This window comes from Puia sp. (assembly GCF_036500295.1).
In the GTDB taxonomy this organism is placed as follows: Bacteria; Bacteroidota; Bacteroidia; order Chitinophagales; family Chitinophagaceae; genus Puia.
Genome location: NZ_DASYCH010000005.1, coordinates 56,397 through 171,739, shown reverse-complemented (window position 1 = coordinate 171,739; position 115,343 = coordinate 56,397). Strand labels below are relative to the sequence as shown.

The window sequence follows — 115,343 nt, the reverse complement described above, 5'->3', positions numbered from 1 at the left end:
TTTGCCGGACATGATGCAAAAAGGGGCCCGATCACTTTTGACGATTAATCGGGCCCTTTTTCTTATATTGCCGCTTCGCATGAAGCACCCCAACATTTTCGACTGGATCAGGGTGGATGAATATGCCGCCACCCCAAAATACCTGCAACTCACCAACTCCATCCTCAAAGCGATAGAGAACGGGAACATCAGGAAAAACGATCTGATGCCCTCCATCAACGAACTCAGCTATGAGCTCGAGATCTCCCGCGACACCGCGGAAAAAGGGTATAAATATCTGAAAAAGATGGGCGTCCTCGGCTCCGTACCCGGCAAGGGCTACTTCATCCAGAACACCGACTTTCACCAGACCCTGCGCATCTTCCTTCTCTTCAACAAACTCAGCGCCCACAAAAAGATCCTCTACGACGCACTCATCGCCTCCCTCGGTGAATACACCGTCGTCGATTTCTATATCTATAACAACGATTTCGGCCTCTTCAAAAAATTGCTCGCCGACAGAAAAGAGGATTACTCTCACTATGTCATCATCCCGCACTTCCTCGAAGGCGGCGAACGGGCCTCCGACATCATCAACAGCCTCCCAAAAGACAAACTGCTGTTGCTGGACAAAAAAATACCCGGCATCACCGGGGAATATGCGGCCGTATACCAAAACTTCGAACAGGATATCTACTCCGCCCTCGAACGCGCCCGCGAACAGCTAAGCAAATACCACACGATAAAGATCATCTTCCCCGGCTACACCTATCATCCCATGGAGATCCTCCAGGGCTGCAGCCGCTTCTGTCAGGAATATGCCTTTACCTATAAAGTCGTCCACAGCATCGCCGACGAACCCATCGGCGAGGGCGAGGTCTATATCAATCTGATGGAAGAAGATCTCGTCGTTCTGATCGAAAGGATCATCTCCCTGAAACTCGATGTCGGCCGTCAGGTGGGCGTCATCTCCTACAACGAGACCCCGCTGAAAAAGATCATCCTCAACGGTATCACCACCATCTCCACCGACTTCCGCGAAATGGGCGTCATGGCTGCCCGGCAGATCCTTGGAAACACCCACAACCAGGAAGAAGTACCCTTCTATCTCACCCTCCGTAATTCCCTCTAGCCGCCGATCCCGGCGAACAACTCACTCCGTCGGATATTTAACCCCCATCTGCCCCCGGATATCATCCATGATCTCCGCCATCATCAGGCTGAAGCTATGCGGCATCATCGGACTCTCCACCAACCCCCGCCGGAGGCACTCCATCACCTCACGGGCCTGGTACTCGAACCCATTCACCATCGGCTCCAGGCTTACCACCTGCAGGGTATCCACGCTATGCCCCCATTCATACCGGACATTCTTATACCAGGGCGTCGGAATGCGGATCATCCCTTCCGTCCCCGCGATCTCCGCCGTCAGCGAGGTCTGGCATGCCAGCGTGCTGCTGATCACAGCCGATCGGCCCTCCCCATATTGCAGGATGGCATGACTGGTGACATCACTGCCCGTCGGTGAAAGGTCGCCCGCCCCCAAGACCCGCGAAGGCCTGCCCATCAACTGCGTACACAGATACAAGGGATAGATGCCGATATCCAGTAGCGACCCGCCACCCAGCCGCATGTTGTATAGCCGCCCCTCGGGATTAAACGGCGCGAGAAACCCAAAGTCCGCTCGGATGTACTTGATAACCCCGATCTTCCCGGAATCCACTAACTCCATCACCGACTTCATCAAAGGGATAAACCTCGTCCACATCGCCTCCATCAAAAACGCCCCCGACTCCCGCGAAGCCGCGATCATCGCCGTCACCTGCCGCGCCGATAACGCCATCGGCTTCTCACAAAGCACCGCCTTCCCATGCTTCAGACACAGGATCGCATGCTCCGCATGAAACCCATGCGGCGTCGCAACATAAACAGCCTGAACACCTGGATCCGCCGCCAGTTCTTCATACGACCCATACGAAACCGCTGCCCCATGCTCGGAAGCAAAAGCCGCCGATCGGGCCGCATCCCTCGACGCCACCGCCCGCAGACTCGCACCCTCCACCATCCCCAACGCAGTGGCAAATTTTTTCGCAATCTTTCCGGGACCGATGATCCCCCATGAAGTCGTAGTACTCATAAATGCAAAGTAATCTATCTTCGCCAAAATTTCATCAATGGCAAAACCGGAAGCCTTTATTTTCGATCTCAACGGTACCATGGTCGATGACATGCAATACCACAACATCGCCTGGCATTCGATCCTCAACGAAGACCTCAAAGCAAACCTCACCCGCGAAGAGGTCGCAAAGCAGATGTATGGCAAAAATGAAGAACTCCTCGACCGGGTCTTCGGCAAAGGCCACTTCACCCCGGAACAGATCGCCCGGATCAGCGAAAAAAAGGAACGCAGCTACCAGGCAGCCTTTAAACCCCACCTCCAACTCATAAAAGGCCTCCCGGCCTTCCTCGAAAAAGCCCAAACCCACAACATAAAAATGGCCATCGGCTCCGCCGCAATTCCCTTTAATATCGACTTCGTCCTCGATAATCTCGGTCTTCGCCATTATTTCACGGCCATCGTCAGCGCAGACGAAGTGGCCATCAGCAAACCCGACCCCGAGACCTTCCTGCTGGGGGCCAAATTGCTAAACGCCAACCCCAAAAACTGCATCGTATTCGAAGACGCCCCAAAAGGGGTCGAAGCAGCCCTGCGCGCAGAGATGCCCTGCATCGTCCTCACCACCATGCACGAAAAGGAAGAATTCCACCGTTATCCAAACGTCCTGCGCTATATTGCAGACTATACCGACCCATCTATTGAAGAATTATTTAAATAAGCTGATCGGCCCATTATTCGTAGCCCTGCTGCTCACCACCGCAGGCACGGCACAGACCCGCTATACCCTAAACGGTACCATCCGGGACAAAGGCTCCGGGGAAGTCCTCATCGGCGCCACGATCAGCATTCTCGAGATCACCCGCTCCGGCATCCTCAGCAACGCCTATGGATTCTACTCCATCAGCGCTCCTCCCGGCCACTACAACCTTCTCATCTCCTTCGCCGGCTACCAGACCGACACCATCGACCTCCAACTGGACAAAGACCGGACCCTCCCCATCGAACTCGCCACCTCCTCCAACCAACTCACCGCCGTCGTCGTCAGCGCCAATAAAAAGAATGATAACGTCACCCGTCCCCTGATGGGCATCCAGAAACTCACGACCAATGAGATAAAGAACGTCCCCGTACTCTTCGGCGAAAAAGACGTCCTGAAAACGATCCAGCTCCTGCCCGGCATCCAGTTTGCCGGCGACGGGAACAGCGGCTTCTTTGTCCGGGGTGGGGGAGCAGATCAAAATTTGATCCTCCTCGACGAAGCCACCGTCTACAACCCTTCCCACCTCCTCGGCTTCTTCTCGACATTCAATTCCGACGCCATAAAGGACATCACCGTATACAAGGGCGGAATGCCCGCGGAATACGGCGGCCGCCTCTCTTCGGTCATTGACATAAAGATGAACGATGGGAACAACAAGGACTATCACTATGGCGGCGGCATCGGCCTCATCTCCACCCGGCTCAACGCGGAAGGACCCATCGTAAAAGATCGCGGCTCCTTCTCCATCAGCGGCCGCCGCACCTATGCAGACCTGTTCCTCAAGCTGTCCTCCGACTCATCCGTCAACAGCAACAGCCTCTACTTCTACGATTTCAACGTAAAAGCCAACTACAAATTTGACGAGAAGAACCGCGTCTATCTTTCAGGATATTTCGGCCGCGACAATCTCAGCTTCGGCAATACCTTCGGCATCGACTACGGCAACGCCACCGGCACGGCCCGCTGGAATCATGTCTTCAGCAGCCGGCTCTTCTCCAACACCTCGTTCATCTACAGCAAATACAGCTATAAGATCCGGATCAACTCCAACAACAACAATATCGCGCTTACCTCCGACATCAAAGACCTCGATCTGAAGGAAGACCTCCAGTATTATGTCAACGCCGACAACAAGATAAACTTCGGATTCAGCGCCATCCATCATACCATCACCCCGGGTATCCTGTCGGCCTCACAGTCCAGCAGCTTCAACTCCTTCACCCTCCAGAACAAATACAGCTTCGAAAACGCCGTCTACGTCTCCCACGAATACTCGCCCTCGGCCAATCTTCATCTCAACTACGGACTCCGCGCCTCCTCCTTCATGGCGCTCGGCCCCGGTAATTTTTATACCTACGACGCCGCCGGCAATGCAACAGACACCGCTCACTATTCTTCCGGCAAGGTCGTTAAGTCCTACGCCAACCTCGAACCCCGGGCGTCGTTAAGCATCCAGCTCAGCGAAGCCTCCTCGGTAAAGTTCTCTTACAACCGAAATACCCAGGTCCTCCACCTCCTGTCCAATTCCACCTCGGCCAATCCGACCGATCTCTGGATACCCAGCAGCAACAACGTAAAACCCGGTATCGCCGACCAGGAGTCCATCGGGTTCTTTAAGAACACAAGTAACAACCGCTATGAGTTCTCCGTCGAAGCCTACTATAAATCGATGCAGAACCAGATAGACTATAAGAATGGTGCCCAGCTCATCGCCAACGAGAACGTCGAATCCCAGCTGCTCTTCGGCAAAGGCCGGGCATATGGCCTCGAACTCTTTGCCAAGAAGAAGGTCGGCCGCCTCACCGGCTGGGTCAGCTACACCCTGTCCCGCACCGAACTCAAGATCGACGGCGTCAACCTGGACAAATGGTATCCCGCAAAGCAGGACCGGACCCACGATATCGCCATCGTCGGCATCTACCAGGCCAGCCCCAAATGGACCTTCTCCGCCACCTGGGTCTACTACACCGGGAATGCAGTGACCTTCCCCAGCGGGAAATACCAGGTCGCCGGACAAACGGCGTTCTACTATACCGAACGCAATGGCTACCGGATGCCTGCCTACCACCGGATGGACGTTGCCGCCACCCTCCTGGGCAGGAAAAGAAAACGATTCGAAAGCAGTTGGACCTTCTCGATCTATAACCTCTACGGCCGGGAAAACGCCTACAGCATCGTCTTTCAGAACGACCCCGACGATCCGTCAAAGACCCAGGCCCTTCAATATGCCCTTTTCCGGTTCGTACCCTCCGTCACCTACAATTTTAAATTCTGATCGATGGGAAAAATGAAAATGCGCCTCATCCTCCTCGTCGCAGCCGCCGTAACCATGGCAGCCTGCAAAAAAGTGATCAACGTCGATCTCAATAATGCTGCGCCGCAGATCGTCATCGAAGGCGAGATCACCAATGGAAAAGCGCCCTATTTCGTGCGGGTAAGCAAGTCAGTGAGTTTCTCGTCCAGTAATGTCTATCCGCCGGTTACCAATGCCGAGGTATATATCAAGGATAGCGCCAATGGGATCATCGACCATCTCGCCCAGGTGGACTCGGGCGTCTACCGGACCCAGCAGCTGGTCGGCGTAATGCAACATACCTTCGTCCTCAGCGTCACCATCGATGGAAAACAATACAGGGCCGTTTCCAAAATGCCAAAACCCGTCCCCCTCGACTCGGTGACCTTCGCGCTGAATTTTGACTTTAATAACAATCAGGAGATAAACGCCGTCGTGAATTTCGAGGACCCGATCGGCCTCGGCAACTATTATCAGTTTATTGAGACGCTCAACGGCCGCCTCATACCCAATGTTTTCGTATTCGAAGACCGGCTTTCAGACGGAAGATACATCGAACAACCCCTGTTCAACGACAGTTCCTATCTCAAAAAGAACGATACCCTCGAAATAACGATGAACTGCGTTGACAAGAATATCTACAACTACTTCTTTACCCTGGCCAATGTCACCGGCAACAACAATTTCCAAACCGCGACACCCGCCAACCCGGTTACCAATATCAGCAACGGCGCACTCGGCTACTTCAGCGCACACACCACCCAACGGGCAAAGCTCGTGGTATATTAAAAAAAAGGCCGGCGAAGCCGGCCCCAAAAAAATTATGGCTGATAACTCTTGATCTTGTTGTACAAAGTCTTTCGGTCGATCTTCAGGATCTCCGCGGCCCTCGATTTATTATAATTCACCTGCTTCAGGACATTCATGATCGTATCGTATTCGGCCTGCGCGGCCGCATTCTTCAGATCGGTCTCCTTATGCGCGATCGGATGATGCGGCGGTGCGGCGGTGGGTGCTTCCAGGGTCGGCGCGGTGAAGGGGGCGCCGAATCCATTGTTGTCCACGATCTCGCTGGGTAACACCCGGGCATTGACCCGGCCGCTCGAGGTCAGTAACGCAGCCCGGCGGATCACATTCCTAAACTCCCGCAGATTACCCGGCCAGGGATAGTTGAGGAATATCTGCATGACCTCGGGTTCAAACCCTTCCACTTCCTTATTCAGTTCCCGGTTAGCCCTCGCCAGGAAAAAATCCGCAAACAGCGGAATATCCTCCTTCCGGCTCCGGAATGTCGGTAATACGATGGAAAACTCATTGAACCGGTGGAAGAGATCCTCCCGGAACCGCCCTTTCCGGTAAGCATCCTGCAGGTTCTCATTAGACGCCACGATGATCCGCACATCCGTTTCCATTTCCTTCACACCACCCACTCTCTTGAATTTCCGCTCCTGGATCACCCGCAACAGGGCCGCCTGGATCTCAACACTCAGATTGGCCACCTCATCCAGGAACAGCGTGCCGCCGTTGGCCAGTTCGAAATGTCCATCCTTATCATTAAGCGCACCCGTGAAGGCGCCCTTGACATGCCCAAACAATTCACTGCCCGCCAGCTCCTTCGAAAGCGTACCGCAATCCATCGCGATAAACGGCTTGTCCTTCCTCGCACTGTTGTTATGGATCGTCCGCGCGATCACTTCTTTCCCCGTCCCGCTCTCCCCATAAAGAATGATACTGTAGTTGGTCGGCGCAACCAATTCGATCTGCCGGTAAAGCTCCTTCGTCGCCGGCGACTGCCCCACCAGGTATTCTTCCTCACCCGTGGCGACCTTATTCGGCTTCCGGTTCGGCGCCTGGGCGCCGGCTACCGCCGGTTTCACATCGGTCGCATCCGCCGGCTGCTGCAAGGCCCGGCCGATCACGCTGAGCACCTCTTCGGGGATCAGCGGCTTCGTGATATAATCAAAGGCGCCGGCCTTGATCACATCCACAGCCGTCTTGATGTCTGAATACCCGGTAATAATAATGACTATCGCATATGGATCAAACTGCTTTATCTCTTTTAAGACCTCCCGCCCTTCCTTGTCACCCAATCGGAAATCACAGAGCACAACGTCGAATTTGGATTCTTTAAATTTTGCGATCCCCTTGTTGCCACTGTGACTGGCCTCCGTCTCATACCCCTTTTTCTGCAGGAAGCGACCAAGCAGGTTGCACATATCCATATCGTCGTCAATGATCAGAATTCTCTTCATACTCGTAGTTTGATTGTCAAAGATAACCGATTAACTATACCCTCTATATTCTAAAACCCTTGCCAATTTCCATCACCTTGGTAAACAGGGTTCTCAACGGTTTACGGGGAATGAATTCCCCAATCTGGGGAAATCCGCTACCCGAAATTTACAAAATTTTCCGGATAAGAGTTTATTAAAAGCGCAAGCGGGCAATTTAAACGGGCGGCCCGCCCAAAAGTTCTATGGCAATAAAATTGTTATTGGTTAGTTATATAAATTGTTTGGATTTCAAATTTTGACGGTTAAGTGGAAACAATTATTATGACAGACACACATAAAGTCCTTATCGTAGACGATGAATTGGATATTTGCTATTTGCTAAGCGGAATGTTGAAACAGCGGAATTTTCATACAGGCTTTGTAAATTCCATCGGCGATGCGAAAATGGCACTGCAAACTGAGACACCCTCTGTTATCTTTCTGGATAATCATCTTCCCGATGGACTCGGGCTTGACTTTATTCCCTATATAAAGCAAACCTACCCCGACGTAAAGGTGATCATGATCACCGCTCACGACGGCGCGCAGGACAGAAAAAAAGCCCACGATGGCGGTGTCGATCTCTTCATCGCCAAACCGCTGAATCGTAAGCTCATTTTCGATGCAGTCGATAAATTGTTGGTAAAAGAACCCCGATAAGCCCCTCCCCGGCAGTGACCGGTTCGTTTATCCCGCCGCCCCCTCTTCTATCCAGACGGACACCGAATTCCCGCCGACATGGAATTCCCCCTTCCCCTCCGCATCGATCGTCACTTTCGCCGGATGCTTCCCCAGCCAGTCGACAAAGGTCTTCCCCGCATGCGCCTTTCCGATCTCCATCATTTTGAACCCATCGTCGCCGTTACTCAGCAACACCGCGCACCCCGATCCCGGATGCTCCTCATCGCCTTCCCTCGTCCAGCCGATACAGTTCGCATAATCTGCATAGTCGCGCTGCGCGCCATACGCAAACCGCTTTCTCGCCTGCACAAGCTTTTCGATATTCTCCACCCCCGGCAGATAGATCTCATAATCCTTGCCGTCATGCCCCTTGTCGGTATACTTCGCTCCATACATATCGGGGAAAAAAACACAGGGATATCCCGTTTCCTTTAACAGGATCAGGGCATAGGCCAGCGGCTTGAACCAGTCCTGCACCGGCGCCTCCAGCGATTGCAGCGGCTGGGTGTCATGATTGCCGACCACCGTCACCGCCAGGTCCGGCCTCACTGCCACCAGCGTATCGTTAAAGATCGTGGTCAGATCGTAATCCCTTCCCTGCTTTCCCGCAGCCTCCAGGTTATGGTGCAGCGATGCGTCGAAAAGGGACATCCGCCCCTCGGTGGCCTCGATATATTTCAACAACAACGGCAGATTGCCCGGCGCCCAATATTCCCCCACCGCAAAAAACTCCTTCCCCGTCACCTTCCGCATATGGTCCAGCCACTCATTCTCAAAGCCCGGCGAGATATGCTTCACCGCATCCAGCCGAACCCCGTCGAATCCCGTCGTCTCGCAATACCATTCTCCCCAGCGCTTCAACTCATCAACCACGGCCCGGTTCCTGAACTCGATGTCGTCATACATCAGATAGTCATAGTTGCCCTTCTCTTCATCGATCACCTCCTCCCAGCCCTCGCCATAATCGTTGAGGATACTGTAGATCGCCGTCTCCTTCGTCTTGTTGTCGAAATCGACGCCGGTAAAACACCGGAAATCCCAGATGAAATCGGAATATTTCCCCTTCCTCCCCGGGAAAGTGAATTTGGTATACGCCTCGATATCGATCGGCTCGCTGACAAACTTCGTCCGGTCCTCCGGGTCCACCTTCCTCACCTTGATCAATTCCACCTCATCCCCCCCGGCCTTATGATTAAGGACGATATCCACATATACCTGCATCCCGGCCGCATGAATGGCCTTGATGGCGTCGATATATTCCTGCCGGGTTCCATACTTCGTCCTCACCGAATTCTTCTGGTCGAATTCCCCGAGGTCATAAAGGTCATAGATATCATAACCGATGGAATAGCCACCGTTGGTGCCTTTACACGCCGGCGGCAGCCAGATGGCGGTGAAGCCCATCTCCGCAAGCCGTGGAGCTTCCCCGGTTATCTTTTTCCAAAGCGTCCCATCATTGGAAAGATACCAATGGAAATATTGAAAGATCGTTCCGTTTTGCATGTGAGATAGGGGTTTTACGAACAGGGTTATTCAAAATATCTGCGCAGCTTCCACGCATTTGTCTCATGACCTTCCATCAACCCGGTCAGGAAATCGGCCGTACCCGCGTCCTTGAATTGGTCGGTGCATTCTTCCACGGCCTTCCGGAGATGCACGACGATCGTCTCATGATCCTCCAGCAACTCCTTCAGCATTTCCTTCCGCCCGGGATACTTGCCCGGAGCCTCGTTCAGATGCGTCAGATCGAGGAATTCCTTCATGGTCCCGATCGTCTTTCCGCCCAGCTTGTTGATGCGTTCGGCGATCTCGTCGATGGCCTCCTCCAATTCCTTGTACTGGTGTTCGAACAACAGGTGCAGTTCCATAAAGCTCTCCCCCGATACATTCCAGTGGAATTTCCGCGTCTTCGTATACAGAACGACAGCATCTGCAAGAACAGTGGAAAGCACCGTGTTGACACTCTTCAGCGTCTTCTCTTGTAATCCGATATGTGGTTGCATAGTCAAATGATTTATTGAACAAGGATATCACCAGAATGATACCACGGTATACCTGCCCGCAAAACCCGGGAAACACCCGTTTCCTTGCACAGATTGTAGAATTTTTTGCTCAAATCGGCCCATAAAACAACAACTTCAGGCATAATAAAAATGGCAAGGTATTTTTGTTATATAGATTTAAAATCAACGATTATGAACAACACATCGAAAATTTTGCTCGGCTTCATCGCCGGCGCAGCCATCGGCGGCGCATTGGGGATCCTCCTCGCCCCGGACAAAGGATCGGAAACCCGTCGCAGGATAGTCGAAAAAGGCAATGAGTTCGGCGACTCGATCGTTGACCTCGGCGAGACCGTAAAGGATAAGTTCAATGACGTGGTGGATGGAGTAAAAGGCAGTTTCAACCGGACAAAGAATTCTATGTCCTAAATGCGCTTATGGAAGAACAGCCGACAGATATAGACATTCTTCTTTCCGACGCCGGAGACTTCATCGAGACCCGGACCACGTTGTGGAAATATAAGACGATCGAAAGCCTGGCCGACGTCTCCGGCGAACTGGTCTCCGGCCTGGGCCTGATCGTCATCGCCTCCTTTGTGATCATTACATTCAGCATCGGCTTTGCCCTGCTGATAGGGGAGTGGCTTGGAAAAAGCTATTACGGGTTCTTCGTGATGGGCGGGCTCTACGCCATCCTGGGACTCATCATCTTCGCCGGCCGGCGGAAATGGCTCAAGAACCCGTTTAGCAACATGCTGATCCGCAAGATCCTAAAATAACCGTCATGGCAAGGATAAAAACCATCGAAGAACTACGGGAAGCAATACGCGATCTGGAACACCAGAACTATGTCAACGAACAGCACATGCGCGGTCGCGTCACCGAATTGACCGAACGGCTGAAACCCGCCAATGTCGTCAAAGGACTCTTTAGTCATTTCTTCAGCGGCGGCAACGAAATGAAGACCAGCCTGCTCAAAATGGCGGCCGGCATCGCGACAAGCTTTCTCGTAAAAAAGTTTTTCAAAAAAGGCCTCGCCGTCAAATGACCTATTTCCCCCCCCGGCCCGGCAATCCTTTATAATGCGATGGATGGATCAGCAGGATCTTCTGCAAAAACTCGATCCGCTGCGCATTTCCCTTTGCCTCAAGATGGGCAAATACATGGATCAGGACGATCTTATAGACAAAGACCCCCTTACGGTCCTCGGCGGCCAGTTCATCCGCCCGCTGCCGCAGATCGTCGAGGATCTCCTCTGTCAGAGCCTTCAGCTCCTTTTCGTCGGAAAGACCGGTCAGTCTTACGACAGAATTAAAAACCGATGAGTAATAAGCGTCGATAAGTTGATTCAATCAGTAGAGATTAGAAAGCAGGGTAAGTTATCGTAGCGAAAGCGAGAGACAAAAAAGTGCTGAATTACCCGCAATAAAAGTTGAACAAGTACTATTGTATTGTTTTTTATTACATTTGACTATGCGGCGACGGTATTGGCTAAGATCCCTATTATTTGCATTCAGCGTCCTGTTGGGATATTCAACACACGCCCAGGTCAGCGACTCGCTAAAACACCGGCTGGCAGCCCTGGAGACGGGGCGGCGGACCAGCCTGCTGAAAGATACGGATTATCTCCGGGCCGTCGACTCCATCGCCCCCCACCTCGAAGGAGAAGATAGTCTCCCCCGGCTGCTCACCACCTATCAGCAGATAGCCTTTGGTAACCCGGCCCTCGGCCGCTGGCGGGCTTACTATTACACCTACCTGGCCCTCAATGCGTATAACACCAACAAATTCGGCGCCGCCATCTATTACTCCGGAAAGAACAACGAGGAAAGGATAAAGGCCGGACTCTTTGAAAAAGGCGAACTGGCCCACAGCGATCTTTTCGCCCTGACCCTGCATTATAATAATCACGACTATCCAAAAGTGATCCTTCGCCTCATCGCCCTCGCCCCGGCCCTCGGCCGGGTACCCGCCGCCATATCGGCCGGAAAAACAGGGCCCGAACAGGTCTTCCTCGCGCTCAGCATCCTCCAGACTGCCGTATACACCTACGCGAAGACCGGCGACTCCGCCGCCCGCGAAAAAGCGGTTCACCTCGCCGAAGACATCCGGCAGCGCGTCCGGCAAAAACCCGCCCCCTATACGCACTTCGCATCCCAATACGCCTACCTCGAACACAGCACGGCCTACCGCAACGAGTTGTCCCTCGGCCACCTCCGGCAGGCCCAGGATTGGCTGCACACCGCCATCCGCGACGTCGAATCTCCGGACTTCCCCCGCCACCTGAAGGCGGACTATGGCGTCTCCCTCTACACCGAGGCGGTCGATTTCTATTTCGATCATGGCCAGGTGGACAGCGCCCGCCGCTACCTCGATATCCTCCACGGCCATGGCGACAACGCCATTTACGCCGTCACCGACCCGGGCTTCCTGCTGATAAACGACAGCCGCCTGCTCGCCGGTGAAGGGAAATATGCCGACGCCTACCAGCACCTGCGAAAAGCCTGGCTCCTGCGCGACTCGGCCTTCTTCGCCGTCAGCTCCGACCGGGACAACAATCTATACGCCATGGCCGAAGCCGACAACGCCCGCGCGGAAGCCGACAACGCCCGCGCCGAACTCGTCCGGTCCGAAGAAAGCAAGCGCGCCGCCCGGCAATCCAACCTCCTCCTTTTCTTTATCCTCGCCCTTATCGTACTGGGAGGGCTCTCTTCGTTTCTCGTCTACCGCGCCCGCCAGCAACGCCGCCTGCTCGATCTCCAGGCCCATCTGGCCAGCAATTTCCACGATACCGTCGGCCCGATGCTTCTCTACGCCAACGCCCTGATAAAAAAAGAATCCACCGGCCGGCCTTCGGCCGGCCTCGACGAAATAAAGAACCAGATCGGTCAGATCATGGAATCCGTTCGCGGCATCTCCCATGACCTGAAGTCAAGCCGGCTCGGCTCCATCAACGGCCTGGGAAAAGACCTGACCCACCTCCTCGAAAAGATCCGCGAGGCCACCGGCATCGCCTTCACCCTCACCGTGGAGAACGGCAACCACCTCCTCAGCCATTTCCAGGTGACCCATCTCTCGAAGATCGTTCACGAACTGATCAGCAACTCCGTAAAACATGCCGGCTGTAATAAAATAACCATCGCCATGAAAGGATTACCCCGCAACCTGCAGATCGACTACACCGACGACGGCAAAGGCCTCGACCCCGCCGCCACCACCAACGGCGGCATCGGCCTCGGCAATATCCGCGAAAGAGTGGCCTCCCTCCACGGCCACCTCCAACTCAACAATGCCTTCCCCGAAGGCTATTCCGTCGCCCTCTCAATCCCCCTGCTATGACCGCCACCTTAAAACACTATGGTTCCCTGCTCGTGATCGATGATCATAACATGATCGTCAACGGCATCCGACTGCTCATCGGCGACCGGTTTCGCGACGTCTGGCAGGCCAATACCATTGCGGCCGGCCTCAGCCTCGCCACCCAGCACCAGCCCCAGCTCGTCATCGTGGATTTCGTCCTGCCCGACGGCACCGGCGACACCATCGTAAAAGAGATAAAATACCGCTGCCCGAATACCCGCATCCTGGCCTATTCCTTCAACGGCTACTCCGCCGCCGTCCTCAAAATGTTCGGCGCCGGCGTCCACGGCTATCTCATAAAAAGCGAAGACGACGAAGAGTTCGTCCGCGCCATCGGAACCCTCCTCGAAGGAAAAGAATATTTCTGCCGGGAAGCCCGTAACCATATCATCCACCGCGTCTTCCCCGAAGAAGAACACGCCCGCCTCATCGTCGCCAATACCGGGTTCTCCGCCAAAGAGATAGAGATCATCCGCCTCATCTGCCAGCAAAAAACAGCCCGGGAGATCAGCAACCAGGTCTATCTCTCCGAGCGCACCGTGGAACAATACCGCAGCAATATCTCCAAACGCATCGGCGCCCGGAATATCGCCGGGATCATCCGCTTTGCACTGCAGAATCACATCATCGACCTCGCGGATTTGTAAAACCGGCTGATTTTCGTAATTTCGGTTCCACGCCAAACTAACGATTGCAATGGCCTCCGTGAATCTATTGGATGAGAACCTCCTGCTTTGGAATGAGTTCCGCAACGGCAACGCCGATGCCTTCGGCGAATTGATGCGCACCCACTATCCCGATCTCTTCAACTACGGCACCCGCTTCACAAAAGATACCGAACTCGTAAAAGACTGTATCCAGGACCTCTTCCTCGCCCTTTGGGTCAACAGGCTCACCATCAGCGAAACCTCCTTCGTCAAATATTACCTGCTGAAAGCGCTTCGCCACAGCCTGACAAAAGCCATCAACCGCTCCCGGCACCGCGCAGACCCCCACTTCGAATACGGCTTCAACAGCACCCCGCCGGTCGAAAACAGCCTCATCCGCGAAGAATACCTCATCGACCTCGCCCGCAAAATGCGCAAGGTCCTCGCCGGCCTCTCCCGCCGCCAACAGGAGGTCATTTATCTTCGCTTCTATATGGACGCCGACACCGACGAGATCGCCGAGATCATGTCCCTCAGCCGCCAGTCCGTCTACAATCTCCTTCACGACTCCCTCCGCCGCCTCCGCAAGGTCAGCCCCAAAAAAGCCTTCTGGTTCCCCCACCTGCTCCCCCTCCTTTTTTAAAAATTTGTGCAAAAAACCGGGTAGATTTTCCGAATACCTGTCTCTATGACAAGTAAAAGGCGGTTTTATCCATGTCAAACGAAGAATACAACACCCTCGAAGATCTCGTCTTCTCCCGGAGCTTTCGCACCTGGGTCCTGACAGGAGATACCCCTGAGGCTGATTTCTGGTCCGATTGGGCAACCCGGAATCCCGGCAAGACCGAACTCGTCAACCAGGCCAAAGCGGTCATATATGCCCTCCAATTGGACCTGAGACCCCTTCCGGAAGAGGCCGTCGACGCCGAAGTGCGGAAAGCACTGCAAAAAGTGCAGGACGGCCGCCTCACCCCCGTCCGCGAAGTCCCCCTCCGCCCCGGCATCCTCGGCCGCCACTACTCCCGCGCCTGGACCGCCGCCGCGATCGTCGCCGCCATCGCCATCGGGATCTGGTCCATCCGCTTCTTTCACCAGCCTCGCCAGGAAGGCTTCTATCCCACCTTCCTCGCCGTAGATCCCGCAAAACCCATCCATCAACAGACCGCCCCCGCCGGAACCGAAAAATGGCTGACCCTGCCCGACGGCAGCACCGCCCGCCTCACCCCCGGCAGCAAACTGTCCTGGCCCGCCGACCACCCCGACGCCGACCACCCCGACGCCGACCACCCCGACGCCCGCCACAACGGCAGACCCGGCCGCCAACGCGCCGTCTTCCTCGAAGGCGAAGCCTTCTTTAATATAACCCACAGCGCCTCCCTGCCTTTCTTTGTCTATACCCGCAACGTGATCACCAAGGTCCTCGGCACCAGTTTCACCGTTAACACCAACTCCGGCAAGACCATCGTGTCCGTCTCCACCGGGAAAGTGTCGGTATATCATAAAAAAGATCTCTCCGACGGCATGATCCTGACGCCAAACCAGCAAAGCACCTACGATCCCGGCAAGGACCATCTCGATAAAGCCCTCATTGCCCGGCCCGTTGCGCTGGAGACGGCGGACAGCACGGCAGGAAGCCCCGGCCCGGCGCCCGTCGCCGCCGTCTTCCGCGGCCTGCAAAACCGCTATGGCATCCCCATCCTCTACGATGAGGAAGCCGTCGCCGGCTGCACCCTGCGCGTGCCCATGGGCAACGAACCCTTCTATGAAAAATTGAACGTCGTCTGCAAGGCCATCGGCGCCACCTACGAGGCCATCGACGGCAACATCGTCATCACCGCCGCCGGCTGTAAATAAATTCCTGATAAAAACTCATCCCATGATAAGATAACAGCACATCACATAAAAAAATTGGCTGACAATGATTGAGCCCATCGCCAGCCAGTGTTTGGCCCTCCATTATTAAGAACCAAAACGATTGTAAAGTATGAAAAAACAGTTGAGTCGTCAAATTGCCATTGCCATTATGAAGATCTCTCTCATTCCAGCCCTGCTTTTGATGCTCGTTTTCTGCAGCTACGCGAGCGACTCCCGCGGTCAGAAATTGCTGGATAAAAAAGTCAATCTCCAACTCGTCGACGAGGAAATGCGCAATGTGTTCACCGCCCTGGAAAAGCAGATCGACGCGAAATTTGTCTACAGCCCCGAGATCATCGGCGCCTCCCGTAAAGTTTCCGTCGAAGCAAAGGATAAGCAACTGTCAAAGGTCCTTTCCGATCTGCTCGAAGCCCTTAACATCAATTACGAACTCGTCGACAACTACATCGTCCTCTCGAAAAAGACGGGTAAAAGCCCCGGCTACCACAGCTACGGCACGATCCCCGACAACAGTCCCTACGCCTACGTCAAGATCGGCGGCCGCGTCGTCAACAGCACCGGCCAGCCCCTCGAAGGCGTCAGCGTCGTCGTAAAAGGGACCAACATCGGGACCACCACAAACGCCAACGGGGAGTTCTCCCTCAACGTCCCCGACCCGCAATCGACCCTCGTCGTCTCCTACATCGGCTACCAGGGCCAGGAGATCCCGGTCGCCGACAAAACCTATCTCCCCATCGCCCTCACCGCCGAAAACAGCCAGCTCAACGACGTGGTCGTCGTTGGCTACGGCACGGTAAAGAAATCCGATCTCACCGGCTCGGTCGGCGTGGTAAATGTCGGCAACGTGGAAAAGGTGGCCACCTATGACGTAGCACGCAGCCTCCAGGGTCAGGTGGCCGGCGTCACCGTCCAGGGCTCCGGCGAACCCGGCGGCTTCGTCAATATAAAGATCAGGGGGATCAGCAGTCTCAACGACAACAACCCCCTTTTCGTCATCGACGGCGTACCCATCGTCAACGAAGCGCCCTATGACTTCCCGATGGACGATATCGAAAGCATCCAGGTCCTGAAAGACGCTTCCGCCGGCGCCATCTACGGCTCCCGCGCCGCTGCCGGCGTCATCATCATCACCACGAAAAAAGGCCGCTCCGGCCCCGTTCGCGTAAAATACAGCGGCTACATCGGCGCCCAGAACATGCCGAAGACCCTGCCGCTTACCAACCGGCAGCAATACCAGCAGATCACCACCCAGGCCGAGAAGAACGCCGGCCTCCCCATTGCAGCCGCCAACGATCCCTCCAACGCGGCCTATATCAGCAACACAAACACCGACTGGCAAAAAGCCGCCTTCAAGACCGGGGTCATCCAGGACCATAACCTGAATTTCTCCGGCGGCACCGAGGCAACTTCCTACAGCATGTCGCTCAATTACTTCGACCAGAGCGCAACGATAAAGGGCGGCCCCGGCGAACCCAAATACAACCGCTACAACGCCAACGCCTCCATCCAGAGCAAGGCAGGCATCCTGTCCTTCGGCGGACGCTTCGCCTTCACCGAGTCCCATAAACAGAATATCACCTACCCCCACCTCCACCCGAACATCGGCAACGAGATCGTCGACCTCGACCGCGCCATCCCCACCGTACCCGTGAACGACCCCAAACGCCTCGGCGGCTTCGGCGGCACCGACGAAGTCACCCAAAAAGCGATCGTCCTCAACGTCATCGGGATGAACAATCTGATGAACAGCTATAGCGACCGGAACCGCTTCCTCGGCAACTCCTGGCTCGAACTGGAGCCCGTAAAAAATCTCAAATACCGGCTCAATCTCGTCTACGATCGCACCGAGACCCGCGATCTTTTCTTCGAACCCCAATACGATCTCGGCTGGTACTATCTCAATAACACCGCCTATCTCACCGACTCGCGCGGCGCCCAATATACCGCCCTGGTGGAAAATACCCTTTCCTATAAGTTCACCCTCGGTCAGCATCGTATCGATCTGCTTGCCGGTACCACCTATGAAAAAGACGATCTCCAGAACATGACCGGGCTCGAATCCGGCTTCAACCCGCCCTATTATCTCTCCTTCGGAACCGGCGATCCCACCACCGCCTCCGTCACCAGCGGCGAACAACGCGCCACCATGAGCTCCTTCCTGGGACGCATCAACTATAACTATGGCGACCGCTATCTCATAACGGTCAACGCCCGCCGCGACGGCTCTTCCAAGTTCAGCCCCGAACACCGCTGGGGTAATTTCGGTTCCGTCGCCGGCGCCTGGAACATCTCCAATGAAAAATTCATCCATCTGCCCGACGCGGTCAGCTTCCTCAAATTGCGCGGCGGCTATGGAACCCTGGGTAACCAAAACTTCCCCAGCTACTACGCGTACACGACGTATATCAATAGCAACGCCTCCTATCTCTTTGGCAATACCCCCGGCAGCGGAAACCAATACCTCGCTCCCGGTTCCATCCAGACCCAGGTAGCCGACCCCACCCTGAAATGGGAGACCAAGACCACCTCCAACCTGGCCCTCGATCTCGGCCTGCTCAACAACACCCTCCTGTTCACCGCGGAATATTTCGTCAACACCGACAAAGACCTCATCGCTCAACCGCCGATACCGCTGTCCGTCGGCGCGACCAACACCCCCTATGTCAACGCGGCATCGCTGCGCAACAGCGGGATCGAGTTCACCGTCACGTATCACAAGACGTTCGGAAAACTGGCGCTCAACATCGAAGCCAATGCCCATACGCTAAAGAACAAGGTCCTGCAACTGGGAGGCACAAACGATCCCATCTACGGCGCCGAAAGCAAGACCGAAGTCGGCCACGAGGTCGGCCAGATCTATGGCTATGTCACCGAAGGCATCTTCCAGAACACCGGCGACATCCAGAAACACGCCATCCAGCCCAATGCCGCACCCGGCGACCTGAAGTTCAGGGACATCGACGGCAACGACACGATCAACGCGCTGGACCAGACCTACCTGGGCTCCGCGATCCCCAAGCTGTACTACGGACTCAATCTCAGTCTCTCCTACGGTGCCTGGGATGCCTCCGTCTTCTTCCAGGGCAACGAAGGCAACAAGATCGTAAACGGCCTTTACCAAACCCTCATGGCAGGGCAGTATACCAATCACTACATCGATGAACTCAACTATTGGACGCCTACCCATGCCAACACCAATGTCCCCCGCCCGGTCATCGGCGATCCCAACGGCAACGACGGACCCTCCGATCGCTGGGTACAAAGCGGCACCTATGTAAAGCTGCAAAATGCCCAACTCGGCTATAACTTCCCCACCGCGAAGCTCAACCGGACACATGTATTCAAAAGCATCCGGGTCTACGTCTCCGGCCAGAACCTGTTGACCCTCACGAAGTACAAAGGCTATGATCCGGATATCATCAGTGATGGGCTCTTCAGCCGGGGATTCGATTACGGCTCCTTCCCCAACCCCAGGTCATATATGGTGGGCCTGCAGGTAGGGTTCTAAATCAAAAAACAAAACATTATGACAAAATATTTTTTCTATATAATCCCCTTCATCGCACTCGCAGGCTGCAGCAAGCAACTGAGGCAAACCAACCCCAATCAGGAAACCGCCCAGGTCTTTTGGAAAACATCCGCCGATGCCTACAACGCAGGCAACTCCGTGTATGGCAGCCTGATCCTCGATGGGTCATATATGCGCTTCACCCACGTCATCCTCAATACCCGCGGCGACGACGCCACCAGCAACAGCCCCTGGAACGAGATCTACAACTGTGGAAAGTTTGCGCTCGACGTCAACGGCTTTGCCGCCCAGGCGCCCTACACCGCTTACTATCAGGGCGTATTCCGGGCCAACCAGGTGATAGAGAACGTCCCGAAAATCAGCATGGACACCGCCCTGCGGGACCGCATCCTCGGCCAGGCTTATTTCCTCCGCGGACTCTACTTCTTTCATCTCGCATCCATCTATCGCAACGTCCCCATCCCCCTGACCATCGCCCAGTCCTCCGCCGGCTACTACGTCCACCAGTCCCCACAGGATAGCGTATACGGCCAGGCGATCGCCGACTTCACACAGGCGGTATCCCTGCTCCCCGTCTCCTACGCCAATGTCTCCGGCCCCGATCAGGGCCAGGTGGGCCGGGCGACAAAAGGGGCAGCCATGGCCTTCCTGGGTAAGACCTATCTCTTCATCCACCAGTTCACCCTGGCCGCCCAGCAATTCCTCAACGTGATCGATCTCGGCATCTACTCCCTCGTTCCCAACTACCACGACAATTTCACCGATCAGGACGAGAACAACGCCGAGTCCATCTTCGAGGTCCAGTTCTCCCGGACGGTGGGCGGCACCGCCGACGGCTGGGGACCCAACGATCCCGACGCCACCTGGGGGAAATACGAGGCCCGCGCCGTCACCTTCGGTCCCCGCAATTTCGCATACGGCGACGTACAACCGACGAAGATCCTCTACTCCGAATTCCTGCAGGAGAAGACCGCCGGCGGCGCCACCGACCCCCGCCTCTATGCCACCATGTTCTACAATACACCCACGATGACGGTCTATGGCCAGTCCTTCCAGACCACATTCGGCAAGAACGATTCCGAGGTATTCTGCCGCAAATACGAGAACGACGGGTTCTATCCCAACGAGTTCACCCCCGCAGCCTTCCAGTCCGGGATCAATTACCGCATGATACGGTACGCCGATATCCTGCTCTATTATGCCGAATGCCTCAACGAGACCGGCCAGACGGCCCAGGCCTATCCCTATATCCAGCAGGTACGCGCCCGCGTGGGCCTGCCCGACCTGGCCACCGTACATCCTAACATGACCCAGCAGCAGATGCGCGACCAGCTCGCCCACGAGCGTTTCCTCGAATTCGGCCTCGAAGGCCGCCGCTTCGAAGACATCGTCCGATGGGGCTGGCTCCAGGACCCGGCAAAGCTCGCCATGCTCCAGGCCCGCGACCCGGAATTCAACACCTACTTCCCCGGCCGCGAATACATGCCCATTCCCCTGGCCGATATCCAGGCCAACCCCGGCGAACTCCAAAACCCAGGATGGTAACCATGCGCTGGCTCCTGATCATTTGTATTTTCATCTCCTGTAAAAAGGGTGGGAACGACAGTTCCCACCCTCTACCCGATACGACCACCACCACTCCGTCACCGCCGCCACCCGCCTTCGACATCAACTCCATCACGGACACCTACCCAGGCGTAGCACCCCTGGCCGACGAATCCCAATGGGGACCCTATAACGTACACGACCCCTCGATAAAAAAGATCAACGGCCAGTATTACTGCTTTAGCACCGACGTCGCCTATGGCGCCACGCCGCCCGCCGGTATCCAGGTCCGCAGATCGCCCGATCTCGTCCAGTGGCATTTCGCCGGCTGGGCCTTCGGCGGCATCCCCTCCATCGCCGCCCAGTACATCAGCTCCGGCGGCGGCACTCCCAACACCGGCCTCTGGGCGCCCTATATTCTCCCGTCAAACGGGGAACTCCGTCTTTATTACTGTCTCGCTTCCGCCACGGGAAAGCTGAGCGATATCGCCCTGGCGACCGCCTCGGCTCCCGAAGGTCCCTGGACACAGAAAGGGATCGTCGTCACCTCCTCCCCAAACCAACCCGGCACCAACGCCATCGATCCTACCGTCGTCGTCACGCCCTCCGGCGATCAATGGATGTACTACGGCTCCGCCTATGACGGCATCTATATCGTCCAGCTCAACCCCGCCACCGGCCTCACCCTCCATCCCGGCGACATCGGCAAACGCATCGCCAACCGCGGGTTCACAAACGGGCAGTACAACGGCAATATCGAAGGCGCCGAGGTCATCTATCATCCCGGCCTGAAAAAATACTTCCTCTTCATCGCCTACGATTGGCTGACGACAAAATACAATGTCCGCGTCGCCCGCGCCGACGCCCCCGACGGTCCCTTCTACGATTACAATGGAACAGACGCCAACACCAACATCGACCACAGCCCGATGATCATCGCACCCTATCGATTCAACGGCCATGGCGGCTGGCAGGGGACCGCCCACTGCACCGTTTTCGATGACGGTAATGGACATTTCTTTATCGCCCACCAGGGCCGCCCCGGCGTCGACTTCAACTATATGGACCTTCACGTCCGGAAGCTTTTCTGGACACCCGATGGCTGGCCCGTCGCCTCACCCGAACGCTACGCCGGCGAAGGCGACTCCACCGTCACCGCCGCCGCCCTCACCGGCGCCTGGGAACAGATGGATCTCAACTACCTCGTCGTCCCCGGCTACCAGGACCAGCAGGTGTCGCCCAACTTTCAAACCTCGGCTTCCCTCAGCATCGCCGCCGACGGAACCTTCAACAACAATCCGGCAAACACCTGGACCTATAATGCCCCCTGGCTCAGCCTCAGCTACGCCGGCGGCCGCACCGACAAACTCTTCGTCCAGCCCGGCCGCGACTGGGAGAATAAAAAAGCCACCCTTATCTTCACCGGATTAAACAACACAGGCACTGCAACATGGGGAAAAAAACAATAACCATCGCCATCCTCCTCGCCGTCGCCCTTCTTGCGCAACGGCCTGCAAACGCCCAATCCCTGCCCGCGGTCCAGCCCGCCGCGCCCCCTGTCCACGATCCCGTCATGATCCGCCAGGACAGCACCTACTATGTTTTCTGCACCGGCCAGGGCATCGCCGTCTGGTCCTCCACCGATCATCAACACTGGTCCCCGCAACCCCCGGTCTTCAACACCCCGCCCGCCTGGACCACCACCGCCGTCCGGGGCTTCACAGGACACTTCTGGGCGCCCGATATCAGCTATTTCAACGGCAAATACCACCTCTATTACGCCGTCTCCGCCTTCGGCAAGAACACCTCCTGCATCGGCCTCGCCACCAACAAAACCCTCGACTCCCATTCCCCCGCATTCAAATGGGAAGACGAGGGAAAGATCATCCAATCCATCCCCGGCCGCGATCGCTGGAACGCCATCGACCCCAACCTCATCGTCGACGGGACCGGCGCCCCCTGGCTCACATTCGGCTCTTTCTGGGACGGCATAAAACTCACAAAGCTGACCGCCGACGGAAAAGCCCTCGCCGACCCCCAGCAATGGTACACACTGGCCTCCCGCCATCGTACCGAGGCTATCCCCGATACCGCCGCCGGTGACGCCGCCATCGAAGCGCCTTTTATTTGTAAAAAAGACAATTATTACTATCTCTTCGTATCTTTCGATTATTGTTGCCGGGGAGAGAAAAGCACGTACAAGATCATGGTGGGACGGGCCGCAAAACTACAGGGTCCCTACCTGGACCGCGACGGAACGCCGATGACCCTTGGCGGTGGTTCGCTCGTGCTGGAAGGAGATAAGAATTGGAATGGGGTAGGGCACTGCGCCGTAGTGGAGTTTACCGACGGCGACTGGCTCGTCTTCCACGGATATGATGCCAATGATAAGGGGAGATCGAAACTACGTATGCAACGGCTCGCTTTTATCGGTGGCTGGCCGGTCGTCCTCAGGCAATGAGTAGAGGATACTCTGTAAAGCGGTGATCCGGTCATCCGCCCCCTGCCTCCGGAGATAGGAAAAGACATGACGGATCAGGATCTTATAGATGAATGCCGGCGGACGCATCTCGGTCAACACCTGTTCGCGCGTCTTCCAAAGCTCATCGAAGACATCCATCGTTATCGTCTCCAGTTCCTTCTGGTCGGCCAGCCCGGTCAGCCGGGTAATAGCCGAATAGATGGAAGGGTAATAGAAATCAATGAATTCGCTGAATAACAGCAATTGATCCGTCGACTTTTCACTCATGATTTACTTTTAATAAGGTACAATGGTCAACAATAGTCAACTCCGCCATCGGAAACGTAACCGGAAAAAGTATTTTTTTTATACCCTGCTTTTCCTGTCGTTCTTCCAGCACGCGACAGCCCAGAACCTTATCGTCCAAACCAATAAACCCGGCGCCCCCATCCAACCCACCATGTGGGGGATCTTCTTCGAGGATATCAATCTCGCCGCCGACGGCGGCCTCTATGCTGAATTGGTCAAAAACCGTTCCTTCGAGTTCACTAATCCCCTGATGGGCTGGACGGAGCGCAGTTCGGTCCCCGGTAACGGCACCGTCCTCGTCCTCAACCGGTCAGCCGAAAAGCCGGATAACCCCCGCTTTATCCGCGTTACCCACTACGCCGACGGCCCATATACCCTCTCCAACGAAGGCTTCCGCGGCATGGGCATCAAAGCCGGCGAAACCTACCACTTCTCGGTATGGGATCACGCCACCGCGCCCATAACCCTCCGGCTCCAACTCCAGTCACCCGATGGCCGGTCCATCGGCGCCGCAACACTCCCGCTCAACCCCACCGGCACCTGGAAAAAAGATACGGTATCCTTCACCGCTACCACCACCGACCTCCATGCCCACCTCTCCATCGGCTTCGAAGGCCAGGGCGCCGTCGACCTCGATATGATCTCTCTCTTCCCCGACCACACCTGGAAACAAAGACCCGGCGGCCTCCGCGCCGATCTCGTCCAGCTGCTCGCCGATATGCACCCCGGCTTTATCCGCTTCCCCGGCGGCTGCATCGTCGAAGGCCGCGACCTCGCCAACCGCTATCAATGGAAAAAAACCGTCGGCAAGGTCGAAGACCGACAGCTCATCATCAACCGCTGGAACACCGAATTCGCCCATCGCCCAACCCCCGACTACTTCCAGTCCTTCGGCCTCGGCTTCTTCGAATATTTCCAACTCGCCGAAGACATCGGCGCCCAACCCCTCCCCATCCTTAACTGCGGCATGGCCTGCCAGTTCAACACCTCGGAGGTGGTACCCATACCCGATATCGATCCCTATATCCAGGACGCCCTCGATCTCATCGAGTTCGCCAACGGCGACGCCACCACCAAATGGGGCGGCCTCCGGGCAGCCATGGGCCACCCCGAACCCTTCCACCTGAAAATGATGGGCGTAGGCAACGAACAATGGGGACCACAATATGTCCAACGCTATAGAGTCTTCTCGAAAGCCATAAAAGCGAAATACCCCGGCATCCTCCTCGTCAACAGTACCGGTCCCGATCCCAACGGCGAAAAATTCGATTTTCTAAACGATACCCTGCGAAAGCTGCACGCCGATATCCTCGACGAACACTATTACAGAAAACCCGACTGGTTCCTGCAAAACGCCAACCGCTACGATCGGTATGATCGCAACGGCCCGGCCATCTTCGCCGGCGAATACGCCGCGCAAAGCGATAAAGTGGTGTCGGTAAATAATCGCAACAATTGGGAATGCGCCCTCGCGGAAGCCGCGTTCATGACCGGACTCGAACGCAACGCCGACGTCGTCCGCATGGCCTCCTACGCCCCCCTCTTCGCCCACGTCGACGGCTGGCAGTGGGCCCCCGATCTCATCTGGTTCGACAATCTCCGGTCCTATGGCACCCCGGACTACTATGTGCAAAAGTTGTTCGCAACAAACAAAGGCACCGCCATCCTCCCCCTTACCCTCAACGGCAGCCCCCTCACCGGCCAGGAAGGACTCTATGGCTCCGCCACCATCGACAGCGCCACCCACGAGGTCATCATCAAGCTGGTCAACGCCGCCGCAAAACCCCAAACACCCACCATCCGCCTCGAAGACCTCCGCAGGACGACGACCCCGGCAACCGTCTGGACCCTCACTGCCGCCAGCCCCGACGCCGTCAACAGCCTCGACAACCCCATGGCCGTTAGCCCAAACCATACCACCCTGCCCATCCATGGCAAAAACCTGACCCCAACGCTCGCCCCCTATACTTTTTCGGTGATCAGGATCAAGAACTAGGTGAGTCACTCATGAGACTAGGTAAAATGGTACGGTAATTGTGGCTAGTCGCCTTAAGTTTGGTATCTGACCTCTGGCATCTTACTTTCCTGTGACGAACCTGGTACGATTCATCTGTTCATCTGCGCATCTGTCAATGTATTTCCTTGGGTAATGTACGGTAGACCCTCCGCTACGTTACCCTATTTTTTTGCCTCAAACATCGTCCACGGCATCGCCTTCATATCCCGCAGATACCTCGACAGCCATCCATACTCCGGATGCGCCGCAAAATAAGGCGCCGCCAGGAAATCCTCCCCGCTGGGATTACCCATATGCGCCCAGAACTTCAGCTCCCCCGCCAGCGCCGCCGTCGTCACCTTCCCCTGTACCGTACCCCCGGGATAAAAAGGCCCCCATCCCCATTCGGGACATCCCAGCGGATCGGTATCCACCCGCCCCGCGATCACACACCGGCTCGCCTCTTTCGCCTTCGTCAATTCATTATAACTGTCCCCTTCAATCGTCTTCCCCACCTCCGCATTCAACTTCCCCTTGTGATCCGCGGATAGCTGCTCCCAACGCCGCCGCCGGCTGTTGGGCGAGTTGGTGCTGTCCCCCGGTTGAAAGGTCGTCTCCTCCCTGATCAGCTTCTCATCCGCCGGCCAATTACTGCCCGTATACATCCCGTCCTTCGTCCGCCAAACCGGATGATTCTTCAACCCCAGCTCCAGCCGCGCAATCTCATTGGCCTTGATATCCCCGACAAGCCAGTCATTCGCATACCCCCCGTTATCCCCGGCAGTCATGATCTGGATGAAGTCGTCGATACTATTGGAATACTGCGCCGCCTTCCTTGCCCGCACAAACTCCGGGACCCCCTTTTCGTCAAATCCCTTAAACTGCGTGATCGTCGTCTCCGTGATCACCATCCCCCCGCCCGTGACCACAAAATCATCCCCGCTGTGGATAAACCCCGGCATCATATCCATCATCAGCCGGTTCCCCGTCTGCGGAATGATATCGGCGATGACATTCCATCGCTCGCCAAAAACATAATCCGTCCAGTTGTTATGCCCGATGACGATCTGCCCGTCGGCCGTATAGCTTCCCGTGGCGATAAACGCGCTGCAGTTGCCCGGCGCCTTGTTATTGGCCGCGGCCGAACCCGGATGCGCCTTCTCGGCCAGCGAAGGGACATAGTATTGCGATAGCTCGATATTCCCGTTCAACACCACGATATCATACACATCATATGGCTTCCCCTTTGCCTTCAGCCCCTCACTGATCCCCGTGATCTCCTCCTGGTACTCGGGGTCGATCTTCCCCCAGAAGTTCTTTTTCGCAAAGTCTTTGTAAAAAGCCCAGTCCTTGCCCGACTCATGCGGCAACACAAGCTTCATCGCCTTGATCAGATTGTCGATCTCGGCCGCAAGCAAAAAGCCGTTCTGGAACCCGATATTCCTCGGACTCCCCTCCAGATGGACATAGATCCATCCATTGCGGTCCTCCCGGCTGGAATTGCCCAGACGGGGATTTTTTTGTTGGGAAAAGACGGCGGTCGTCAGCAGCAACGCCACCAGCAGTGCGGGTAATTTTCTCATATTCGGAAGTTACTCAAAAAACCTCACCCAAGTTCACAAAAAAACCACCCGATCCATGAGTCCCCCACCCATAATCCACACAGAGGTTGGTGCGCGAGAACTTGTTCAGGCTGATCCGGAAGCCAAGTCCATACCCGGGCTGGATATAGGTAAACCTGCCCGTGGCCATCTCCGAGAAAGACTGGGCATTGGCGAAAACGACCCCACCCAGCAACCCGTTGCTGCTGATGCCAAACCGGTACTCCGACTCCAGGTAAAGCATGTTCTTACTGCGGTAACGTCCCTGGATATACCCCCGCGCCGTATTGCTGTAGGCATCCCACCCCGTGCTGGGCAGAAGGAGATAAGGGGGATTGCCATTGCCCACCGTAAACCAGTCATAACTCCACACCGCCAACACATTATGACGCGTCCCGCCGGGAAGCGGAATAAACTTCCGGATATCCAGTAATAAGGATTGCCAGTTATTGTCACTGCCCAGAAAGCTGAAATTGGGCCGGAAGTTGACGTTCACGTAGGTCCCCTGTACGGGGCTTATCGGATTGCGGCGATCGTCATAAAGCACATGCAGCGAAACACCCACCGCCTGCTCCGTATTGCTAAGTCCATACCGCTCGAGGTCCGTCGGCTTCGCCATCGGCGGGTCCACCTCCCGGATATTCCAGAAATAGTCCAGGTCGAAGCCAAGCCCGAGATAAAGGTCCCGCGTCACCTGCCGCAAAATAGCCTGATGCAGCCGCAGATAGCCATAGTCGATATTATACCCGCTGTCCGCATTCGTATTCCCCCCAAGCCCATAGGTCAGCGACGGATATTTGAGATACCGCCAGTCCGTCTGGATATTATACTTGTTCCCCTTCGTCCAGATATTGGCCTGGATCGGGAAGATGATTTGCTTGTACTGGGAATAGGTGATGCTCGTAAGCACACTCGACAGATTGGCCTGGCTATGCTCGCTGGTATAAAAGGCGAAATTGCTGCTCAGCACCCCCGCAAAACCCGTCTGTAAGGTATACCCGGCCACCGGAAGCGCTGAAATATGCAGTCTCCCCACCTTTTGTGCTACCGTATCGGTCCGGGTGGCCCGGTGCCCCTTCAGGAACGACCGGCCCACGTCGACAAGATCTATCTTATTGGAAGACAAAGAATCCTGCGCCTTTAGACGCAGAAACGGGAGGACTAGAAAAAAGAGACACAAATATTTTTTTGCTGGCTTCAACAACGGCTTTTAAATCGATGCTACCGGTCTTATGACCGGCATTCCTCCACACGGTTTAACCCAAGGATACAGCTTTTAGTATTACCGCTGTTTTAAATCGACAAATTCATTCAATTTATGCAGCTCCAGGATCGTCGTCCGCCCATCCTCGCTCTCCCGGTACATTGGGATAAACTTCCCGTCAAACCGGATCTCATGATACGTATACGAGGTTCGCTGCTGGACAACATTGGAATACACATCGTCAAATCCCCGGATAAGTACATAGATCTCGACATCCGAAGCCTCCATGTCTTCCTGGGTAAACCCCTGCAGGGGGCTCTGCTCATCGATGGGATGAACCACCGTCCAGTTCATCGGCAGGCTCTCCACCTTGGTGCGCTCGAGGTTCAGATCGTAATACACATACTCGGCATTGCCGTCGGTCTGCATCGTCTTCAACCCGATATTCACCCGGATCTGCACATCCGTCATCGTATGGTTGTCCTTATAAGGCGCAAACCGGAACATCAGGGCCGTTTTCCCTTTATAAGGGCTGACCAGCGCAAGATCACTGAAGACCAGGTGGCTCTTCGGCCGCGCAAATCGCCCGAAGATAAGACCCGTGGCCAACGCAAAGGACAGCCACCCGCTCATCGCCTCGATGGCGGCAACGATGTTGGCCCCGTCACCCACGGGGTTCACCCGCCCGTAACCCACCGTCGTAAACGTCTCGGCGCTAAAGAAGAAAGCCTCCTTGAACCTGCCCCAGAACGTGGCGGCGATGACCCCCTGCAACTCAGTCAAACCCACCGCCATGTACACCAGGGAATAAACCAGGTTGATCCCAAAATAGAACACCACGATCAGGGAGATGAATTTCCACAGGGGCATCGTCAGCATACTGTGATAGATGCTGAACCGGTTGAGAAAAGAAACCCCCTCCTTTCGGAGGTTAAAAGTCCCGTCCCGGTTGATAAACCGGCCCCCATAACTGGCGGCATTGGTGCCAAAACCCGTGTCATTGTTCGGTTTGAGCAACGGGTCTATCTTTCGGCTAAAGGTCCTTGGTGATTTTTGCTGGGTTTCTGCCATAATAATAGATTCCGCAAATCTACACCCTCCCGGTCAAATGGCCAGCGCCTCAAAAAGCACTTCCACCGGATGCTGTGCGATCCGCCCCGTCCCATCCTTTATCTGATGACGACAGCTGGTCCCCGGTGCCGCAAGGATAGTCCCTTCTCCCTGCTTCCTCACCGCAGGCAAAAGCACCAGTTCCCCGATCTGCTGGGAGATGCCATAATGCTCCGCCTCATACCCAAAGGACCCCGCCATCCCGCAACACCCCGAGGGAACGACACTCACCGTGTAATTCTCCGGCAACGACAGGACCTTCACACTCCCCGCCACCGACGCAAGGGCCTTCTGCTGGCAATGCCCGTGAAGCAACACCTGCCGCTTCTCCCGCGTAAACTGATCGGCCCGGATATGCCCGCGCTCGATCTCCCGCGCCAAAAAATCATCGATCAAAAAGCTGTTTGTCGCCAGCCGCCGCGCATCGGCCAACAGCTCCTCCGCCACCAGGTCGGGGTACTCGTCCCGGAAAGTAAGAATAGCCGAAGGCTCGACACCTACCAGCGGAGCCTCCTCGGAGACCACCGGCGCCAGCATCCGTACATTCCGGTCGACGATCTTCTTTGCCTCCCGCACCAATCCCTTCGACAACCAGGTCCGCCCGCTCTCCACATGCTCGGGGATCACCACGGTATACCCCAGCCGCTCCAGCAACTTCACCGCCTTCATCCCGATGGTCACATCGTTATAGTTCGTAAACTCATCGCAAAATAAATACACCTTCCGGCCCGGGGCCTCTCCCTGCCGGACCAGTGCGCCCCCCTGCCGGTCTCTCCGGCTCCACCACTTCTTCAATGTGGTCTTATACAGCTTCGGCATGCTCCGCTCCGGCGCAAAACCCACCAGCTTCTTCACCCAGCGCTGCCGCACAAAAAAGTTATACGCGGCGGGAAAGATCATCCCCAGCTTCGCACTTCTCGAAAAGGACGCGATCATCCGGCTCCGCACCGGAACCCCGTTGGCATCATAATAATGTTGCAGGAATTCCGCCTTCAGCTTCGCCACATCCACATTCGAGGGACACTCCGACTTACAACCCTTGCAGCTCAGACAAAGGTCCATCACATCGTAGATCTCTTTGTTGTCATACCGGTTGGGCTTATCGCTCCGCGTCAGGAATTCCCGCAGGATATTGGCCCTCGCCCTCGTCGTATCCTTCTCATTGCGCGTCGCCATAAAGGACGGACACATCGTCCCCCCCGACAGATGCGTCTTCCGGCAATCCCCGCTTCCATTGCATTGCTCCGCATGCTGCAGGATATCCTGCTGATGAAACCGGAACAGGGTGGGGAAGGAGGGCGTCTGCTGCCCCGGCTCATAGCGCAGCTGCTCATTCATCGGCGGCGTATCCACGATCTTCCCCGGATTGAAAAGATTCGCCGGGTCCCAGGTTCGCTTTATTTCCTTGAATAATTTATAGTTCTTATCACCGACCATCTGCGGGATGAATTCCCCCCGCAGCCGGCCATCTCCATGCTCCCCGCTCAACGAACCCTGGTACTTTTTCACCAGCGTGGCAATCTCCTCCGCAATGGCGCGAAACAACCGGTTCCCCTCCGCCGTCTTCAGGTTGATGATCGGGCGTAAATGGATCTCCCCGCTTCCCGCATGCGCGTAGTGAACGGAATACAACCCATATTTTTTCAGTATCTCATTAAAATCCCGGATATACGCCGGCAGGTCCTGCACATCCACCGCCGTATCCTCGATCACCGGCACCGCCTTTTCATCCCCCGGCAGATTGCTGAGCAAACCAAGCCCCGCCTTTCTCAGCGACCAGATCCTGCCCGTATCCGCCCCAAACAACAAAGGGAAATGATACCCAAGCCCCGCCGCCCGCATCTCGGCCTCCACCTTTCCCGCAAGGACGGTTATCTCCTCCCGCGTGGCCTTCTTCCACTCCACCACCAATATCGCCCCCGGATCACCCTGCACAAAAAAGCGGTTCTTACTTTGCTCGATATTATCCTTCGTACATTCCAGAATATAATGGTCGATCAGCTCGCTGGCCGTCGGCGCATACTTCAAGGCGATAAGATTAGCCCTCAACGATTCGTCGATCGTATTGAAGTGTACGCAAAGCAATCCCGTCTCCTTCGGCGGCAACGGCGAGAGATTCAATTTTATCTCCGTCAGAAAAGCCAGCGTCCCCTCGGAACCCGCCAGCAACGTACAGAAATTGAAATCCGGTTCGCCCGCGGTAAACGGCGCCGTCTCCAGTAACAGATCCAGCGCATAACCCGTATTCCGCCTCTCGATACTCTTCTTCGGGAAATGCGCCCGGATCCCCTCCTGGTTATCATAGTTGCTGAGCAGCCGCCGCATCTCCCGGTATACCGAGCCTTCGAGCCCCGTGCCCTCGCATCGGGCATGAAATTCATCCAGCCCAATCGGGCCAAACATCGCTTCGCTCCCGTCACTCAACAAGGCCTTCACCTCCAGCAAATGCTCCCGCGTACTCCGGTAAACAACCGAATTGCTCCCGCAGGAATTGTTCCCCACCATCCCGCCGATCATCGCCCGGTTGGCGGTCGACGTCTCCGGACCGAATAACAATCCATGCTGCTTCAGGAATAGATTCAGGTCGTCCCGGATAACGCCCGGCTGTACCCGCACCCATCGCTCTTCAACGTTCAGCTCCAGGATGCCCGTAAAATATTTGGAAACATCGACGATGATGCCCTTGCCCACCACCTGCCCCGCAAGGGAGGTCCCCGCCGTACGCGGGATCAGCGAGGTCTTCTCAGCCCTGGCAAAGGCGATCAGCTTCCGGATATCCTCGATATTCTTCGGAACCGCCACGGCCAGCGGCATCTCCCGGTAAGCCGACGCATCCGTAGCATATAAGGTCCGCATGGTATGGTCATAATAAAACTCCCCATCCAGCAAACGACCCAATGCCTGCAATTTTTCATCCATGCCCGCAAAAATACGCTGTTTCACCTATTTTTGCCGCATGTCCCGCATCATAACCATCGCCTGCTGCCTGTTGGTCCTCACCGCCAACGCCCAAAAAGACAAAAACCTGCAACCCAAACCCGCGCTGATGCGGCTCATCGACGGCAATCTCCGCCAGGCCGTCAACCAATACAAGGTGCTCATGGGCAAAGTGCCCACCGGCCGGCTCCCAAAAACCTGGTACGCCAACGCCGACCGCCTCGAAACAAGCAACGCGGACTGGTGGACAAGCGGATTCTATCCCGGCACCCTCTTCCAGCTTTATGAGTTCTCCCACGATACCTCCTTACTCGCCGAAGCCCAACGCCGCCTCACCCTTCTCGAAAAAGAGCAATACAACAAAGGCACCCACGACCTCGGCTTCATGATGTACTGCAGCTATGGCAACGGCCTCCGCCTCCTCGACAGCCCCCGCTATAAAGACATCCTCCTCACCAGCGCCCGCTCCCTTAGCACCCGCTTCCACCCCGCCGTCGGCTGCATCAAATCCTGGGACAGCAAACCCTGGCACTATCCCGTGATCATCGACAATATGATGAATCTGGAACTCCTCTTCTGGGCCACCCACGTAAGCGGCGACAGTTCCTTTTACAAGATCGCCGTCACGCACGCCAACACCACGATGCGCAACCACTACCGCCCCGACTATAGCTCCTTCCACGTCGTCGACTACGATTCCGTCACCGGGGCGATCATCGCCAAAAAAACCGCCCAGGGCTTCGCCGACTCCTCCGCCTGGGCCCGCGGCCAGTCCTGGGGCCTCTATGGTTATACCATGGTCTACCGCTCCACCCACGATCAAAAATATCTCGATCAGGCCCGCCATATTGCCCACTTCCTCCTCACCAACCCCAACCTGCCCGCAGACAAGATCCCTTACTGGGACTTCAACGCACCAAATATCCCCTATGCATTGCGCGATGCGAGCGCTGCCGCCGTCATGGCCTCCGCCCTCATCGAACTCAGCCACTATGTCCAGCGCGACGAAGCCCGCGGATACCTGGACGTCGCCGAGAAGATTATCGTCAACCTCTCCTCCAACAACTACAAAGCAGTCGTCGGCTCCAACGGTGGTTTCCTCCTCCGTCACAGCGTCGGCCACTTCCCCGCTCACAGCGAGGTCGATGTCCCGCTCACCTACGCAGACTATTATTTTGTGGAAGCCATGCTCCGCTATCGCGAACTGGGCCAAAAAGGCAAATGACCGGCCGATCTTAATTTTCCCTCAGCACGCGCGCCGGATTCACCCGGACATTCTGCAACGTAAACCGCAGCACGATCAACCCAACCACCCCGCCCATCGCAACAACCGCGATCACCAGGTCAATCGGCCTCGGTGAGATATGATACGCAAACTGCCGCAGCCAGCTATCCGCAAACCACCACGCCAGCGGCGCAGCCGCCAAAAAAGCGATCAGCAACAGCCAGACGAATTGCCGCACAAAAAGCGTATAGATATGCCCAAATCGCGCGCCGATGACCCGCCGTACCGCAATGGTCGTCCTGGCCATCCGCAGCAGAAAGGATACATACGCCACCAACCCGATACAACTGATACCGATCATCAGCACCGTTAACACCAGCAACAAACTCAAAAGATTGTAATCATCCCGGTATTGCTGCCGCAACTGTTCGTCAAGAAAGGAATAGCTGAAAGGCAGCTCGGGAAATGCTTTCTTCCAATGCTCCTCCAACCCCTTGAGCACCGCCGCCGTTTTCGACCTGCCCACGCGCAAAAGAAGACATTCCGGTTCACCCACCTGCTGAAAAAGCACCATCGGCTGGATCGCGCTGTGCAGACTGCCGTAGTGGAAATCCGGGATCACCCCGATGACCCGGGCCTTCCGGTTCTCATTGTAAAACACCTCGCCCAGCGGATCCTTCCAGCCGGCCATCCGCACAAACGAGGCGGTAACAAGCGCATTCCCGCTGGCTGCGCTGTCCCCGACATCGGGGAATCCACTCCCCTGGATAACCGGGATTTGCAATGCGGCAAGATAATGGGCATCCACATCGATATGATAGATCGTTTTCTTTACCTGCAACCCCCGCTCCCGGTAATGGAATACATCGACATCCACCCCCTTCCCCGGCAATCCCGACTCGGCACAGGAGGCCGTCGTCACCACATTCGCATCGCCGGCCAGCGTACTCCTCAGGTACCGGTCGCCCGAAGCCGCTTCCTCGTTCTGCGGCAGATTGACGACTAATATATTGTCGGGGTTATAACCAAGCGGCGTGCTCCTGAGATAATGCACCTGCCGGTAAACCGAAAGGGCGGCGATAGACATCCCGATAGTGATAAAGAACTGAAAGCCCAGCATCATCCGCGGAAGGATCCGCAACCCGCCGACCCGGCTGGTCCTGGCCCGTAATGGTTCGGCCAGCCGCACCCGGCCCAGAAATACCCCCGTATACAGGGAACCGCCAAGCGCCAGCAGCCCCAACGCACCCGCCGCCGCAATCATCACCTTCCGGTTGAAGACATCGGACAGCACCATACTGCGGTTCACCATCACCGAAAAATAAGGCAACAGCAACCAGAGCAACACAAACGAAAGACCCATTGCCACCAACCCGGTAAACAGGGTTTCAAGGACTTGCTGCCCGATCAGCCGCGCCCGGCTCGCTCCGTAGATCTTTTTGATCGTCACGTCCATCACCCGCGAAAAAGATTTCACGATGCTGAGGTTGATGCTGTTGATGCAGGCGATCAACAGGATCAGCACCCCGGTGACAAGAAAGATGGTAACATAAATGGGATTGCCCTTGGGCGTGTCCCGCTCGCGCGGCGCACTGTAGTGAAGGGTGGACAGCGGCTGCAGAACAAACCCAAACCGGGTGTTCCCATCCGGGTCCAGTTGTGGGTTGATCTGATTCTTCGTCAGCGTATCCAGCTTATGCTGAAAAGCCCCCATTGCGCCCGGACTGCGGAATAAAATAAAACAATACGCCCAGTCGCCCCGGTCTTCAGGCTTCAGCGTTTTCACCGAGACCAGCCCATCAAAGGAAAGATCGGAATTCCCGGGCAACTCCGCTAACACACCCGTCACCTTCAACGGCTTCCCGTTCTCCGTCAGGGTCTGACCCAGGGCAGGCCCCGATCCGAAGAGCCGGCGTTTGAGCGCCGCCGTCAGCACGATACTGTTGGGCGTCGCAAGCGCGGTGCGCACATCCCCCTCGGTCAGGGGATAGGTAAACACCGAAAGGACGCTCTCATCCGCATAATAAAGCGTCTTCACCGGGATCACCGGCTCCTCCGCCTTCCGCCGCAGTCCCGTCCGGCCGGAATAGGCCTGGAAGCGAACCATTCGCTCGATCTCCGGAAAGGCCCGCGGCAGCTGATCGCAAAGAAGCCCCAGCGATAGTCCCACATGGGTCTCGACCCCGCCGGAAGAGATATCCGTCGCCATCCGGCAGATCCGGTCCCGCTTGCCAGGATAGTGATCATAGCTGCGCTCATAAAAAACAAAAGATAAAGCAAGAAGAAAACAGCAGAAGCCGAGGGTTAGCCCAAGCAGGTTCAAAAGAAAAGAACCCTTGTAGCGAAGGATGGAGCGTATCATAGTAAAGCTTAATGCAATTTTCCGCCTCAGAGTTGCCTGCCCATAAGATCGTACGCGCGCAACTCGATCTCATCACCCCCCTCGACCTCATAATCCCGCCGGCTCAACGCCCAGATCATCAGATCCGACGGCGTCGCATCCCCATCCGTGCTATTAGTTCGTAACGTCATCTCATGCCGGAAGCCAAGTCGCTGCGGGATCCGCCGGCTAAAGACATTGTCGGGATCACACCGGATCTCCAACCTCGAAAGCCCCTCGATCCTGAACCCAATCTTGATCAGCGCCCGCACAGCCTCGGTGGCATAGCCGTTATGGATGTGCTTTACATTGATCCAGTAACCGATCTCCCGCGCATCCTTGCCGATCCGGTTATGTAACCCCGTTCCTCCGATCTGCTCCGTTTCCGTCTTGTCGAAGATCCCATACACCGCATCCTGCCCCAGATCGAATTGCCCCCGGAACATCCGGATAAAACCGACCATCCATTCCAATTCCTTCGGCTCCTGCCGGGCCCAGGGGATCCAGGGCCGCAGATGGTCCAGACTCCCGGTGATGGCCGCATGCATCATATATGCATCACCCGGCTGATAACAACGGATCACCAATCGCTCCGTCTCTATTCGATAGGTCTTTGCCAGCTCCATTCCATTTACTTTTTTTCAGCGGCCCCGCTCAACGCGCTCAATATTTTCTTTACCATCCCGTCCATCGACGAGTTCTCGATCCACCGGACCACCGCCACGAGATGATGCTCGGGATCGACATAGATAAAATTCGTCCCGTTGCCGATATGCACAAACGCCGAAGCCGGCGCATCCGGCAACATTTTCTTATCCGTATTGAGAAACCAATTCATATAACCATACCCGGGATTGGCCGTGGTCGGCGTAAGCGCCTGCTTCACCCACTGGTCGGAAAGCAGCTGCCTGCCATTCCAATTCCCCCGGTGCAAGGTCAGCCAGCCAAACCGCGCCATATCATACGCGTTGATGAACATCCCGCCGCCCCAGTGACCGCCGCCGCTCACCGCCTGCACCGCCTGACCATCCAGCACGATCCACGAATTACGATACCCATACCAGCGCCAGGTAGTCGAAGCGCCGATAGGGTCCATGATATACGTCTTCAGCACCTGCGGCAGCGGCGCCCGCCAGACACAGGTGGCGGCCAGCGCCAGCACATTAACCCGGACATCATTGTATTTCCAAACGCTGCCTGGCGCGTTGCGCGCTCTCGTCGTCCATTCATCCGGCTTGCCCACCGGCCGGTCCGCCCAGTCGGGCTTACCCCATAACACCCCCTCCCAGTCGCTCGTCTGACGCAGCATCACATCCCAGGTAAGCTTTCGGTCATGCTCGCTCGCGAAGGGATAGAGAAGGTCCGGCTTCAACGCCTCGCCCGGCATCCGCAGAGGCGCCAGGGGATCATATACCTCTACCGGCGGCACATAATCCGCCACCGTATCCAGCACGCTGCGGATCAACCCCTGATCCACCGCCACGCCGATCACCGACGACAAAAAGCTCTTCGTCACGCTATGGGTCATATCCACCCGCTTCGGTTCACCCCACTCGGCAACGACATATCCTTTATAAACAATGATCCCCGTCGGCTCGCCACGCGTTTTCATCGGCCCGACGATCTCGTCATAAGGCTCGGCCTTGCCAAAGCTCTCGGCCTGCCCAAGCGCCTGGTCCCGCGGAGCCTTCGCCTCATGCTCCCTGGCAAACGCAATAGCCGCGGTCAGCGCCCCGGAATCCAGTCCCAGCGCCGACGGTGAACGATGCGCCCATTCCCCCCGCGGCGGGAAATAGTCGGTAACAGTCTTTGATTGTGAAAAAACGGGTAAAACCCAAAACAGCAGTAATAGAAAATGAAGGACTCTTCTCATAGCCCTCTCAAGATACTACAATTTTTTTCCCAACGCCGCCAGATCCAGCCGCTTGTCATAGGTCTTCATCGTCTTCGCAAGCCGCACGAGGATAGCCCGGGCCCTGCCCCAGTCATCGGATTTGAACACCGGCGCATTCAGATCCATGACCCCATCAAAGAACAAAGTGGAGACGTAGACCTGCCGGCTCACCAGCTTGTAATTTTCAGGCATGTCGAAATACCAAACAAGAAAGAGCCTGCCTTGAAGCGTCATCCATTCCGTTTGCAGATGGCTATAACGCTGCTTCAGCTTCTTCCGGTAATAGTCCAGCTCGAATTGCATATACTTCTGCAACACCTCCTTCTCCCGCGCGGGAGTCATCTGCCGGAGATCGATACCCCTGTCGACAGGAATGACCGTGGCCTGCACGATCTGCTTGTCCACGGTGATAAACCCGGGCACATCCGAAGGTTTGGCCGAATGCACGGCCGTTTCCAGCGTAAAAGAATGATCCTTTCCGGCATAGGCGATCAGGTCACGGTGTTTACCCGTCAGGAGCCGGGCATGCTCGGCCTCGGCAGGGGCATTTTGCTGGGCAACTACGGAAAAACAGCAGGCAAGGGCAAGAACCGGCGCCAGTCCGGCCCGAAGGGTGGGGGCTAGTCTCAATTTTTTTGCCTATTTAACGATTTAGCAGGGAAAAATCGTATAGTTTTACCGGCCTCATATGAAGTTAATAACTCACGCTCTTTGGATGGCGGCAATAGCCGCAGTGTCGATCTCCACCGCAACGGCTCAACGCAGACATCGTACCGTCCCCCCCGCCCAAACAGATACCTCCAAACCGAAACCACCCGCCTACCCCGGCTTCCCCACCCCGCGGCAAGGCCCGAAACCCTATAAAGAGGTCATCACCGCCAAAGCCGTCACCCATTCCGGTCTCTTCACCGTACACAAAGTCGACGAAAAATGGTATTTCGAGATCGCCGACTCCCTGCTGGGCCGGGAGTTCATGGCCATCACCCGCTTTAGCAAGACCGCTGCCGGCGGCGGCATCTATGGCGGCGAACTCGCCAACCAGCAAACCCTCGAATGGGAAAAAGGACCGGCGCATACCTTGTTTCTTCGCGTCGTCACCCTCGTAAGCATGGCCGACTCGACAAACAAGATCTATAAGGCCGTGAAAAACTCCAGCGTGGATCCCATCGCCGCAGCCTTCGAGATCAGAGCCTATGGCAAGGACTCCACCTCGGTCGTCATCGACGTGACCGATTACTTCAAAGGCGATAACCTCATCGTCAGCATCCCCCAGGCCATCAAAAGCAGGATGCGCCTCGGCGGCCTGGCCTCGGACCGAAGCTATATCGAGCATATCAATACCTATCCCATCAACACCGAAGTGCGAAGCGTCAAGACCTTCTCCTCCAGCGGCGGAATGGCCTCCCCCTTCGGCATCTCCTTCTCTTCCCCCACCGACGCCGCGGGCGCCGTCACGCTCGAACTGAATACTTCCCTGATCCTCCTGCCGGCGAACCCCATGGCCAAACGGCTTTTCGACCCGCGGGTAGGCTTCTTCGCAGATGACTATGTCGTCTACAGCGACGAACAACAAAAAATAGACAACCAGCAGTTCATCGTTCGCTGGCGGCTCGAACCCCGCCCCGAAGACCGGGAACGCTGGCTGCACGGCGAAAAGGTCCGCCCGGCAAAACCCATTATCTATTATATCGATCCCGCCACCCCACGCAAATGGGTACCCTATCTGATCCAGGGGGTCAACGACTGGCAGCAGGCCTTCGGGAACGCGGGTTTTAAAGACGCCATCGAAGCCCGCGAATGGCCCGAGTCCGATACCACCATGAGCCTCGAGGATGCCCGCTATTCCGTATTGCGCTATTTCGCCTCGGATATAGAGAACGCCTATGGACCCAACGTCCACGACCCACGTAGCGGCGAGATCATCGAAAGCCATATCGGCTGGTATCACAATATCATGGAGGTCCTGCACGACTGGTATATGATCCAGGCAGGCGCCGTCGACCCCCGCGCCCGCAAAATGCATCTCGACGACAGCCTCATGGGGCAACTGATCCGCTTCGTCTCCTCCCACGAAGTCGGCCATACGCTCGGCCTCCGGCATAATATGGGCAGCAGCAGCACCGTACCCGTCGATCGCCTGCGCGACAAAGCCTGGCTCGACGCCCACGGCCATACCCCCTCCATCATGGACTATGCCCGGTTCAATTATGTCGCCCAGCCCGGAGACAATATCCCCGAAGCCGATCTCTTCCCCCGCATCGGGGAATACGACCGCTGGGCCATCCGCTGGGGCTACGCCTACGCGGGCGGGAAAGATCCGAAAGAGGAAGCAAAGATCCTTAACAAATGGATCATCGATAGCCTCCGCGCCAACCCCCGCCTCTGGTTCGGCGGCGAAGGCTTCAACCAGGACCCCCGCGCACAGACCGAAGATCTCGGCGACAACAGCGTAAAAGCAAGCGAATACGGTATCCTCAACCTCCGGCGCATCCTTCCCGGCCTGCCGGTATGGACAAAGGAAGAAGGAGATAAATATGAGAACCTGACGGATATGTACCGGCAGGTGGTAACCCAGTACAACCGCTATTTGGGCCATGTTCTGAAGAATGTAGGCGGAGTCTATGAGAACCTCCACAGCGTCGAGCAACCCGGCGATGTCTATACTCCCGCTCCCCGTCAAATCCAGCACGAGGCCGTCGGTTTCCTAAACAAACAGCTCTTCACGACTCCATATTGGCTGATGTCGGACAGCATCCTGAACAAGATCAGCAGTCCCAACAGCGGCGACCCCATCTCCCCGATCCAGAGCGGCGTACTCTCCAGCCTCCTTTCGACAAACAGGCTCAACAGCCTCCTGCTGTCGGCAAACCGCTACGGCCAGAAAAAAGTATACACCGTGGTAGATCTGCTGGCGGACGTCCGCAAAGGAGTGTGGGGCGAACTGGATACCCACAAGCCCACCGACGCCTGGCGCCGGGCGCTGCAAAAAACCTATGTGGAATCACTGATCTCCATAGTCAACCCTTCCACCGGCTCTTCCGCCGGCTTCGGCGGACTGGTCATCTTCTTCGGCCCGAATACAAAGAATACCGACCTGCCCTCCATCGCAAGGGAAGAACTGACCGTACTGCGCGAAAAGATCGTCGCCGCAATACCCCTGACCACCGACAGGCTGACAAAATATCACCTCCAGGACCTGGCGCAACGCATCAAAAAGGCCCTCGATCCAAAAGGCTGATACCCCAATACTTATGATTGGTGATCACCCGCATTGCCGACCCTGGCAGATGTTTTGCAAAACTCATGTAAAATGTCTTATGCAACTTCACACACACCAGGATGCACCGGCCGACATCGGTGATGCCCAGCGCATCCTCTCCGCCGTTGGCGGCTCATTGCTTGTCTATTATGTGACAAGAAAACATAAAGCCGACTCCTTGCTGCTTTTCGGCGGCGCATACCTGCTGTATCGCGCCGTCTCGGGTCATTGTCCCATCAGCGCCGCATGGAAAGCCACAAGCCGCCATGCCCATCCTTCCAATGTCAACGTGCGGACCCACGTCGTCGTCAACAAGCCGCGCGAACAAGTGTATGCCTTCTGGCGCAGTCTCGAGAACTGGCCCCTCTTCATGCGCCATCTCGGCAACGTGGACGAACTCGACAGGACCACCTCAGCCTGGACCATGAAAATGCCCGGCATCGGCGATATCCGCTGGGAAGCCAATATCGTCCGCGAAGAAAAAGACAGCGAACTGTCCCTCGCGTCCGTTCCCGGCGCACCCATCGACGTCACCGCAAAGATCAATTTCGCATCCACCCCCGGCAACGCCACCCGCATCGATGTCATGCTCTCGTATCGCGCCCCCGCGGGCGTCATCGGCCAACGGCTTTCCCGCCTGCTCACCCCCGGCTTCCGCGAGAAGATCGAATCGGATATCTACCATTTTAAACACTTTATAGAAAACGCCGGTAAGTCCGGTGTCTGATCCATGCGCTACCAGGTCCTCGCATCGGATTATGACGGCACCCTCGCCGCACACGGCCGCGTCGATCCCGCCGTGGAAGAAAAACTGCGCCGGCTAAAAGCCACCGGCCGCCGCCTCGTCCTGGTCACCGGCCGCGAGATGAAAGACCTCGTGCTCGTCTTCCCCGAATACCGGCTCTTCGATCATATCGTCGCGGAGAACGGCGGACTCATCGTCAATTGCGCCACCGGCGAAGAAACCCCACTCGGCCCGCCGCCCGATGAAAGGTTTGTCGATCAGCTCCGCCAACGAGGCGTCCATCCCCTCTCCGTCGGAAAGGTCATCGTCGCCACCTGGGAACCCCACGAACAGGAGGTCCTCGAGGCGATAAAGGCCACCGGCAGCGAACTCCAGGTCATCTTTAATAAAGGCGCCGTCATGATCCTGCCCTCCGGCATAAACAAAGCCACCGGGTTGCAGGCGCTCCTGCGATCGATCCACCTCTCGCCCCACAACACCGTGGCCATCGGCGATGCAGAGAACGATCTTTCCCTCCTCCAAACCGCGGAATGCGCCGTCGCCGTCACCAACGCCCTGCCTTCGGTAAAAGAGATGGCGGATTGGGTGACGGCAAAACCCCAGGGCGGCGGAGTTGAAGAACTGATCCACCGCCTAATCGACAACGATCTTTGCGATCTCGACGGGAAACTGACCCGCCATTATCTGCAACTGGGCGAGACCGATAACGGACCGTATAGCATCAGCCCCTATCAGCGCGGTATCCTGGTCTCCGGCGTCACGGGCGGCGGCAAATCCACCTTCACCACCGCCATTCTCGAAACCCTGATCCGTCATGACTATCAGTTCTGCCTCATCGATCCCGAAGGCGATTACCTCCAGATGCCCGGGGTCACCGTCATCGGCAACGAGACCGCCGTGCCGCCGCCCGAAGAGATCCACCAGCTGCTCCGGGACCCCGGCCAGTCCCTGGTCGTCTGCGCCCTTTCCGTCCCGCTCGCCGACCGCCCCGCCTTTTTCTGCCGGCTGCTGGAAGCCCTCACCAGCCTCCGGGTGGAATATGGCCGCCCGCACTGGCTGATCCTCGATGAAGCCCATCACCTCCTGCCGCCGGAATCGGTCATGCTGGCCGATCGCATGCCGGCGGATTTCAACAATTTTATCATCATCAGCACCTCTCCTCACGCGGTACATCCCGCCGTCCTGCAAAAGATCGGCACGATCATCACGATCGGCGGAAATCCCGGCTACCCCTTTCAGCAGGTCGGCGAGATCCTCCACCGGCCCATACCCGAACAGATCCCACCGCTCGAAGATGGGGAGATCTGCGTCTGGTATCCCGATAACGCACAGCCGCCGTTCAAAGCCCGTTACCAGCTGCCGCACCAACTGATGCAGCGGCATAAAAAGAAATATGCCGCCGGCGATATGGGCGACAACAGCTTCGTCTTCACCGGCCGCCATGGACACCTGCACCTCGTGGCAAACAACCTGATGCTCTTCGCCCACATCGCCGAAGGCATCGACGAAGACACCTGGTCATGGCATCTCCATCGCCACGACTACACCAATTGGTTCAGAGACACCATCCACGACGACCAACTGGCGCAGGTGGCCGAAGCGGCAACGAACATAAAAGACTCCGCTGACAGCCGCCGGCAGATTCTTACCTTTATAAACAGTAAATACACCGGGTGATGCTTTCCAAAACAAAGCAAAAGGAATATCTGCGCAAAAAAAACGGGGAATGGCAGTTGCACCTGCATGCCTTCGCCGGGTCCCGGGACCCCGAAGCCCTGCACCAGCTGCGCGTGAGCCTGAAGAAGCTGAAAGCGGTGGCCCGGTTCTCAAAGGCCTGCGCCGGCACAAAAGCGCTGAAAGATTTCGATCAGTTAAACAAAATGTTCCGGCAGGCCGGTCTTATCCGCGACGCCGGCAAGACCCAACAGCAACAACTGGAAGCCGCCGAAACCGAGAAATTCCTCCGGAAGATAGAACAGTACCGCCGCAACGGCAAACGCGCCGGACGACGGGTCATCGCCGACGTCCGATCCGTCACCTCAGACTCCATCCGCGACTGGTACGCCATCCAGCTCATCACCACCGGTATCCTCCTCACAGGCTCCAGCGACGAGCTGCACAAGGCCCGCAAACAAATCAAATCTCTCCTATACGTGGAAAAACTCCTGCCGCCGCCCATCAGGGAAAGCCTGAGCCTGGATAGAAAATATCTCGACGATCTCCAGGAAGCGATCGGGCAGTGGCACGACGCCGCCATGATGGTGGCCGCCTGGGCCGGTAAAGACCACAAAGACAGCGAAGCGATGACCCACGACTGCCGGGAAAAAGAAACCGCCGTCCGCCACCTCGCCGCCGACTTCTATCTCCACGCCCACTGCTGACCCCGCCGCGCCCACTGCTGAACGCTCCGCGCCCGACGGCCTCCTGCGGACGCCCGCATCGCCCCTCAGCGCCCCGCCAGCTGCCTCAACCGCTCCCCCAGCGCAATTCTAATCTCCTTCCCCGCGGTAACGATAACCCCCAAGGCTATCAGTTCATTGAAGAATTTAAACACCGTCTCATACGTCGTCCCCGCATACGCCGCGATATCCTGCCGCGTAAACGGCATCGCGATCACCCCCTCCGCACCCCGGCCGAAGATCTCCTCGATATCCAGCAACGCATTGGCGACCCGGCCCTTCACATCCATATGCGTCAGGTCCCTCATCCTTTTCTCCGCTTTCTGCAGTTCCGCGGCATAGAAATGCATCAGCGTATAACTCAACGAGGGATTAGCCTTCAAACTCGCCTCCAGGAATTCGTTCGGGATAAAACACGCCATCGTGTCCTCGAGCGCCGTAGCCGAGATAGGGTAGAGGGCACTGCCGTCCGGCCCCATGCCCCACAAACCCCGGTGACCCACGATCTCCCCACCCCGGGCAAACCGGAAGATCATCTCCCGCCCATCTGCCCACGGCGCATGGATCTTGACAGCCCCACTGTAAAGGAAAAAGATCCCCTCCACTCTCTCCCCCTCCCGAAACAGGGTCTTTCCCTTTTTTATCGCCAAAGTCCGCTTTTTCACGGCGATCAATTCCTTCCATTCCGGAAGACAATTCCGGCATAAAAAACAGCGGTTTAGATCACAGGCTAATCCATTCATAATATTGTTTATACAATACTTTTTAAAGTCAAACAATAAAAAATATCGGCAAAAATATGGTTTATGCAATATCTTTGCACTATGTCTCGACATACAGTCAACCGGCGCGTGTTTTATCTCAGTATCCAGGTCATCGCCAACGCCATCATCATCGGAATAGTAGCTAAAGTTCTTGTTTATCTCATCGACGGTATCACTAATCTCGCATTTTATGGCCGTCTTTCCTTCGAAAATACCTCCCCGGCCGGCAATCAGCTGGGACTTCTCGTGATCGCCGTCCCCATTATCGGCGCGGTAGGGGTAGGACTCATGGCCCGCTTCGGCTCAAAAGCCATCGGCGGCCACGGCATCCCCGAAGCAATGGAAAAGATCATTCTCGCGGAAAGCCGCATCCCTCCCGCACTCACCTTCTTAAAACCCCTGTCGGCGGCCATCTCCATCGGCACCGGTGGTCCTTTTGGCGCGGAAGGCCCCATCATCGCAACGGGTGGCGCCTTTGGCTCGCTCACGGGCCAGTGGATACATATTTCCGCCTCCGAACGAAAGATCGTCCTGGCCGCGGGCGCCTGCGCCGGTATGGCCGCCATCTTCGGCAGCCCCCTGGCAGCCGTCCTGCTCGCAGTGGAATTATTATTGTTTGAATTCTCCCCCCGCAGCATCATCCCCGTCGCCCTGGCCTGCGTCACCGGCGCGGGTATGCACTTCCTGCTCTTTGGTCATCAGCCCGTTTTTTCCATGCCCTCCATCCCGGCAGCCTCCAATGGCGCCCTGGCCATCTATGTCCTCCTCGGCGCCGTGGTCGGCGTCGTCGCGACAGGAGTGTCCCACTCTATCTATTGGATAGAAGATACCTTCGAAAAATTACCCATCCACTGGATGTGGTGGCCTGCCATCGGTGCCGTCGCCATCGGCGTCATCGGTTATTTCGCCCCGCATACCATGGGCGTGGGATATGACAACATCCAACGCCTGCTCACCGGCTCCACCCCCCTGAAAGTGGTCTTCTTCCTCTGCGTGCTGAAATACCTGTCCTGGTCGATCAGCCTCGGCAGCGGCACCTCCGGCGGGACCCTCGCACCGCTGTTCACCATCGGCGGCGCCCTCGGCGCCCTCCTGGGTACTGTCATCCTCAACTGGTTCCCGGATTCGGGTATCAATATCCCCACGGCCGCGCTCATCGGCATGGCCGCCATGTTCGCCGGCGCCTCACGGGCCTGGCTCACCTCCATCGTCTTCGCACTCGAAACCACCGGCCAGATAAACGGTCTCCTGCCCCTGCTCGGCGGCTGCGTCGCCGCCTACTTCGTCTCCTTCTTCCTGATGAAAGGGACCATCATGACCGAAAAGATCCTGCGCCGCGGCGTAAAGACCCCCGATGCCTATGAACCCGACATCCTCAGGAATGTCGCCGTACGACACCTGATCGTCCCGGTTAGCTCCGACGCCGTTTCGGAATATTACATCAACGCATCCGAAGACGCCGGCATGGCCGCCGAACTGATGGGGAAATATACCATCGATAGCCTCCTCGTAAAAGATGGGGAAAGGGTCATCGGGACCGTCACGGCCCGCGCCTTGCTGGATTACTACAGCCGCCAACGGCAAAAAGAGATCCAATACGATTCTCCGAACCGGACAAAACGCATACTCGTCCAGGGAAGGAAATTATTACGTCACTCTAAAATAATGGGTATATGAATAACAAAGACTTCTTTAAAGCTATGATGACCGGCCTCTTTATCGGCATCATCGACACGGTCATCTGCCTCGCCTACAACATCGGCTATCGCGACAAGACAGGTTACATTCCATCGGAGATCATCAACGTCTCCTCCCTGATCTTCGCCATCAACATCCTGCTGACAGCCCTCGGCATCATCTATTATTTTTTCATCCGCTATATCCGCAATGGGGACACCATCTACTTCATCGTTTTTTTGGCGCTTACCGCCTGGCTGACGTTTAAGACGGTGTCGGCCGTTCGCTTTGGCGATCCGCGCCTGGACAGCGGCTGGCATGGACTGATGGGCGGCGTCCTCCTCATCGTAGGTCTTAGCGCCTCCTGCATCCCCTTCTTCTACCGGAGCAGGAAGTTCCAGGACGCCGTGATCTAACGATCCAACTTTTTCAAGGCCTTCGACAGGTCGACCCCCTTTCCAAGCACCGGCTTAAAGAGATCACCCATTTCTTTAAGCCGGTCGCTCATGGTCCGGATCGTAAAGTCCTGCATCCGCAATCCCTTCTTCACCTCCTCCCAACGCAGCGGCGCAGACACCGTAGCCCCCGGCTTGGGCCGCACCGAATAAGGCGCCGCGATCGTCGCCTGCGGCCGGTTCTGTAAGAAGTCGAGATACATCTTCCCCTTCCGCGCCGACACCGTCCGCTCGATCGAAGTAAAAGCAGGGATCTCACCATTCACCCGCTGCACAACCACCCGCGCAAATTCCTTCGACTCCTCGTAGCTGTATTTGGCCCCCAGCGGGAAATAGACATGGATACCCGTCGAACCCGAGGTCTTGCAATAACACTCGATCCCCGCCGCATCCAGCACCTTCCTCGTCACCTGCGCCGCCTCGATCACCTGGTCAAACGGCGTCTTCTTGTCAGGATCGAGATCGATGATACACCAGTCCGGATTATCCGGCGCTTTCACCCGGCTGCTCCAGGGATTCAACTCGATACACCCAAGCGAGATCATATACAACAGACTGGCCTCATCCGTACAGACCAAAAATTCCTTGTCCTCCTTATCGCCTTCCGCATGATAGGGAAACGTCTCGATCCAGTCCGGAACCTTTCCACTCACATTCTTCTGATAAAAACTGGGGCCGGTGATCCCATTGGGATGCCGGTTCAATGACTGTGGCCGGTCCTTCAGATAGGGCAGAATATAAGGCGCCACCTGGTAATAATAGTTCAACAGGTCGCGCTTCGTATATTTCTCCTTCGGCCAGAATATCTTGCTGAGATTCGTAAAGGACAGCTCATGCCCGTTGACGCTCCGCACCTGCGACTCATCCGTCGGATTCAAAAGCGTCTTCCGCTCACCCTTCTTCACCGGCTTCAATATCGCATCCGCCACCGGCTTTCTCGCTTTCTTCGCCGGGGCCTTCACCTTCGAACCTTTCTTCCCCGCAACATCTCCATCCACGATGGCCTCGGTCGCAGCCGCCTCTTCCCGCACCACCTGCTTCGCCGGCTTATCCTCCCGCATCCCCTCAAATGAAGGATGCCGCATCACCCCATCCTCCGTCATCTCCCGAAACGAAACCTCGCACACCAGCTTCGGCTTCAACCAGGTCGCTTTCGCATCCGGCGGTTCCGGCCGGAACCTCGAAGGTTTATTGATATCGGGCACCACCGAGAAAGGCGACTCCTTCTGCTCCAGCGGCCTAAACTGCTTTATCATCTCCTTCTGCAACTTGTCCGTAAACCCCGTACCGATCTTCCCGGTATATTGCAGCTTCCCCCTTTCAAAAACCCCCACTAACAGGCTGCTGAACTGCTTCACCGTCCCCTCGTTCCGCGTATATCCGCCGATGACCACCTCCTGCCGCATCGTCGTTTTTATCTTTAGCCATTCCCGCGTCCTGACCCCCGGGCTATAAATACTATCCATCCGCTTGGCAATGATCCCCTCGAGCCCCATCTTCTGCGCCGCCGCAAAGAACTTCGTTCCGCTGGTGTCGAAACTTTCGCTGTATCGGACCAGGCCCTCTTCCGGGACAAGACCCTCGAGCAGTTTGCGCCGTTCGCTAAGCGGTAACCCCGTCAGGTCCTTCCCCTCCAGCCACAGCAGGTCGAATACATAATAGATCAACTCCCCATCGGCCTCACTGCGCCAATTTTGCAGCGCATTGAAGTTGGATTGTCCCTTCTCATTCAACACCACGATCTCCCCATCCAACACCGCGCTGACCCCCCATTCCTTCAACGCTTCATATACCGGGTAATACTTCTCAAATGATTTGTTGTTGCGGCTCCGTATCTCCACCTTTCCCTTCTTCAGATAGGCCAGCGCCCGGTACCCATCCCACTTGATCTCATACGACCACCCCTCCTCATCAAACGCCTTGTCCACAAGCGTCGCCAGCATCGGCGACACATCCCCCGGCATCGCCGCTTTCCGCCCTTCAGCCGGCGCCGCCGCTTTCACCGCAACCGTCGTTCGATCCTTCTGCTTCCCGCCGGCAAGGGTCTTCCGCCCCCCTGGTCGCGCCGCACCCTTCTTCGCGGGCTTATCGCTAACCCACTCCTTCGCCTTCGGGTCTTTCGCAATCTGCTCCAGCGTCTTCTTCGACACCACCGACTTATCCTTGTCCGTCACCGGCTTCTCCGATGCATACCGGTCCCGGTGCTTGATCATCAGCCAACTGTTCTCCCCCCTTCCCTTCGTCCGCACCAACGCAAACTCCCCCTTCAGCTTCTTCCCCTCAAGCCGGAACTTCAGCGACCCCTCCCGCAACCCCTTCAGCAAGGCCTTCTCCTGCGCCGCCTTCGACCCATTCGTCTCTTCAAGCGACCCATACGACCCCTCATCCCAGACCATGACAGTCCCGGCGCCATAATTCCCCTCGGGGATAATCCCCTCAAAATCTTTGTAATCAAATGGATGATCCTCTACCATCATCGCCAGCCGCTTGTCGGCGGGATTCAGCGACGGCCCCTTCGGGATCGCCCAACTCTTGAGCACCCCATTCATCTCCAGCCGGAAATCATAGTGCAGCCGGGAAGCTGCATGCTTCTGTACCACAAATTGCAAGCCCTTCCCCAAAGGCTTCCCGCCCTGGGGCTCCGGCGTGGCCGTAAATTTGCGCTTTTGTTTGTATTCTCGTAGTGGCATACCTTCACAACGGCAAACGGCTTGCCAGCACGCAAAAACTACCAGCCATGACATCAAATAAAAGTAAATCGACAGGAAAAGACCCCATCCGCTCAGCGGAAGAAGAGGCCGAAAAAGACATTCTTAACGACCCCGAACTCAGCGACAACGACCCCACCGACGATCTCGACGAAGCCGAACTCGCTCAACTCGACAACTCCGACGAAGAAGCTTTTGACGAACTCGAGAAAAAGCGCCCCGCCCCAAAACATCACTCCGGCAAAGGCAAGGAAAAATAGAACACCGACCCCTTACCCGGCTCACTCTCCACCCAGATATCGCCGCCATGCCGCTGCACGATCTCGTGTGCGATATACAGCCCGATCCCCAGGCCGCCAACGACATACTCCGATGACACCACCCGGTAATACCGGTCAAAAATACTTTCCAGGTACTGCTGCTCAATGCCGATACCCCAATCCCGCACCGCAACGACAACCCGCTGCTCTTCTTTCTTCACGCAAAGCGCTATCCGGTCCGCAACCGGTGAATACTTAATGGCATTGGTCAAAAAATTAATGACCACCTGCTCTATCTTCACCCCATCCGCCGTGATAACGATGTCATCGGCCGGCAACTGCAGCTCTATCCGGTGACTGGAATAAATCTGATGAACCATATCCACACTCTCCCGGATCAACGGCAGCAAAAAACAGGTCGTCATATTGTACTCCAACCGCCCCGCCTGGATCTTCGTGACATCCAGCAGATCGGTCACCAGCCGGTTCAGCTTGTTCACCTGCCGCAATGCCTTTTCGATAAAGCTCTTCCCCACCGCCTCCGAAGAAGGCTCCCCCAGCAGTTGTAAATATCCTTTGATCGTGGTGATCGGCGTCCGAAGTTCATGCCCCGCCACCCCGATGAACTCATCCTTCCGCATATTCAGTTGCTGAATCGCTTCATACAACCTGGCATTCTCGATGGCGACCCCCGCCTGCAACGTAATACTGCTCAACAGCTTTTCATGCTCTTCAGTGAATATCGCCGGCCGCGAATGCCCCAGGAAAAGCCCCCCGATCGTTTCACCGCCAGGCGAATTGACCGGCACCGCCAGATAGCTAACTACCGGAAGATGTCCCTCCGGCATCCCGCTAAACGGCGCATTCTGACCATGCCGTGGTTCCTTGGTGATATCATCGCTGCGAAAAATGCCTTCGCCGCTGAAGGTCCCGTCGAAAACGGCCGTGCTCCGTGGCATCCCCAGGTGTTCAAACGCTTCCCGCGATGCGCCCGCCAGCGTATAGAGCATATACGCCTCACCCTCGGGCTCGATCCGGTTGTAAAAGAAAGCCCCCAACTCCGCACCCGTTAGCTGGGTGGCGATATCCGTCACCTTTTGTAAAGTGGTTTGCAGATCGAGCTGCGCCGATAGCGCCGTGCTCACCGAAAGCAGCAATTCCTGCGTCTGCGCATGCTCCTTCAACTCCTTCATCGCCTGCAACTGCTCCGAGATATCCCGCGCGATCTTCGAAGCTCCGATGATCGTGCCGTCGCTGCTTAGGATAGGGGAGACAGTGATCGACACCGGGATAAGCCGTCCATCCTTCCCCTGGCGCACCGTCTGAAAAGGAAGCACCCGCAGCCCGTGCCGGATACGATCGATGATCATATCCTCCTCGGACAGATGATCCTCGGGGATCAGGATGGAAATATGCTTTCCCATGACCTCCGCCTCGGTGTAACCGAACATCTGTTCGGCGCCCCGGTTCCAACTCGTGATCATTCCCTGAAGGGTCTTGCTGATAATGGCATCCTCTGAAGAATCGACAATAGCCGCGAGCATGGCCTGCTTCTTCTCCAGCTCCTGTCTTCCGGATTCGTCGGTATAGGCGGGTTTCGGCATGATTAGCAAAAATGAACAAAATCCAACTAAAACTAAAACAAAGTACCCAAAAACGGTCAATTCCACCCATTAAAATTCTCCCCGTCTGGCGTGGTAATTGCAAAATGGCAACAATAACCCCCTATATTTGCGACGCTCAAAAAAGCTCACTCGTCAATGCCGTTACTTGAAAAGCAGCTCATCGTAAAACGCAGTACCCTCAAGGGCGCCGGAAAAGGCCTCTTCACGACAAAGGACATCCCCAAGGGCAAAAAGATCGTGGAATACAAAGGGAAGATCGTAACATGGAAGGAAGTGGACAGCCGCGCTGGACTCAACGGATATATTTACTATGTCACCCGCGATCATGTGATCGACGCCTGGCCCGCAAAGGATGCCCTGGCCCGTTATGCCAACGATGCAAAAGGGATCGTCCGAACCGATGGACTTAACAATAACTGCACCTATCGCATCGAAGGTCTCCGCGTGTTCATCTATTCAATGAAGAATATTCCCGCCGGCAGCGAACTCCTCGTCGGCTACGGCAAGGAATACTGGGATATCATAAAGGAGAACCTGGGCGTAAAATAACTCATCGCCCAAGCAATGCCTTGGCCCGCGCTACCACGTTCCCGGGCGTAAACCCAAATTCTTTAAACAGATCACCCGCCGGTGCCGATTCCCCGAATCGCGTCATCCCGAGAACATCCCCCTCATCGGTGACATACCGGTGCCAGCCCATCGGTGACGCCGCCTCAACGGCCAGCCGCTTCTTCAACCCCTTCGGAAAGATCCGCTGCTTATAGTTGTCGTCCTGTTTCTCGAACAACTCCCATGACGGCATACTCACGACCCGCGCGGCGATGCCATTCTCATTCAGTTTCTGTTGCGCCTGCAACACCAGCTCCACTTCCGACCCCGATGCCATCAGGATCAGCTCCGGCGCCCGTTCCGGTTCCGAAAGAATATACGCTCCCTTGCTGGCATCTCCCGTTGTCTTATACCCGCCCGTTTCGATGATGGCCACATTCTGTCTTGTCAGTACGATCGCCACCGGACCGCCGGTATGTTGCAACGCCGACTTCCAGGCCTGCGCGGTCTCATTGGCATCCGCCGGGCGAAGCACCATCATATTCGGGATAGCCCGCAACGCCGCCAGCTGCTCCACCGGCTGATGCGTAGTTCCATCCTCTCCAAGTCCGATGCTGTCATGCGTATAGACGAATATGGGGCGTATTTTCATGATCGCCGCCAGCCGGATCGGCGGCCGCATATAATCCGAAAAGATCAGGAAGGTCGCACCAAAGGGAATGATCCCCTTGGTCACCGCCATCCCGTTGAGGATCGCACCCATCGAATGCTCCCGCACCCCGAAATGAAAATTCCTGCCGCCATAGTCATCCGGCTGGAACGACGCATACTCTTTTAAATGGGTCTCGGTACTCGGCGCCAGATCGGCGGAGCCTCCGATCAGTCCCGGCAGGGAAGCCGCGATGTTGTTCAGCACCTTGCCCGATGCCACCCGCGTCGACAGCTTCCCCTCCTTCCCATCGGTCGTTCGGAAGGAAGGTATCTTCTTCTCCCATCCCGTGGGCAGCTTCCCCTCCAGGGCCAGTTCATATTCCCCCGCCAGTTCCGGGAACTCTTTCTTATATCCTTCGAACAATTTATTCCATTCCTCTTCCATCCCCATGCCCCGCTCCCCGGCCGCGCGATAATACTCCAGCACCTTGCCCGGAACTACAAAAGATTCCTCCGGGTCAAAGCCAAAAAACTTTTTCACCAGCTTCACCTCTTCCACCCCAAGCGGCGAACCATGCGCCGCCGCTGTATCCACCTTGTTCGGACTGCCATAAGCGATATGTGTCCGCACCCGGATCAGCGAAGGCCGGCCGGTCTCCTGTTTCGCCGCCGTTATCGCCCGGTCCAGCGCCGCGAGATCGTTCCCATCCTCCACCGCCTGCACATGCCAGCCATAGGCTTCGAAACGCTTGCCTACGTCTTCCTGGAAAGTGATGTTGGTATTGCCTTCGATGGAGATATGATTGTCGTCGTAGAGGTAGACGACATTCCCAAGACGCAGGTGACCGGCGATCGATGCCGCCTCACCGCTGATCCCCTCCATCATATCCCCGTCGCTGCAGATGGCATAGATGGTATAGTTGAAAAGTTCGAACCCCGGCTTGTTGAACCGTGCCGCCAGATGCTTTTGTGCAATGGCTAACCCGATGCCGTTGGCAAACCCCTGCCCAAGCGGCCCGGTCGTCACCTCGATACCGGGTGTCAACCCATACTCGGGATGTCCCGGCGTCTTGCTATGCAGCTGCCGGAATTGTTTTATATCCTCCAGACTCAGGTCATAACCCGTCAGATAAAGAAAACTGTATTGCAACATACAGGCGTGACCCGCGGACAACACAAAACGGTCCCTGTTCGGCCATCCCGGGTCCTTGGGGTCATAGCGCAGGTGCTTTCCCCATAAGAGATGACCCATGGGCGCCGTGGCCATCGGAGTACCCGGATGACCCGAATTGGCTTTCTGCACGGCGTCGGCGGACAATACCCTCACCGTATCGATACACAGTTGTTCAAGGTTGTCGGTGTCGGCTGCTGGCTCTTTGGCTAAGATAGTGGTGGGCATAACTATTGATTTGCTTCATCCCGTAAAACTCAATTTCTATGCCGCTTCAGGAGCTTATCATCAACACGATCAATAAGCGTGGCCCTATTTCCTTCCACGATTTTATGGAAATGGCGCTTTACTATCCCGTACAGGGGTATTACGCCGCCCCCCGCGACAAGATCGGCGAGGCAGGCGATTTCTACACCAGCCCCTATCTGACCGACCTGTTCGGGGAAATGATCGCCGGGCAGCTGGAAGAAATGTGGCGGATCCTCGACCGCCGGCCCTTTACGATCGTGGAATGCGGCGCCGGCACCGGCCTCCTCTGCCGCGATATCCTCCGTCACCTGAAGAACAACAGGGAGTTATTCGAACATCTGACCTATATGATCATCGAAAAAAGCGAATGGATGCGCCAAAAAGAACAGACCCTCCTCGCCGGCGAAGATTTCCTGCCCATGGTTCGCTGGGTCGCCTCCCTTCGCGACCTGCCACATATCCATGGCTGCATCCTTTCGAACGAACTGGTAGACAATTTCGCAGTTCATCAGGTCGTAATGACCGGGCAGCTGATGGAGGTCTTCGTCACCTATGACAATGGTTTCAAAGAGATCCTCGAACCCGCCTCCCCCTCGCTAAACGCCTATCTGCAGGAGTTTCAGGTCACGCTCCCCGAAGGCGCCCGCGCGGAGATCAACCTCGAAGCCACCGAATGGATCCGCGACGCCGCAGCCGCCCTCTCCTCCGGCTTCGTCCTCACCATCGACTACGGCCATTGCGCCGCCGATCTCTACAGCCGGCGGACCGGCACGCTGGCCTGCTACCACCGCCACCAGGTCGGCCATTGCCCCTACGACCATATCGGCGAACAGGATATCACCACCCACGTCAACTTCTCCGCCCTCGACCGCTGGGGCAGCCGCCACGGCCTCGAATACTGCGGCTACACCAGCCAGACCCGCTTCCTTCAGGGCCTCGGCCTCACCTCCCGCCTCCATCATCTCGGCATCTCCGCTCCCCAACTCCGCATCCTCTTCGACATGAGCTCCCGGTTCAAAGTCCTCATCCAACGCAAAAACCTCCACCGTGTCTTCCTCTCCGGCCTCCAATTCTCCGAATCCCTCGCCTAAGCCTCCGCCGCCATCCGGTCGCACGCCTCCAACTGACACATCTGCTCCACAAACTTCCCATCCAATTGCATCATACTCACCGTCGTCTGACACATAAAAGCACACTCCTGATCCAGTCGGATACAGGCCCGCAACGCATGTATGTCCTTCTCCTCCAAACAGGCATCCGCACATTGATGACACATCGCCGCGCAGTACACACACGCATCGATACATACCCGATATTTTGCGTAAGGCATAAAAATGATTTTTGAGGATAAAAAACGCAAAGATTTTTTTCCAAAATATTATGCCACAGGACGAAAATCATAACTTTATTATTCCAAACCTTAACCTTATGGATACCCAACAACACTTCGACCATATCCGGCAACTCATCCGCCGCGGCCAAAATAAAGCACTGCAACTCGTCAATACAGAACAACTTATCATCTATTGGCAGATTGGCGCATACATCCATGCCCGTTTACAAACCTCGGAATGGGGCGAAAAGACGGTTGAGCAACTTGCCGCCTGGCTTAAGGAAAAGGAACCCATTTTAAAAGGATTTGATAAACGCTCCCTTTATCGAATCAAAGAGTTTTATTCTGTATGGCATACTGTAGACTGGGCCGAGCTTTCCTCTTCCAAAACGCAAAATATTCATAATCAATACACTAAATTTGTGGTGACACTGTCACCACAATTTATAAATTTCCCCCATATCTTATCCTCCCTCACCTGGAGCCACCATATCGAACTCCTTAGCCAAACCAAAACCGTCGAAGAAAAAGTCTTCTACCTCCTCCTCGCAGTCCGCGAGCAATACTCCGTCCGTGACCTAAGACGTCAAATCCGTTCCGGCCTCTACGAACGCCAAAAGCTAAGTAACAAACAACTGGCCGGCAACGCCCATCCCAGCGCCGCCATCATTCCCAAGATTTTCCGCGACAAATACATTTTCGAATTCCTCGACCTTCCCGACCCTTACACCGAAACCGATCTTCAAAAAGGTCTCGTTCGCCGGCTCAAACAATTCGTCCTTGAACTGGGAAAGGACTTTATCTTTATGGGAGAACAGCATCGTACCCAGGTCGGTATGCAGGATTTCTTTCTCGACCTTCTCTTCTTTCACCGGGAATTACAATGTCTCGTCGCCTTTGAATTAAAAACAACCGTCTTTCAACCCGAATATTTGGGCAAACTGAACTTCTACCTCGAAGCCCTGGATCGGGAAGTAAAAAAGCCACACGAAAACCCTTCCATCGGCGTCCTCCTTTGCACCGCAAAAGACAAAGAAGTCGTCGAATTTGCCCTAAGCAGAAACGTTAGTCCATCCCTTGTTGCAGAAGATGAAACAAAGCTGATTGACAAGGGTTTGTTGCGGCGCATGTTGCAGGAATGGGCAGACGATATCGCCTCGGCCGCATAGAAGTTCTCCTCCGGGCCCGATATTTGCAAAATTCTCCTCAAAGCCTGAACTTGAGCTATCAACCCATCGAAAATTACGGCATCGTCGGCAACCTCCATACCATCGCCCTCATTGGCCTCAACGGTTCCGTCGACTACATGTGCTTCCCTCACTTCGACTCCCCCAGCGTCTTCGCCCGCCTCCTCGACGATAAAAAGGGTGGCTACTACTGCATATCGCCGGAATTCGATCAGATGAAGCAAAAACAACTCTATCTCCCCGACACGAATGTCTTGCTCACCCGCTTCCTCTCAGCCGATGGGGTAGGGGAGATCACCGACTTCATGCCCGTCGGTCTCAAAGAAGAAAGAAAACTCATCCGTCGCGTCACCACCATCCGGGGCAAGGTGACCTATAAACTCACCTGCGCACCCCGCTTCGACTACGCCCGGGACGAGCATAAAGCACGGCAGACCGGCCCCAACGAGATCGTCTTCCACGCCGACGGCCCCAACGGTCTCGACGTTCGCCTGAAAGCCGATGTTCCCCTGCAGGTCCGCGACAACGACGCAACCGGCGAATTTACCCTCGCCGCCGGCGAGATCGCAAATTTCATCATCGAAAACGCCGACAACGAGAACCTCCCGCCCGACCAACTGAACGAAAAGGTGATCAAACTGATGATCACCACCATCAACTACTGGAAAGACTGGGTCTCCCGATCCACCTACAAAGGCCGTTGGCGCGAAACCGTCAACCGGTCGGCCCTCGTCCTGAAACTGCTCTCCTCCGCCGAATACGGCTCCATCATCGCCGCCCCCACCTTCGGACTCCCCGAAACCGTCGGCGGAAAACGCAACTGGGACTATCGCTACACCTGGATCAGAGACGCCTCCTTCACCGTCTACTCCTTCATCCGCCTCGGCTATACAAAAGAAGCCGGCGCGTTCATGGGGTGGATCGAAAAACTTTGCCGCGATATAAAAGGTCAGGAACGCCTTGGCATCATGTATTCCATCGACGGTAATCGCCAACTGGAAGAACATATCCTCGACAACTTCGAAGGCTACAAGGGAAGCGCACCGGTCCGCGTCGGCAACGACGCATACGGCCAGCTGCAACTGGACATCTATGGCGAGCTCATGGATTCCGTATATTTGTTCAACAAGTACGGTGAACCCATTTCCTATGATTTCTGGAAGAACCTCGAACAACAGATCGAATGGCTAAGCCGCAATTGGGATCAACCCGATGACGGCATCTGGGAAGTAAGAGGTGGTAGACAGAAATTCCTGTTCTCCCGTCTCGCCTGTTGGGTGGCGATGGACAGGGCCATGAAGATCGCGCAGGCCCGCTCCTTCCCCCGTAACGGCATCTGGAAAGAACAACGCGACAAGATCTATGACAGCATCTTCAAAGATTTCTGGGACGAGAAAAAACAGGCCTTTATGCAATATCCGGGTTCTGAAACAGTCGACGCAAGCTGCCTGCTGATGCCTTTATTCCGTTTTATCAGCCCCAAAGACCCGCGCTTCCTGTCGACCTTGAAAAGAGTGGAAGACGAACTGGTCACCGACTCCCTGGTCTACCGTTATCGCCCCGAGATCGCCGCACCCGACGGCTTTTCCAGCAGAGAAGGAACTTTCTCCATGTGCACGTTCTGGTACGTGGAATGCCTCTCCAGGTCGGGTCAACTGGAGAAGGCCCGGTTCTACTTCGAAAAGATGCTGGGCTATGCCAATCACCTCGGCCTGTATTCCGAACAACTCGGTTTCGAAGGCGAACACCTCGGCAACTTTCCGCAAGCATTTACCCATCTCGGCCTGATCAGCGCCGCCCTGAACCTGGACCAGCAATTTGATGACAACCGCAACAAGAACATTAACCTCGACGAGATCTGACTATTCAAATGGCATCCACCCCCAACCTCGCGCAAAAGACTAAATCCGCCCGGAAGGAAAAACCCTCCGGCCTTCGGCGGCTGCTGAAGAACCTCGGCCCGGGCCTCATCACCGGTGCCAGCGACGACGACCCATCCGGCATCATCACCTACACCCAGGCCGGCTCGCAATTCGGACTCGCAACGCTGTGGACAGCCTTGATCACCTTCCCGTTGATGGCGGCTATGCAGGGAATGGCCGCCCGCATCGGCCTGGTCACCAGCCAGGGTCTGACCGGCACCCTTCGGACCCACTACCCGAAATGGCTGCTTTTCTTCGTCCTGCTGTTCTGCTTTCCCGCCGTGATCCTCAATATCGGCGCAGATATTCAGGGTATGGGCGCGGTAACCAACCTCCTCTTCCCGGCTATCCCCGCCTTCGCGGCCAGCATCTTCTTCACCGCACTCCTCCTGGTCATCATCATCCGCTATCCCTATCAGAAGGTGGCCGGCATCCTCAAATGGCTCTGTATCGGTCTGCTCCTTTACCTGATCGTCCCCTTCCTGGTTCATCCGCACTGGCCCCAGGTCGCCCGAAGCACGTTCATCCCGACCCTTCATTGGAATAAAGATTTCCTCAGCATCCTCGTCGCCATTCTCGGTACCACCATCTCCCCCTATCTCTTCTTCTGGCAGGCGACCATGGAAGTGGAAGACCAGCAGCATAAGCGCGCCCGCAAACGGCGCATCTTCGTAGACAAAAAAGCCCTGGATAACATGCGCAGCGATGTCAACATCGGAATGTTCTTCTCCAACCTGGTGATGTTCTTCGTCATCCTGACGGCCGGCACCGTGCTGTTTGCCGCCGGTAAGAATAAGGTCGACACCATCGAACAGGCCGCACAGGCCCTGAAACCGCTGGCCGGCAACGCCAGTTATGTCCTCTTTGCCGTAGGGGTCATCGGCACCGGGCTGCTAGCCATCCCCGTACTCGCCGGCAGCCTGTCCTATATGCTGGCGGAAACCCTCCAGTTCTCGATGGGCCTGGATAAAAAATTCAACGAGGCCCGACGATTCTATACAGTGATCATCGTCAGCCTCGTTGCCGGTCTCTGCATGCAATTCTTCGGCCTTTCACCGGTAAAAGCCCTCCTCTATACCGCGATACTCTATGGCCTCACCTCACCCATCCTCATCGCGGTGATCCTCCATATCGGAAACAACAAGAAGATCATGGGGGAACACACCAATACGCGGTTCTCCAATATCCTCGGGTTCCTGACCCTGATCCTCATGACCGTCTCTGCCGTCGCGCTCCTCTACTTCTCCTTCTTTTCGTGATCGGCCCGCAAGAAACCAGGCCTTCCATGGCACAACAATTTCAGCCATAACCCAAAACAACCCCACCATGCAAAAGACAACCACACCGGATACCATGACCACCTCCTCAGAAATACTGGAGATCCTCAGAAAAAAACACATGGACAAAGAATTCCGATGGACGCCGAAAGGCTTCACCACCGACAACGGCAAAACCTACCGGCCCGAAGAACTCCTGATCGTCCGTACCTTCCGCTTCGAAGGCCAAAGCGATCCCTCCGATATGGAGATATTATATGTCCTCAAGACCAACGACGGGCTCTTTGGCTACAGCCTGGATGCCTACGGCGCCTACAGCAGCCATGACAATGAATATGGGTATAATAATTTCATCCGGCAGATCCCGCAGGCCGGCCACGAAGAACAGCTCCTGTTTACCCTGTGAAAAAGACCCCCGGGGAAAAACTTACGCGCTGTCGTGATTTTTCTACGGTCCTGAACAACAACCACAAAACTTACGATCCATGACAGTATATCCCGGCAACCCTTATCCATTGGGTTCCTTTTGGGATGGGAAAGGCGTTAATTTCGCCCTGTATTCTCACAACGCCAACGGAGTCGAGCTCTGTCTGTTCGACGAGGCGAAAGGCCAGCACGAATCCCGGAAGGTCCGGCTCACCGAGCGAACTCATGACATCTGGCACTGCTATCTCGAAGACTGCGGGCCCGGCCAACTCTATGGTTTCCGCGTCTACGGCCCTTATGAACCGGCCAACGGCCACCGCTTCAATCCCGCAAAGGTCCTCCTCGACCCCTACGCAAAAGCCATGTGCACCATCGGCGATTGGGACGACACCCTATTCGGCTATATCGTCGGGCAGGACGACCTTTCCCTCGATCAACGCGACAACGCCCGGGTATCGCCAAAATCGGTCGTCATCGACCATAACTTCGATTGGGAAGACGATAAACCCCCATTGGTCGCCTACTACAATACGGTCATCTATGAAACACATGTAAAAGGGTTCACAAAATGTTTTCCCGGCATCCCCGATCCCATCCGCGGCACCTACGCCGCACTGGCCCATCCCAACGTCATCGCCTATCTGAAAAAACTCGGCATTAATGCTATCGAGCTCATGCCCGTCCATCAACCCATCGCCGAACGCCATCTCGTCGAAAAGGGCCTGACCAATTACTGGGGATACAATACGATCGGGTTCTTCGCACCCGCCATCGGTTTCTACAGCGGCCAGGAACACGGCGGTCAGGTAAAGGAGTTCAAGACCATGGTCAAACAACTTCATAAGGCCGGCATCGAGGTTTTTCTCGATGTCGTCTACAACCACACCGCCGAAGGCAGTGAGTTGGGGCCGACCCTGGCCTATCGCGGCATCGACAACGGCGAATACTACCGGCTCGCCGAAGACAAGCGCTATTATTATGACTATACCGGCACCGGCAATACGCTAAACGCGCGATTGCCAAACGTCCTCGCGCTCATCATGGACAGCCTTCGGTACTGGGTAACCGAAATGCACGTCGATGGCTTTCGCTTCGATCTCGCCGCCGCCCTCGCCCGCGAACTGAGCGATGTCAACCGCCTCAGCGCCTTCTTCAGCATCATCTACCAGGACCCCGTCATCTCCCGCGTAAAGCTCATCGCCGAGCCCTGGGACGTGGGGGAAAACGGTAACCAGATCGGTCAGTTTCCGCCCGGCTGGGCGGAATGGAACGGAAAATACCGTGATTGCATGCGTGACTATTGGCGCGGCGCCGACAACCTGCTCGGCGAATTCGCCCAACGTTTCACCGGCAGCTCCGACCTCTACAGCAATGATAACCGCAACCCCACGGCGAGCATCAATTTCGTTACCGCTCACGACGGCTTCACCCTCCACGACCTGGTCTCCTACAACGGAAAACACAACGAGGCCAACCTCGAAGACAACAAGGACGGGTCGACGGATAACCGGTCGTGGAACTGCGGCGCCGAAGGCGCCACAGATGATAAACACATCATAGAATTGCGCGGCCGCCAGAAAAAGAATTTCCTCGCCACCCTTCTCCTGTCACAGGGCGTACCCATGCTCCTTGCCGGTGATGAGATGGGCCACACCCAAAACGGCAACAACAACGCCTATTGCCAGGATAACAATATCTCCTGGCTCGACTGGGATCACCCGGATCAGGACCTGATAGAATTTACCGCCACCCTTATCCAACTGCGCAAGTCCCACCCGGTCTTTTCCCGCAAACATTGGTTCAAGGGAAAACCCATCCGCCGGTCGGAATTAAACGATATCGCCTGGTTTCAGCCGGATGGCGCGGTAATGACCGACGAGAATTGGAACATTGGCTTCGCAAAGTCATTGGGAGTCTTCCTTTATGGCAACGGCCTTCGTACCGTGGATTCGGAAAACAAACCCATCACCGATGATAGCTTCTACCTCATCTTCAACGCCCATTTCGGGCCCATCGACTTCAAACTGCCGGGGGAGGAATACGGCCGGAAATGGAAGAAGGTCCTGGACACCTCCGGTCTCGCAGCCGAACGAAAGCAAAACTATCTTCCGGGCGACACGGTCAAGGCCGGTGAACGGAGCTTCATTCTTCTCCAGGCGCCGGTACCCGCTGCTCGAAAACAGCGAAGCCCTGCGAAGGCACGCAATCCACAACCGGCGCAGACGCCAGCAGCAGCTTCCAGTGCCGGTGCTCCGCCGCAAGCGGCATCGACGAATACGCCGAAAAATTGAACAGACACAAGAGTCGCAGATCCCGTCTCACCGACCAGCGTTCGAGAGCCAGCCCTTTCTCGCCGATGACATCGACGCGGAACCGGCCCCTCGAAAGATCGGCCAGCAACGGATGCTCCCGCCGCAGCCGCAACAACTCAGCATGAAGCTTTAGCAATTCGGCATGTCCTTCCTCCCGGCGTCGCTCCCAGTGCAGTTTCGACTCGGTGAAAACCGCTTCCTCCTGAGGGTCCTGCGGCTCCCCATCGAAATGAAACGTAGCAAATTGCGCCCGCCTGCCATCGATCAATCCCTTCCACGTCTCCTCTTCCTGGTAGTCCGAAAAGAAATAGAACGGCGCCACCTCCCCATATTCCTCCCCCATAAATAACATCGGCACATAGGGCGACAATAAAAGCGCCGCAGCCGCCAGTTTTAACACCGGAAGTCCAACCAGCGCAGCCAACCGCTTCCCATCCGGCCGGTTCCCCGGCAGATCATGGTTCTGGTTGAAAACGATAAAATGCTGTCCCCCGATCCCCGCCGCCGATGCGCCATGCCGCCGCCGCCGGAACCATACATATTCGCCGCTATGCACAAACCCCTCCGAATAGCCTTTGGCCAGCTGATCCATCGCCCCAAAATCCCGGTAGTTCCGCAGGCCCTCGGGATGCAGCAACACATACAACGCATGATGAAAATCGTCCAGCCACTGCGCGTCAAATCCTTTTCCCCCCGATTCCGGCGACCGCACCGTCCGCGGGTCATTCGTATCGCTCTCCGCGACAAGATAAAATCGCCGGCCGATCCGCTGTTCACAATACTTCACGGCCGCATACAGCTCATCCCAGATGGAGTAGGCATTCCGGTCATACATCTCATGAATGGCATCCAGCCGCAACCCATCGAGATGATACTGCTCCGCCCAATAAAGGACATTGCCGATGACGAATTGCCTGACCCCATCCGACCACTCCCCGTCAAAATTCATCGCCTTACCCCAGGGGGTTCCATATTTATCCGAAAAATACGGCCCGAAAGACGCAAGACAGTTTCCTTCCCGGCCGACATGGTTGTATACGACATCCAAAAACACCGCGATCCCGCGCTGATGACACGCATCCACCAGCCGCTTCAGACCCAGCGGTCCGCCATAGCTGTTCTGTACGGCATAAAGGAACACGCCGTCGTATCCCCAATTGCGGCTTCCCGAACACTGCGCCACGGGCATCAGCTGGATCGCCGTGATCCCCGTCGCCACAAGCTCATCCAGCCGCGGGAGCATCGCCTCAAAACTCCCTTCCGGCGTAAACGTCCCGACATGGGTCTCGTAAAAAACAAGGCCGCCAAACGGTCTTCCTCTCCATTCCGCATCCTTCCACTCATACACCGCATGATCCACCACTTCCGATGCGGCATAGACACCCTCCGGCTGAGCACCCGAGCAGGGATCGGGATAAAACCTCCCGTCCACAACATACCCATACCGGGCTCCGGGAGTCACACCGGGGACATCCACCGAAAAATAACCCCACTCATCCTTGTTCATGGATAGTTCCCTGCCAGGCAACAACCGCAGGATCATCGTCTCCTTTTCCGGCGCCCACACCCGGAAACGACAGCCTTCCTTATGGCATTGCGGATAGTTCATGTGTGGTTGGATTAGCGGATACCGGCTGCCAGTCATCGAGTTCCACGATCATCCCCTCGTCGCCAAACAGCCCGATCGTATCCTTGACGGACACCTGCTCCTGCTCGGGTAACGTGTCGACGACGATGACGCCGGTAAACCGAATGGTCGATGGAGTAAAATAACAGGGCCGGTGCGATAAATTAAGAACGATCAGAAAAGCTGGCTGCCCCGTGGCCTCCCGGATATAGGCCAATTGCTGGTTGTCGGAATACACCGGCCGGTAAGCGCCCGTCATCAACGATGACTCCTGCCGCCGTAGCCGGATCAGTTTCTGATAAAGACAAAGATGGGAATATTCAGTTGTCGCCTGTATCGCCGCATTCCGCCGGCGGAAGGTCCTGTCGAGCCGCAGCCACGGCTCTCCCGCCGTAAAACCCGCATTCGTCGACGCATCCCATTGCATCGGCGTCCGCTCGGGGTCCCGGCTGAGATTCTTCTCCGGCATATTCAACCCCTGCGGGTCCTGGACCTCATCGGCCGGGATCGGCACATCCCGCATGCCGATCTCATCGCCATAATAAAGGGTAGGGGTGCCGCGCAATGTCAGTAACAGCATCGCCGCAACCTTCGCCTGACCCATCCCGATCCGGCTCGTGATCCGCGGCTGGTCGTGATTCCCGACGACCCAATTGGGCCAGTCGTCCGCTACCAGCGCCCCTTCATATTCATCGATAGAGGCCGCGATCAGCCTCGAGTCCCAGGGCAGGCTGATCAGCATAAAATTGAACGGTAAATGAGCCTCTTTGTCATGCGTGCCATAATAGGCGACCAGCCGGTGCACCGGCAGATAGATCTCGGCGATCATCAGCCGCTCGTCATATTCATCCAACAGCTTCCGCATCTTTATGACGATGCCATGCATCTCGGGCTGATCGGTGGAATACACCGGCAACAGCTGCTCGTAAGTGCTCATCCATTCTTTATAATCCGGGTTATGCGGGTTGTCGCGCCACTGTTCATCTTTGATCATATGCCACATCGCATCTACCCTGAACCCGTCGACGCCCTTGTCCAGCCAAAATTTCATGACATCCAGCATCGCCCGCTCCACCGCGGGATTCCGCCAGTTCAGATCAGGTTGCTTGACCAGGAAAGCGTGATAGTAATATTGTCGCGTCTGCTCATCCCATTCCCAGGCCGGTCCCCCAAAAACACTCAGCCAGTTGTTCGGCAGTCCGCCATCCGGCCGCGCATCCTTCCAGATATACCAGTCCCGCTTCGGGTTGTCCCGCGAAGACCTCGATTCCCGGAACCAGGGATGCTCATCGCTGCTATGGTTGGGCACAAGGTCCAGGATCAGCTTCATCTCCGCGGCGTGTAGCTTTGCCAGCAACTCGTCGAAGTCCGCCATCGTCCCGAACGTCGGCCAGATACCCTCATAATCGGAAATGTCATACCCGAAATCCGCCATCGGCGAAGGGTAGATAGGCGAAAGCCAGATGGCTTTGACCCCCAGGTTTTTCAGATAGTCGAGTCGCTGGATCACTCCCCGCAGGTCGCCAACACCATCGCCATTGCTGTCCTGAAAAGACCGCGGATACACCTGGTAGATGATCCCATCCTGCCACCACAGGTATTGTTTTTGATTCTCTTGTTGCATGACAATGGACATGCAACAGAAATGCCACTAAAGCGCTATCTGCAACGTCGCATACCAGCTGCGCCCGTCGGCGGGCACGATACCCGGTCCCGGATAGCTGTCCGCCCGTCGGGTAAAATAAGCCCGGTTGGAAAGATTGTTCACGCTTGCCTGCAGCGTAAAGATCCGGTTGATCCGCCAGTCGGCCGTAAAGTCCATCACCGAATAGGCCGGCACCGGTCCATTGATCCCGTTGTTGGATGGGGTAGGGGAGTTGGTCGCATCCGAATATTGCATGCTCGTGTAGGAATATTGCCAGGTGGCGCCAACCGGCCCAAGCCTGAAATTGACACCCCATCGCCCGATCACCGACGGCACGAACTCCACCTTCTTGTTCTCATAAGCAGACTCCTTGCTGTTGACATATCGCGCGTCGATCAGGGACAGATTCGAGAACACCGACAACTTCATCCTTGACCCGCTGCCCTCCAGCAACTTCCAGATATCGACTTCGACAAACGATTCGACCCCCCAGTTGCGCGAATGCGCGATATTGGTCGTGTATTGATAGGTGTTTGGCGAGGTCGTATCCTTTTGCAGGATCGTCCCGATCCGGTTGTTATAGTTGATATAGAAAAAGCTCAGATCGTAATTGAAGATATTGTGGTACCGGCCCCGGACCCCGATATCGGCGGAATACCCCTTCTCATCCTTCAGATTGGGGTCCACCCGGAAATTCGGATTGACGATACTCATATCGTTGAAGTTGATCGCCCGGTAATTCTGCGAAATATTCGCATATCCCTGCAGGTCCGCACTCTGCGTATAGCTGACCCCGAGACCCCCGATCAAAAAGCTTCGCGTATTCGTCCGGTTCTCGGCCACCGGTTGTGTATAAATGATATTACCCGCATGGTCCTGCAGATAGTTGTTGTAGGAACCATCCGACTTCGTCACGATATTCTCATACCGAAGACCCGGAATTATGCTGAATTTCTTCGTCACCCGGAAAATATTCTCCGCAAAACCCGCTATGTTATGGTTGGGGAACTTATACCGCGAATACGTGAGCGAATCCACCACATCCGAAAAACTATAACTGAAATCCGATTTGGCGCCGGCGGTCCCGTCATTGCTGTTGCCGATCTTCCGGTCCGTATATCCATGATAGTACCGCGCCCCGACAAGCAAGGTCCCCGATAACCCACCGCCATCCCGCGCAACGCTTCCATTGCGCATGCCGCCATTGCGCGCGCCGCTGCCATAGTTATAGATCAGGCGGGTCTCATTTCCCCAGTTGGCATACGAATCCGTCCGGTATTGCCGCGGTCCGCCCGGGTCCGTCACCGTATTGATGATCCCCAGCGCACTCCTGTCCGCCGACAACCCAAACAACCGCGAATTCAACTGCAACCGCGAACTGATCGCATAGTCCAGCAAGACCGCCCCAAGGTTCCAGTTTACCTTGAACCAGTTCCTCGCCTTCGTACTCATCCGCGCATTGGCTGCAAACATCGCATCGGTCAATCCACCCGCCTGCTGTTCCAGGTAGTCCTCATGCGTATATTCCGCGGTGATGGACAGCCTCGATCCGATATGCTTCGTCGCCGACACATACCCCGTATTCGCATTGAATCCCGAGTGGGCCCGCCAGCCATTCCCCGACTTGTGCTGGAAGAACGCATAGTATTTCCAGCTACCCTCATTGCCCCCGACACTGGTGGAAGTGTTGAAGAATCCAAAAGACCCCGCCGACTCCCGCGCCGTCACCTGGAACCGCGCCGTATCCGGCCCCCTGTTCAGCCGGAAATTCAAAATACCTCCGAACTGGGTGCCATATTGCAGCGAAGAAGCGCCCCGCACGATCTCGATCCGCTCGGTCATCTCCGCCGGCGGCGTATAATAGCTCTCGGGATAACCCAGCGCATCGGCGCTGATATCATATCCGTTCTGCCGCGTGTTGAAGTTGCTGACCCGGTTCGGATCCAGACCCCTGCCGCCGATGGCCAGCTGGATCCCCGCACCGCCATCATTCTCATAGATATTCAGACCCGCTACCTTGCTATAGATCTGCCGGCTGTTATTCGTCGCCGTATTGGCGTTGATATCCTTCAGAATGATCACCTCGCTCTTCTTCCCCGCATAGATGCCCGCTCCATCCACATCCTTTAGCCGGGTAATGCCAAATGTCTGAAGTCCGGTCCTCACGCGTACCGTATCCAGGGCATCCACCTTCTGTGCCCATATATCCGTACATACCGCCATCGATAAAAGTAAAAATGCCGCTCTCATGGTTTAAAAGTAAGTATCCATTTTTTGGGTAAAAAACTCTCGCATTCCCTCGACAGATCAACGGAAGAGTCGAGATAAAGCCGGCTTCCGCTGCCGTTTAGCGTTACATAGCTCTCCACCGTCACCGGCTTCCCGCCATATACCCCGCTCAGGTAATGCGCATATTGCAGGATCATATCCGGCTGCGTAGCCATCTGCCGCTCCTGCAACGGCGTAAGAAATTTCGCGTTGTCCACCTCACCCTTTCGCTCTCCCTCCCGCACATAAAAAAAGCTCGTCCCGCTCTTCTCCATCAGCATCACCCGCCAGGAGAAGCGATATCCCTGCTCGGTCCAAAGCAACCGTCCCGGGTAAAGCAGGAACCGCATCGGTATCAGTATCTGCAAGACAAAATAAACTCCGAGCAAAACACCCGGCGCCCGCCCGGGCTGCCACACCGGCCCCGGCCCCGGCTTCCAGTCAAAGAACACCAGCGTCGCCGCGATCATCACATACGGGAACACCCCGATCTTGAAAAGCAACGCCGTCACGATATGAAAGATCACCACAAATACATAAGCAAGCACCCTCGTCCGCCGCCACCACAAAAGAAAACCGATGGAAAGGTCGAACAAGGCGCCACACCAGCTAAACGCATAAGCCATCCATATCGGCAATCCCTGCGCCGGCAGCCAGATGCGCAACGGCTCCGCGTGCAAGAGCCAATCCGCGGTCAGCTTGCTAAGCCCCGCAAAAACATACACAAGCAGCAGCTGTACCCTGAAGATATCGATCGTCCACGCGGGCACCCGGGTGACTCGTAACACCGGCCGCAACAGCACATCCACCGACCAATACCGGTTGGCCGGCACCAGCAGCAACAGGAAAACAAACAGGCTGACAAAATAATAGTGGTTGAGATAATAGGTCTTGTCAAGCAGCTCGACATAGACAAAACACAATAAGAATGCCGCCACCGCCACCCGGTACAAAAAGCCCGCGGCAATAAACAACGCCGCGACAGCCATTACTCCAAATACAAGATACATCCCGGCGGCCGGCAACGGTCGCACCCAGTCGAATCCATAAAAGGTGAAATGGAACCGCGGCGCGATATAGAACTCCCGCACCCATCCCTTGGCGATAAACCGAAGGGTACTATACAACAGCACCGCGCCAAAGGTGATCCGCAGGATCGCCAATGGCGCGATAGACTTATTTATATATAGTCGTTGGTTAATCCCCATCATTATCTCCAAAGGTGATCAATACTCCCAGCGACGAAGCCATATCCGTCTTCAGCAGCACCACCAATTGTTGCGTCGTGACATACACCGCATTCGCCGGTGCGGAATTGCTCTGGATCGATGCCGACATCGGATCGCTGATCGCACTCATCCCATTCACGGCCGACGTAAACTTTGCCGTAAGGGTGTCATTCAATAACCCGCTGCCATACTTGGCATTCGCCTTCACCACATAATCTGCGAGCCCTTTTCCATCGCCCGCCGTGCCGATGCCCTGGTAGAGGTTCTGTACGGCTTTGATCTGAGCCAGGCACAACTGCGCGGAGATGCCACTGTAATAGGCCTCCAGTTCTTTCGGCAGAACCGGCAGAGACTGTCCCGGCGGCTGCTTGCCCAGCGGAATACCCAGCCGGTCGTTCTTCGTGATCTCGAAGTCCTGGACGATAGAATTGATCAGTAACCCAAGACTGCTCGACACACTGTTACCCGTACCCGCAAGGAAAGTGGCGATATAATTACCGCCGGAAGCCGACCAACCCTTCGCCGCCGCATTCACTTCAGCCTTGATATCCGCCGACACCGCCGCCAGATAGGCCTTCCGGTTGGCGCTGGCGAAACCCGCAAGAGTATTGCCACCCGCGCCGAACAACAGATAGTCAAGCGCCGGGAAGCCCTTAGCCGAAGCATTGGCAAACGCATTCACATTATTATTGCCCGACCCGACATTGGCCTCGATCGTCACCGTATTGGTCGGGAAAAGGTTGAGGCCCGCCAACACCGGCTGATTCGAAGCCGCCGGCCCAAAGTAATCATACGCCGATACCGCTTCCCACCGGACATAAGCCGCCTTGAACAGGTTCTGTACGGCCGTTAGCTTGTCCGCCGTCGGCCCTGCATTGAAGTCGACGATCGCCGAATCCAGCGAATTCACGGACACATTCAGCGACGCATACGCCGGCAGAATGATATTGTTGCCGATATTGGCGAGCTCCTCATCCCCACCGGTAGGCGTCGTTGTCCCGCCACCGCCTCCTTTATTCGATTTGCTGCATGCGTACAAAATGCCCGCCGCCAAAAAACAAACGATCCAGATCCTTTTCATATAAAGAGAATTATTGTGCTGCTAACTGCGACGCCGAAAATCCATAGGTCTTACCGATAAACTGCCGGATCGCATCCGTCTTCGCCTCGATCTGCTGCTTCGTACTTACACTCGCATTGACGAAATTGTACAGGTTAGGCGTGTTGGGCGTGGTGTTATCAAGCAACGCAAGCAGTTGAGTATACTGGGCATCGGTGATCACCCGCGTACCGCTGGTATTGTATTTCAGATTGCGGATAAAGCCGGTCGTCTCCGATAGCGTACCATAGGCGGCCACCGCATCGCCGGCCTCGATATTCGCATCCGTTTCCTTCATTTCCTGCACGATCGCCGCCGCATCCAGCGAATCCAGCGTCTTGATGATGATCGTGGCCTGCGCCTGCGCAGTCGCATTATCCTTGGCGCCGATCGCCGCACGGCCCGTCAAAAAGGCGTTCATCAGCTTCTTGTTGGAACCCAAACCCGGATCCACCTGGTTGGAATAACTGCCCAGATACTTCAAGCCGGTCGTGCTGGTAGGGAAATTCACCGGAACACCAAGCAACCCGAAAGCCAGATCCCAGTAATGAGCGGAATTCGTCCCGGTGGCAAGAGAATCGGTCAGGTAGTGATTGATTGAATTCTGCAGGATGCCGCCGTGAGCCGTTTTCCGGTATACCTGGTAGTACCAGACCCCGTTCGGCGACAACAGGAATTTCTTGTTCGTGCTCACCGTGCTGGCGATGACCCCGGCAACTCCATTGCTGGCAGTTGCGGTGGACTGGCTGTACAAACCGATGCTGTCAAAATAGTTGAGCAGATCTGCCTTGGCCGCGGGAGAACAAAAATTGGCCAAACTCAGTCCGGAATTGTTCAATTTAAGCGAAGAGTCGACAAAGTATCCATTGACGTTATTGAACATGTCTTTCAACACCTGGGCGCTGACCACCGTATGCGGAACCGTGTTGCCCGTGTTGACCTTCGCCCCGATCTGGTCGATCATCAACAACAATTTCACACTGTTGCTGTCATTGAAATCAGCGAAATTGTACGTCGTCGAAACGGTATAGTTTGGCGTGGATGGCTTATCATTATTTTTCTTGCAACTCGCGATCAGAACAAGTAGAGGCAGTAACCGGGCGATTCTTTTCATAAATCAAATAGTTTTTCTGGCCGCAATACTACATTGTCTTCCAGGCGTTTCTGTTACGCGATCGGGAAAGTCGTTTGCATATTCGGGAAAATCGGTCCCCCGGCGCCGGCGGCCGTCGGTATGCACCTGGTATTACTTTTGCATCGCCCTGATTATGATAGCATTAGTAAAAGAATTGACGGCCGCGCTCCAAAAAGGTAACGCCCACGCCACCTTCGAAGAAACCGTAAAAGATATTCCCCAAAAGCTCCTCGGCGCCGCTCCCGACGGCCTGCCCTACAGCCTCTGGCAATTGATCGAACACATCCGCATCACCCAGTGGGATATCCTGGAGTTTTCCCGCAACCCGGAGCATGTAAGTCCCACCTGGCCCGACGGCTACTGGCCAAAAGAAAAGGCCCCCGCCCCGGTCGACAGCCTCAAAAAGTCTGTCGACCAGACCCTCGCCGACCGCAAAGCCTTTGTCCATTTGCTTGAGAAAGCCGGTGAAGACCTCCTCACCCCCTTCCGGCATGGCGACGGTCAAACCCTCTTCCGCGAAGCCCTCCTCCTCATCGACCACAACGCCTACCACACCGGCGAGATCATCGTCCTCCGCCGTTTGCTGGGTGATTGGCACTGACCATCCCTCTCAATGTCAATGCATTAGCAAGCGCATCACCGATGGTATTGTTAAAATATACATATACGTCCTTCCCCGCGGCGAGCCAATGGCTCATCTTTTCGGCATCCCGCAAGAGTACCTCCTCCGGATATCCTCCCCGATAGTCCCCCGCGACCCCATGATAGCGGACATATATAAAGGCATCTTCTCCCGCAGGATTTTCCCGTTTCGAAGCCGGCATATCCTGCAAAACCATCCCCGCCCGGTAGCGGCCAAGCAGGTCGTAGGTCTCGGGCCGGTACCAGCTGCGATGCCGGAACTCCACTGCGATCCTCCAGCTCCCATCGGTATCGGCGGAAACGATCCGCTCCAGCATCCGCTCCAGCTGCGCGGTCTTGTCGGCATGCACGCCCGGCGGCAGCTGCACAAGCAAACAACCCTTTTTTAGCCCCAGCTCCCCCGCGGCATGCAGGAATTTATTGACATCGATCGGGATAAAATGCAACCCCTGGGCATGGGTGATCCCCCGCCAGAGCTTCACCGTGAACCGAAACCCCTCCGGGACCTCCCCCGCCCAGCGCGCAAAAGTCGCCGGCTGCGGGATCTTATAAAAGCTGCTATTGATCTCGATGCTGTTGAAGATCGAGGCATAATAGGTCAACCTCGTCCCCGCCCTGAACTCCGGCGGAAACTGTTGCTTGTTCGCAACCGGCAACACCAGCCCACTGATCCCCACGTAAAATTTACTCCGATCCGTCATCATGCCCCAAAACATGCAAATGCACGGCCACCGAGTGCGGCGAAGGTACCTTTCCGCAACCGCAGCCGCACTCCAAGCCGGACCACAGGTCCGGTGGCCGCCAGGCCAACATAAGCCGAACGAGTGCGGCGAAGGTACCTTTCCGCAACCGCAGCCGCACTCGTTCCCGGGAACGATTGCGTAAATAAAGGCGCGCCTATCCACTGATTTTCAAAAACTTCTATTTAGAATTACGCCGCGTTTCCGTCCGATTGCTTAACTAATAAACTCAACTGCCATATGAAGAGAATCCCACTTCTCCTGTCCCTGGCGCTATTGCTCTCCCTCGGCCTGCAGGCTCAAACCCTCCGCGGCCGTGTCATCGACGATAGCACAGGCACAGGTCTCCAACAAGTTTCCGTGATCCTATCGGGTACCAATAGAGGTGTCGCCACCGGTTCCGATGGGCAATTCACGATCCAGCTGCCCGCCGACGGTAGAAAGCACTCCCTCACCATCTCTTACTCGGGCTACAGCACCGTCACCATCCCCATCTCCGACACCACACCCGGCATCGTTATCCGGTTGAAACACACGGCCACAGCCCTCGACGACGTCGTCGTCATCGGCTACCAGTCCGTCCGGCGAAGGGACGTCCTTGCCTCCGTCTCCTCCATCGGCGCAAAAGACCTGAAAGACATTCCCATCAACTCCGCCCAGCAAGCCCTCACCGGCCGCCTCGCCGGCGTTCAGGTCACCGGCTCGGAAGGTTCGCCAAACGCGCAAATACTCATCCGCGTGAGAGGCGGCGGCTCGGTCACCCAGGATAACTCACCCCTGTATGTGGTCGACGGCATCCAGCTGGACAACGCCCTCAACTTCATCTCCCCCCAGGACATCGCCTCCATCGACGTCCTCAAGGACGCGGCTTCCACCGCCATCTATGGCGCCCGAGGCTCGAATGGCGTCGTGATCATCACGACAAAAGGTGGCCGCAACACCGGCGGTAAGACCACCGTCACTTACAACGGCTTCCTGGGGTTCAACAAGTTGTCAAAAGAACTACCCGTTCTTTCCCCTTACGACTTCATGTACTACCAGTACGAACGGGCAAAGCTCACGGGCGACAGCTCGGGCATCAGTCCCTATGGGTACAGCTGGGACACGGTGCAGCGATACAAGAACGTAAAGCCCTACGACTGGCAAAAACAAATGCTGGGCCGCAACGCCTTCCAGATGACCCACAACGTAAGCATGTCCGGCGGCAACGAACAAACCCAATACAACCTAAGCCTCACCGACAATCGCTCCGATGGCGTCATGCAGCTCTCGGATTACGATCGCCGGCTCGTCAACTTCCGCCTCGACCACCAGGCAACCAGTATCCTCAAGGTCGGCTTCAACGCCCGCTATAACTATACGACCATCGACGGCGGCGGTACCTCCAACCCCGGCTCTTCTTCCCTCAATTTCCTCCGGCAGGTCATCCGCTATCAACCCTTCCTCCGGCCCGGCCAATCGGCAACCACCTTCGACCCGAACTACTACTCGGAGACAAACGCGAACAGCCTGGCCCTCGTCAACCCCGTCCTGCTGAACCAGCAGACCTATCGTCGCAACTATGTAAATGTCCTGGATCTGAACGGCTACGCCAACCTCACACTTACCAAATGGCTCTCGTTCCGCAGCACCTTTGGCTATGATGACAACAACACCCGGATGGACGCCTTCGACGATACCCTCACCACCAACGCGAAAAATAACGGCGCAGGCCTGCCGATCGGGGATATCACCACGACCGACCGCCAGACCTTCGATAATTCCAACGTCTTCACCTTTAACAATAGCCTGATGCGCGGCGGCTGGAAAGACAAACACAAGGTCATCCTGCTCGTTGGCCAGGAAACCTACCAGACCCATGAAAAGGACGGTTACGTGGAGACCCGTTATTTTCCCCTCGGCACGACACACTCGGCGGCCCTGGGTAATATGAACCTCGGCACCCCGCCAAACTCGACCCTCATCGAACCGAAACCGACCACCGCCGATATAAGCGCCCGCCTCCTGTCCTTCTTCAGCCGGCTCAATTACGCATACGATAACAAATACCTGGCATACGTTTCCTTCCGCGCGGACGCCTCCTCGCTGTTCGCACAGAAAAACCGCTGGGGCTATTTCCCCTCGGCAACCGTGGCCTGGCGCGTCTCGCAGGAGTCCTTCATGCAAGGCGTCAGTTGGATAAACGACCTGAAACTGCGGGGCTCGTACGGCTCCGCGGGTAACAATCGCATCAACCCCTACCTGTACACGACGACATTCTCCACCAGCGTCCAGGCCGCCTTGAGCAACAACCTGGTAACGTCCTTCACCTCTCCGGCTCTTGCCAATCCCGATCTGAAATGGGAAAGCACCATCTCCCGCAACATCGGCTTCGACGCAACCATCATCAACAACCGGTTTGGCGTGACGGTAGACCTTTACAGCAACAAGACACACAACCTGCTCGTCGCCACACCTATCCCGACCAACACGGGCTATACCAGCCAGTTGCAAAACGTCGGTTCCACGACGAATAAAGGAGTGGAGGTCCAGCTCAGCGCAACCGTGATGCAACGCCGTGACTTCACATGGGGCGCAAATTTCAACATCTCCTTCAATCAGAACAAGGTGACCGATCTCGGACCCCAATTGTCCTACCTCCAGAACTCGGGTTGGGCCGGCAGCGGCAACCCTTCGGACTTTATCGTGAAGGTCGGTCAGCCCGTCGGCGCGATGTGGGGATTGAAGAACGATGGTTTTTATAAGACCAGCGACTTCGATTACAACCCCTCCACCCGTATCTATACTCCGAAAAAAGGATTGGTCAACGATGCAAGCATCACGGCATCCACCCCGATGCCCGGTTCCATCAAGTACAAAAGCATCGACGGAGATTCTGTCGTGACGGCAACCGATCGCACAATCATCGGCAACGCTCAACCGAAATTCTTTGGCGGTCTTACCCAGACCTTCACCTACAAGGCCTTCGATATGAGCGTCTTCATCAACTTCCAATACGGCAACAAGGTCTACAACTACAACAAGCTGGAGTTTGCCAGCGGTTACACGCCCGGTGCCAACCTTATGGGCTTTATGAAGAACCGCTGGCATACTGTCGATGGCAGCGGAGTCGTCTACGAAGGGCTGAATTCCTCCGGCCAGGTCGTCGGTGCATCCCCCGACAGCCTCAACAGACTCAATGGCGGCGCGAAATACTGGATACCCCTCGTGGGGTCCAGCGCGACCACCTTCAGCCCCAACTCCTGGGCCGTGGAGGACGCCTCCTTCATCCGCATCAATAATATCACGCTGGGCTATACGCTGCCCCGCGGTGTCGTCAGCAAGTTGAAGGTCGCCCGCCTGCGCATCTACGCCACAGTAAATAACGTGGCCACCATCACGGGCTACAGCGGATACGATCCCGAAGTAAGTACCCGGCTAAACACACCCGTTACCCCGGGCGTCGACTATTCCGCCTATCCCCGCAGCCGCAGCTACGTGGCCGGCGTAAACGTAACCTTCTAGGGGCGGGCGGAGGCCGCCGGTCCGAAGGACAAACATTAAATATCAAAGCAAAGTAAATACAACAATATGCGATATAGAACACCCATTTTCAAAATAACAGCCCTTCTCCTCGGGGCTGTATTCCTCCTGGTGGGTTCCTGCAAAAAATACCTGGAACCGCAGGCCGTCTCTTCCTTCAGCCCCGACTATGTCTTCAGCAATATCCAGAACGCTCAAAAGGCCGTTCTCGGCGCCTATCAGGACATGGAAGGCGACAACGGCTATGGCATCCGCATCAGCATGTACTATCCCCTGGATAATGATGAAATGATGGGCCTTCACCAGATCGGCGACAATGACCGCGGCGATATCGCCCACTACAACGCCACCGCCGGCAACGCCCAGATCTACTCCCCCTGGAACCAACTCTACCAGGGCATCGAACGCTCGAACATCTGCATCTACAACATCCCCAGGATGTCCCTGTACACCAGCGGCACACCCACACAGATCGGCGAACTGAAACGCATGCTCGGTGAGGTCCTGACCCTGCGCGCGCAATATTATCTCGAACTGGTCCGCAACTGGGGGGACGTACCTGCCCAATGGGTGCCCTCCTCGCAGGCAACAGACCTCTTCCTGGGAAAGACCGACCGCGATACCATCTACAACCACCTCCTCGATGACCTCCTCCAGGCGGAAAGTCTCGTCCCCTGGCGCACCGACGTTGCCAACCTCGGCGATCCCGTGAACGATGAACGCGTTACCCTCGGCGCCGTAAAAGGCCTTCGCGCCCGCATCGCACTCTATCGCGGCGGCTACTCCCTGCGCCGCGCAAGCAGCTCCTATGGCCAGGTGATGGCGCGCCCGGCCGATTACAAGACGTACTACCAGATCGCCCACGACGAATGCGCACAGATCATGGCCCATCCGGATCAACACACCCTCAATGCCTCCTATAACACCGTATTCAAAGGCGCCCTCGACGCCCATACCTTCGACCCCGCGGGAGAGATCATGTTCCGCGTGGCAATGGCGGGCGGTGCGGGCGGCAACGACAGCAAACTGGGCTACTACGACGGCAACAAGGTCGCCGGCCTGGGCAATGCAGCCATCGCCGTTCTACCCACCTATTTCTACCTCTTCGACTCCACCGACACCCGCCGGGACGTGACTTGCGCGGCCTATGACGTTGCCACAAACCTCACCAGCCTGACCACACGGCCGGTCACGACCCTCGTGGAAGGCAAGTTCAGAAGGGACTGGATGTCCAATCCCAGCCAGCTCAACACCTCCACCGGCCAATACTTCGGCGTCGACTGGCCGTTGCTCCGCTTCTCCGACGTCCTGCTGATGTTCGCGGAAACCGAGAACGAATTGAGCAACGGACCAACCGCCGCGGCCACCAGCGCCCTGGAAGCGGTGAGAAAACGCGCCTATGGCTCCAGCCCGATCGGCACGACGCCAAACGACTACGCCGGATTCTTCAACGCGATAGTAAAAGAACGCTCCCTGGAATTCGGCGGCGAAGGCATCCGTAAATACGATCTCATCCGCTGGAACCTCCTCGCTCAACGCCTGGCAGACGCAAAGACCAACCTGACGAATATGGCGACAAAAACAGGCGGCTTCACGGGAAGCTATAACACCAATCCCCTGAGCTTTGCCAACCTTCCCGACACACTATTCTATGATGCAACAGCCACCCCCGCCACGGGCCTGCTATGGAAGTCATCCTTCTATGTTCCCCGCACGGTCAGCACCATGGGAAGCTTCAAAAAACAGATCTGGGTATCCAAAGCCGTTAGCGGCATCCTCAGCGCATCGGGATCGTCAAATGGCTACGCCTTCTACTTCAAACCCAATCACAGCGAACTGCTGCCCATACCTCAGCAGGTGCTGGATGCCAATAAGAATCTAACGCAGGATTATGGATATTAAGCGCATCGCGACCACATTCGTACTCGTGACCCTGGCGGCTTTCACGCCAAGGCAAATTCGAACAACCGTCTGGCTCATCGGTGACTCCACCATGGCCGACAAAGAAATAAAGGCATACCCCGAGACCGGCTGGGGTATGCCTTTCGAACATTTCTTCGACTCGACGGTTACCGTCGACAACCGGGCAAAGAACGGCCGCAGCACAAAGTCCTTCATCGCCGAAGGCCGCTGGGACGCCGTACTGCAAACCCTCAAAGCCGGCGACTACGTTCTCATCCAGTTCGGCCACAACGACGAGGTCCCCACAAAAGGCACCTACACCCCCGAAGACCAATTTCAAAAAAACCTCATCCGCTTTATAAAAGAGTCGCGCGACAGGAACGCCATTCCTATTCTCATCACCCCCGTCGCCCGCCGGAAGTTCGATAGCACCGGCAACATCCAGGAAACCCACGCCGCCTACGCCGCCCTCGTCAGGAAAGTGGCGGCCGGACAGCACACCCCGCTCATCGATCTCGACACCGAAAGCCAGACACTGTTGCAGCAATTCGGGCCCGAAAATTCGAAATGGCTCTTTAACTACCTGCAGCCCGGCGAACATCCCAACTACCCGGAGGGTAGGGCGGACGACACCCACTTCAGCGAATTCGGCGCCCGCCGGATGGCGGAGATCGTCCTGGCCGACATCCGCACCCTAAAACTCGATCTGGCACATCATATCGCCCATCCCCCGGCCCCACAGACATCGGCGGCAGTCATCGACCCCGCACCGTTCGGCGATAACGCCGGCCACTGGTACGCGATCTTCGACAAAGGAAATATCATCAATCCGCTCCCCGGGCGGCCCCGCCACCAACCCACCGAGATAAAAGCCATCGCCGACAATATCCTCCTCTTTCAGAAGAACAACGGCGGCTGGCCAAAGAACTACGATCCCTTCGCGATCCTGACATCCGCTCAAAAAGACAGTCTCCTGGAGGCGAAAGGTCAAACAAACACTACTTTCGACAACGGCAGCACCTACAATCAGATCGCGGCATTGGCCACAGCCTGGCTCCATCTCCACGATGACCGCTATAGTGCCGCCGCGATCAATGGCCTGGATTTTATCCTCACCGCCCAGTACAGGAACGGCGGCTGGCCCCAATACTATCCCCTCGAAAACAATTACAGCCGCTGCATCACGTTCAACGATGGCGCCTATGAAGGCATCATGCGCGTGCTGAAAGATGTAAAAGACAACAAACCCCAATACGCGTTCGTCACCGGAAGCCTCGCGAAAAAACTCCGCACCGCCTATGACAAAGGGCTGGAATGCATCCTCAAAACCCAGATCAACGATGCGGGCAAACCAACCGCCTGGTGCCAGCAATACGACGAGACCAGCCTCAAACCCGCCTGGGCCCGCAAATTCGAACCACCCTCCATCTGTAACAAAGAAAGCGCCGATCTCGTCATCTTCCTCATGAGCATCGACAACCCGACGCCCGCCGTAAAAACAGCCATCGAAAATGCCGTCGCCTGGTTTCGCGCGTCGGAGATCGCCGATACCCGCGTAAAGATCATCCCCGCCCAACGAATGGTCACCCCCTTCCGCATCAGCTACTCCGACCGGGTCGTCGTCACCGACTCCAGCGCCCCGCCCATCTGGACCCGCTACTACGAACTAAAAACCCATCGCCCCCTCTTCTGCAACCGCGACAGCAAACCCGTCTACTCCCTCGCGGAAGTCGACCGCGAACGTCGTGACGGCTACGGCTGGTACACCTACAGCCCACAACAGGTCCTCGACGAATACAAGAGGTGGATCCGCATAACCGTACCCACGGACTACAAGACCGTCCAGGCCGCCTTCGATGCCTGTACCCCCAACACCACGATATTCATCAAAGCCGGCACCTACCACGAAAAACTCCAGTTGACAAAAGACGGCATCACCCTCATCGGCGAACCGGGCACGGTCCTCACCTGGAGCGATCACCCCGGCATCATCGGCAAAGATGGCGACAGCATCAACACCCGCAACTCGTACAGCTTTCGCATCACCGGCAACGACTTCACCGCAAAGAATATTACCTTCCGCAACGACGCTGGATTCACCGCCGGCCAGGCGGTAGCCGTCGAAGCCCGCGGCGATCGCGCGATTTTCCTCCACGACAGCATCATCGGCAACCAGGATATCCTCTTCCTCAACAGCGAGAACAGCCGGCAGTACTACAGGGACTGCTACATCGAAGGCACAACCGATTTCATCTTCGGCGCCGCCACCGCCTGGTTCGAAAATTGTCATATTCACAGTAAAAAGAATTCCCACGTCACAGCCGCGTCTACACCCCGGGATCACCCCTTTGGTTTCATCTTCGACAACTGCATCCTCACCGGTGACAGCAGCCTGAACCATGTTTCCCTCGGCAGACCCTGGCGCCCCTATGCCAGCGTCACCTATCTTCATTGCCGCCTTGGCAAACACATCTTCCCCGATGGCTGGGCCAACTGGAACCAAACGGAAAGTTATAAGACGGCGCGATACGCCGAATTCGAAGACGAAGGCCCCGGCGCAAACCCCACTGCGCGCGTTCCCTGGTCGCACCAACTCACCCCCGCCGAGGCAAATGACATTACCCCTCGGAAGGTTTTCGGCGACTGGGATGTATTAAATGTCACAATGACAACTTATCTTTATAAAAAATAATCCCATGATGCGCTCCTTGTGGACAACCATACTGATCTCCCTCGTTACCGTCGCCACCGCCCAAAACTATTCCTGGTCGAATCTGCCCACCATCCACAAACCCACCTTCAAAAAAGACACCTTCAACATAACAAAATACGGCGCCATCCCCGACGGCGTCACCCTCAACACAAAAGCCATCAACGCAACGATCGACGCCTGCACCCGGCAGGGTGGGGGCGTCGTATTGATCCCGCCGGGATTGTTCCTCACCGGCCCCATCGTTCTTAGATCCAACGTCGACCTCCACGTCGATCGCGCGGCGATCGTCCAATTCACCAGCGACAAGGACCAATACCCCATCGTCTCCGGCAACTGGGAAGGTCACCCCGCCGCCCGCTGCCAGTCCCCCATCTCCGGCACCGATCTCGAGAACATCGCCATCACCGGCGGCGGTATCGTCGACGGCAGCGGCGATAGCTGGCGGTGGATCGCCAAAGACCGGCTCACCGAAGGCGAATGGAAACATAAGGTCGCCTCCGGCGGCGTCGTCACCGAAGACGGCAAAACCTGGTTCCCCTCCGAAAGATCGCTGAAAGGATACCGGACAAAGGACGCCGGCTGGCTGAAACCCGGCATGACGACAAATGACTTTGCGGATATCCGCGATTTCCTCCGCCCCAACCTCCTCGTGCTCAACAATTGCAAAAAGGTCCTCCTCGAGGGCACAACCTTTCAAAACTCCCCCGCCTGGTGTCTCCATACCCTGCTCTGCACCGATCTTACCCTCAACGATGTCCATGTCCGCAATCCCTGGAATGCCGCCAACGGCGACGGCATCGACGTCGAATCCTGTAAAGGCGTGCTCATCGAAAACAGTACATTCGACGCCGGCGACGACGGCATCTGCGTCAAGTCGGGCCGCGACGAAGACGGACGCAAACGGGGTCGCCCCACCGAGAATATGATCGTCCGTAACGACATCGTCTATCGCGCCCACGGCGGCTTCGTCGTCGGCAGCGAAATGTCCGGTGGCGCCCGCAACATCTTCGTCTCCGACTGCTCCTTCATCGGCACCGATATCGGCCTCCGCTTCAAAACCGTTCGCGGCCGCGGCGGGATGGTCGAAAAGATCTATGTAAAGAATATCAGCATGCGGGATATCGTTCACCAGGCCGTCTTCCTCGACATGTACTATTTCGCAAAGCCCCCCGCCATCGCGGACGTCTATGCCGGAAAGGTAAAAGTCGAGGTCCCTCCCGTCAGCGAAGCAACCCCGCAATTCCGGGATATTCATATCAGCAATATTGTTTGTGATGGGGCCGAAGAGGGTATATTTGTGCGTGGACTGCCTGAAATGAATATTCGGGATATCCAACTCTCGGATATGGTGCTAAAGGCTGCTAAAGGCGCGGAGCTGATCGAAGCGCAAAACATCGGTCTGAAGAATATCCGGCTGATCACGGCCGACACAACCCAGCCGGTGATATACGTCGAAAACAGCAGCGACCTGCATTTCGATAATATCAACTATCCGAAAACTACACTGCTCCTCAGTATAAATGGAGCCAAATGTGCCAATATCCGCCTGGCGGATACCGATCGTTCAAAAGCAGTCCACAACGCAGCCTTCAATTATGGGGCTACGAAAGAAGCTTTAGAACAAAAATAAAGAATATGACACCAATCAAGACGGCAATTTGCTCCTTCGGAATGTCCGGCCGCGTTTTCCACGCGCCCTTCCTCCACGTAAACCCCCACTTCGAATTCTATTCAGTCTGGGAACGTGAAAAAAACCTCGCAAAAGCCATCTACCCCGACGTAAAGGTCGTCCGCACCTTTGACGATCTCCTGGCTGATGCCGCCGTCGAACTCGTCATCGTCAATACCCCCAACTACACCCACTACGATTATGCCAAACAGGCCCTGCTGGCCGGAAAGCATGTCATCGTGGAAAAGCCCTTTGCCATCACCGAAACGGAAGGCCTCGATCTCATCGCCCTCGCAAAGAAGCAGGGGAAAAAGATCTCCTCCTATCAAAGTCGCCGGTTCGACAGCGATTATCGTACGGTAAAACGCATCATCGACTCCGGCGTCCTCGGCAAACTCGTCGAAGCCGAATTCCATTACGACCGCTATACCCCCGCCCTCAGCCCCAAGGTGCATAAGGAAACTCCCGGCCCCGGCCGCGGACTGCTCTATGACCTCGGCTCCCACATGATCGACCAGGCCCTCCAACTCTTCGGCGATCCCGACGCCATTTTCGCCGATATTTTTATCATCCGGGATAACTCAAAGGTCGACGACTATATGGAAGTCCTCCTTTTTTACCCGGGCTTCAGATGCCGCATCAAATCGAGTTACCTCGTTCGCGAACCCATTCCGTCCTATAATATCAATGGCCATCTCGGCACCTTCCTGAAGAACCGTACGGACGTCCAGGAACGCCGCCTCCTCGCTGGAGACATGCCGGTCGGCGACGACTGGGGCGTGGAACCCACCTCCGAACAGGGACTCCTACACACCACGATCGACGGCAAAGAGGTCAGAGAGCGCGTCCCCACGGAAAGAGGGAATTATATGGATTATTTCGACGGCATCTACGAAGCCATCCGGAACAATGCACCGCTGCCCGTCACGGGCGAAGAGGGAACCCGGATCATCCGGGTAATAGAAAAAGCCTATGAAAGCGTCCGAACAAAACAGATTATCGACTTCCGGTAACGTTTGCGATAACGTTTGCGGAAAAAAAGATGCCGGATTGTTTCTTCGTCATCCCCATACAATGTACACTTGCTATGTATATGAATGTACTTCTCGCCATAACGCTCGTCGTCGATGCCTCCGGTCACGGCAATTTCACCAGCATCCAGGCCGCCATCAACAGCCTGGCGCAGGATTCTTCCGCCCCCCGGCATATCCTGGTGAAGAATGGCGTCTACAACGAGAAGGTCTTCATCGAAAAGAACAATATCGTCCTCGAGGGTGAAGACAGGGAAAAGACGGTTCTCACCTTCGCCCTTGCCCGCGATGCCTGGCGCTGCGAGCATGAAAGCGACTGGGGCGTCGCCACCCTCAACCTCCGCGGCAGCGATATCACCCTGCAAAACCTGACGATCCAAAATACCTACGGCTACGACAATAAAACTTCCAATACCATCCGCTGCTCCGTGGACTCTCAAAAGACGATCAGCCGCGAAGGCCATCAGATGGCGCTCAGAAGTTTTCAGACCACCCGCCTAAAAGCCATCAACTGCATCTTCAAAGCCTATGGCGGGGACACCGTAAGCCCCTGGAACGTCTCCGCGGGTATGTTCTATTTCCAAGATTGCTACATGGAAGGCGGCGTCGATTTCTATTGCCCCCGCGGCTGGGCCTGGGCCGAACACTGCACCTTCAAAGCCGATAACGGCCCGGCCTGCATCTGGCACGACGGATCCTCCGACTCCGACTCGAAAACCGTCCTGAAGGACTGCAACTTCACCGGCTACGACGGTTTCAAACTGGGCCGGTATCACCGCGACGCCCAATTTTACCTAATCGGATGCCACTTCGCCGCCAACATGGCCGACCAGGATATCTATCTCGTCCCCACGGAGAATGTCATCCGCTGGGGCCGCCGGATCTATTACTATGGCTGTGAAAAGCCGGGCAAGCCCTTCTCCTGGTACGCCGATAATCTCAGCACCGCCCCCGGTGCCCCAACCGCCCGATCCATCACCCCCGCCTGGGTCTTCCACGACAAATGGGACCCCACCAAAAACTAATGATATGAAGCAACTCACCATATTCCTCCTCGCCTGCTGCACCACCGTCGCCGCCACCGCGCAATCGCCGGCGGAAAAAATGGCCTCCACCACGATGCAGCTCTGGCCCGACACAGGCGACTCCACCGCCATCCGCTGGACCTATGACGAAGGCGTCGTCTGGAAAGGCCTCGAAGGCCTCTGGTACAACACCGGCGACGCCCGCTATTTCAAATATATCCAGCACCAGATGGACCGCCTCGTCGACAAACAGGGGGACATCCGCACCTATAAGCTCGAAGACTACAATCTCGACAACATCCTCTGCGGCCGCATCCTCCTGATGCTCTACAACGTCACCGGGCAAAAACAATACTATAAAGCGGCACAGACCCTCCGCGAACAGCTAAAGCAACAACCCCGCACTACGCAGGGCAGCTTCTGGCATAAAAAGAAATACACCCGGCAGGTCTGGCTCGACGGCCTCTATATGTCCCAGCCATTCTTCGCCGAATATGCATCCCTCTTCCACGAAGACAGCGTCTTCGACGATATCACCAAACAATTCGCCGCCATCGAAGCCAACACCCGCGATACAAAGACCGGCCTTCTCTACCACGGCTGGGATGAATCGAAACAGGAAAAATGGGCCGATAAACAAACCGGCCACTCGGCCAACTTCTGGGCCCGCGCCATGGGCTGGTACGGCATGGCCCTCGTCGACGCGCTCGACTACTTCCCCGCCAACCACCCCGGCCGCAAAACGCTCCAGCAGATACTGATCCGCTACGCCGCCGCCATCCAGAAAGTGCAGGACCCCGCCACCGGCTTGTGGTGGGATATTCTCGACAAACCCAACGAAAAAGGCAACTACCCCGAAGCCTCCGCAAGCTGCATGTTCGTCTATACCCTGGCTAAAGGCGCCCGGAAAGGCTATCTCCCCGCCATCTATCACTCGACCGCCGAAAAGGGCTGGCAGGGCATCCAAAAGAAATTCCTCGAAGTCGACGCCAGCGGCCGGACCAATCTCGAAGGCACCGTCAGCGTCAGCGGACTCGGCGGATCCCCCAACCGCGACGGCAGCTATGCCTACTATATCAGCGAAAAGGTCGTGCCCAATGACCCCAAAGGAGTGGGCGCCTTCCTGCTCGCAGCGGACGAAATGGAAATGAAACTCCCGGGCGCCAGGACCGTCCTGCTCGACGAATACTACAACAACGAACACCACAAAGACATCACCGGCGCCAACACCCGCTTCCATTACATCTGGAACGAAATGGACAACAATGGCTACGCTATCTGGGGACATATTTTTAAGAAACTCGGCGCCCGCCTCGATACCCTCGCGGTCGCCCCCACGGCGGCAAATCTCGCAAAGGCCTCCGTCTATATCGTCGTCGACCCCGACAACGAAAAAGAATCCCCGGCCCCCAATTATCCCAGTGACGCCGATATCACAGCCATCGCCAACTGGGTAAAGGCCGGCGGCACCCTCGTCCTGCTGTCCAACGACTCCGCCAACTGCGAATTCACCCATTTCAACAGGTTATCATCCCGCTTCGGCATCCAGTTCAAGGATGACTGCTACCACAAAGTAACCGGCAGCCAGTACGAAATGGGCGCCTTTACCATGACGGGGCAGGATGGAATATTCAGAAATACTAAGAAAATTTACATAAAAGAACTCAGCACCCTCTCGCTCAGCGGCCCCGCAAAACCGGTGTTTACCGACGGCGGTCACAATATCATGGCGGTCGCAAGGGTAGGGAAGGGGAGGGTTTTCGCTGTCGGCGATCCCTGGTTCTATAACGAATACACCGACGGAAGAAAGCTTCCGGCCGATTTTGAGAATTATAAGGCTGCCCGTGATCTGGCCCAGTGGCTTCTTACGGCGCCAACTAAATGACATCTATCATGAAGAATTTCTTAGACGAAAATTTCCTCCTCCACTCCGAGGCCGCCCGCCGGCTCTACCACGACTATGCCCGGGAGATGCCCGTCATCGACTACCACTGTCACCTGCCCCCCCAACAAATAGCCGCCGACCACCAGTTTCAAAACCTGACCCAGGCCTGGCTCTATGGCGATCACTATAAATGGCGGGCAATGCGCACAAACGGCGTGGACGAAGGCTATTGCACCGGCGACCGCCCCGACTGGGACAAATTTCAGAAATGGTCCGAGACGGTTCCCTATACACTCCGCAACCCGCTGTATCACTGGACCCACCTCGAGCTGCAGCGCTATTTCGACGTCCAGGAGATCCTCTCCAGCCGCACGGCAAAAAAGATCTATGACACCTGCTCGGCCAAACTCCAGACAAAAGAATACTCCGTCCGCAACCTCCTGCGCAAGATGAACGTCCGCGCCGTCTGCACCACGGATGATCCCGTCGATACCCTCGAATTCCACGCACAACTCAGACAGGAAGGCTTCGAGATCCCGATCCTCCCGGCCTTCCGCCCCGATAACGCGATGAACGTCGACGACCCCGCCAAATTCAACAGCTATATAAAAAGGCTGGAAGCCGTGACCAACGTCGCCATCTCCAATTTCAACGACTATCTCTTCGCGCTCGAGAACCGCCACGACTTCTTCGCCTCCATGGGCTGCACCGTCAGCGACCACGGACTCGAAGAGATCTATGTCGAAGAGTTCACCGGCTGGGAAGTGGAAGCCATCTTTAATAAAGTCCGCGCCGGAAAAGAGCTCAACGACACCGAACGCCGGAAATTCCGCTCCGCCATGCTCGTCCACTTCGCCGAATGGGACTGGGAAAAAGGCTGGGTCCAGCAATTCCACCTCGGCGCCCTGCGCAATAACAACAGCCGCATGATGCAAAAGCTCGGACCCGATACCGGCTGGGATTCCATCGGCGACTTCTCCCAGGGCCGCGCCCTCGGCCGCTTCCTCGACCGCCTCGACAAAGAAGACAAACTGGCCAGGACCATCCTCTACAACCTCAACCCCTCCGATAACGAACTGTTCGCCACCATGATCGGCAACTTCAACGACGGTTCCATCGCAGGCAAGGTACAATGGGGCTCGGGCTGGTGGTTCCTCGACCAAAAGGACGGCATGACCCGCCAGATCAACGCACTCTCCAACATGGGCCTCATCAGCCGCTTCGTCGGAATGCTCACCGACTCCCGCAGCTTCCTTTCCTTTCCCCGCCACGAATATTTCCGCCGCATCCTCTGCAACCTCTTCGGCGAAGAGATCACCAATGGCGAACTGCCAAACGACCTGGAATGGATCGGCAAAGTCGTCCGCGACATCTGCTACTACAACGCCCGGCAATACTTCAACTTCCAACCCGCCGGCGCGCTGGCCTATTCGGAATAATCAATAACCTGTTCATTTTTAATAGGATAATCGGAAAAATACCGATTATCCTATTTTATTTTGTCAAATCAATGCTGTTTTTTAATACGATAATCGCTATTTTACCAATTAGCACCTATTTTTCTTACATTTGTACAAATGGATCTTAACCAAACGATTCGGTCTTTTGCTACGCAGCCCTTAACACATCAGATCTTAGTTTCGCTGTTAAAGGGATATAGCGTCCAAACGACAAGATGCACGATTTGACACGCAAGGGGATCCTATCTCCCATCCGTAAGGGACTTTACATCGCCGGCCCTACACTTGAAACCACTCGACCCGAACCCTTTCTCCTCGCCAATCATATCCTTGGCCCGAGCTATATTTCTCTCGATACCGCACTTTCCTACCATGGATTGATCCCTGAAAGAGTATTCGAGACGGCATCCATGACAACCAAAACCTCCAGGACATTCAATACCCCCGTCGGCACCTTTAGCTATACCAGACTGCCCCTGCCATATTATTCCTTCGGTATACGCCGCGTTCGGCTTTCCGACGATCAATACGCCCTCGTGGCATTTCCCGAAAAGGCCCTGACCGATAAGATCATTTCTACCTCAGGCCTCATCCTCAGAAGCCGTAAGGCAGCCATCGAATGGCTATTGGAAAACTCGCGGATGGATGAAACCCAACTCCGGGAATTGAATACCCGGATGATGTCTGAATGGCTGGCGGATGCACCAAAGAAGAATACACTGCAAATTCTTATAAATACGATTGATAGTCTATGATGGAGTTCACAGCGATAGGAATGGAGGTCTCAGTAAAAGAAAAAGACAAAAAACAATTGAAAATCGAAAGAACATGAGAACGCTCGTCATCACATCCCTTCTTCTCGTCGTATCCCTCACCTCCAACGCACAGGCTCCATACAAACTCGTCTGGTCCGACGAATTCAATTATACCGGCCTCCCCGACTCCTCAAAATGGTCCTATGACGTCGGCGGCAACGGCTGGGGCAACAACGAACTCGAATACTATACAAAAGCCGACACCGCCAACGCCGTCGCCCGCAACGGCTACCTCTATCTTACAACTCGCAAACAGCAAACCTCCACCAACACCGCAACCACCCGCCTCGCCCGGCCCTACACCTCCGCCCGCCTCGTAACAAAAGGAAAAGGCGACTGGCTATACGGCCGCATCGAAGTGCGCGCAAAATTGCCCGCCGGCCGCGGTCTCTGGCCCGCCATCTGGATGCTCCCCACCGACTGGAAATACGGCGGCTGGCCGGCCTCCGGCGAGATCGATATCATGGAGAACGTCGGCTTCATGCCCGACAGCATCTTCGGCAGCATCCACACCAAAAGCTTCAACCACGTCATCCATACCCAAAAGACAAAGGGCCTGTTCATAAAAGACCCCTACACCGCCTTTCATCTCTATGCCGTCGAATGGGACGCCCGCCAGATCCGCTTCCTCGTAGACGGAAAGGTCTACCACTCCTTCCAAAACACCGGCAAAGGCTCCGCCGAATGGCCCTTCGACCAACGCTTTCACCTGCTGCTCAACATCGCCGTCGGCGGCGGCTGGGGCGGCCAGAAAGGCGTCGACGACTCCATCTTCCCCCGCTCGATGATCATCGACTACGTGCGGGTCTATCAGGCCGCAAAATAAAAAAACCCGACATGAAAATGCCGGGTAGTGAGTCGACTCTAATTTAGACCTTATCCTACTGCTAAAGTAAGGAAGTTCTAAATATAACCCTTATTATTTATGGCGAATTGACTGATTTTTAAATATAAACCTTACTCTTTTTAAAATTAACAACTAACGGATAGGTGTTTTCCATATTTATAATTACTAAAACCTATTAGCAAATAATTGGTATAAACACCGAAAAATCAACCCGGCACCCAAATTGCTCTTTTAACCCGGTTCAACCCCCGAAAAGGGCTAAATTACACGTCTAAAACATCAGATATGGCAAAGAAAGACAAAAAGACGATCGACCTCCCCGAGGTAAAGGACATCCCAGGACAGGAAAATATAAAACCGCTCCGGTTAGGCGAACTGGCTGACACGACCGCCTCCTCCTCAGATGAAGAAGGGGACGACATCCTGGATCAGGACGACGACCTCGTAGGATCCGGCAGCAACGTATCCCGCGAAGAGCGCAGGGTGCTGGCCAATATCGATAACCGTGAGCTGGACACCGAGGACGAGGTCCTCAACGAAGCCGCACTCGACACCACCGACGACGACGGCGACCCGCTCAACGAAGGCAGCTTCGGCCGCAACGTCACGGGTCACGATCTGGATGTCCCCGGTGCGGAAGACGATGACGCCGACGAAGATGTTGGAGCAGAGGACGAGGAGAACAACGAGTACAGTATCGATAAGAACGAGGACGACAGCGACATCAACTACGACGCATAAGGAACAGCGCCGGACCCCGCCGCCGAAGGCGGCGGGGTCCGCTTCAGCACAACTCTGTCCACCGGGAAAGCCTCGGGATAATTCTTTTGCAGATAAGTGATCAACCCCTCCCGGACATTACACCGCAGATCAAACGCATTCCCGCTGCTGGTGGCGCTCATCAACGCGCGTACCTCCATCGTCTTCTCACTCGTATTGGTCACCTGCATAACCCTCACCCGCTTGTCCCAAAGCGGATCGGCATCCAGCAACCGGTTCAGCTCCGCGCGAAGCCCATCCAGCGAAACCGAATAGTCCAGGTAGAGAAAGACAGTCCCGATGATATCCGCCGTGTTCCTCGTCCAGTTCTGAAAGGGCTTCTCCACAAAATAGTTGATCGGCAGGATCAGCCGCCGCTGATCCCAGATGTTCAACACCACATAGGTAAGCGTGATCTCCTCCACCCGTCCCCACTCACCCTCCACCACCAGGACATCATCGATCCGCAGGGGTTGGGTAAAAGCGATCTGAAACCCCGCCAGCAGATTCCCAAGCGACTTCTGCGCCGCAAAACCGATGATGATCCCCCCAACGCCCACACCCGTCAGCAAACCCGTCCCCAGCTTCCGCAGATTGTTAAAACTGAGCAGGATAAAACATGCCGCAACAATCAGGATCAGACTGATCGCCAACCGCCGGATAAATTGCAGCTGCGTCCGGATCTTTCGCTCCTTCAGGTTGTCCGCCTTCTGGATATCGAAAGTATGATAGGCATAGTCCTCAAAAACCTTCACCACCGCGATCAGCACATTGGCAAACGCAACAGTAAGCAGGATGCCGACAGACCGATCTATAAACGACTCCACCCTCGGCCTCATCTTCATCAGCGGCAGCAAAAAGTTTAGCGTCAGCAAGGGCAGGAACAGGCTGAAGGGCTTGCCAAGCCGGGCAAGGATACTGCGGGTAACCGAAAAAACCGGTTGCCCGCCCTTCGGTTTCCGCTTTAGCATCAGCGCCAGCAGGAACTTCAGGATTAGCCCGGTGACGACGGCTACCCCTAAAAGGATGATATCCCACAACACATCAGGAAAATGGTTAAACTGATCCAGAAATTGATCGAATGGTCCGGGCATAGGTGAATTCTTGACCCATAAAGCGCAAGCATTAGGCCAAAAGTTCTACACTTTACCCTCCGCCCATGCCAACGCCCCCCTGGCACAACATTTTCTGCTTGAACTAAATGGAAAATCTTTTGTGCGATAGAGGTTTAGGTTAATGGACGCCGCCCCGGTTCACCGGGGCGGCTTTTTTAAAAAGAAATAAAATGGCTGCCCCAATACCACCGGTATCGCTCTCCCATAAACAGTTCCTTCGCGTCGACCATGATCACGAACAGGCCGCGGAAGCCGCCAGCCTGGTCTATGTCACCGACCGGTCGCCCGGCATCACCCGGACAAAACACGGTAAAGGCTACACCTACGCCCTCCAGGGCAAGACCATCACCGACAAAACCGTGATCCAACGCATCCGCGGCCTCGTCATCCCGCCGTCCTGGACTGCCGTCTGGATCTGCCCCATACCCACCGGACATATCCAGGCCACCGGCCTCGACCTCCGCCGCCGCAAACAATACCGCTACCACGCGCTTTGGAACACCCTTCGCAACGAAACCAAATTCCACCGGCTCTACGAATTCGCCAAGGCCCTCCCCACCATCCGCGAAAAGATCGAAGCCGATCTCCGCCGAAAAGAGCTCACCCGCGAAAAAGTCCTGGCCACCGTCCTCAGCCTGATGGAAAAAACCTATATCCGGGTCGGCAACAACGAATACGAAAAAGCAAACGGCTCCTACGGCCTCACCACGCTCCGCAACAAACACGTCTCCCTCTCCGGCGACCGGATCGCGTTTTCCTTTACCGGCAAAAAAGGGGTAAAACACAATATCACCTTAAAGAATAAACGCCTCGCCCGCACCCTCGGCCAATGCCGCGAGATCCCCGGCCGCGAACTCTTCCAGTATTATGACGAAGCCGGCAACCACCACAGCATCGACTCGGGAATGATCAACCACTACATAAAGGAGGCCGCCGGCATGGACTTCACCGCAAAAGATTTTCGCACCTGGGCCGGCTCACTCCACGCCCTGCAACAACTAAAAGCCATCGGCGAGGCGGCCACGGTCGCCGAATGCCGGAAAAACGTCGCCGGCGTGCTCGATGCCGTCAGCAAAGAATTGGGGAACAGCCGGGCCGTATGCAAAAAATACTACGTACACCCCGGCCTCTTAAGGCTCTATGAGGAAAATAGCCTGATAAAGTATATCGGGGAGAATAACAGCGACGACGACGAACAAACGCTCACCCGTATCCTGAAGAATTACATCTCCACCCCGGCGCTCGTCACCTCTCCTTCCTCTTCGGCGACCTGAGACCCCACCGTTCCCTCAGGGCCCCCTGCCGCCTGCCGGCTCTTCAGCTTCGCATGCAAAATGGAATAGCGCTTGAAATGATATTTTTGAGGCTTGCCCAACAAAAATCCCACCGCCTTAAAGCCCGGCAAAAGATCGAAGATGATCTTGCAGATGGCCGTGACCGGCAACGCCAGGATCAATCCCGATAACCCCCAAAGCTTCCCAAAAAGCAACAGCGAGAATACCGCCACCAACGGGTTGATGCTCACCTTGGACCCGACCACATACGGCGTGATCACATTACCCTCCAGGATATGCACAAACAGGAACACCCCCAGCACCCCGCCGGCATACCAGTACGAGTCCTTCGTCACCAGCGCCACGATCACCGGTAATGCCGCCCCGATCAGGATCCCGATATAGGGGATGATCACCAGCATCCCGCCCAGAAATCCAAAGAACAGGGGCGACTCGATCCCCAATGCCCACAGCCCCACCGAATTCAACGTACCGATGATCGCGATCACCTTCAGCAGACCCAACAGGTAGTTCTGGATCACCACATAGATCTTCTGCATCGTATCGTCGATCAACAGCTTGTCCGAAGAATGAAACACCTTATAAAAGAATTCCAGGAAAAAGACCCGCAGATACAATAAAAAAAAGCTGAACAGCAGCACCAGCAGAAAGGAAGAGACAATATTGGTCGTAAACGACATCGTAGAGGAAAAATAAGCACTGCTGTTGTCCAGCGCCTTGTTCAGCAACATATGCACATGGTCGGCCTGCGTCGATTTTCCGATATGAATGCGCTGCGCGACCACGGTTTCCACCTTGTCCAGCAGCGTCGTCAGCTTCGCGACAAACTGTGGCGTTTGCCCCACCAGGTGCATCACCTGCATGAGCACGACCCCAAGGAATAAGGCCGTGACGATACCCGCCGCCAACACCGAAAGAAAAGCCGCTACCCCCTTATGACAACCCCATTTCTCCAGCTGATAGCACAACGGGAACAGCATACTCGAAAAAATGATCGCAAAAAGCAAGGGGACGATCACATCCGCCGCCCAGGACAGGATGACAAAACAGATGACCAGGATGATCAGAATGGCGGCGCTTCGCAGCGGGGAGGCAAATTTGAGCTCGTTCATAAGTTTCGATTAAATTGTAAAAAAGAGCCGGTCTTTCGACCGGCCTTTACGGGCCAATAACGGCCCTTTACCCCGAAACAAACCGGTCACGCTCTCCTGATGATACCCAGGATCAGCGATATAACTGCCAATACAATTAATACATGGATCAGGCCGCCTACGCTGTATACAAATACACCCAAAAGCCAACCTATGATCAATATCACAGCTATTAAATAAAGTAAGCCGCTCATAACATAATTTTTAGTAGTAAGGAATAATTTTGTCTGTTAGTACTAGTGAAAAATGCTTGCCAATTTTTCGGGATAAGCAAAAAATCCGAAAAAATGCTTTCAGGCCATCAAAATGGGGAATAAACTCTACAAAAAATGAAGAAACCTTTTAAATTCTCGGCCGTCTGGAAAGCGATGAAAACGGCCGCTGTCGACTTTAACAACGACAATGGCTTCAAACTCGCAGCCTCTTTGTCCTATTCCATGATCTTTTCTATCGGCCCCATGCTCATCGTCGTCATCTCTCTCACCGGCATCTTCTGGGGCCGGCAGGCCGTCGAAGGACAGCTCTATGCCCAGATAAAAGACCTCGTAGGCACAAACGCCGCCCTCCAGATCCAGGATATCATAAAGAATATCCAACACAGCCACCACACCGTCGCCGGCGCCGTCATCGGCGGCATCATCCTGGTCATCGGCGCCACCGGCGTCTTCGCCGAGATTCAGGGATCGATCAACTATATGTGGTCCATCCTCGCAAAACCAAAAAAAGGCTGGCTGAAATTGCTCATCAACCGCCTCCTGTCCTTCTCCCTCATCATCGCCTTCGGCTTTATCTCGATGGTCGCACTCGTCGTCAATTCCCTGATGGATCTGCTCAGCGACCATCTGAAAAGATATTTCTCACACCTCACCGTCTATGTTTTTTATGGGATAAACCTGGTCCTCGGTCTCGGCGCGGTCATCCTGCTGTTCATGATCATCTTCCGCATCCTGCCCGACGCCATCCTTCGCTGGAAAGATGCGTTCATCGGGGCGGTTTTTACCGGCGCCCTCTTCATATTGGGGAAATTGCTCATCGGTTTCTATCTGGGAAACTCCAACATTGGCGTGCTCTATGGCGCCGCCGCCTCCATCATCGTCATCCTCACCTGGGTCTACTACTCCAGCATCATCTTATACTATGGCGCCGAATTCACAAAGGCCTACGCAAACATCGCCGGCTACGGCGTCCGCCCATCGGACACCGCCGTCTTCATCATCAAGCGCGAATCCCGGGAGATCGACGGCTCCCTCGGCTCCGACTGACTCCGCGCAAAGCTTCCGCTAACTCGCTTTCTTCTTCCCTCCCAGCGACGCCTTCAGCTGCCCCAGCAGATCGGTACTCTTCGCCTTGTGCACCACCCGCAAGGTAGTCTTCGGCGCCTTCCCCTTGGCCTTCGCCTTGATCAGCTTCATCAACTCATCGCTATACGTGTCCTTGTATTTCGAGAGATCGAACGGCCCCGACAACTGCTTGATGAGCTCCAACGCCATCTTCATCTCCGCCGGCTTCGGCGCCGCACCGGGTACCTTCAGCTCATCGGTCGGCCGGATCTCCTGCGCCCACCGGATACGGTTCAGCACAAGGATGTCCTCCATCGGCTTGATCAGACAAAGCCCCTCCTTGTTCCGCATCACAAAACTTCCAAACCCCACCATCCCCGTTTTGTGGAGCGCATCCCTCAACAACACATATGCCCTCGCCCCCGACTTCTCCGGCTCCAGATAATACGGCGTCTCATAATAGATCCCGTCGATCTCCGTCTCCTTGACGAACTCTTCGATCGCGACCGTCTTACTCTTCTCGGGACTCGCCTTCTGAAAATCCTCGTCCGTCAGCACCACATACCGGCCATCGAGTTTGTACCCTTTCACAATATTCTCCCAGGCCACCTCCTTACCCGTATTCTCATTCACCCGCTTGAACCGGATATTCGAATGATCCTTCTTGTCAAGCATATCCAGGTCAAGCTCGCTGCCTTGTGTGGCGCTGTACATTTTGATGGGGATATTCACCAGCCCAAAGCCGATCGCCCCTGTCCAGATCGATCTCATAATAAAGGTGTTTTAAAAAATATCGAACAAAATCATGCCAGCCGGGCACAACAATTGAACCCATGCCCAAAACGTAATTTATGAAAAGCAAGCTATTGGTACTGGATCTTCGCATCCTCACATTGGGCGCCGCCCTGCTGCTGGCGACCACCCTGTTCGGCCAGGAACAGCAAACCTCCGCCGAATCAAATCTGAAAGCAAAGTTCGGGATAAAAGGCGGATTTGATCTGACAACGCTCTATAGCAGCGATGTCTCTACCAGCCACATGAAACCCGGCTTCGATGCCGGGGTCTTTGCCAAACTCCCCCTGACGCGCGGTTTCTCCATCCAACCCGAATTGCTCTACAGTCTGAAAGGCGCAAAGTCGGACTACAGCAATTTCATCCAGGGCTCCGGCGAATATCGCTTTAACCTCGGGTATGTCCAACTCCCGCTGCTGGCAGTCGTAAACATCGCTCCTAACTTCAGTCTGCACGCAGGCGGCTATGCGGCCTACCTGGTAAACGCAAACATCAAGAACGTCGATGACAACGGCAACCTGCAAGGCGCCACTGAGCTCAATACCGGCGACTTCAACCGCTGGGACTTCGGTCTCGCAGGCGGTGCAGCCTTCGACATCGAGAACTTTACCATCGGCGCCCGTTACAACTACGGGCTCTCGGAGATCGGCAAGTCCGGTAGCGCAAGCGGCGACCTCACAAAGGGTCAGAAGAACGCCGGATTTTCATTCTATCTGGGCTTCGGCTTCTAAGGCTTCTAAAAAAAAGTCCCGCGTCAGCGGGGCTTTTTTTCAGTTCCACAATCCTCTCACCTGCGCCACCGGGATATTCATCAACTCCCGGTACTTCGCCACCGTCCGCCGCGCGATCGAATAGCCCCTCTCCGCAAGGATCGTCACCAACTGCCGGTCCGTATAAGGCGCCTTCTTGTCCTCCGCCTCGATAACTTCCCCGATGATATTCTGAATGACTTTATTGCTGATATTATTCCCCTCCTGGTTGACGATACCCTCCGTAAAAAGATCCTTCAAAAGCACCGTCCCAAACGGGGTCTCCGCATATTTATTACAGGTAAGCCGGCTCACCGTTGAAATATCCACCTTTACCCGGTCGGCAATATCCTTCAGCTTCATCGGCTTCAGCATCAGGATATCTCCATACTTAAAATAATCATATTGCATATCCAGAATGGCCCGCATGATCTTCAGCATATTGTTCTCCCGCTGCTGGATCGCATTGATGAACCATTGCGCGGAAGATAACTTGCTGCGCAGATATTGTTTGGTCGATTTGTCCGTATTGGAATTCTGCGAAGCCTGCTGCACCATTTCCACCCAGGACTGGCTGATATGCAGATTGCTGCTCCGCTGACGATACAAAGCCAGCTCGAGGGTATCCCCTTCTTCCAGCACCACAAAATCCGGCAGGATCGACGGATTGGCCTGCATCGTACTGCTCTCGGGATTGAACGGCCGGGTACTCAGATGCGCCAGCAGGTTCAGCACGATGCGGATCTCGTCATCCTCCAGCCCCAACTGCCGCCGCAGCTTTTCCAGGTTGCAGCTCCGCAGGTCATGGAAATGTTCCTCCAGCAGACAGATCGCCATCCGCACATCCGGTCGCTTCACATTCATCCGCTTCAACTGCAACAGCATGTACTCCTGCACCGACCGGCAGCCGGCGCCAAAGGGCTCCAACTCCCGCATCAGCTTCAACACCTCCTCCAGCTCCTCCGGCTCGATCCATACCTTCTTCTTAAAGGAGATCTCCGAAGCCAACTCCTCCAGGTCCTGCTCCAGAAAGCCATTCTCATTCAATGAATCGATCAAAAAATCAAAAAGCTCGTGCTTCTCCTCCGCCACCTCCAGGAAGCGGCATTGCTTCTTTAACTCATCCCGGAAATCCGGCACCTCGGCTATCGGTTTCTCCGGGACCTTCTCCGTATTGATATAGTTGTTGTACTCGGTCTTATAATCGGGAATATCGTCGTACGCGTACTCCTCCCAACCCTGAAAATCCTGCACCGTCTCCTTCGAGAACTTGTCCGTCCCGTCCTCGTCCCCCGATCCCAGCTCCTCCAACGCAGGATTCTCCGTGAGCTCGTCCTGTATCCGTTGCTGTAATTCCAGGGTGTTAAGGTGGAAAAGATTCAACAGCTCGATCTGCTGCGGCAGGATAGTGTGCTGTTGTTTTTGCGTCTGTACTTGCTTCAGCATGTTATCCGATTTTGTGCGTTCGGTAGGACAAACGGACTGCCAGAATCATAACAGCCTGTATTGAAGCGGGAAACTCGTTATTCCCCAACCACCCTGTAGAAAAATTACGACGCGTTTGGGGAAAAATGGGAACAAATTCGTTGAATGACAATATGTTCTCTAAGCCAATACACAGGATTGGACTAAATTTTGTCATGATACTTGTATAACCTAACTTATATTACATAGAATTGTAATTTATGCGCAAACAACCATCCGACCGTCCGCCTCGCAGATCACTGCCCCGCCGGCTGGTGCGCATCCTCGTAAAGACGCTCTTAACGCTGATTATCATCATCCTGCTCATCTTTTTCCTGGTTCAAACCCCCTTCGTCCAAAATTTCGCCCGCGGTAAAGCGGAGACCTATCTCTCCCGGAAACTAAAGGTCCCCGTAAGGATCGGCCACCTGAATATCAATCTCTTCCGCTCGGTTGCCCTGGAGGATATCTACATCCCGGACCGCAACAAGGACACCCTCCTTGCCGCCGGCCTCGTCAAGGTAAGGCTCCGCATGCTCGGCCTGCTCCATAACAACCTCGATATCCAGGAGATCCAGCTCAGGGACATCACCGCCAATATCCTCCGCCGTTCCCCGACGGACACTACTTTCAACTACCAGTTCATCATTGACGCCTTCACAAACCCCCATCCCGGGCCCCCCGATACGACAACGTCCACCCCCTTTCACATCGGGATGAATACCCTGCTCCTCGACAATATCCGTTTCGTATACGCCGACACCCTTACCGGCAACGCCGCATCGCTGAACATCGGCCACAGCAAAACCGACATGCGCACCCTCGACCCCGGTAAACAACTCTATGCGGTCGCCCACGCCGATTTCGCCAACACCACCCTCTATTATCAAAACTCCCGATCAAAGCTGATCACCACCGCCCGCTTCAATGCCCTCTCCACCGAAAAACTGGATCTCGATCTCGATAAGCTCATCTTTCGCGCCCATCATCTCCAACTCGACAGCGCCGATGTCTCCTTCGACGACAACAGCAAACCCCACCAGAAAAAGGGGATGGATTATTTCCACCTGCTGGCAAACCGGCTCACCCTCCAGGGCGATGACCTGACCTATAGCGCCGACGCCATCAGCGGCCATATAACAAAAGGACAATTCACTGAAAGATCCGGTTTTCGCCTCGACCAGCTCCAAACCCGCTTCCTGTATACCGATCATAAAACCGTCCTCGACGATCTCCTGCTAAGAACCCCCGGCACCCTCCTGCAGCGGTCCGCCACCCTGCAATACGATTCCATCGCCGCGATCACCACGCACCCCGCCCGTACCCACATCACCCTCGATCTCCCAAACAGCCATGTCCAGTTGAAGGATATCCTGGTCTTCGCCCCCTTCCTCGCCAGCCAACCCGTCTTCAGTCATCCCGCCGATACCTGGCAGATCAACACGGCCATCCGCGGCACTCTCGACAACCTGACCATCCAAACGATCCAGTTCAGCGGGATAAAAGATTTGAAGGTCGATATCGCCGGCCAGTTGCTCCACCCGATGGACAACCGCCGCCTCCGCGCCGACCTCCGGATCCGCAATCTCTCCGGCAGCCGCGCAGCACTCCTCGCCCTCGTCCCCAAAAACACCCTGCCGTCGAACATCACCATCCCGGCGCATTTCGACCTGCATGGCCATCTCACGGGAAGTAGGGACGACATCACCTCCGACCTCCTGCTCAACACGACCTCGGGAAATATCATCCTCAAAGGCACAGCCGGCAATTTCCGCTCGACGACGGCCGCCACCTATGATCTCAACCTCCAGACAAAAGCCCTGCAACTCGGGACCATCCTGCAGGACAGCGCACAATGGGGCGCCGTCACCGCCGATTTTCATATAAAAGGCACGGGCCTCGACCTCCACAGCGCCAACTCGAAATTCTCCGGCAACATCAAGGCCGCCACCTATAAGCAGTACACCTATCATGACCTGGTCCTCGACGGTAACATCGCCAACCAGCAGGCGGTCCTCCATAGCGCCATCAACAACACAGCCGTTCACTTCGAACTCCAGGCTTCTGCCGATCTCGCAAAGAAGTTCCCCGCCCTAAAGCTCGACTGGAATATCGATACCGTCGATCTCCACGCGCTCCACCTGGTAAAAGATACCCTCCAGCTAAAAGGTCACCTCGTCGCCGATTTCGCCGACACCAACCCCGACTCGCTCCAGGGTGATCTGACAATCACCGGCCTCGACCTCCTGCAAGGCGCCCGGCACATCGCCACCGACAGCATCGCGCTCATCGCTACCCGGCAGGCGGATATCCAGGACATCCAATTGCATTCGGAAATGGCCGACATCGACTGGAAAGGCCGGTACAAGGTCACCGAAACCGCTACCGCCGTCGAACACACGATCGACCATTATTTTCAGCTCAAAGGATTTAAAGACACCGCCTTCACGGCACAGGACTGGACGATGGATATCCATCTTCGCCCATCACCCCTTGTATTGGCCCTCCTTCCAACACTGCGGGGCACCGACACCGTCGGCGGCCGCCTCAGCTTCAACAGCGAACACAACGATCTCCACCTCGGCCTCAAAGCTCCGCGCATCGTCTACGGCACCCAGTTCCTTCATGAGATCGATATCGCCGCCGGCACGGCCGACAGCAGTCTGCGCTATGCCGTCACCATGGCCGATGGCCACGGCAGCGGAATCCTCCTGTATAAAACATCGGTCTCCGGCGCACTGCAGGACAACCGTCTCACGACAACCCTCCTCCTAAAAGACCAGAAAGGCAAGGACCGCTATCGCCTTGCCGGAATGCTCGACGAAGCGAACAGCGCACTTAAATTCAAATTCAACCCCGACAGCCTGCTGCTCAACTACGATCAGTGGGAGGTAAGCCGCGATAATTTCATCCTATACGATTCCAGCGGTCTCATCGCTCACCACTTCACCATCAGCAACGATTCGGACTCCCTTTCCTTCAATACCAACGGCGCCACCGGCGCCGCCCCCCTCGACGTCCGCTTCGGCAACTTCCGGCTCAGCACCATCAGCCGCCTCGCCAACCAGGACTCCGTCATCGTGGATGGTATCCTCAACGGCAAGGCCGAAGTAAAGAACCTGACCACCAACCCCATATTCACCTCCGACCTCCTCATCCGCAACCTCGCCTATAAGATCGATACCCTCGGCGACCTGACCGTAAAGGTCAACAACGAAAAAGCCAACGCCTTCTCCGCCGACATCGGCCTAAAAGGAAAGAACAACGACATCGCCGTCACCGGCGACTATTATACGGGGGAAAGCAAAATGGACCTCAAACTCGATCTCAAACAGATCAACCTGGCCGCCTTTTCCCATTCCGCCGAAGGATACATCGACGGCATGAAAGGTTATCTAACCGGGAAATTTGACATCAGCGGGACGATGGACAAGCCCAATGTCCGGGGAAATCTTTACTTCGACAGCAGCGTGATCACGCCGACGATCTCCGGCGAACCCCTCGACGTCTCAAAAGACCGGATCGCCTTCGACGAGGACGGTTTCAACTTCAGCCAGTTCGAACTCCGCGACTCCGCGGGCAACAAACTGGTCCTCGATGGCAACGTCTTTACAAAGGACTACCACAGCTTTGCCTTTGATATCTCCCTCAACGCCCAGAACTTCCGGCTCGTCAACGCGCCCGAGAACAGTTCCCGGCAGTTCTATGGCCAGCTTAACCTCGACGCGGCCATCAACCTCGAAGGCAAAATGGACGCCCCAAAAGTGGATGGGGCCATCCGCTTCAACAAACGCACCAATTTCTACTACGTCCTGCCCGGCAATGACCCCGAAGTGGGCGATCGCCTAGGCGTCGTCCGCTTCGTCAACCACCACACCGGGGATACCCTCGTCGATAAAAAAGCGATCGCCCTGCATAGAAACAAAGAAATAAAAGGCCTCGACGTGAGCCTGAACCTGCTGAGCGATACCAGCGCCGTCTTCAACGTCGTCATCGACCCGCGAAGCGGGGACGCCCTCAACGTCCGCGGCCGGAGCAACCTCGTCTTCCAACTGGAGAAAAGCGGTAAGATGGATCTCACCGGCTCCTATGAGGTCAATGGCGGCTTTTATAGCCTGTCCTTTAATTTACTGAAACGCAAGTTCGCGATCGATCGGAATAGTATCATCACCTGGACAGGGGATCCCACCACGGCGACCGTCAATCTCACGGCCTCGTATACCGCCCAGACCCCTTCCATCGACCTTGTCGCTAACGAGATCGGCCACGGCATTGACGCGGACCCCACCATTCAAAATAAATACCGGCAAAAGCTTCCCTTTCTCGTCACCTTGAAAATGAACGGGGAATTGCTGAAGCCCACTATCACATTTGATATTTCCCTGCCCACCAACATTCTGTCCCTTTGGCCCGACGTCGATCTGCGACTGACACAACTCCGCACCCAGCAGTCGGAGATGAATAAACAGGTCTTCGCCCTCCTGCTGCTCGGCCGCTTTGTAGGGGAGGACCCCCTGGCCTCCAAAGAAGGCGGCGGCGCCAGCCTCGGCAACCTCGCATTCTCGAGCGCCAGCCAGATCCTCACCAGCCAGATGGACCAGCTCGCCGCAAGCCTCATCAAAGGCGTCGATATTCACTTCGACCTCAACAATCAACAGGACTTCAGTACCGGCCAGGAGATAGACTACACCGAACTGGGCGTCACCCTTTCCAAACAACTGATGGACGAACGGCTCCGGGTCAGCGTGGGCAGCAACTTCGACGTCGTGGGCACCGGCGCGCCAAACCAGGCTCCTTCCAACCTGGCGGGTAACGTAGGTGTGGACTATAAGCTCTCGCGCGACGGCCGCTACGTGCTCCGGGCCTATCGCCAGAATCAATACCAGGCAGTAATACTGGGACAGGTGGTGGAAACAGGCGTGGGCTTCGTCATTACCTTTGACTACGACAAGTTCAAAGAGATATGGCATCGGGCAAAGGGCGAAACGATAGGCGAAAGAAAAACATCAAAATCCAGTAATTCCGCGCAATGATGACCCGCTTTCAACGCATGATGAAGATCTTCTTTCCCCTGGGATTGTTACTGGCCGGCCTCACCTCCTGCCACGAATCGAAATATTTGACAGGCAACCAGGCCCTTTATGCAGCCAACAAGACCGAGGTCCGGTCTTCCGTACCCATGACAAAGAAAGAGCAAAACCAATGGCGCGAAGATATGGAAGGCTATCTCCGGCCAAAACTCAACGGGAAAACCCTCGGCGTTCGGATCAAACTCTGGATCTATAACATTGTCGGCCCGACGAAAAAGACCAGGGGCCTCAAACACTGGTTGAAATTCAAGGTAGGGGAGCCCCCTGTTCTGGCTTCCCCCGCCATCCTTCGCAACAACGCCGATGTGCTGCAAAGCCACCTCGAGAACAAAGGTTTTTTCCACGACACCGTCATCGTCACCACCTTCGTAAAGGATAAACACCTGACCGCCACCTATACCGCAGAGGTTGGTCCACGTTATACGATCCGCAACATCAACTATCCCGATGATTCCGATGAGGTCAGCAACCGGATCGATACCCTGCAGCGCCGCTCCCTGTTGAAAAAAGGCGCCTTCTACGATCTGGAGACGATAAAAGAGGAACGCATCCGCATCGACGACCGGCTCAAGAACCGGGGCTTCTATTATTTCAATCCCGACCATCTCGTCGTCGACCTGGACACGGCCGTCGGAAACCACGAGGTGGATATGTTCATGCGCCTGAAAGAAGAAATGCCCGATCCGGCCCGGGCAGTCTATCGCATCAATAACGTCACCGTTTACGCCCACTATGATAACAAGTCGGACACCAACCGGAATCATGCATATACCACCCCCGAAGGCTATCGCATCATCGATACCGCCCACTATCTCAAACCCAACGTCTTCCGCAAGACCCTCGTGATCAAACCCGGCGATATCTACAGGGTGGATGATCATAACACCTCCCTCAGCCGCCTCGTCAGCCTCGGTGTCTTTCAGTTCGTAAAGGCCCGCTTCGAGCCCGCCTCAGCAGCCGATACCAATAACAAGCTCGATGTCTATTACTATCTGACCCCCTCGCAAAAGAAATCGCTCAAATTCGAGGTCACGGCCCTCACTCGCAGCGATAACACGACCGGTACCGAAGTCTCGGTCACCTGGCGGCACCGCAATCTCTTTCGCGGCGCAGAATTGCTCTCCGCAAAAGTATATGGCGGCCTGGCAGGGCAGACCGTCAGCAAGGACCCCAACACAGGCGCCAGGAAGGTAGTCTTCACCCGCCGTGCAGGCATCGACCTGAACCTCTATATTCCCCGCATCGTAGCGCCGTTCGATCTCAACACCAGCGGCAAATTCGTTCCCCAAACCCGGATCGGAGCAGGATATGACGTCTTCGAGCAAAGCTCTCAATACACCCTCACCTCGTCCCATGCCAGCTTCGGCTATCAGTTTAAGAACAGGGCCACCTCGGAGAATGGGATCACTGTCCTGGGCATCAACTACGTCCGGCCTACCAACATTAATCCCGAGTATCAGCAAAGACTCGATACGGTCCAGAATCTGGCCTACGCCATCCAAAAGCAGTTGATCATCGGCCCCAGCTGGAACTTCAACTACAACTCCGTTCTCGATCCGCGCAATGCCCGCCGGCCGAATAATCTCTGGTTCAACTTCAACGCCGACTTCTCCAACAACCTCCTGGGCATCCTCTCCGGCGCCGACGTCAACAAGACCGGCAAACAGAAAGAGATCTTCGGTGTCCCCTTCGCACAATACATGCGCTTCGAGGCCGACTTCCGGCACTACCTCAAATTCGGCAAATACAGCATGCTGGCAACCCGGATCGATGCGGGAGTCGGGATCACCTACGGCAATAGCACGATCCTGCCTTTTGTAAAGGCCTTCTTCGCCGGGGGAACAAATGACATCCGCGCCTTCCGCGCCCGTGCACTCGGCCCCGGCAGTTACTATGCCGGCGATCCCAACAAGGATCCCACGATCCCCGATCAACCCGGGGATGTAAAAATGGAGTTCAACGTCGAATACCGCGCAAAGCTCTTCGGCCTCGTCCGCTGGGCCATCTTTACCGACTGGGGCAACGTGTGGACCCTCCGCGGCGATTCCAGCCGCCCCGGCGCCGTCTTCACCCCCCACTTCCTCAACGATTTCGCCGTCGGCGCCGGCGCCGGCCTCCGGTTCGACCTCACCATCCTCGTTCTCCGCATCGATGTAGCCGTTCCCCTCCGCACACCCTGGAAGCCGGTAGGTTCCAAATGGAACTTCAAAAGCACCACCGATATCTCCGATATGGTACTCAACCTCGCCATCGGTTACCCATTCTGATCCGCCCACGCCCTCCGCTCTCCACCGCGCCGCCCGCCCCCACCGCGCCGCCCGCCCCCCACCGGGCAACTTTTCCCCGCCCCCACCCGCCGCTGCGGCGAAGGCATCTCCCAGCCCCTCCCGCTCTCGCGCCGATGGCATCCCCCCGCCCCTGCGGCGGCGATGGCATATTTTTTTAATCTGTTTCCAAAACATCCGTTATGAAACAGAAAAAAGACAACACACAACCAAAGAATCCGGACCAGCATGATCCCTCGCAGGTCCCTCACAAGACACCTCATAAGGCGTCCATCGAGAACCCGGATAAAGACGATCAACCCAATCCCGGCAAAACCAACAACATCGATGATGACCCCGATCAAACGAGGAGAAAAATTCCCGTCGATGAAAAGCCGGAACGGGAATCCTAAACACTTCGCTATGAAAACGCAAATACATACCGGCGGAAAAAAGACCTTACACGTATTAAATGATCTTATCCGCATCAATATGGATCGTATCGCCGGCTTTGAAAAAGCAGCTCACGAAGACCGGACACCCGAGCCCGCGCTGCGCGACGCCTTCTACCGGATGGCCATTGAGAGCAGGTCCTACGTCAACGACCTGCACGCACGGGTCATCCGCCTGGGCGGCGCACCGGTAACCCAGGCGACCATCACCGGGAAGATCTATCTTCATTGGCTGGAAGGGAACCAGGATGGCGAAGCAACGGAAAAGGCCTATCATCAGGCCCTCGATGAACAACTGCCCAACGAATTACACGAACTCATCGAGAACCAGCTCTGGGCGCTCGAAAGAGCCCATCACCGGATGCAAGAGCTCTGGCGGGATCGCTCTACCCATGCTTGAAATACTGGATCGCCCGCTCGTGCATACAAAGGCCCCCGTGGAAACGGGGGCCAGACTATTCTTTCAGGTTTATTGACGCTTTTACATATTAAAAAATTATGCCAGCAGGCCCCAACGACGCATCCCGCTCTTTTTTCATGGGTATTTTTTTCCTCATGCTGCCCAACGACCGGCGACCGCTGTAAAAAGCGATTTCCCTTGATAATGAACTCATCCCATACTATCCACCCGCTGTTCACAGGTCTCCGCGACAATGGTATTGAATTTGAAAAATCTCCGTTTAAAATGATTACTCTATGTTGCCTCAATCCGATCTGCAATTTCTGCAGCAAAAAATACAGGACCTGAAAAACGCCCTGTTCTTTAGCCAAAACACCTCCCTGCTAAGGATCGCAACAACCGTCGTGTCAGTGATAAAAGTGGATGAATTGGGACAGATGTGGTTTTTTGTCCCCCGTCCCCAGCAGGCTTTAAACGAATTCGACAGGGAATTCCCTGTTCGGCTCGAGTTCTTTAAGAAAGGGAAAGAGTACTTCCTCCACGTCGCGGGGAAGGCGTTTATCGTCACCGATCCTGAAGAGATCAATGGCCTGGTGCACGAAGACATCCGCGAACAAACGGAGAGCAATGGGGGAAACAACCTCGTGCTCATCCGCGTACAGATGCTGAAGGCGGACTATTTCGACAATTCCGCCTCCTCGATCCACGCCGGCTGGTGGCGCGACCTGAAAAATCAATTACACACCTGGATGTACAACACCCGCCCCGGTTACAAACCCTACTACCTCGCCGACGCCCAGTTACCCCGCCTCTCCCCGGTGGCATAACAATTGAATCTTAATCGGTAAGATTTTTAAACTGAAAAATAGCCGATTATGAAAAACGTTTCCTCGTACCTCGTTATTGGACTCTGCACGGCCTTCTTTAGCATCAGTTGTGGCAGTAATAGCTCCGACAGCACCCAAGCCGCAAAAGACTCCAACGTGACAAAGATGGATTCCACCGGAACAGATACCTCCGGCGCTGCAAAAATGTCCTCCGTTCCCGCCACCGTATCCAAAGCCGATCAGGACTTCGCCGTCAACACGGCCAATGCCGGGATGACCGAGATCCAGGCCGCAAAGCTGGCGCAGCAACAGGGAACCAGTGCCGATGTAAAGAAATATGCCGCCATGATGATAAAGGATCACACCGCGGCCGCCGATACCCTCAAGACCATCGCTGCAAAAAAGAACCTCACGCTGCCGGCCGATCTTTCGACCGACTCGCAGCAGGCCCTCGCCGATCTCCAGAAGAAGACCGGCAAGGACTTCGACAAGGCCTATTTTAAAATGATGGTCGACGATCATAAAAAAGTTATCAGTTCCTTTGAAGACGAATCGAAGAATGGCTCTGATGCCGACATTCGATCTTTCGCTGACAACACGCTGCACACTTTGCGTCATCATCTTGATGAAGCGCAGAAATGCGAAAAAATGGCGTCAAAGATGTAATCGATCAAGTACCGTAACCACCATTACGATCTTACCCAGTGAATCAGCGGGCGGGAATTTCCCACCCGCTTTTGTTTTTTTGCCAATTCGCCGCCTGCCCCCAGCCCAAACCTCGCCTGGCCGCCAAACCCGCGCCGCCCGTCCTCCAACCCCCTCCCCAAAAAAATTTTGTGCAACCGAAAGGTTCCCTATATTTGCAACGAAAAGGTTTCATATTAATCAAACTCTTTTGTTATGCCGGAAAAAAACTTTACGCTCTCCCATAAGGACGGAACCTTCTTCCGCAAGGGCGACAGCTTTGGCGTTCGCTTCGAACGCCTCCTCGATCATCCCGTACCAACCGTTTGGAAGGCCCTGACCGAACCCGGTCAATTGGCCAAATGGCTCGCGCCCGTCACCATCAAATCCGACACCATTTCCCTGCAACTCACCGGTGGCACCATGGGCGGAAAGATCCTGCAATGGAAGGAGAACCGCGTACTCGAATACGAATGGCACCAGGGCACCGTCGTCCGCTGGGAACTCCTCACCGAAGACGCCGGCCGCTGCAAGCTCATCTTTACGCACAGCGCCGTAATAGATTCCCAACTCCAGGGCGCAGCTACCGGCTGGCATTATCATATGGACATCCTGGCGCTTATCCTTGATGGTAAGACCCCACCCGAAGATGCCCCCAAACACTGGGAATCCATCTCCCGCGATGCCGCTGCCCGCTATAAGTTCGCCTTACAGGAATTCCTGGAAAGAGCAAGTTTCACGCTTCCGCGGAAATGATGGGTTCAGCTCGGATCAGGATAGGCGTCGGAATGGCCGCTTAGGCGTGTCGGAATGGCCGCGGATCTATTCAGATCGGAGCGACCGCGCGGGATTCCGCACCGCCGCCTTCAACGCCTGCCCGCTCACGGTCAGAAGGGCGATGGCCAGCGCAAGCACCCCTGCCGCAACAAAAAGCCAGACGCTCATCGGCGTGCGATACGCGAAATCCATCAGCCATCGGGACATCGCCCAACCGGCCAGCGGGAAGGCGATCACCACGGAGAGCCCTACCAGCTTCAGAAACTCCATGGACAATAGCCCCATCACCTGGGGGACGGATGCACCGAGGATCTTCCGGATACCAATCTCCTTGACCCTGCGCTCCGCCGTGTATACCGACAGCCCGAAAAGGCCGAGACAGGCGACGATGATCGAAAGACTGGTAAATATGCCAAAGACCCGGCCCATCTTCTCTTCCGATTGGTACAGGGCCGCATAGTCCTTGTCGAGAAAGGAATAATCAAACGGTACCGAGGGCGCCCATTGTTTCCAGATATTCCCGGCCTGCTGCAGGACCGCGGAAGTCTGCCGGGAGTCCACGCTGGCAACGATAAAATTCAACATCGGCTTATAAGTCTTGCTGCTGGTGTGAAAAAGCGCGAACGGCGCAACCGTATCCCGCAATGACTGGAAATTGAAATCCTTCACCACGCCCACCACGGTAAAGGTCTGATCGTCGTTCCCGGGATAGCGTAGCCGCTTGCCAAGCGGGTTCTTCCAGCCGATCAGCCGCGCCGTCGATTCATTGACGATCACCGAAGCCGAATCCTGAAAGTCCCTTGAGAAATTCCGCCCGGCGACCAGCTGCATCTGCAGCGAGGGAACAAAATATTCGTCGACAAGATACGAGGTCAGGTTGACATCCTTTGCCAGGTGCTCCTTCACTCCATTGGCGACAGGAACATAAAAATCCGTGAAGATACTCGTCATATTCGCCGGGCTTCCCGATGAAACGCTCACCGAACGCATCCCGGGTATTCCGCTCAACTGTTGCCGCAAGGCAGCCTCCGATCCGTTGGCCAGTTTCTCGACATTGGGAAAGACAACGACATGGTCCTTGTTGAATCCCAGGTCGGCGGTATTCATGAATTGCAGCTGACGGTAAACGATAAGCGTGGAGACCATCAGCGCGATAGATACCGTAAACTGAAAGACGACAAGTCCGTTGCGGATAAGCTGATTGCCAAAGCTCCTTGCAAACAGCCTGCCGCCCTTCAGCACATCCACCGGCTTGAAGGACGTGAGGTAAAAGGCTGGATAGCTTCCGGCCAGCAGTCCTGTCGCCACCATCGCAAGGACAAGAATGGCCCAGGAACCATGACGGAACAGATCGGCAAAACTCAGCTGTTTACCCGCTACGGCGTCGAAGGCGGGCATGAGGAGATACAGCAACCCGACGGCCAATAAAGTCGCCAGTGCCGTATACAGCAGCGCCTCCGACAGGAATTGGCTCATCATCTGGACCTTCATTCCGCCAAGCACCTTGCGGACGCCAACCTCCTTCGCCCGTTTTGCCGCCTGCGCAGTCGACAGGTTCATAAAGTTGATGCAGGCCAGCAGGATGATAAAAACAGCTATGACGGAAAAGATATAGACATACCGGATGCTCCCCAGGTTCTCATAAGGCGTTCCGATGCCCGCTGAGTAGAGGTGGATACGCGAAAGGGGTTGCAGGTAGAAATCCCATTTCCCGCCTTTCTTGATGAATTCGTCAAAAGGCTGACCGATCCGCTCGAAGGCCCGGGCCGCATCCCGCCGTACCATGGCGGGGAACTTTGCTTCCAGCCGTTTTACCGCCGCGGGATCCGCCGCCGTCTCTTTGTTGAGCACGACAAAGCCTTGCATCAGCGTCCAGACCCAACTCCAGCTGAAACGTTTCACCAGCTGGTTGTCGGCAAGCGGGGTCAGCCCGTCGAACTGCAGCGTCGAATTCCCGGGCAGGTCCCGCAGGATAGCCGTCACGACATAGGGCGCCGCCGCGGTGTCGATCGTCAGCGTCTTTCCCAATGCCGGCCGGTCCCCAAAATATTTCCGGGCCATGGACTCGGTCAGTACAATGGAATGGTATTTTGTCAGACAGCTCTTCACATCGCCCGCAGCAAGGGCAAAAGAGAACACCTGTAAAAAATTCGAGTCCACGGCCCAGATGCGTCTCTCGGTAAAGGAATGCCCCGCGGCATCCGCCGCTGCATCATTGTGCACGATTAAACTCCCCGGCTGATAAAGCCGCGTATAGGCAGTCACCTCCGGAAAGCTGTTGCGAAGCGAAATGGTAGAAGGAGGCGGCGTATTGGATGTGTTGTATCCCAGCCCGCCGAAATTGGCCTCCATATTCACCTGGAAGATCTGGTCCCCCTGGGCAAATCCCCGGTCGAATCTCAATTCATCCTGGACATAAAGAACGATAAAAAGCACACAGGTGATCCCGATAGCCAGTCTGCCGATATTGATAAAACTGTTCGTTTTATTCCTCAGCAGATTCCGCCAGGCGATGCGAAAATAATTATAGAGCATAAAATTGATTTCTCCATCGAGCCCCCGCCTCGGTCTCATGCCTCATCGAATCCCGGCCTCTGCCTCATGCCTCATCGAATCCCGGCCTCGGTCTCATGCCTCATCGAATCCCGGCCTCCGTCACCCTGCCTACTCCGTCTTCAGCGTCTTCGCCGGGTTGATCCTCGCGGCCCGCATCGCCCGCAACCCCACCGTCAGCATCGCGATCACGACGGCCAGCAGCCCCGATGCCACAAAGACCCATAGTCCGATCGTCATCCGGTAGGCAAATCCTTCCAGCCATTTATGCATGGCCCACCAGGCCAGCGGTGTGCTGATGAGGATAGCCAGTACCACCGGCTTAACCAGGTCTTTCGATACCAGCAATACGATGCCGCCCACACTGGCGCCCAGCACCTTTCTGATCCCGATCTCCTTGGTCCGCTGTCCGACGCTGAAGGTCACGAGACCAAGCAGCCCCAGGCAGGCGATAAAGATGGCCAGCACCGCAAAGGTCAGCAGGATGCTGCCCTGTTTCCGTTCGACCGTATACTGTTGCGAGAAATTGTCATCCAGAAAATGAAAATCCGGCGTCGTCGATGGGTCGAAATGGTTGTACACCTCGGCGATATGCCGCAGGCCCTGCGGGATATGTCCCTTCTGTATGCGGATGGTAAGATTATCCGCGTCCCTCCATTTCGGCGGCATGCGCAGCAGCAGCGGCTCGATGCGATGCTGGAGGGAGTAGATATTGAAATCCTTTACCACCCCGATAACCGAAGCCATCAGCACCTTGCCGCTGGAATCGGTTCCCAGCCTGAGCCTTTTTCCAAGCCCATTGGTCCAGCCCATCTCTTTCACCAGCGTCTCATTCACCAGCACCGATCCCAACACGTCTGTCGGCTGAGTGGATGAGAAATTGCGGCCGGCCGCCAGGCCGATCTGCATCGTGGGAAGGTAGTCCGCATCGACGAAATACATCTGCGCTTTCTTCGGCTCGGTCTGCAGCGCTCCGTTCTGTTCCCATTGTATCGCGGTCTCGCCGATATCGTTGTTCCCGATGGGGTTTCCCGCAGCAGCCACCGCCTCCACCGACGAGTTCCGGAGCAGTTGGGCCTTGAGGTCGTTGATATGTTGCCGGACGTCGGGGTTATTGAGATGAAAGGTCAGCACCTGGTCCTTGTTGAATCCAAGATCCCGCCCTTGCATGAATCGTAATTGCAGATAGATGATCGCCGAGCCCGTGATCAGAAAGATCGTGATGATAAATTGAAAGGTCACCAGCGATTTGCGAAAGAGCACCGTCGTCGACAGATCGCCCACCTGTCCTTTCAGCGCGGGAATCGTGCTAAAGCCGGAGAGGAAGAGGGCAGGGTAGAGGCCCCCCGCCAGGCCGATTGCAAAGGCCGAGGCCACAAGCAGCCCGACGGTCCGCGTCATCCCAAATTGACCCAGCGTCAATGCTTTTCCTGATAGCTCGTTAAAACCCGGCAGCGATATTCCCGCCAACGCAAAGGCTATCGCCGCCGACAGCAACGCAAAGAATACGGACTCGGTCAGGAACAGGGTCACCAGCTGCCGCCGGCTTCCACCGATCACTTTCCGGACGCCGATCTCTTTCATACGGATCGAAGCCCTAGCCGTGGCGAGATTGATATAGTTGATCACCGCGATCCCCAGCACCAGCAGGGCCACCGCCGCGAAAAGATAGATATACCGGATATCGCCGTTACGGCTGATCTCGAAGTCAAGATGCGAATGCAGGTGGATCGATGGCAGCGCCTGCATCTCCATCCGGTAAGCCGCTCCCTTGCCGAGCAACGGCTTGATATGCCGGTCATAAAAACCCGGCAACCGCCCATCTACCGAACGGATATCGACCCCCTTCTTCAAAAGCACATAAGTATGGACGTAAGAACTCCGCCACTGGTCATCAGGCTCGCGCATCGGGCGTAATGCGCTGAATTGCAGGTGGCTGTTCACCGGCCGGTCTTCGATGACACCCGTCACCTCTACGGGGCCTTCGTTTTTTACCATCAAGGTCTTGTGAAGCGCCTCGTCGGCATTGCCAAACAACTTATCGGCAAGCGTCTTTGTCAGTACGATCGAATTAGGCGTCGTCAGCGCATTCTCCGGCTCTTCCGTCCCATCGGTCCCGCCGCCGCCGGCAACAAACCGGAAGCCAAACACCCGCAACACCGAACTGTCAGCGAAAAACATATCTCCGACGTCCAGCTTCTTGTCGCCATAAACAAGCGTACCCCCGCCTTCGGGATTGATCCGCGCCGCCGCCTCGATCCCCGGATCCTCTTTCGCCAGGGCCGGCCCAAACGCCGGCGGCGTCACCGCGAGGTTGAATCGCCCTCCCGCCCACTCGCCCGAATGCACCACCCGGTATACGCGCCCCGCATTCGCCAGGTCCCGGTCGAAACTCAACTCATCGCCGATATACAACGACATCAGCCCAAACACCGCCAGTCCGACCGACAAGCCGGCAATATTGATCATCGAATAGATCTTGTTCTTGGCAAGGTTCCGCATCGCGAAACGCAGATAACTGTGTAGCATTCTCATGTGATTGCTTAATTCATGCCAATTTACGCAAATTACTGTCGCGCAAATACTTGCCTCTTCCCCCAAAGTTTCCCCTGCCCCGCTTTCAGTACACCCGCTGTCCGTTTTCGATACAAATATGAAAAGCTAATAAAATTAGCGTAAACCTAATAATATTAGTATATTTGTAACCCCGTAAACCGATCCGTATGAAATATGAGAGTTATGACGCAGTGAGGGTCGCCGACGATCTGAGTTCGGTCGATTTTATAAGCGAAGGCAAGCATGGCCCCTTGTTTAAACGTATCCTGTTCGTGCCTTCAAAGGTCGAAAATGCATACGATCTTGTCTTTGGTAACCTCGTCGCTGGGGACGACATTGACGATTTCTCAGTCAATGACAACGGAGATAGAAATAAGATTTTGGCCACCGTCGCGCAAGCGGTAAACAAGTATACAAAACGATATCCTTATCGAATGATATACATCATCGGGAGTACGATACCGCGTACCAGACTTTATAGGATGGCAATCGGCTTAAACCTGGATGAGCTTTCTCTTACGTTCGATATTTATGCGAGAACTGAAAAAGGATACGTACCCTTCTGTAAGAATATGGAAGTCATCGCGTTTTTAATAAAAAGAAAATCATTCGATCAACCCTTCACCACAATATGATCTTTTATGATCCACCATACTTTTTGTCGTAACTTGCAATATATGGAAGAGTTAAAAACGTATAAAGAAATAGGCTTGAATGGTCAGGAGATCACC

At 55.7% G+C, this 115,343-nt stretch carries 88 protein-coding genes and 1 pseudogene (1 of these 89 only partly in view); 56 read left to right on the top strand and 33 right to left on the bottom strand.

Going from position 1 to position 115,343, the window contains the following annotated elements:
* The first annotated feature begins 79 nt into the window (after positions 1-79).
* On the top strand, positions 80-1,111 hold the full coding sequence (locus tag VGM48_RS03265; protein WP_331576283.1) for a GntR family transcriptional regulator: 1,032 nt from the start codon (positions 80-82) through the stop codon (positions 1,109-1,111).
* A gap of 21 nt (positions 1,112-1,132) precedes the next feature.
* Here the strand turns inward: VGM48_RS03265 and VGM48_RS03260 are convergent, their stop codons facing one another.
* The gene (locus VGM48_RS03260) at positions 1,133-2,116 is read right to left on the bottom strand and encodes a Gfo/Idh/MocA family oxidoreductase (protein WP_331576282.1); all 984 of its coding nucleotides are present in this window, start codon (positions 2,114-2,116) and stop codon (positions 1,133-1,135) included.
* 37 nt (positions 2,117-2,153) lie between these two features.
* Between VGM48_RS03260 and VGM48_RS03255 the strand changes: the two genes are divergently transcribed.
* Genes VGM48_RS03255 through VGM48_RS03245 form a run of 3 tightly spaced genes read left to right on the top strand, consistent with a single transcriptional unit; the run spans position 2,154 to position 5,940 of the window.
* Entirely contained in the window at positions 2,154-2,816 is a 663-nt protein-coding gene (locus tag VGM48_RS03255; protein ID WP_331576281.1) for an HAD family phosphatase, read from the top strand.
* Positions 2,797-5,133 (top strand): TonB-dependent receptor, encoded by a 2,337-nt coding sequence (locus tag VGM48_RS03250; protein WP_331576280.1) that lies wholly within the window; start codon positions 2,797-2,799, stop codon positions 5,131-5,133. The genes VGM48_RS03255 and VGM48_RS03250 overlap by 20 nt, the downstream gene beginning before the upstream one ends.
* 3 nt (positions 5,134-5,136) lie before the next feature.
* Positions 5,137-5,940, top strand: a complete 804-nt coding sequence (locus VGM48_RS03245; RefSeq protein WP_331576279.1) for a DUF4249 family protein — start codon at positions 5,137-5,139, stop codon at positions 5,938-5,940.
* 32 nt (positions 5,941-5,972) lie between these two features.
* Here VGM48_RS03245 and VGM48_RS03240 read toward each other — a convergent pair whose 3' ends face one another.
* Positions 5,973-7,403 carry a sigma-54 dependent transcriptional regulator gene (locus VGM48_RS03240; RefSeq protein ID WP_331576278.1) on the bottom strand — a complete coding sequence of 477 codons (1,431 nt, stop codon included), beginning with the start codon at positions 7,401-7,403 and terminating at the stop codon, positions 5,973-5,975.
* Between the two features lie 303 nt (positions 7,404-7,706).
* On the opposite strand from VGM48_RS03240, the gene VGM48_RS03235 reads away from it, so the two are divergent.
* Positions 7,707-8,084 carry a response regulator gene (locus tag VGM48_RS03235; RefSeq protein WP_331576277.1) on the top strand — a complete coding sequence of 126 codons (378 nt, stop codon included), beginning with the start codon at positions 7,707-7,709 and terminating at the stop codon, positions 8,082-8,084.
* A 27-nt stretch (positions 8,085-8,111) separates the two neighbouring features.
* On the opposite strand, the gene VGM48_RS03230 is transcribed toward VGM48_RS03235, so the two are convergent.
* Both VGM48_RS03230 and VGM48_RS03225 read right to left on the bottom strand, forming a co-directional pair.
* Complete coding sequence (locus VGM48_RS03230; protein ID WP_331576276.1) at positions 8,112-9,608, bottom strand: alpha-amylase; 1,497 nt, start codon at positions 9,606-9,608, stop codon at positions 8,112-8,114.
* Positions 9,609-9,634: 26 nt separating this feature from the next.
* The gene (locus VGM48_RS03225; protein WP_331576275.1) at positions 9,635-10,108 is read right to left on the bottom strand and encodes a DNA starvation/stationary phase protection protein; all 474 of its coding nucleotides are present in this window, start codon (positions 10,106-10,108) and stop codon (positions 9,635-9,637) included.
* A 192-nt stretch (positions 10,109-10,300) separates the two neighbouring features.
* On the opposite strand from VGM48_RS03225, the gene VGM48_RS03220 reads away from it, so the two are divergent.
* The 3 genes from VGM48_RS03220 to VGM48_RS03210 are packed head-to-tail and all read left to right on the top strand — an operon-like array spanning position 10,301 to position 11,156.
* Positions 10,301-10,537 (top strand): YtxH domain-containing protein, encoded by a 237-nt coding sequence (locus VGM48_RS03220; RefSeq protein WP_331576274.1) that lies wholly within the window; start codon positions 10,301-10,303, stop codon positions 10,535-10,537.
* A gap of 8 nt (positions 10,538-10,545) precedes the next feature.
* Complete coding sequence (locus tag VGM48_RS03215) at positions 10,546-10,887, top strand: hypothetical protein (RefSeq protein WP_331576273.1); 342 nt, start codon at positions 10,546-10,548, stop codon at positions 10,885-10,887.
* Between the two features lie 5 nt (positions 10,888-10,892).
* Positions 10,893-11,156, top strand: coding sequence for a hypothetical protein (locus VGM48_RS03210; protein ID WP_331576272.1), 264 nt, complete (start codon positions 10,893-10,895; stop codon positions 11,154-11,156).
* A gap of 1 nt (position 11,157) precedes the next feature.
* On the opposite strand, the gene VGM48_RS03205 is transcribed toward VGM48_RS03210, so the two are convergent.
* A complete protein-coding gene (locus VGM48_RS03205) occupies positions 11,158-11,460 on the bottom strand; it encodes a hypothetical protein (RefSeq protein WP_331576271.1) in 303 nt (100 codons plus the stop codon).
* A gap of 121 nt (positions 11,461-11,581) precedes the next feature.
* Here VGM48_RS03205 and VGM48_RS03200 point away from each other — a divergent pair, with 121 nt between their 5' ends.
* From VGM48_RS03200 to VGM48_RS03165, 8 genes are all read left to right on the top strand, one after another.
* Positions 11,582-13,447 (top strand): sensor histidine kinase, encoded by a 1,866-nt coding sequence (locus VGM48_RS03200; RefSeq protein WP_331576270.1) that lies wholly within the window; start codon positions 11,582-11,584, stop codon positions 13,445-13,447.
* Complete coding sequence (locus VGM48_RS03195) at positions 13,444-14,115, top strand: response regulator transcription factor (protein ID WP_331576269.1); 672 nt, start codon at positions 13,444-13,446, stop codon at positions 14,113-14,115. The genes VGM48_RS03200 and VGM48_RS03195 overlap by 4 nt, the downstream gene beginning before the upstream one ends.
* 49 nt (positions 14,116-14,164) lie before the next feature.
* Positions 14,165-14,758 (top strand): sigma-70 family RNA polymerase sigma factor, encoded by a 594-nt coding sequence (locus VGM48_RS03190; protein ID WP_331576268.1) that lies wholly within the window; start codon positions 14,165-14,167, stop codon positions 14,756-14,758.
* Between the two features lie 71 nt (positions 14,759-14,829).
* The gene (locus tag VGM48_RS03185; protein ID WP_331576267.1) at positions 14,830-15,969 is read left to right on the top strand and encodes a FecR family protein; all 1,140 of its coding nucleotides are present in this window, start codon (positions 14,830-14,832) and stop codon (positions 15,967-15,969) included.
* Between the two features lie 169 nt (positions 15,970-16,138).
* Positions 16,139-19,498 (top strand): TonB-dependent receptor, encoded by a 3,360-nt coding sequence (locus VGM48_RS03180; RefSeq protein WP_331576266.1) that lies wholly within the window; start codon positions 16,139-16,141, stop codon positions 19,496-19,498.
* Positions 19,499-19,516: 18 nt separating this feature from the next.
* Positions 19,517-21,064, top strand: coding sequence for a RagB/SusD family nutrient uptake outer membrane protein (locus VGM48_RS03175; RefSeq protein WP_331576265.1), 1,548 nt, complete (start codon positions 19,517-19,519; stop codon positions 21,062-21,064).
* A gap of 2 nt (positions 21,065-21,066) precedes the next feature.
* Positions 21,067-22,533, top strand: a complete 1,467-nt coding sequence (locus VGM48_RS03170) for an arabinan endo-1,5-alpha-L-arabinosidase (protein WP_331576264.1) — start codon at positions 21,067-21,069, stop codon at positions 22,531-22,533.
* Complete coding sequence (locus VGM48_RS03165) at positions 22,515-23,525, top strand: arabinan endo-1,5-alpha-L-arabinosidase (protein WP_331576263.1); 1,011 nt, start codon at positions 22,515-22,517, stop codon at positions 23,523-23,525. Before VGM48_RS03170 ends, VGM48_RS03165 begins: the two co-directional genes overlap by 19 nt.
* On the opposite strand, the gene VGM48_RS03160 is transcribed toward VGM48_RS03165, so the two are convergent.
* On the bottom strand, positions 23,469-23,813 hold the full coding sequence (locus tag VGM48_RS03160) for a hypothetical protein (protein ID WP_331576262.1): 345 nt from the start codon (positions 23,811-23,813) through the stop codon (positions 23,469-23,471). The two genes, VGM48_RS03165 and VGM48_RS03160, sit on opposite strands and share 57 nt — an antisense overlap.
* Positions 23,814-23,835: 22 nt before the next feature.
* Between VGM48_RS03160 and VGM48_RS03155 the strand changes: the two genes are divergently transcribed.
* Positions 23,836-25,830: an alpha-L-arabinofuranosidase C-terminal domain-containing protein gene (locus VGM48_RS03155; protein ID WP_331576261.1), complete on the top strand. Its 1,995-nt coding sequence runs from the start codon at positions 23,836-23,838 to the stop codon at positions 25,828-25,830.
* Between the two features lie 182 nt (positions 25,831-26,012).
* Here the strand turns inward: VGM48_RS03155 and VGM48_RS03150 are convergent, their stop codons facing one another.
* The 4 genes from VGM48_RS03150 to VGM48_RS03135 all read right to left on the bottom strand — a co-directional run bounded on the left by VGM48_RS03150 (position 26,013) and on the right by VGM48_RS03135 (position 32,664).
* Positions 26,013-27,413 carry a C45 family peptidase gene (locus VGM48_RS03150; protein ID WP_331576260.1) on the bottom strand — a complete coding sequence of 467 codons (1,401 nt, stop codon included), beginning with the start codon at positions 27,411-27,413 and terminating at the stop codon, positions 26,013-26,015.
* Between the two features lie 13 nt (positions 27,414-27,426).
* Entirely contained in the window at positions 27,427-28,557 is a 1,131-nt protein-coding gene (locus VGM48_RS03145) for a hypothetical protein (protein WP_331576259.1), read from the bottom strand.
* Positions 28,558-28,713: 156 nt separating this feature from the next.
* Positions 28,714-29,706 (bottom strand): ion channel, encoded by a 993-nt coding sequence (locus VGM48_RS03140; protein WP_331576258.1) that lies wholly within the window; start codon positions 29,704-29,706, stop codon positions 28,714-28,716.
* A gap of 33 nt (positions 29,707-29,739) precedes the next feature.
* Positions 29,740-32,664 (bottom strand): FAD-binding and (Fe-S)-binding domain-containing protein, encoded by a 2,925-nt coding sequence (locus tag VGM48_RS03135; RefSeq protein ID WP_331576257.1) that lies wholly within the window; start codon positions 32,662-32,664, stop codon positions 29,740-29,742.
* Between the two features lie 37 nt (positions 32,665-32,701).
* Between VGM48_RS03135 and VGM48_RS03130 the strand changes: the two genes are divergently transcribed.
* On the top strand, positions 32,702-33,907 hold the full coding sequence (locus tag VGM48_RS03130) for a glucuronyl hydrolase (RefSeq protein WP_331576256.1): 1,206 nt from the start codon (positions 32,702-32,704) through the stop codon (positions 33,905-33,907).
* A 10-nt stretch (positions 33,908-33,917) separates the two neighbouring features.
* On the opposite strand, the gene VGM48_RS03125 is transcribed toward VGM48_RS03130, so the two are convergent.
* Genes VGM48_RS03125 through VGM48_RS03110 form a run of 4 tightly spaced genes read right to left on the bottom strand, consistent with a single transcriptional unit; the run spans position 33,918 to position 38,811 of the window.
* Positions 33,918-36,269, bottom strand: a complete 2,352-nt coding sequence (locus tag VGM48_RS03125; RefSeq protein WP_331576255.1) for an ABC transporter permease — start codon at positions 36,267-36,269, stop codon at positions 33,918-33,920.
* A gap of 26 nt (positions 36,270-36,295) precedes the next feature.
* Entirely contained in the window at positions 36,296-36,913 is a 618-nt protein-coding gene (locus VGM48_RS03120; protein WP_331576254.1) for a GNAT family protein, read from the bottom strand.
* A gap of 5 nt (positions 36,914-36,918) precedes the next feature.
* A complete protein-coding gene (locus VGM48_RS03115) occupies positions 36,919-38,160 on the bottom strand; it encodes a serine hydrolase domain-containing protein (protein ID WP_331576253.1) in 1,242 nt (413 codons plus the stop codon).
* A gap of 15 nt (positions 38,161-38,175) precedes the next feature.
* Positions 38,176-38,811: a hypothetical protein gene (locus VGM48_RS03110; protein WP_331576252.1), complete on the bottom strand. Its 636-nt coding sequence runs from the start codon at positions 38,809-38,811 to the stop codon at positions 38,176-38,178.
* A gap of 58 nt (positions 38,812-38,869) precedes the next feature.
* On the opposite strand from VGM48_RS03110, the gene VGM48_RS03105 reads away from it, so the two are divergent.
* The 4 genes from VGM48_RS03105 (at position 38,870) to VGM48_RS03090 (ending at position 44,566) form a co-directional block, all read left to right on the top strand.
* Positions 38,870-41,419 carry a zinc-dependent metalloprotease gene (locus VGM48_RS03105; protein WP_331576251.1) on the top strand — a complete coding sequence of 850 codons (2,550 nt, stop codon included), beginning with the start codon at positions 38,870-38,872 and terminating at the stop codon, positions 41,417-41,419.
* Between the two features lie 79 nt (positions 41,420-41,498).
* Positions 41,499-42,167: an SRPBCC family protein gene (locus VGM48_RS03100; RefSeq protein ID WP_331576250.1), complete on the top strand. Its 669-nt coding sequence runs from the start codon at positions 41,499-41,501 to the stop codon at positions 42,165-42,167.
* A 3-nt stretch (positions 42,168-42,170) separates the two neighbouring features.
* Complete coding sequence (locus VGM48_RS03095) at positions 42,171-43,862, top strand: HAD-IIB family hydrolase (RefSeq protein ID WP_331576249.1); 1,692 nt, start codon at positions 42,171-42,173, stop codon at positions 43,860-43,862.
* Positions 43,862-44,566: a CHAD domain-containing protein gene (locus tag VGM48_RS03090; protein WP_331576248.1), complete on the top strand. Its 705-nt coding sequence runs from the start codon at positions 43,862-43,864 to the stop codon at positions 44,564-44,566. The genes VGM48_RS03095 and VGM48_RS03090 overlap by 1 nt, the downstream gene beginning before the upstream one ends.
* Before the next feature lie 65 nt (positions 44,567-44,631).
* Here the strand turns inward: VGM48_RS03090 and VGM48_RS03085 are convergent, their stop codons facing one another.
* Entirely contained in the window at positions 44,632-45,234 is a 603-nt protein-coding gene (locus tag VGM48_RS03085) for a Crp/Fnr family transcriptional regulator (RefSeq protein WP_331576247.1), read from the bottom strand.
* Positions 45,235-45,408: 174 nt separating this feature from the next.
* Here VGM48_RS03085 and VGM48_RS03080 point away from each other — a divergent pair, with 174 nt between their 5' ends.
* Positions 45,409-47,025: a chloride channel protein gene (locus VGM48_RS03080; protein ID WP_331576246.1), complete on the top strand. Its 1,617-nt coding sequence runs from the start codon at positions 45,409-45,411 to the stop codon at positions 47,023-47,025.
* Positions 47,022-47,441: a hypothetical protein gene (locus VGM48_RS03075; protein WP_331576245.1), complete on the top strand. Its 420-nt coding sequence runs from the start codon at positions 47,022-47,024 to the stop codon at positions 47,439-47,441. The genes VGM48_RS03080 and VGM48_RS03075 overlap by 4 nt, the downstream gene beginning before the upstream one ends.
* On the opposite strand, the gene ligD is transcribed toward VGM48_RS03075, so the two are convergent.
* Positions 47,438-50,170 carry a DNA ligase D gene (ligD, locus tag VGM48_RS03070; protein ID WP_331576244.1) on the bottom strand — a complete coding sequence of 911 codons (2,733 nt, stop codon included), beginning with the start codon at positions 50,168-50,170 and terminating at the stop codon, positions 47,438-47,440. The genes VGM48_RS03075 and ligD overlap by 4 nt on opposite strands.
* A gap of 47 nt (positions 50,171-50,217) precedes the next feature.
* Between ligD and VGM48_RS03065 the strand changes: the two genes are divergently transcribed.
* Positions 50,218-50,448 carry a hypothetical protein gene (locus VGM48_RS03065; protein ID WP_331576243.1) on the top strand — a complete coding sequence of 77 codons (231 nt, stop codon included), beginning with the start codon at positions 50,218-50,220 and terminating at the stop codon, positions 50,446-50,448.
* On the opposite strand, the gene VGM48_RS03060 is transcribed toward VGM48_RS03065, so the two are convergent.
* Positions 50,421-52,052 (bottom strand): PAS domain S-box protein, encoded by a 1,632-nt coding sequence (locus VGM48_RS03060; RefSeq protein WP_331576242.1) that lies wholly within the window; start codon positions 52,050-52,052, stop codon positions 50,421-50,423. The two genes, VGM48_RS03065 and VGM48_RS03060, sit on opposite strands and share 28 nt — an antisense overlap.
* 156 nt (positions 52,053-52,208) lie before the next feature.
* On the opposite strand from VGM48_RS03060, the gene VGM48_RS03055 reads away from it, so the two are divergent.
* On the top strand, positions 52,209-52,622 hold the full coding sequence (locus VGM48_RS03055) for an SET domain-containing protein (protein ID WP_331576241.1): 414 nt from the start codon (positions 52,209-52,211) through the stop codon (positions 52,620-52,622).
* Position 52,623: 1 nt separating this feature from the next.
* On the opposite strand, the gene tkt is transcribed toward VGM48_RS03055, so the two are convergent.
* Positions 52,624-54,672: a transketolase gene (gene tkt, locus VGM48_RS03050; RefSeq protein ID WP_331576240.1), complete on the bottom strand. Its 2,049-nt coding sequence runs from the start codon at positions 54,670-54,672 to the stop codon at positions 52,624-52,626.
* A gap of 38 nt (positions 54,673-54,710) precedes the next feature.
* On the opposite strand from tkt, the gene VGM48_RS03045 reads away from it, so the two are divergent.
* Positions 54,711-55,784 (top strand): class I SAM-dependent methyltransferase, encoded by a 1,074-nt coding sequence (locus VGM48_RS03045; protein ID WP_331576239.1) that lies wholly within the window; start codon positions 54,711-54,713, stop codon positions 55,782-55,784.
* Here VGM48_RS03045 and VGM48_RS03040 read toward each other — a convergent pair.
* A complete protein-coding gene (locus tag VGM48_RS03040; RefSeq protein WP_331576238.1) occupies positions 55,781-56,023 on the bottom strand; it encodes a hypothetical protein in 243 nt (80 codons plus the stop codon). The genes VGM48_RS03045 and VGM48_RS03040 overlap by 4 nt on opposite strands.
* 50 nt (positions 56,024-56,073) lie before the next feature.
* On the opposite strand from VGM48_RS03040, the gene VGM48_RS03035 reads away from it, so the two are divergent.
* The 5 genes from VGM48_RS03035 to glgX all read left to right on the top strand — a co-directional run bounded on the left by VGM48_RS03035 (position 56,074) and on the right by glgX (position 63,129).
* Positions 56,074-57,195, top strand: a complete 1,122-nt coding sequence (locus VGM48_RS03035) for a PDDEXK nuclease domain-containing protein (RefSeq protein ID WP_331576237.1) — start codon at positions 56,074-56,076, stop codon at positions 57,193-57,195.
* A 50-nt stretch (positions 57,196-57,245) separates the two neighbouring features.
* Positions 57,246-59,075, top strand: a complete 1,830-nt coding sequence (locus tag VGM48_RS03030) for a glycoside hydrolase family 15 protein (RefSeq protein WP_331576236.1) — start codon at positions 57,246-57,248, stop codon at positions 59,073-59,075.
* An 8-nt stretch (positions 59,076-59,083) separates the two neighbouring features.
* The gene (locus VGM48_RS03025; RefSeq protein ID WP_331576235.1) at positions 59,084-60,394 is read left to right on the top strand and encodes an Nramp family divalent metal transporter; all 1,311 of its coding nucleotides are present in this window, start codon (positions 59,084-59,086) and stop codon (positions 60,392-60,394) included.
* 67 nt (positions 60,395-60,461) lie between these two features.
* Entirely contained in the window at positions 60,462-60,818 is a 357-nt protein-coding gene (locus VGM48_RS03020) for a hypothetical protein (protein WP_331576234.1), read from the top strand.
* A 79-nt stretch (positions 60,819-60,897) separates the two neighbouring features.
* The gene (gene glgX / locus VGM48_RS03015) at positions 60,898-63,129 is read left to right on the top strand and encodes a glycogen debranching protein GlgX (RefSeq protein WP_331576233.1); all 2,232 of its coding nucleotides are present in this window, start codon (positions 60,898-60,900) and stop codon (positions 63,127-63,129) included.
* Here glgX and treZ read toward each other — a convergent pair.
* From treZ to VGM48_RS02985, 6 genes and pseudogenes are all read right to left on the bottom strand, one after another.
* Positions 63,110-64,693, bottom strand: a pseudogene (gene treZ / locus VGM48_RS03010) (malto-oligosyltrehalose trehalohydrolase); the annotation flags it as partial. The gene glgX and the pseudogene treZ sit on opposite strands and share 20 nt — an antisense overlap.
* A gap of 43 nt (positions 64,694-64,736) precedes the next feature.
* The gene (locus VGM48_RS03005; RefSeq protein WP_331576232.1) at positions 64,737-66,401 is read right to left on the bottom strand and encodes an alpha-amylase family glycosyl hydrolase; all 1,665 of its coding nucleotides are present in this window, start codon (positions 66,399-66,401) and stop codon (positions 64,737-64,739) included.
* Between the two features lie 27 nt (positions 66,402-66,428).
* Positions 66,429-68,672 (bottom strand): TonB-dependent receptor family protein, encoded by a 2,244-nt coding sequence (locus tag VGM48_RS03000; protein WP_331576231.1) that lies wholly within the window; start codon positions 68,670-68,672, stop codon positions 66,429-66,431.
* Complete coding sequence (locus tag VGM48_RS02995; RefSeq protein ID WP_414711244.1) at positions 68,669-69,898, bottom strand: HTTM domain-containing protein; 1,230 nt, start codon at positions 69,896-69,898, stop codon at positions 68,669-68,671. The genes VGM48_RS03000 and VGM48_RS02995 overlap by 4 nt, the downstream gene beginning before the upstream one ends.
* Positions 69,888-71,000 carry an imelysin family protein gene (locus VGM48_RS02990; protein ID WP_331576229.1) on the bottom strand — a complete coding sequence of 371 codons (1,113 nt, stop codon included), beginning with the start codon at positions 70,998-71,000 and terminating at the stop codon, positions 69,888-69,890. Before VGM48_RS02990 ends, VGM48_RS02995 begins: the two co-directional genes overlap by 11 nt.
* A gap of 10 nt (positions 71,001-71,010) precedes the next feature.
* Positions 71,011-72,132, bottom strand: coding sequence for a DUF4856 domain-containing protein (locus tag VGM48_RS02985; protein ID WP_331576228.1), 1,122 nt, complete (start codon positions 72,130-72,132; stop codon positions 71,011-71,013).
* Positions 72,133-72,286: 154 nt separating this feature from the next.
* Here VGM48_RS02985 and VGM48_RS02980 point away from each other — a divergent pair, with 154 nt between their 5' ends.
* Complete coding sequence (locus VGM48_RS02980) at positions 72,287-72,754, top strand: DinB family protein (protein ID WP_331576227.1); 468 nt, start codon at positions 72,287-72,289, stop codon at positions 72,752-72,754.
* Here VGM48_RS02980 and VGM48_RS02975 read toward each other — a convergent pair.
* Positions 72,717-73,499, bottom strand: a complete 783-nt coding sequence (locus tag VGM48_RS02975) for a DUF72 domain-containing protein (protein WP_331576226.1) — start codon at positions 73,497-73,499, stop codon at positions 72,717-72,719. The genes VGM48_RS02980 and VGM48_RS02975 overlap by 38 nt on opposite strands.
* Positions 73,500-73,775: 276 nt before the next feature.
* Here VGM48_RS02975 and VGM48_RS02970 point away from each other — a divergent pair, with 276 nt between their 5' ends.
* From VGM48_RS02970 to VGM48_RS02920, 11 genes are all read left to right on the top strand, one after another.
* Positions 73,776-77,039, top strand: a complete 3,264-nt coding sequence (locus tag VGM48_RS02970) for a TonB-dependent receptor (protein WP_331576225.1) — start codon at positions 73,776-73,778, stop codon at positions 77,037-77,039.
* A gap of 66 nt (positions 77,040-77,105) precedes the next feature.
* Positions 77,106-78,959 carry a RagB/SusD family nutrient uptake outer membrane protein gene (locus VGM48_RS02965; protein ID WP_331576224.1) on the top strand — a complete coding sequence of 618 codons (1,854 nt, stop codon included), beginning with the start codon at positions 77,106-77,108 and terminating at the stop codon, positions 78,957-78,959.
* A complete protein-coding gene (gene pelA / locus VGM48_RS02960) occupies positions 78,949-81,651 on the top strand; it encodes a pectate lyase (protein WP_331576223.1) in 2,703 nt (900 codons plus the stop codon). The genes VGM48_RS02965 and pelA overlap by 11 nt, the downstream gene beginning before the upstream one ends.
* A gap of 4 nt (positions 81,652-81,655) precedes the next feature.
* Positions 81,656-83,302, top strand: coding sequence for a glycoside hydrolase family 28 protein (locus VGM48_RS02955; protein ID WP_331576222.1), 1,647 nt, complete (start codon positions 81,656-81,658; stop codon positions 83,300-83,302).
* A gap of 5 nt (positions 83,303-83,307) precedes the next feature.
* A complete protein-coding gene (locus VGM48_RS02950; RefSeq protein WP_331576221.1) occupies positions 83,308-84,354 on the top strand; it encodes a Gfo/Idh/MocA family oxidoreductase in 1,047 nt (348 codons plus the stop codon).
* 80 nt (positions 84,355-84,434) lie between these two features.
* Positions 84,435-85,397 carry a pectinesterase family protein gene (locus VGM48_RS02945; RefSeq protein ID WP_331576220.1) on the top strand — a complete coding sequence of 321 codons (963 nt, stop codon included), beginning with the start codon at positions 84,435-84,437 and terminating at the stop codon, positions 85,395-85,397.
* 4 nt (positions 85,398-85,401) lie between these two features.
* Positions 85,402-87,282, top strand: coding sequence for a DUF4350 domain-containing protein (locus tag VGM48_RS02940; RefSeq protein ID WP_331576219.1), 1,881 nt, complete (start codon positions 85,402-85,404; stop codon positions 87,280-87,282).
* Between the two features lie 8 nt (positions 87,283-87,290).
* A complete protein-coding gene (uxaC, locus tag VGM48_RS02935; protein ID WP_331576218.1) occupies positions 87,291-88,721 on the top strand; it encodes a glucuronate isomerase in 1,431 nt (476 codons plus the stop codon).
* A 236-nt stretch (positions 88,722-88,957) separates the two neighbouring features.
* Positions 88,958-89,497, top strand: a complete 540-nt coding sequence (locus tag VGM48_RS02930) for a hypothetical protein (protein ID WP_331576217.1) — start codon at positions 88,958-88,960, stop codon at positions 89,495-89,497.
* A gap of 73 nt (positions 89,498-89,570) precedes the next feature.
* Complete coding sequence (locus VGM48_RS02925; RefSeq protein ID WP_331576216.1) at positions 89,571-90,383, top strand: glycoside hydrolase family 16 protein; 813 nt, start codon at positions 89,571-89,573, stop codon at positions 90,381-90,383.
* A gap of 306 nt (positions 90,384-90,689) precedes the next feature.
* Positions 90,690-91,145 (top strand): hypothetical protein, encoded by a 456-nt coding sequence (locus VGM48_RS02920; RefSeq protein ID WP_331576215.1) that lies wholly within the window; start codon positions 90,690-90,692, stop codon positions 91,143-91,145.
* Here VGM48_RS02920 and VGM48_RS02915 read toward each other — a convergent pair.
* Positions 91,133-92,257, bottom strand: a complete 1,125-nt coding sequence (locus VGM48_RS02915; RefSeq protein ID WP_331576214.1) for a mechanosensitive ion channel family protein — start codon at positions 92,255-92,257, stop codon at positions 91,133-91,135. The two genes, VGM48_RS02920 and VGM48_RS02915, sit on opposite strands and share 13 nt — an antisense overlap.
* A 191-nt stretch (positions 92,258-92,448) precedes the next feature.
* Here VGM48_RS02915 and VGM48_RS02910 point away from each other — a divergent pair, with 191 nt between their 5' ends.
* On the top strand, positions 92,449-93,552 hold the full coding sequence (locus tag VGM48_RS02910) for a DNA topoisomerase IB (protein WP_331576213.1): 1,104 nt from the start codon (positions 92,449-92,451) through the stop codon (positions 93,550-93,552).
* Here VGM48_RS02910 and VGM48_RS02905 read toward each other — a convergent pair.
* Both VGM48_RS02905 and VGM48_RS02900 read right to left on the bottom strand, forming a co-directional pair.
* Positions 93,501-94,685, bottom strand: a complete 1,185-nt coding sequence (locus VGM48_RS02905; protein ID WP_331576212.1) for an AI-2E family transporter — start codon at positions 94,683-94,685, stop codon at positions 93,501-93,503. The two genes, VGM48_RS02910 and VGM48_RS02905, sit on opposite strands and share 52 nt — an antisense overlap.
* Positions 94,686-94,771: 86 nt before the next feature.
* Entirely contained in the window at positions 94,772-94,918 is a 147-nt protein-coding gene (locus tag VGM48_RS02900) for a lmo0937 family membrane protein (RefSeq protein ID WP_325592352.1), read from the bottom strand.
* Positions 94,919-95,053: 135 nt separating this feature from the next.
* Between VGM48_RS02900 and VGM48_RS02895 the strand changes: the two genes are divergently transcribed.
* A complete protein-coding gene (locus VGM48_RS02895) occupies positions 95,054-95,986 on the top strand; it encodes a YihY/virulence factor BrkB family protein (protein WP_331576211.1) in 933 nt (310 codons plus the stop codon).
* A gap of 18 nt (positions 95,987-96,004) precedes the next feature.
* Here VGM48_RS02895 and VGM48_RS02890 read toward each other — a convergent pair whose 3' ends face one another.
* Positions 96,005-96,775 carry a Ku protein gene (locus VGM48_RS02890; RefSeq protein ID WP_331576210.1) on the bottom strand — a complete coding sequence of 257 codons (771 nt, stop codon included), beginning with the start codon at positions 96,773-96,775 and terminating at the stop codon, positions 96,005-96,007.
* Between the two features lie 80 nt (positions 96,776-96,855).
* Here VGM48_RS02890 and VGM48_RS02885 point away from each other — a divergent pair, with 80 nt between their 5' ends.
* Positions 96,856-97,527 (top strand): porin family protein, encoded by a 672-nt coding sequence (locus tag VGM48_RS02885; protein ID WP_331576209.1) that lies wholly within the window; start codon positions 96,856-96,858, stop codon positions 97,525-97,527.
* Between the two features lie 39 nt (positions 97,528-97,566).
* Here the strand turns inward: VGM48_RS02885 and rpoN are convergent, their stop codons facing one another.
* Complete coding sequence (gene rpoN, locus VGM48_RS02880) at positions 97,567-98,991, bottom strand: RNA polymerase factor sigma-54 (protein WP_331576208.1); 1,425 nt, start codon at positions 98,989-98,991, stop codon at positions 97,567-97,569.
* 239 nt (positions 98,992-99,230) lie between these two features.
* Between rpoN and VGM48_RS02875 the strand changes: the two genes are divergently transcribed.
* From VGM48_RS02875 to VGM48_RS02845, 7 genes are all read left to right on the top strand, one after another.
* Positions 99,231-104,042 carry a translocation/assembly module TamB domain-containing protein gene (locus VGM48_RS02875; RefSeq protein ID WP_331576207.1) on the top strand — a complete coding sequence of 1,604 codons (4,812 nt, stop codon included), beginning with the start codon at positions 99,231-99,233 and terminating at the stop codon, positions 104,040-104,042.
* Positions 104,039-106,366: a BamA/TamA family outer membrane protein gene (locus tag VGM48_RS02870; RefSeq protein WP_331576206.1), complete on the top strand. Its 2,328-nt coding sequence runs from the start codon at positions 104,039-104,041 to the stop codon at positions 106,364-106,366. The genes VGM48_RS02875 and VGM48_RS02870 overlap by 4 nt, the downstream gene beginning before the upstream one ends.
* Before the next feature lie 200 nt (positions 106,367-106,566).
* Entirely contained in the window at positions 106,567-106,776 is a 210-nt protein-coding gene (locus VGM48_RS02865; RefSeq protein WP_331576205.1) for a hypothetical protein, read from the top strand.
* Between the two features lie 10 nt (positions 106,777-106,786).
* The gene (locus VGM48_RS02860) at positions 106,787-107,215 is read left to right on the top strand and encodes a PA2169 family four-helix-bundle protein (protein WP_331576204.1); all 429 of its coding nucleotides are present in this window, start codon (positions 106,787-106,789) and stop codon (positions 107,213-107,215) included.
* A gap of 296 nt (positions 107,216-107,511) precedes the next feature.
* Positions 107,512-108,042 (top strand): pyridoxamine 5'-phosphate oxidase family protein, encoded by a 531-nt coding sequence (locus VGM48_RS02855; protein WP_331576203.1) that lies wholly within the window; start codon positions 107,512-107,514, stop codon positions 108,040-108,042.
* A 48-nt stretch (positions 108,043-108,090) separates the two neighbouring features.
* Positions 108,091-108,708 (top strand): DUF4142 domain-containing protein, encoded by a 618-nt coding sequence (locus VGM48_RS02850; RefSeq protein ID WP_331576202.1) that lies wholly within the window; start codon positions 108,091-108,093, stop codon positions 108,706-108,708.
* A 234-nt stretch (positions 108,709-108,942) separates the two neighbouring features.
* Positions 108,943-109,482 carry an SRPBCC family protein gene (locus VGM48_RS02845; protein WP_331576201.1) on the top strand — a complete coding sequence of 180 codons (540 nt, stop codon included), beginning with the start codon at positions 108,943-108,945 and terminating at the stop codon, positions 109,480-109,482.
* A gap of 66 nt (positions 109,483-109,548) precedes the next feature.
* Here VGM48_RS02845 and VGM48_RS02840 read toward each other — a convergent pair whose 3' ends face one another.
* Positions 109,549-112,038, bottom strand: a complete 2,490-nt coding sequence (locus tag VGM48_RS02840; protein WP_331576200.1) for an ABC transporter permease — start codon at positions 112,036-112,038, stop codon at positions 109,549-109,551.
* Between the two features lie 129 nt (positions 112,039-112,167).
* Positions 112,168-114,591 carry an ABC transporter permease gene (locus VGM48_RS02835; RefSeq protein WP_331576199.1) on the bottom strand — a complete coding sequence of 808 codons (2,424 nt, stop codon included), beginning with the start codon at positions 114,589-114,591 and terminating at the stop codon, positions 112,168-112,170.
* A 188-nt stretch (positions 114,592-114,779) separates the two neighbouring features.
* Between VGM48_RS02835 and VGM48_RS02830 the strand changes: the two genes are divergently transcribed.
* Together VGM48_RS02830 and VGM48_RS02825 are read left to right on the top strand one after the other, a co-directional pair.
* Positions 114,780-115,247, top strand: coding sequence for a DUF6934 family protein (locus tag VGM48_RS02830; RefSeq protein WP_331576198.1), 468 nt, complete (start codon positions 114,780-114,782; stop codon positions 115,245-115,247).
* 42 nt (positions 115,248-115,289) lie between these two features.
* Positions 115,290-115,343 carry the 5' portion of a hypothetical protein gene (locus VGM48_RS02825; protein WP_331576197.1) on the top strand. 123 nt of this gene lie beyond the right edge of the window, so 54 of the gene's 177 nt are visible here — the first part of the coding sequence; it begins with the start codon at positions 115,290-115,292; its stop codon lies off the right edge, out of view.

What these genes read in the sequence shown, in the direction of transcription:
- VGM48_RS03265 (WP_331576283.1), top strand. Translation starts at nt 80, where the DNA reads ATGAAGCACCCCAACATTTTCGACTGGATCAGGGTGGATGAATATGCC.
- VGM48_RS03260 (WP_331576282.1), bottom strand. Translation starts at nt 2,116, where the DNA reads ATGAGTACTACGACTTCATGGGGGATCATCGGTCCCGGAAAGATTGCG.
- VGM48_RS03255 (WP_331576281.1), top strand. Translation starts at nt 2,154, where the DNA reads ATGGCAAAACCGGAAGCCTTTATTTTCGATCTCAACGGTACCATGGTC.
- VGM48_RS03245 (WP_331576279.1), top strand. Translation starts at nt 5,137, where the DNA reads ATGGGAAAAATGAAAATGCGCCTCATCCTCCTCGTCGCAGCCGCCGTA.
- VGM48_RS03240 (WP_331576278.1), bottom strand. Translation starts at nt 7,403, where the DNA reads ATGAAGAGAATTCTGATCATTGACGACGATATGGATATGTGCAACCTG.
- VGM48_RS03235 (WP_331576277.1), top strand. Translation starts at nt 7,707, where the DNA reads ATGACAGACACACATAAAGTCCTTATCGTAGACGATGAATTGGATATT.
- VGM48_RS03230 (WP_331576276.1), bottom strand. Translation starts at nt 9,608, where the DNA reads ATGCAAAACGGAACGATCTTTCAATATTTCCATTGGTATCTTTCCAAT.
- VGM48_RS03225 (WP_331576275.1), bottom strand. Translation starts at nt 10,108, where the DNA reads ATGCAACCACATATCGGATTACAAGAGAAGACGCTGAAGAGTGTCAAC.
- VGM48_RS03220 (WP_331576274.1), top strand. Translation starts at nt 10,301, where the DNA reads ATGAACAACACATCGAAAATTTTGCTCGGCTTCATCGCCGGCGCAGCC.
- VGM48_RS03215 (WP_331576273.1), top strand. Translation starts at nt 10,546, where the DNA reads ATGGAAGAACAGCCGACAGATATAGACATTCTTCTTTCCGACGCCGGA.
- VGM48_RS03210 (WP_331576272.1), top strand. Translation starts at nt 10,893, where the DNA reads ATGGCAAGGATAAAAACCATCGAAGAACTACGGGAAGCAATACGCGAT.
- VGM48_RS03200 (WP_331576270.1), top strand. Translation starts at nt 11,582, where the DNA reads ATGCGGCGACGGTATTGGCTAAGATCCCTATTATTTGCATTCAGCGTC.
- VGM48_RS03195 (WP_331576269.1), top strand. Translation starts at nt 13,444, where the DNA reads ATGACCGCCACCTTAAAACACTATGGTTCCCTGCTCGTGATCGATGAT.
- VGM48_RS03190 (WP_331576268.1), top strand. Translation starts at nt 14,165, where the DNA reads ATGGCCTCCGTGAATCTATTGGATGAGAACCTCCTGCTTTGGAATGAG.
- VGM48_RS03185 (WP_331576267.1), top strand. Translation starts at nt 14,830, where the DNA reads ATGTCAAACGAAGAATACAACACCCTCGAAGATCTCGTCTTCTCCCGG.
- VGM48_RS03180 (WP_331576266.1), top strand. Translation starts at nt 16,139, where the DNA reads ATGAAGATCTCTCTCATTCCAGCCCTGCTTTTGATGCTCGTTTTCTGC.
- VGM48_RS03175 (WP_331576265.1), top strand. Translation starts at nt 19,517, where the DNA reads ATGACAAAATATTTTTTCTATATAATCCCCTTCATCGCACTCGCAGGC.
- VGM48_RS03170 (WP_331576264.1), top strand. Translation starts at nt 21,067, where the DNA reads ATGCGCTGGCTCCTGATCATTTGTATTTTCATCTCCTGTAAAAAGGGT.
- VGM48_RS03165 (WP_331576263.1), top strand. Translation starts at nt 22,515, where the DNA reads ATGGGGAAAAAAACAATAACCATCGCCATCCTCCTCGCCGTCGCCCTT.
- VGM48_RS03160 (WP_331576262.1), bottom strand. Translation starts at nt 23,813, where the DNA reads ATGAGTGAAAAGTCGACGGATCAATTGCTGTTATTCAGCGAATTCATT.
- VGM48_RS03155 (WP_331576261.1), top strand. Translation starts at nt 23,836, where the DNA reads ATGGTCAACAATAGTCAACTCCGCCATCGGAAACGTAACCGGAAAAAG.
- VGM48_RS03150 (WP_331576260.1), bottom strand. Translation starts at nt 27,413, where the DNA reads ATGAGAAAATTACCCGCACTGCTGGTGGCGTTGCTGCTGACGACCGCC.
- VGM48_RS03140 (WP_331576258.1), bottom strand. Translation starts at nt 29,706, where the DNA reads ATGGCAGAAACCCAGCAAAAATCACCAAGGACCTTTAGCCGAAAGATA.
- VGM48_RS03135 (WP_331576257.1), bottom strand. Translation starts at nt 32,664, where the DNA reads ATGGATGAAAAATTGCAGGCATTGGGTCGTTTGCTGGATGGGGAGTTT.
- VGM48_RS03130 (WP_331576256.1), top strand. Translation starts at nt 32,702, where the DNA reads ATGTCCCGCATCATAACCATCGCCTGCTGCCTGTTGGTCCTCACCGCC.
- VGM48_RS03125 (WP_331576255.1), bottom strand. Translation starts at nt 36,269, where the DNA reads ATGATACGCTCCATCCTTCGCTACAAGGGTTCTTTTCTTTTGAACCTG.
- VGM48_RS03120 (WP_331576254.1), bottom strand. Translation starts at nt 36,913, where the DNA reads ATGGAGCTGGCAAAGACCTATCGAATAGAGACGGAGCGATTGGTGATC.
- VGM48_RS03115 (WP_331576253.1), bottom strand. Translation starts at nt 38,160, where the DNA reads ATGAGAAGAGTCCTTCATTTTCTATTACTGCTGTTTTGGGTTTTACCC.
- VGM48_RS03105 (WP_331576251.1), top strand. Translation starts at nt 38,870, where the DNA reads ATGAAGTTAATAACTCACGCTCTTTGGATGGCGGCAATAGCCGCAGTG.
- VGM48_RS03100 (WP_331576250.1), top strand. Translation starts at nt 41,499, where the DNA reads ATGCAACTTCACACACACCAGGATGCACCGGCCGACATCGGTGATGCC.
- VGM48_RS03095 (WP_331576249.1), top strand. Translation starts at nt 42,171, where the DNA reads ATGCGCTACCAGGTCCTCGCATCGGATTATGACGGCACCCTCGCCGCA.
- VGM48_RS03090 (WP_331576248.1), top strand. Translation starts at nt 43,862, where the DNA reads ATGCTTTCCAAAACAAAGCAAAAGGAATATCTGCGCAAAAAAAACGGG.
- VGM48_RS03080 (WP_331576246.1), top strand. Translation starts at nt 45,409, where the DNA reads ATGTCTCGACATACAGTCAACCGGCGCGTGTTTTATCTCAGTATCCAG.
- VGM48_RS03075 (WP_331576245.1), top strand. Translation starts at nt 47,022, where the DNA reads ATGAATAACAAAGACTTCTTTAAAGCTATGATGACCGGCCTCTTTATC.
- ligD (WP_331576244.1), bottom strand. Translation starts at nt 50,170, where the DNA reads ATGCCACTACGAGAATACAAACAAAAGCGCAAATTTACGGCCACGCCG.
- VGM48_RS03065 (WP_331576243.1), top strand. Translation starts at nt 50,218, where the DNA reads ATGACATCAAATAAAAGTAAATCGACAGGAAAAGACCCCATCCGCTCA.
- VGM48_RS03060 (WP_331576242.1), bottom strand. Translation starts at nt 52,052, where the DNA reads ATGCCGAAACCCGCCTATACCGACGAATCCGGAAGACAGGAGCTGGAG.
- VGM48_RS03055 (WP_331576241.1), top strand. Translation starts at nt 52,209, where the DNA reads ATGCCGTTACTTGAAAAGCAGCTCATCGTAAAACGCAGTACCCTCAAG.
- tkt (WP_331576240.1), bottom strand. Translation starts at nt 54,672, where the DNA reads ATGCCCACCACTATCTTAGCCAAAGAGCCAGCAGCCGACACCGACAAC.
- VGM48_RS03045 (WP_331576239.1), top strand. Translation starts at nt 54,711, where the DNA reads ATGCCGCTTCAGGAGCTTATCATCAACACGATCAATAAGCGTGGCCCT.
- VGM48_RS03040 (WP_331576238.1), bottom strand. Translation starts at nt 56,023, where the DNA reads ATGCCTTACGCAAAATATCGGGTATGTATCGATGCGTGTGTGTACTGC.
- VGM48_RS03035 (WP_331576237.1), top strand. Translation starts at nt 56,074, where the DNA reads ATGCCACAGGACGAAAATCATAACTTTATTATTCCAAACCTTAACCTT.
- VGM48_RS03025 (WP_331576235.1), top strand. Translation starts at nt 59,084, where the DNA reads ATGGCATCCACCCCCAACCTCGCGCAAAAGACTAAATCCGCCCGGAAG.
- VGM48_RS03020 (WP_331576234.1), top strand. Translation starts at nt 60,462, where the DNA reads ATGCAAAAGACAACCACACCGGATACCATGACCACCTCCTCAGAAATA.
- glgX (WP_331576233.1), top strand. Translation starts at nt 60,898, where the DNA reads ATGACAGTATATCCCGGCAACCCTTATCCATTGGGTTCCTTTTGGGAT.
- VGM48_RS03005 (WP_331576232.1), bottom strand. Translation starts at nt 66,401, where the DNA reads ATGCAACAAGAGAATCAAAAACAATACCTGTGGTGGCAGGATGGGATC.
- VGM48_RS03000 (WP_331576231.1), bottom strand. Translation starts at nt 68,672, where the DNA reads ATGAGAGCGGCATTTTTACTTTTATCGATGGCGGTATGTACGGATATA.
- VGM48_RS02995 (WP_414711244.1), bottom strand. Translation starts at nt 69,898, where the DNA reads ATGGGGATTAACCAACGACTATATATAAATAAGTCTATCGCGCCATTG.
- VGM48_RS02990 (WP_331576229.1), bottom strand. Translation starts at nt 71,000, where the DNA reads ATGAAAAGGATCTGGATCGTTTGTTTTTTGGCGGCGGGCATTTTGTAC.
- VGM48_RS02985 (WP_331576228.1), bottom strand. Translation starts at nt 72,132, where the DNA reads ATGAAAAGAATCGCCCGGTTACTGCCTCTACTTGTTCTGATCGCGAGT.
- VGM48_RS02980 (WP_331576227.1), top strand. Translation starts at nt 72,287, where the DNA reads ATGATAGCATTAGTAAAAGAATTGACGGCCGCGCTCCAAAAAGGTAAC.
- VGM48_RS02975 (WP_331576226.1), bottom strand. Translation starts at nt 73,499, where the DNA reads ATGATGACGGATCGGAGTAAATTTTACGTGGGGATCAGTGGGCTGGTG.
- VGM48_RS02970 (WP_331576225.1), top strand. Translation starts at nt 73,776, where the DNA reads ATGAAGAGAATCCCACTTCTCCTGTCCCTGGCGCTATTGCTCTCCCTC.
- VGM48_RS02965 (WP_331576224.1), top strand. Translation starts at nt 77,106, where the DNA reads ATGCGATATAGAACACCCATTTTCAAAATAACAGCCCTTCTCCTCGGG.
- pelA (WP_331576223.1), top strand. Translation starts at nt 78,949, where the DNA reads ATGGATATTAAGCGCATCGCGACCACATTCGTACTCGTGACCCTGGCG.
- VGM48_RS02955 (WP_331576222.1), top strand. Translation starts at nt 81,656, where the DNA reads ATGATGCGCTCCTTGTGGACAACCATACTGATCTCCCTCGTTACCGTC.
- VGM48_RS02950 (WP_331576221.1), top strand. Translation starts at nt 83,308, where the DNA reads ATGACACCAATCAAGACGGCAATTTGCTCCTTCGGAATGTCCGGCCGC.
- VGM48_RS02945 (WP_331576220.1), top strand. Translation starts at nt 84,435, where the DNA reads ATGAATGTACTTCTCGCCATAACGCTCGTCGTCGATGCCTCCGGTCAC.
- VGM48_RS02940 (WP_331576219.1), top strand. Translation starts at nt 85,402, where the DNA reads ATGAAGCAACTCACCATATTCCTCCTCGCCTGCTGCACCACCGTCGCC.
- uxaC (WP_331576218.1), top strand. Translation starts at nt 87,291, where the DNA reads ATGAAGAATTTCTTAGACGAAAATTTCCTCCTCCACTCCGAGGCCGCC.
- VGM48_RS02930 (WP_331576217.1), top strand. Translation starts at nt 88,958, where the DNA reads ATGCACGATTTGACACGCAAGGGGATCCTATCTCCCATCCGTAAGGGA.
- VGM48_RS02925 (WP_331576216.1), top strand. Translation starts at nt 89,571, where the DNA reads ATGAGAACGCTCGTCATCACATCCCTTCTTCTCGTCGTATCCCTCACC.
- VGM48_RS02920 (WP_331576215.1), top strand. Translation starts at nt 90,690, where the DNA reads ATGGCAAAGAAAGACAAAAAGACGATCGACCTCCCCGAGGTAAAGGAC.
- VGM48_RS02915 (WP_331576214.1), bottom strand. Translation starts at nt 92,257, where the DNA reads ATGCCCGGACCATTCGATCAATTTCTGGATCAGTTTAACCATTTTCCT.
- VGM48_RS02910 (WP_331576213.1), top strand. Translation starts at nt 92,449, where the DNA reads ATGGCTGCCCCAATACCACCGGTATCGCTCTCCCATAAACAGTTCCTT.
- VGM48_RS02905 (WP_331576212.1), bottom strand. Translation starts at nt 94,685, where the DNA reads ATGAACGAGCTCAAATTTGCCTCCCCGCTGCGAAGCGCCGCCATTCTG.
- VGM48_RS02900 (WP_325592352.1), bottom strand. Translation starts at nt 94,918, where the DNA reads ATGAGCGGCTTACTTTATTTAATAGCTGTGATATTGATCATAGGTTGG.
- VGM48_RS02895 (WP_331576211.1), top strand. Translation starts at nt 95,054, where the DNA reads ATGAAGAAACCTTTTAAATTCTCGGCCGTCTGGAAAGCGATGAAAACG.
- VGM48_RS02890 (WP_331576210.1), bottom strand. Translation starts at nt 96,775, where the DNA reads ATGAGATCGATCTGGACAGGGGCGATCGGCTTTGGGCTGGTGAATATC.
- VGM48_RS02885 (WP_331576209.1), top strand. Translation starts at nt 96,856, where the DNA reads ATGAAAAGCAAGCTATTGGTACTGGATCTTCGCATCCTCACATTGGGC.
- rpoN (WP_331576208.1), bottom strand. Translation starts at nt 98,991, where the DNA reads ATGCTGAAGCAAGTACAGACGCAAAAACAACAGCACACTATCCTGCCG.
- VGM48_RS02875 (WP_331576207.1), top strand. Translation starts at nt 99,231, where the DNA reads ATGCGCAAACAACCATCCGACCGTCCGCCTCGCAGATCACTGCCCCGC.
- VGM48_RS02870 (WP_331576206.1), top strand. Translation starts at nt 104,039, where the DNA reads ATGATGACCCGCTTTCAACGCATGATGAAGATCTTCTTTCCCCTGGGA.
- VGM48_RS02865 (WP_331576205.1), top strand. Translation starts at nt 106,567, where the DNA reads ATGAAACAGAAAAAAGACAACACACAACCAAAGAATCCGGACCAGCAT.
- VGM48_RS02860 (WP_331576204.1), top strand. Translation starts at nt 106,787, where the DNA reads ATGAAAACGCAAATACATACCGGCGGAAAAAAGACCTTACACGTATTA.
- VGM48_RS02855 (WP_331576203.1), top strand. Translation starts at nt 107,512, where the DNA reads ATGTTGCCTCAATCCGATCTGCAATTTCTGCAGCAAAAAATACAGGAC.
- VGM48_RS02850 (WP_331576202.1), top strand. Translation starts at nt 108,091, where the DNA reads ATGAAAAACGTTTCCTCGTACCTCGTTATTGGACTCTGCACGGCCTTC.
- VGM48_RS02845 (WP_331576201.1), top strand. Translation starts at nt 108,943, where the DNA reads ATGCCGGAAAAAAACTTTACGCTCTCCCATAAGGACGGAACCTTCTTC.
- VGM48_RS02840 (WP_331576200.1), bottom strand. Translation starts at nt 112,038, where the DNA reads ATGCTCTATAATTATTTTCGCATCGCCTGGCGGAATCTGCTGAGGAAT.
- VGM48_RS02835 (WP_331576199.1), bottom strand. Translation starts at nt 114,591, where the DNA reads ATGAGAATGCTACACAGTTATCTGCGTTTCGCGATGCGGAACCTTGCC.
- VGM48_RS02830 (WP_331576198.1), top strand. Translation starts at nt 114,780, where the DNA reads ATGAAATATGAGAGTTATGACGCAGTGAGGGTCGCCGACGATCTGAGT.